Here is a 95,821-nt window from a genome sequence, read left to right on the forward strand (position 1 = left end):
TTTCGAACTGCATGGCCACAAATTGCATGGCGCATGGCATCTGGTGCGGCTGAAGCCGCGTCCGGGCGAAAAGCGTGACAACTGGTTGCTGATCAAATCCGACGATGCCGCCGCGCGTCCGGGCGAGGACATTTTGCAGGAGGCGCCGCAATCGGTGAAATCCGGCCTGACCATCGAGGAGGTCGGCCAAGGCAAGACCGCCGACGGCAAGAAGCCAAGCGTCTGGCAGTCCGACAGGCCGGCTACCGGCAAGAAGGCAGTCGCGGCAAGGCGGCTCGAATTCATCGAACCGGCGCTCGCAACGCTGGAGCGGGACGCGCCGCCCGGCAAGGACTGGCTGCATGAGGTGAAGTTCGACGGCTATCGCATGCAGGCGCAGCTTGCCGGCACCGAGGTGCGGCTTTTGACACGCACCGGCCTCGACTGGACCGACAAATTCGGTGGCGCGATTGTCGCCGCACTTGGCGGCCTGAAATGCACCGACGCCATCATCGACGGCGAAATCGTCGTGCTGGCGGATAACGGCGTCTCGTCATTCTCGCTGCTGCAGCAGGATCTGTCGGCGGGCCGTACGGATCGTTTCATCTACTATGTCTTCGACCTGTTGCGTCTCAACGGTGAGGATATCCGTTCCGAGCCGCTGGTCGAGCGCAAGGAAAGGCTGCGCACTTTGCTCGCCGGACAGGCCGAGGATCAGGCCGTGCGCTTCAGCGACCACTTTGCCGAGCCCGGCAAGATCATGCTGGAGCATGCTTGCCGGCTGGGGCTCGAAGGCGTCGTCTCCAAGCGTGCCGATGCGCCCTACCGCAGCGGTCGTGTTCCCTCGTGGGTGAAGTCGAAATGCACGGCGCGCCAGGAATTCGTCATCGGCGGCTATATGCCGTCGGACAAGACCGGGCGCGGCCTGCGCTCGCTGCTGGTCGGCTATTACGAGGGCGGCAAGCTGCGCTATGCCGGCCGCGTCGGCACCGGCTTCACGGCCAAAAGCACCAACGAGTTGAAGAAGAGGCTTGATGCGCTAAAGACGACGTCCTCGCCCTTCGACAGGGCGGTGCCAAGGGGCAAGGGGCTGGTCTGGGTCAAGCCCGAACTTGTCGGCGAGGTGGAGTTTCGCAGTTGGACGTCGGACCGTATAATACGCCACGCGTCGTTCCAGGGACTGCGCGAGGACAAGCCGGCGGAGGAAGTCGTGCAGGAGAAACCGAAAGCACACTCAGCGCCGGCAGAGCAGCCCAAGGCAAAGCCCGCCAAACCCGCCGGGACGGCGAAAACGTCGGTTACGCTGTCTCGCCCGGACAAGCTTCTGTGGCCGCAGGAGAAGGTATCGAAGCAGGATCTGGTCGATCATTATGAATTGGTCTGGCCGCGCATGAAGCAGTTCATCGTCAATCGGCCGCTCAGCTTGGTGCGGGCGCCGGACGGCGTCGGCGGCCCACGCTTTTTCCAGAAGCATGCCTCAGCGGGCATGAGTGAAAAAATAGCCGTGATGAAGGATCCGACGGACGGCGAGGAAATCCTGTTCATCCGCGATTTCGACGGCGTCGCGGCGCTGGTGCAACTGGGCGTCGTCGAGATCCACATCTGGGGCTCGACCACCAACGAGCTGGAAAAACCCGACCAGATCATCTTCGATCTCGATCCGGACGAGGGCGTCGACGTGAAGGCGGTGCGTGCCGCGGCGCTCGATATCCGCGGCCGGCTCGACGAACTGTCCCTGCCGAATTTCGTCAAGACCTCGGGCGGCAAGGGCTATCATGTCGTCGTGCCGCTGAAGCCGTCGGCGGATTGGGACGAGGTCAAAGGCTTCGCCCATGAGTTCGCCCGAGCGCTCGAACAGGCCGCGCCCGACCGCTACACGGCGACGCTGTCGAAGAGGGCGCGCACCGGCAAGATTTTCGTCGATTATCTGCGCAACGGCCGCGGCGCCACCACGGTTGCGCCCTATTCGTCGCGCGCCAAAAAGGGAGCCACGGTATCGATGCCGGTGACCTGGGCGGAGATCGAGGCCGGATTGCCGCCGAACGCCTTTCCGATCGGCGACAAGACGACGCTGAAGCGGCTCGGGCAAGCCGATCCCTGGGCGGATTTTTTCAAGCAGGCAAAGCCGCTCAAGCGCGGCTAGAGCAATTTCAGGAAAGTGTGAAACGGTTTTCCGTCCGGAATTGCGTCAAAACAAAAAGATAGAGTGGTTCGGCGTTCCCGTGAAACGCCGAACGCGCATCGAAGCGCGCCGTCAGGCGAGAAACGTCTTCTCGAAGGCCTGCTTGCCTACCGGTGAAAAGATCACGGCACGGCTGTCCTTCTCGCGCCGTGCCCATTTCTCGGCGAGGACCTTGTCGAGAATGGCGGCGCCCAGCGCGCCGGCAAGATGCGAACGCCTCACGCTCCAGTCGAGGCAGGCGCGGCACACCGGTCGCCGCGCTTTGGTATGGATGTCGATGCCGATCGCGGCGAAATGCGAGGCGGCCGACGGCCCAAGCTGGATCACCTTGTCGTCGCGCAGGAGCACTTGTCGAGCCACAAGACGGTCCAGCATCGCCACCGCCTGCTCGCCGGCGAGGTGATCGTAGCAGACCCGCGCCACGCGCATGGCCGCGTCGCGAGGGCCGGGTCGCACCCTCTGCGGTCCGACCGCAGCGGCAACGCCGGTGATGGCTTCGATCATTCCCGCCACCTGCGGGCCGGCGAGGCCGTAATAGCGGTGCCGCCCCTGGCTCGCCAGTGTCAGCAGCCCGCCTTCCATCAGCTTCGACAGATGCGAGCTCGCTGTCGGAAGCGACACCCCGGCTTCGAGTGCCAGTTCGCTCGCCGTCAGTGCCGTGCCGCCCATCAGTGCGGACAGCATGTTTGCCCGCGCCGGATCGCCCACCAGGCTGGCAATGCGGGCTATGTCAGGTCCTTCGCGCATAGTTCGTTCCTCATCGAAGCATCCTCGTCAGATAAAGCATTAGTCTCGATGCAAATCAAGGAGACAACGATGCCTGCAAGGACCATTCTCAGCGCCGCGCCTGCTCGCCGGCCGTTCCCGTTCATTGTCTTGCGCCGCTTGCGGCTGCGGCTCCTGAAGCGGTGGTACGACCGTCATTTGCAGCGTCTCGACCTCGCCGAGATCGACGATCATCTGCTGCGTGACCTTGGCCTGACACCCGAAGACGTCCGTCGCGAGTGCGCGAAATCCTTCTGGCAAACCTGACCGGCCAGCGAATTTGCCTAGCATATCGATCTTCGGAACGTTTCGACCCGGCTCGAACTGTGACCGCCAGAAAACATCCACCGCCAAGGAGGCGAAAATGACCATCACCTGCTTCATCCGCTACGAGATCGATCCGTTCGGCAAGGCGGCATTCGAGGAATATGCACGCAATTGGGGGCAGGCGATCCCGCGCTGCGGCGCCGATCTGATCGGCTATTTCGCGCCGCACGAAGGCTCGGCCACCACGGCTTATGCCGCCTACAACATCGACAGTCTTGCGGCCTACGAAGCCTACCGCGCCCGGCTCGCCGCCGATCCCGCCGGCAAGGCGAACTACGAGTTCGCCCGACGGGAAAAATTCATTCTGAAGGAGGACCGCATCTTCCTCAAGCTGGCCTCCGGGCCGCATGCTCCTTCGGTGAAGCCATGATCGCCGTCATCTTCGAGGTCGAGCCGGCGGCGGGCAAGCGCGATGCCTATCTCGGCATCGCCGCCGACCTGCGCCCACTGCTCGACGGCATCGACGGTTTCCTGTCGATCGAGCGCTTCCAGAGCCTTGCCGATCCGAACCGCATCCTGTCGCTGTCCTTCTGGCGCGACGAGGACGCGGTGAAGACCTGGCGCAACACGCAGGAACATCGGCAGGCGCAGAAGGCCGGGCGCGGCGGTATCTTTGCGGACTATCGTTTGCGCATCGCCCATGTCGTGCGCGATTACGGCCTGACCGAACGCGCCGAGGCGCCTCAGGACAGCCAGGCGGTAAATGGTTAAGGACTGTTAGGCATTCCCGATCAGCACCCCTGCCGCAAACACCAGCGCGCCACCCAGCACCACCTGGAAGGCGGCGCGCCAGAATGGCGTCTGCATGTAGCGGTTCTGCACGAAGGCGATCGCCCACAGCTCGAAGAAAACCACCACGGCGGCGACAATGGTCGCCGTCCAAAAAAGCGGGATTAGATAGGGCAGCGCATGGCCGAGCCCGCCCAGCGTCGTCATGACGCCGACGGTCAGCCCGCGTTTTGCCGGCGAGCCGCGGCCCGATAATTTGCCGTCGTCGGAAGCCACCTCGGTGAAACCCATCGAGATGCCAGCGCCGATCGAGGCGGCAAGCCCGACCAGAAAGGTCTGGAACGTATCATGCGTGGCAAAGGCGGCGGCAAAGATCGGCGCCAGTGTCGACACCGAGCCATCCATCAGCCCGGCCAGCCCCGGTTGGACATAGGTCAGGATGAACTGGCGCTGCTCGGCTGCCGTTTCTTCGTCCTTGACCGCGCCCGGCACATGCTTTTGCTCCAGCCGCTGCGCCAGTGTCTCGTGGCCCTGTTCTGCGATCGCCAGGTCGTCGAGCAGCTTTCGCGTCGACGCATCGCCTGTGCGTTTGGCCGCCTCGATATAGAACAGGTAGGCCTGCCGCTCCATGGCCTCGGCTTGGCTGCGCACATGATCGATGCCGAGCGGCCTCACCAGCCAGTCCGGCTTGCGTTCGTAATAGCCCTTCACATGTTCGCGCCGGATCAGCGGTATGCGCTCGCCGAAACGCTTGCGGTAAAGCTCGATCAGCGAATCGCGATGGCCGTCCTCCTCCTCCGCCATCTCCTCGAACACCTTGGCCGATTGCGGAAAGCTCTCCGCCAGCCCGTCGGCATAGGCGCGATAGATGCGCCCGTCATCCTCCTCGGAGGAGATGGCGAGCGCCAGGATCTCCTGTTCCGAGAGCGATTCAAAGGGACGGCGGCCGAAGCCGAAAACGCGGGAAAGCATGAGAAATTCACCCTAGTTTAGAATAGTTCTAAACTATGACCTCGCACGTCGCCGGTCAATCGTGTGCGCTCCACTCATGCTCAAAAGGTACAGGCTTCAAAATCCCGAACACATCGCCGTTGCTATCGGCAAACGTTCACTTATATAACCGAATCTCAACCAAGAGAAAGGAACGCCGCAGATGCCGGAAAAACAGCAGCTGTTTGATCCCAAACCGGTTCTCGACCTTATCGCTAATATTGAGGCGGATCTGCAGCGCCTGAAAGGCCTAGTCGAGCAGCAGGTCGAAAAATTCGATCCCGCCAATCCGCACAACAAGGCTCCCGACGGCAAGTTGACCGAGGAGGGCGTCGAGTGCTGCTATCGGCTGTTCGACGAGGGCAAGTCGCGCTATTCGGTCGCCCAACAGATGAAGATCTCCTTCGCCGCCGCCACCCACCGCTTCAACACCTGGCGCAAGATGGGCGGCCCCAAACGGCAAAAGACGCTGTTGGGGTGAGGAGCGGCAGGCTATGCCGGTCAATCGACAACGATTTGTCGACTGAAGCGACGAATGCATGGCAGAGGGCCGAGGAGGCGGTGGGGACAGTCACGCCCCACTCTCCTGCCTCCAAGGACGAATTGTAACGGTCACATTTTTTCATTGGTGCGCCGCCTCCCTTTCCGTGCAGCATAGGCGGTCTCATCTCTTGCAGGACCCTAGCCATGACCACCCCTCCCGGCATCGCCGATATTCACAGCGCAGCAGCGCGATTGTCCGGACTGATCGTCGAAACGCCGCTGATCGAATCGCCGGAGTTGAACAAGCGCTTCGGCGCCAGGATCCTGTTCAAGCCCGAGACGTTGCAGCGCACCGGCTCGTTCAAGTTCCGCGGTGCATACAACAAGCTCTCCTCGCTCTCGGCGGAAGAACGCGCCCGCGGCGTCGTCGCCTTCTCGTCGGGTAATCACGCGCAAGGCGTCGCCGCCGCGGCGGCGATGTTCGGCGTCAAGGCCGTAATCGCCATGCCTACCGACGCGCCGGCGATGAAGGTCGGCAATGTCAGGAAGATGGGCGCCGAAGTGATCACCTTCGACCGGGTCCGCGACGATCGCACTGCCGTCGTCCGTTCTTACGTGGAAAAGGGCATGGTCCTGGTGCCGCCCTACGACGATCCGGCCATCATCGCCGGCCAGGGCACGATCGGCCTCGAATTGATGCGCCAAGCAAGAGCGCTTGGCGTCAGCCTCGATGCGGTAGTGGTTCCCTGCGGCGGCGGCGGGTTGAGCAGCGGCATTTCTATCGCGGTCAAGGACGCCTCGCCGGGCACCGCCGTCTTGGCCGTGGAACCCGAGCATTTCGACGACACACGCCGCTCGCTGATCAAAGGCGCCAGGGTGTCGAACGCGCCCGGCCACACCTCGATCTGCGATGCCCTTCTCGTCGCCGAGCCCGGCGCGATCACTTTCGAAATCAACCGCAAGAATCTCGCCGGCGCCATCGCCGTTTCCGACAGCGCGGTGACACAGGCGATGCGCGACGCGATGGCTTGCTTGAAGCTGGTCGTCGAACCTGGCGGTTGCGTCGGCTTGGCCGCGCTGTCGTCAGGCGAAATCGACCTTGCCGGCAAATGCATTGCCGTGGTGCTCTCCGGCGGCAATGTCGATCTCAGCACCTATGCCGAGATCATTGCTGCCGGCTAGGATAGCAATCAGTTCCAGCTCATGTGCCGATTTCGAGGTGCTCAAGCGTCCGTTGCACCCGGTCGAACCGGTACCCTTCAAAGACTGAGATCAATGAAACTGTTCTTCAGCCGCAATCCCAATCCTCGCCTCGCGGTCGCGGTGGCACGGTATCTCAACGCCAAGGTCGAGTTTGAATTCGCCTCTCCCTTCGCTCCGGGCCAGGCCGAGCGATTTCGCCCGCTCAATCCAAATCTTTCATTGCCCATCCTTATAGGTTCGGGAAAAAGCCTCTGGGAGGCCGACGCCATAGCTTGTCGGCTTTCGCGCGATATGCATTCGGATTTCTGGCGCGCTGGCGACGACGAGCCCGAGATGATCCGATGGCTGAGTTGGGGGAAAGAGAACTTCGCAAGAGCCTGCGATGTCGTGCATTTCGAACGCGGGACCAAACAGCGCTATGGGCTCGGCCCGATAGATCAGGCGCGGGTTGAGGAGGGCCTGAGCGACTTCCGCACGGCCGCTGCCATACTTGATGCCGAGCTTTCCCAGCGAGAATGGCTGGTCGGCGCTTCGGTTTCCTATCCCGACTTTCGAATGGCGACGTTTCTGCCCTTCAACGATGTCGCCCGATTGCCGCTCGATGACTATCCCTCTGTCAGTCGCTGGTATCTTCAACTCGAAGAAATCGACGCCTGGCGCGATCCCTTCGAAGGGCTCAATGCGCCTGAGTTGACACCGGTCCCGGGCCAGGCCAAGTCCGTGTGAATCTCGATCATTTGCAAAAGCGGATCGAGTTCGACCCTAATCCAGCGTCCGGCGGAACCGCACCAGCGCAATACCGGCGAACAGGGCCACGAACACCACCAGCCAGCCGATTTCCGTTGCCACCGCCGGCAGTTCGGCGCCCTTCAGCATCACCGCGCGGATGATGCGCAGGAAATGCGTCAGCGGCAGCACCTCGCCAAAGACCTGCGCCCAGTCCGGCATGCCGCGATAGGGGAACATGAAGCCGGACAGCATGATCGACGGCAAGAAGAAGAAGAAGGTGAGCTGCAGGGCCTGCATTTGCGTGCGGGCGATCGTCGAGATCGTGTAGCCGAGCAGCACCAGCGCCAAGACGAAGATAAGGACCGCCGTCAACAGCAGCGACATCGATCCGGTGAAGGGGATGGCAAACAGAAGCTTCGAGGCTGCCAGCACCACCAGCACCTGCACGGCGCCGACCGCCAGATAGGGCAGCACCTTGCCCAGCATGATCTCGAGCGGGCTTGACGGCATCGCCAGAAGGTTCTCCATCGTGCCGCGCTCGGTCTCGCGCGTCAGCGCGATCGAGGTCATCATCACCATCGTCATCTGCAGGATGACGCCGAGCAGGCCGGGCACGATGTTGTATTGCGAGACGGCTTCCGGATTGTAGCGCCGGTGCACCACCACCTGGAGCTGGCCCCGGGCAGCCTCGGCCGCCGTTTCCTGCATGCCGCGTGCCCTGAGCAGCGCCTGGTTGGCGACGGTGCCGAGCGTCGAGATGGCGCCGCTGGCGACGGCCGGATCGGTCGCATCCGCCTCGATCAGAATCTGCGGGCTGTCGCCGCGCTCGACCCGCCGGGCAAAATCGGCGGGAATGGTGACGACGAAGGCGACGTCGCCGCGCGCCATCAGGAATTCGGCTTCGGCGGCACTTTGCGCGACGTGGTCGAAGCGGTAATAGCCGGTGGTCTGCAGCGCCGAAACCATGGCTCGTGTGTAAGGATCGCTGCTCATCGCCACCAGCGCTGCCGGCAGGCTCTTCGGATCGTTGTTGATGGCATAGCCGAACAGCACCAGCTGCATCAACGGTACGCCGAGCATCATGGCGAAGGTGATGCGGTCGCGCCGCATCTGGATGAACTCCTTGATCAGCAGCGCGCCTAGCCTGGCGAACGAAAAGATGCTGTTTATCCCATTTTTCATCCCATGTTGTCCTTCGAACCGGACATGAACTGGATGAACACATCCTCCAGGCTGGTCTCGCCGGGCGTCACCGTAACGCCCTCGTGCTCTTTCTCGACATCGGCGAGCGCTGCCTGAAGTGCCGTCCTGTCGGAGCCGACGACATGCAGCGTCGCGCCGAACGGCGCCACCTGGTCGACGCCGGGGCGGCCATGAAGTGCGGCAGCGACCTGATCGAGCCGCGGCCCTTGCAGGACGAAGGTGGTCAGCCCGGCATTCCTCACCACGTCCTCGACCGTGCCGGTGGCCAGCATCTTGCCGTAGGAGATGTAGCTGATGCGATGGCAGCGCTCGGCCTCATCCATGTAATGGGTGGAGACCAGCACGGTCAGGCCGCCGCTCGCCAGCCGGTGGATCTCGTCCCAGAATTCGCGTCGCGCTTTCGGGTCGACGCCCGCCGTCGGTTCATCGAGCAGCAGCAGTTTCGGCTTGTGCATGATGCAGGCGGCCAGCGCCAGCCGCTGCTTCCAGCCGCCGGACAGGGTACCGGCCAACTGGTTCCTGCGCGATGTCAGGCCGAGCTCCTCAAGCGTCTTAGCCACGTGCTCGTCGAGCGGCTTCAGCCGGTACAGCCGAGCCACGAATTCGAGATTCTCGCCGATCGTCAGATCTTCGTAGAACGAGAATCTCTGCGTCATGTAGCCGACTTCGCGTTTGATCCGCAGGCTGTCGGTGCGGATGTCGAAGCCCAGAACCGTGCCTTCGCCCTCATCCGGCGTCAGCAAGCCGCACATGATGCGGATGGTCGTCGTCTTGCCCGAGCCGTTCGGCCCGAGGAAGCCGACGATCTCGCCCTCGGCCACAGCCATAGTCACATGATCGACGACGGTCTTGTCGCCAAAGCGTTTGACCAGGCCGTGCACGTCGATGACGTTCATTTTCCGATGTCCGCCAGATCGACGTCGACGATCTGCCCGGGCTGCAAGGCGCTGGCGTCGCCCTCCGGCCGCGCTTCGACCAGATAGACCAGCTTTTGCCGGGTCTCGAGCGAGTAGATCACCGGCGGCGTGAATTCCGGATCGGGCGACACATAGCTGACGCGTGCCTTCACGCCCGACCCGCAGCCGTCGCAATGGACGTTGAGCAGCGTGCCGACGTCGACCGAGGAGAACGCGCTTTCCGGCACATAGACGCTGAGCTTCACCGCGCCGTCCGGCAGCATGGAGATGACCGGCGCGGTCGGACCGGCCGTGTCGCCTGGATAGCGGATGACATCGTTGACCCGGCCGGGCGAGGGCGCGGTCAGCACACGCTTCGACAGCCGCCATTGCGCTTGCTCCAGCGCCGATTGCGCCTGCCTGACTTGATTGTCGGCGGCCTTGATAGTCTCCGGCCGTGCCGGCAGGCCGCCGACCGCGAGATTGGCCTCCGCCTGGCCGACCTGCGCGTTGGCCGTCTCGAGAGCCGCGGAAGCCGTGTCGTAGTCGGCCTGTGTGCCGGTGCCGCGTTTGAACAGATCGCTGGCGCGGGTGTATCTGCGTTTGGAGTCGGCGGCTTGTGCTTTGGCCATGTCGACCTGCGCCTTGAGCACCGCGATCTCTTCCGGCCGCTTGCCGACCTGCAGATCGGCGAGTTGCGCCTGGGCTTGCGCAAGCGCTGCCTCGGCTTGTGCGATGGCGATCTTGGCGTCGGCGTTTTCCAGCGTCACCACCGGCGTGCCGGGCGCGACGCGGTCGCCTCGCTTGACCGCAATCGTCTCGACCTGCGCCACCTCGATCGGCGCGAGCAGCACATAATCGCCCTCGACGTAGCCGACGGCGAGCGGTGCTGCCGGCGCGCAGGCGCTGAAAAGCTGGGCGGCAAGCGGCAAAGAACAGAGCAGGCTCATGATCCACGATCCTTCCGGACAGCCAAATCGCGCCGAGCTAAAATCGCGCTGAGATTGTCGGTTATTGTTGCCGCGATCTTGCCGGCCTCGTCGTCGCCGATCTCGCGCCAGCCCATCCGGCGCATAACTGCCTCGCGGCCGATGCGGAAATAGACGACCTGGCCGATCAGCGTGAATACGGTGAGTTTAGTGCGCTCGCTCTCGGCCGGCTCGCCCGTCGCCTGTTCCCAGATCAGGCAGAGTCGGTGATGCGCCGGTTCGAACACGCCATCATAGATACGGTCGAGCGCGGCGGTTGGATGAGACAGCTCACGCAGGACGAACTGTACAATCTCGCCGGCTTCCGGCCTTGCCGCGATGAAGGCGACCATCCGCTCCAGTGCGACGGCCAAATGTGCCCGCGCGGCCTCGGCGTCCGCCAATGCCGCGGCCGGCGCTTGCAGATTGCCGATCGCCTGGCCGGCAACGGTCTGGATGGTGTCGACGATGTAGTCGGCCGCCGCGTTGCGGAGCCCTTCCTTGCCGCCGAAATGATAGGCGATCGAGCCGATATTGGCCTTGGCCTCGGCCGCGATCTGGCGCGTTGACGTGCCGTCGAAACCCTGGCGTCCGAACAGCTTCAGCGCCGCGCGCACGAGTGCCGTCCGCGTCATATCCGCGGCGGTCTTGGGCGCCTCATGAGGAAGGCCGCTGGCGCTGGGCGATTTGATCATGGCCAACAATTTAATCAATCGAATGATTAAAGTCAAGTGCGGTCAAGCGGCTTGCCAACTCTGGCCGTGCGCGCTTTAGTGCCTGGCCATGGGCAAGGAAATCGAGCGTAAGTTCCTGGTCTCAGGTGAGGAATGGCGGGCAATGGTCGAGGCGGACATTCATATCCGTCAATTCTACCTAGTCGCCGAACCCAGCCGCACGGTGCGTGTGCGCATCAGCAACGATGCGGCCGCCAAGCTGACGCTCAAGTTCGGCAGCCAGGCACGCGAGCGCGACGAATTCGAATATCCGGTACCTTTGGCGGAGGCGCAGGAGATGCAGGCCTTTGCCATCGGACATGTCATCGAGAAGACACGCCATCATGTTAGACACCGCGGCTATCGCTACGAAGTCGATGTCTTCGGCGGGACGCTTGCGGGGTTGGTGATCGCCGAGCTCGAGACGCCGGATGATGTACAGGACGAAATGCTGCCACATTGGCTCGGCCGTGAAGTCACCGGCGAGCCGAGATTTTACAACGCGTCGCTCGCCCTTGGGGGGATTCCGGAGATCGTCGCATGAGCTTTCGTATCGATCCGCGCATGTCGCTGACCGGAGAGGTCAGGCGCATCCTCGCCGAGGAGATCGGCAAGGCGCTTGTCCATCTGGACGCCGCGCGTGACAGGCCCGAACAGGGGCTGCACAAATGCCGCAAACGGCTGAAGAACGTCCGCGCCTTGCTGCGCCTTGTCCGTTCCGGAGACGAAACATTCTGCGTGACGGAGAATCAGTGCTACCGCCAGGTGGCGGCCCTGCTTGCCGGTCCGCGCGAGGCGACCGCACTGGTGGAAACAATCGACCGGCTGGCGGCAAGCTTTCCCGAGCAAAGTGCCGGCGATGGCCTCGGTGCCGTGCGTGACAGGCTCGTCGCGCGCCAGCATGAACTGCATGGCGGAGCAGGCCTCGATGCTGCGATAGGCGCGGCGATTTCCGCTTGCGAGGAAGGTGTCGCCCGGATCGACAAGCTCGCTCTGCCCGACCAGCCGGAGCAGGCTGCCGACGTGCTCGCCGAAGGCGCGCGCACCACTTTGCGCCGCGCCAGGAAAGCGCTGGACAAGGCGGCTTCGCGCGGCGAAGCCGATGACTTTCACGATCTGCGCAAGGCGGCCAAGACGCATGGCATGCACCTGTCGCTGCTCGGCAGGCTGTGGCCGACGCCGATCAAGACGCGGCGCAAGGCCGTCGACGAATTGGGCGAGCGGCTTGGCGAGTTCCACGATGTGTTCGTCATGCGCGCGCTTCTAGATGCCGAGGACCAACCGCTCGGCCCCCCTGAGGAGACGCGGTTGCTTGCCAAGCTGCTGAAGCGCTCGGAAAAGGGCCTGAAAAAGACCTGCCTCGCCGAGGCGGCCGAGCTTTTCGGCGACAGTCCGAAGCGCTCGACGAGGAAGCTCGCCCGCAAGGTGCGCGAAGATCTCACAGCGGCACCGCAGCACGAAGACGCCGGCGCGCCTGGCGTGGGCTGATCATGGTCTAATTTGCCGCCCTGTGGTAATCGCCGTCTGGCATGACCGAGCCCGGCGACACGCTTCTGACCGACTTGGCCGCTGGCTTGCAGGCCGGCTGCAGGAGGAATCGACCTTCTACGAGCCTTACACGCCGTCGGATGCCGAAACGCTGCGCCGCACGCTTGAGCCCGGCGACATCCTACTCATCGAAGGTAACCAGAAGATCTCGGCGGCGATCAAATACCTCACCCAGTCGACCTGGTCGCATGCCGCCTTCTATGTCGGCGATGCATTACCGGAGCCGGAGGACGGATCGGAGCGGCGGCGCCTGATCGAGGTCACGCTCGGCGATGGCTGCATCGCCGTGCCGCTGTCGCGCTATCGCAGCTACAACACCCGCATCTGCCGTGCGAGTGGCCTGGCTCCGGATGACCGCGAAGCGGTCGTCGCGTTCATGATCGGCAGGCTCGGTCTCAGATACGATCTCAAGAACATATTCGACATGCTGCGCTACTTCTTGCCGACGCCGCCGGTGCCGGTGCGCTGGCGCCGCCGCATGCTGGCTTTCGGTTCCGGCGACCCGACGCGCGCCATCTGCTCGTCGCTGATGCCGAGGCCTATGGCCTGATCCGCTACCCGATCCTGCCGGAGATTACCCGGGCGCCTGGCCGTGCCTCGGCCCAGTCGAGCTATTCGCGCAGGGAAATCCTGCACATCTGCCATCACTCGCTCTACACGCCGCGCGATTTCGACCTGTCGCCCTATTTCCGTATCGTCAAGCCGACGCTGGAATACGGCTTCGACTACCGGCAGATGGTCTGGGATGACAAGCCCAGGATTGCCGATGCCGAGACAAGGGCTCAGGGTGGCGGCTAGGCCGGTAGCTTTGCGGCGGCCCGGCCGGGTGTCCGCGCGCCTGCGTCGCGCGGATGCGGCCCGATCGGCATGATCACCGGGAACGGCGTTGCGCCGAACGCGAACGTCCATTTGTAACCGACCAGCCCGTCTTCGGGCGTCGTGTGCTGGTCGTGATGGGCAAGCAATTTGGCGCGCTCCGCCAATTCCTCAGCCTCGCGCTTGATCATTTCCGCCGTTTCCGGCCGCATCCGCCTGGAGAAGCTGACGAACGTCGCCTCGCGCTCAAGATGGGTAATGGCCCAGCCGATGAAATTCTTGTTGGTCATCTCGAACAGCGGCCGCAATGGCCCGTCGAAATTCCACTGGATCGGCGCCTCGACCAGCAGCCTTGCCGACAGGCCGCGACCGAGCGCGACCAGGCCGAGTTCCTCGAGGTCGCGCAGATAGAGGAACATCGAAGCCTCGCTCAGCCCTTGTGAGCGCATGATGCCTTCGGGCGTGAATTTCTCGGAAAGCATGACAAAGACGAACAGCAGTGCCGGCCGCCCGGCGAGCTTGCGCTCGATCTCCGGCGCGATCTGGTTGGCGGGTCCTGGTCCTCTGTTCATAGAGCCGAGCACGTTCTCCAACTCTACGCCGGCGGCAGTGCAGATCTCCATCAGCCGGTCGAGCTTGCAGTTGCGCTCGTGGAAGATGCGCTTCACCGTCGGCTCGGAAACACCCATCCGCTCGGCAAGGACGCGATAGGTGATGCCCTTTGCCTTAAGCGTCCGCTTCAGCGCTTCGAAGATCAGGCCGTTCATGGGATGCACCTCTTTTGCACGATTTGGTATCAGCCTTCGGTACTAGTCCTGATAGATCTTCCCGAAAAGTATCGAAAGGCCTAGCTCTCCGCCAGTCCATTACAGGAGACTAGCCATGAAGAGCCTCTTCACCTCGATACTTCTCGCCCTGGTCGGCATCGCGGCCGCGCCAGCAGTTCAGGCCGCTGAACTCTGGCGCACCGGCGGCCTCGAGCAGCCTGAATCGGCGCTGTTCGACGCCGCCGGCCAGCGCGTTATCGTCTCGAACATCGTCGGCAATCCCGGCGAAGCCGACGGCAACGGCTATCTGTCGATCCTGTCGATGGACGGCAAGCTAGTCACGCAACACTGGACCGACGGCATGGACGCGCCCAAGGGCATGGCGATTGTCGGCGGCAAACTCTACGTCGCCGACCTCACCCATGTGCGCGTCGTCGATCTCGCAAGCGGCAAGCTAACATCGACGATCGACGTGCCGAACGCGGTCTTCCTCAACGACGTGACCGCCGACGCGTCCGGCAAGATCTACGTCACGGATATGCTTGCCGATACGATCTATCGCATCGACGGCGACCGGCCCGAACTGTTCGTCAGGGATGCGGCGCTTGCTTCGCCGAATGGCATCTTCGCCGATGGCGGCCGGCTGATCGTCGCTTCCTGGGGCAAGGGCATCAAGCCCGACTTCAGCACCGCGGAGCCGGGCGGCCTGCTCTCGGTCGATCTTGCTACCAAGGCCGTTTCGCCACTGCCCGGCGCGGAAAAGTTTGCCAACCTCGATGGCGTCGTTGCCATCGGCGGCAGCATCTACGCCACCGCGTATATGACCGGCACGCTCTACCGCTACAAAGCCGGCGGCACGCCGCAAGCGGTTGCGACGTTCAAACCGGGCAGCGCCGACATCGGCACCGACGGCAAGTCGACAATCTTCGTGCCGCTGATGAACGACGGCGAGATCGCGGCATTGGGCCTCGACTAAGCCAGCCATCGGCTCAGGCGGCGGGCGCGGCTTTCTTCAGCTGCGCCCGCGATCCGTGATCGAGGCGGCATAAGTCACCAGCGGCCGCTTGACGCCGTGGTTGATCAGCATGCGGCGTATCTGCGGCGAAGCGCCTGATATAATGAAGCGAACGCCGGCGCGGCTCGCCTTGTGGGCCGCACCCTCGATGACATTGGCCGCCGTTGAATCGAAGAACGGCACCGCCGAACAGTCGAGGATGAAGTTCCTGCGCTGGCGCGGTCGGCGACGTCTTCCTGCACCAAGGATTGATGGTCTGCCTCCAAACATGCAGCACTCTTTGCCAGCCGATGCGCTGTCATGCTACAAACCTCGGCATCGTTTGGCGGGACATCCACTGCGATCCCGATTTCACAGGCACGACTTCAAAAGGATGAGCGGGTGAAGATATTCAAAGCGTTGGCGACCTCGACAGCCTTGCTGTCGATGGTTTTCCTGCTGGCAGGCTGCGGTCATGGCCTGATCAACAGGCTGATTTGAGTCAGGTGCCGTCGGCCCGCCCAAGCCATCGCTGCAGGAACCGTGCCGCAAGCCAGCACAGCATCGCCCAGGCAAAGCCGGCGCACCAGCCGGCCAATACGTCGGACGGCCAGTGGACGCCGAGATAGATGCGGCTGATGCCGACCACCACCGTCGTCAGCACCGCCAGCCCGAGTACATAGATCTTCGTTGTCCGCCCGGGCAAAAACCGCGCCGCCATGCTGCCCAGCGTCAAATATGTCACCGCCGACAGCATGGCGTGGCCGCTCGGAAACGAAAGCGATGCCACATCGGCGAGATGCGAGACCAGATCAGGGCGCGGCCGGTCGATGTCGAATTTCAGCACGCTTGACAGGAGCTGGCCGCCCGCTACCGCGACGAACATGAGAAGCGCCGCGCCTGGCCTGCGGATAAGGAGCAGGTAGACGATCATTGCTGCCGTGATCACCACCAGTACGCTGGCGCTGCCGAGGCTGGTGATGTCGCGCATCGCCCCTTCCAGCCACGCCGGTCCGATCGGATTGTCGGGCTGCCCGGCCTTGCGGAAGGCAAGCAGGATTTCGGTGTCGAAGGCATGCGGCGTGGTGGCCCGCGCCAGCTCCATCAGCTCCTCGAACCCCCACAGCCCGCCGGCAATGACCAGCCCGGCCAGCAGAACCGGGAACTCCAGCCAGTTGCGCAGTCTGCTTGCAATCTTCTTCATCGGCCCGATCGCAGTTACAGCCTTTGCAGATAGGGCCCGAGCGTGATCAGCGCCACAGCTGCGATGGCAAGCACGATGCCGGTTGCCTGTAAGGCATTGACGCGCTCGCCGAAGAAGACCAGCGCCACCACATTCACCGACACCAGCTGGATCACCGCCGACAGGCTGAACGACACCGACATGCCGAATTCACGGATCAGCCTCAGCATGATCAGATTGCCCAGCGAATAGAGCGCCAACGTCAGCACAATCTTGCCGAGGCTCGGCGCCAGCCCCCACTGTTTTGCGGCCATCGCCGCCAGCAGGAAGATTACCGTCGAAACGCAGAGCTGCCCAAGTCCCCAGAAACTCACTTTTGTTCTCTCCCGATGTGTCCCTACGCGCCTGCCGCAGCTCTTGTTTCCGAAGCGCCGGTCGCGGTCAAGCGGGCCCGATGTTGGACACGAAATCGCAGATGGTAATTAGCCGGCATGTCATCAAACTGTGACCTGCCGGCGATACCGGATTGGCCAGGCAACACGCTCCAGCAATCCATCCAGCCAGAGGCAGGCCCACTATGACCGAACATCGCTCCCCTGACGCCCATTTCCGCACCAGCGTGCTCGAGGAAAATGATGGGCCAGGAGCCAATCCCACCAACAACCGCACCATGGGTGAGATCATCGCCGCGCGGTTCTCGCGCCGGGGCTTCCTCAAGGGCTCGCTTGCCGTCTCGGCCATAGCCGCTACCGTCAGCCCGCTGGCGCTGATCACCGCCGACAATGCCCGCGCCGCCGAAGGCTCCGCCTTCGCTTTTGACGAGCTCGAGGCCGGCATCGACGACAAGCATCACGTCGCACCCGGCTATGACGCCGATGTACTGCTGCGCTGGGGCGATCCGCTGTTCGCCGATTCGCCGGAATTCGATCCGACAAAACAGTCGGCGGAAGCCCAGGCCAGACAATTCGGCTACAACAACGACTATGTCGGCTATATCCCGATCGACGGCTCGGCCGAGCACGGCCTGCTGGTGGTCAACCACGAATACACCAATCCGCACCTGATGTTTCCGGGCCTCGTCACCATCGTCGACGGCAAGGCCAAGCAGGCGCCCCTCAGCAAGGAACAAGTCGACGTCGAGATGACGGCGCATGGCGGCACTATCGTCGAGATACGCAAGGTATCAGGCAAATGGCAGGTCGTTCGCGACGGCAAGCTCAACCGCCGCATCACCTCCAACACCGAGATCGCGCTCTCCGGCCCGGTCGCCGGCCACGACCGCGTCAAGACCAGCGCCGATCCGACCGGCACGAAGATCATCGGCACCATCAACAATTGCGCCGGCGGCGTCACGCCATGGGGCACCTATGTCATGGCCGAGGAGAACATCCACGGCTATTTCTCGGGCGAGCTGCCGCAGGGGCATAAGGAAGCCGCCAATTACAAGCGCCTCGGCATTCCCGAAGGTGCCTATGAATGGGCAGCGCATTACGACCGTTTCGACATCGGCAAGGAGCCGAACGAGCCGAACCGCTTCGGCTGGATCGTCGAGGTCGACGTCCAGGATCCGACTTCGGCGCCGAGGAAGCGCACCGCGATGGGGCGCTTCAAGCATGAGGGCGCCGAATCAATCGTCGCCAAGGATGGCCGTGTCGTCTTCTATCTCGGCGACGACGAGCGCTTCGACTATGTCTATAAGTTCGTCACCACAGGCAAGTTCGATCCGGACGACCGCGCCGCCAACATGGATTTGCTCGACGACGGCACCTTGCATGTCGCCAAGTTTGCCGACGACGGTTCGGTCGAGTGGCTGCCGATCGTCTTCGGCCAAGGGCCGCTGACGGCGGAGAACGGCTTTGCCAGCCAGGCCGACGTGCTGATCGAGACGCGCCGCGCCGCCGACCTGCTCGGCGCCACCAAGATGGACCGTCCGGAAGACATCCAGCCCAATGCCACCAACGGCAGGGTCTATGTCATGCTGACCAACAATTCGAAGCGCAAGGCCGACCAGGTCGACGCCGCCAACCCGCGTGCCGAAAATGCCTTTGGCCACATCATCGAGATCGTCGAGGACGGCGGTGATTTCACCGCGACAAAGGGCAGGTGGGAAATCCTGCTGAAATGCGGCGATCCCGCTGTGGCCGACGTCGGCGCCACCTTCTCGACCGCAACCACCGCCAATGGCTGGTTCGGCATGCCGGATAATTGCGCGGTCGATTCGGCCGGCCGCCTCTGGGTCGCCACCGACGGCCAAGGCCCGAAAGCCACCGGCCGCACCGATGGTCTGTGGGCTGTCGATACGGAGGGGACGGCACGGGCGACATCAAAGCTGTTCTTCCGCGTGCCGATCGGCGCCGAAATGTGCGGTCCCCTGTTTGCGCCGGACGACCAGACCGCCTTCGTTGCCGTCCAGCATCCGGGCGACGGCGGCGAGGACTGGGAGGCTTTCGGCCGTCCGTCCTACTATGAGGATTTGTCGACGCGCTGGCCCGACTTCAAGCCGGACATGCCGGTGCGCCCGGCGGTCGTTGCCATCACCAGGCAAGGCGGCGGCAAGATCGCGGTCTGACACGCAGCAAGGTCTTGCAGTCTCAAGGAAGGATTTCGGCCATACGAAATCCTTCCTTCCGATACGGGATGCATCCATGCTGCGCATCAGGCGCCGACTAATCATTCGCTGCGCTGAACCACGGCGACATTCATTGTGCTTCGCAACCTGAAGCCGATGGACTCGTATAACGCTATGGCCGCGGCGTTGCTGGCATAGGCGTGGAGATAGGGAACTTCGCCGCGCGCCACTATCCGGTTTGCCACGAATAGGGACAGCAGCTTGCCCAGGCCACCGCCGCGAAATTCCGGATGTGAGCACACCCCGCTGAGTTCGGTATAGCCAGGTTGCTTCATGCGCTCGCCGGCCATTGCCGCAAGCCTGCCCTCGATTTTCACACCCCAAAAATCGCCCAGGCTCAAGGCTTCGAGCGTGAATGGGCCAGGCTTGGTGAGCAATGCCAGGGCGAGCATCTCAGCAGCATCGTCTCGGGTCAGACGATGCACGCGCGGGTCGGAGACGATCTGCAATGGCTGCTCGGCGATCATCTGAACCCCGGCTGCGGTCGAAGTCGCGGAAAGCCCGGTGGGCAGAGCAATCGCGTCCGCTTGAAGCAGGATCACACTCTCGCCCGGGGAGACAAGCTTTTCGAGCGCCCGCAGGCTTTCCGGGTCGTCCGCGCCAGTGGCGGCGAAAGGGACGATCGACGGCCGATATCGCATGGCGAGGTTGTCACCCTCCGCGACGGCCCGATGTCGCGTCTGAAGCGCGCTCCAGATAGGGCGGTCGAGCAGATGTCTCATTGCGCGGCACCCTCAGGCTTATTTACACGACGGTCGAGAGGGGCAGCGGCGAGGCCGTCCTCGATGGCAGCCAGCTGCTCAAGAAGTGGCCCCGAAAAACCTGCGCACAAATCCGCGACCACGTTCTCGATGCAAGGCCAGACGTCGCGCTTTGCGACATCGACCAGCCGCCGGCCGTCCCGAGTAAGCGAGACGATCCTGCGCCGCTGGTCATCGGTCGACGGACTGACCTCGAGCAGTCCCAATCCGGCCAGAAGCGAGACGCTTCGCGTTACGCCTGGCTGCGCGATGCCAAGGGATTGCGCCAGTTCCCCGACCGACAGCGGACCCAGTCTGTCGAGCGCGGCCAGCAGCGGGTATTGGCTCGCCTGAACCGGGACATCCAGCCTGTCGAGCAGGCGCTGCGCCTCCGCTTGCAGTTGCTCGCCTATACGCTTCAGCCTGCTGCCCAGGCACAGGAAGCCAAGCGATCGTATGACGTCTTCCATAGGTCAATTCATCCCATGAACATGTATATAACAATGCATGAAAAGCAAGATCGAGGCATTCAAGCGCGGGTTCCAGGCATCGGGCGTATGTCGCCTTCGGCAAGGAAAGGTCGATCGATAAGGCTGCTTCGCCTGGACGAGGCCCGTTCGATCAGTTGCGCAGCCGGTAGCCGGTCCTGAAGATCCAGGCGACGATCGCTATGCAGATGAGCAGGAAGACCACCGTCATGCCGAGGCTGACGCCGACCGAAACGTCGGACTTGCCGTAGAAGCTCCAGCGGAACCCACTGACCAGGTAGACCACCGGGTTGAACAGCGTCACCGTGCGCCAGATGCCGGGCAGCATGTTGATCGAATAGAAGCTGCCGCCGAGGAAGGTCAGCGGCGTGATGATCAGCAGCGGCACCAGCTGCAGCTGCTCGAAGCTCTTCGCCCAGATGCCGATGATAAAGCCGAACAGGCTGAAGGTCACCGCCGTCAGCACCAGGAAGGCGAGCATCCAGAACGGATGCTCGATCGTCAGCGGCACGAACAGCGAGGCCGTCGCCAGGATGATCAGGCCAAGCACGATCGACTTTGTCGCCGCGCCCCCGACATAGGCGATGACGATCTCCAGATAGGACACCGGCGCGGACAGCAATTCGTAGATCGAGCCGACGAATTTCGGAAAATAGATGGCGAAGGAGGCGTTGGAGATCGATTGCGTCAGCAGCGACAGCATGATCAGCCCCGGTACGATGAAGGCGCCGTAGCTGATGCCGTCGATCTCGGTGATGCGCGAGCCGATGGCCGAACCGAAGACGACGAAATAGAGCGACGTCGAAATGACCGGCGAAACGATGCTCTGCAGCACAGTGCGAAGGGCGCGCGCCATCTCCACCCGATAGATCGCCCATACCGCATGAAGATTCATGGCCGCGCGCGGGTTCATGCCGGTTTCCTCACCAGATTGACGAAGATCTCCTCGAGCGAGCTGTTTTCCGTATCGATGTCGCGGAACTGGATGCCGGCCGCCTCGAGCTCGCGGATCAGCGAGGCGACGCCCGGCCGTTCGCTCTGGTTGTCATAAGTATAGGTCAGCTGTCCGCCATCCGGCGAAAGCTCCAGCGCGTAGTGCGAAAAAGCATCGGGAACGGTGGCCAGGGGACTGCGCAGTTCCAGCACAAGCCGTTTGCGGCCAAGCTTGCGCATCAGCTCGGCCTTGTCCTCCACCAGCACGATCTCGCCGCGGTTGATGACGCCGACGCGGTCGGCCATCGCCTCGGCTTCTTCGATGTAATGCGTGGTCAGGATGATGGTGACGCCGTCTTCGCGCAGCCGGCGCACCATCGCCCACATGTCCTGGCGCAGCTCGACATCGACGCCTGCCGTCGGTTCGTCGAGGAACAGGATGCGCGGCTCGTGCGACAGCGCCTTGGCAATCATCAGCCGGCGCTTCATGCCGCCGGACAGCGTGATCGCCTTGGCGTCCTTCTTGTCCCAGAGCGACAGGTCGCGCAGCACCTTTTCGACGAACGCCCTGTCCGCCGGCTTGCCGAACAGGCCGCGGCTGTAGTTAACCGTCGCCCACACGCTCTCGAAGGCGTCGATGGTCAGTTCCTGCGGCACCAGCCCGATCAGACTGCGCGCGGCGCGGTAGTCGCGGTTGATGTCATGGCCGTCGACGGTGACGGAACCCGACGAGCGGTTGACGATGCCGCAGACGATCGAGATCAGCGTTGTCTTGCCGGCGCCATTCGGCCCGAGCAGCGCAAAGATCTCGCCGCGCACGATGTCGAGATTGATCTCCTTCAGCGCCTTGAAGCCGGTGGCGTAGGTCTTGGTGACCCCGGAAATCGAGATGATCGGCTGCATGGCTGAAAACGACTGCTTGAAACAGAGTTGTTGATTTAATCCGCTGAATGTCGGTTCGCAAATCCGGATGTCAATGGCGCTCCTGACAGTTCTGGACCATCGAGGTCGCCGGAATAGGCAACACCTGCCCGGTCGTCCAGCCAAATTCCACGTAAAAGCAGATTAACCGCACTGCGGCGTTCCGCCTCGCGGCGGGACGCCGCTTTGACCGTCCGGTGCATCAAGTCTATCCTTCAACAAACAAGCAGCAGCCAGAGCCGCCATGGACCCGCTCATTCTGTCGCGCATACAGTTCGGCGCGAACATCTCGTTCCACATCCTGTTCCCGGCGATCACCATCGCGCTCGGCTGGGTGCTGCTGTTCTTCAAGCTCCGCTACAACGCGACAAACGATTCCGCCTGGATGCGCGCTTATTTCACCTGGGTTAAGGTATTCGCGCTGTCCTTCGCCATGGGCGTGGTTTCCGGCGTCACCATGAGTTTTCAGTTCGGCACCAACTGGCCGGGCTATATGGAGACGGTCGGCAACATTGCCGGCCCGCTGCTGGCCTACGAAATCCTGACCGCCTTCTTCCTCGAGGCGGCGTTCCTCGGCATCATGCTGTTCGGCTTCCGCCGTGTCTCGAACCGCGTCCATACACTGGCGACGGTGCTGGTGGCCGGCGGCACCACCTTGTCCGCCTTCTGGATCATCGCGCTCAATTCGTGGATGCAGACGCCGGCCGGCTTCGAAATGCGCGATGGTGTTGCGCACGCCACCGACTGGTGGGCCGTTGTCTTCAATCCGTCCATGCCCTACCGGCTCGTCCATATGCTGCTTGCTTCGGGCCTGACCGTCTCGTTCCTGGTCGCCGGCCTGTCGGCGCTGCGCTATCTCTACGGCGATCGCTCGGAATCGATGTGGAAGGCGCTGCGCACCGGCGTCTTCACCGCCGCGATCCTGATCCCGATCCAGATCTTTGCCGGCGACCAGCACGGCCTCAACACGCTGGAACACCAGCCGCAGAAGATCGCCGCGATGGAGGCCAACTGGAACACCGGTCCCAACGTGCCGCTGGTGCTGTTTGCGCTTCCCGATGAAGCGGCCAAGGAGAACAGGTTCGAGCTCATCATTCCCGATGGCGCCAGCCTCATCCTCAGGCACAGCGCCGGCGGCATCGTACCGGGGCTGAACGATTATGCCGGCAACCATCCCCCGGTATTTCCGGTGTTCTGGGGCTTTCGCATCATGGTCGGCACCGGCCTCCTGATGCTCGCCGTCTCCTGGTCGGCGGCCTTCTTCCTCAAGCGCCGCCACGGCCTGCCCAAGCCGCTGGCGCTTGTCATGGTGCCGATGGCGCTGTCCGGCTGGCTGGCGACGCTGGCCGGCTGGTACACCACCGAGATCGGCCGCCAGCCCTGGCTGGTCACCGGCGTGCTGCGTACCGCCGATGCTGTCGGGCCGGTCGCCGGCAGCCATATCGCGCTGTCGCTCGCGGTCTATCTCATCCTCTATGTGCTGCTCTTGATCGCCTATCTCGGCGTGTTGGTGCATCTGGCATTGAAGGCGGCGAAGGATGGTGACACCTCGCCGCTACCGGGCGTCATGAACAGGCCGCTGTCGCAGCCGGTTGCGCAACCAGGAGAAACATCATGAGCTTCGACTGGCCGACCCTGCTGCCTCTGATCTTCGCCGGCCTGATGGGCCTCGCTATCCTGATCTACGTCATCCTCGACGGCTTCGATCTCGGCATCGGCATCCTGTTCGCCGCAGCCGAAGACACCGAACAGGATACGATGATCGCCGCCATCGGCCCGTTCTGGGACGCTAACGAGACCTGGCTGGTGCTGGCGGTGGGCTTGCTGCTGGTCGCCTTTCCATTGGCGCACGGCACCATTCTGACGGCGCTCTACATTCCGGTCTTCGTGCTGCTGGTCGGCTTGATCCTGCGCGGCGTCGCCTTCGATTTCCGCGCCAAGGTGCCGGCCGGCAGGAAGCACCGCTGGAACCGCATCTTCTTCCTCGGCTCGGTCATCGCTTCGCTGGCGCAAGGTTATATGCTCGGCGTCTATGTGCTCGGCCTCGACGTCGGCCCTGGCGGCATGGCGTTCGGCGCGCTGGTGGCGCTCTGCCTTGCCGCGGCCTACGCGGCGATGGGCGCGGCCTGGGTCATCTATAAGACCGAAGGCGATCTGCAGAAGAAGGCGGTGCTGTGGCTGCGCACGGCGTTGGTGCTGACCGCGCTCGGCATGGTCGCGGTATCGCTGGCCACGCCCTTTGCCAGCGCGCGCATCTTCGACAAATGGTTCGTCTGGCCGGCCATGCTCTATTTGTCGCCGCTGCCGATCCTGTCGGCAGTGCTGTTCCTGTGGCTGTGGCGCCAGACCTTCCATCTGCCGAAGCCCGACGACCGCCACGCGCTGCTCCCGTTCCTGACATTGGCCGCGATCTTCACGCTCGGCTTTGCCGGCCTCGCCTGGTCGTTCTACCCCTTCGTGGTGCCCGACCGGCTGACCATCTGGCAGGCTGCTTCGGCACCCGAAAGCCTGGCCGTCATCCTGGTCGGGACGGTCGTCGTGCTGCCGATCATCATCTTCTATTCGTTCTTTGCCTACCGGGTGTTCGCCGGCAAGGCGACGGATCTGACCTATGACTGACCGGTATCGCCGTCGCCTGAAACAGAATATTCATCTTCAAGCGGAATAACCTTCTCTGGCCGGCCCAGCAGAATCGCCGGCAAGAAGAAGGGCAACAGAATGAACCCCTTTTCTGCGGCAGGACAGGATCGGCTGCTGCTTTTGCTGATCCGGACGGTCGCGCTGATCGGCGCACTCGCGCTTGCCGGCCTGCTGCCGGCCATGCCGCAGGCGCATGCCCAGGACGCGGCCAACTGGACGGGCGTGTGGGACACGAAGTGGCGCGGCGGCGGCGCCCAGATCAAGTTCGAGCAGACGGGCACTGACGTAAAGGGCGTGTACCCGCTTTATAACGGCCGTATCGAGGCCAAGGCCGAAGGCGACAAGCTTGTCGGCCACTGGTTCGAAGGCGACCGCCAGGGCGCCTTCACCTTCGTCCAATCGCCTGACGGCGGCAGCTTCATGGGCCGCTTCGATGCCGCCACCGCCGAATGGTGGACAGGTGTGCGCGTCAGCGCCGTCGAGGACGTCCGTGTCGACCAGTCGAGCCCGATGAGCACCATGCGCTCGTTCCTGCAGACAATGAACGAGAGCGGCGCCGACAATGTGCCGCGCGCCACCGGTGGCGGCATGGGTCTTGCCGGTCTGGCAGCGGGTCTCGTCGACGTCACCGAGGCCGACCGCGGCGGCCTCAACATGCCCGATTACACCAAGCTTCTGTTCACCGTCATCGACAACGCGACGTTCCGTCTGTGGAGCATGCCGCATGATGCGATTTCCGGAGACGAGGTGACGGCGACGCTGCCGCAATACGGCACCAGGATCTCCTTCGACGTCACTTTTCGTCGCAAGAATGGCGACTGGTTCATCGTCGGGCCGCCACTTGCCCAGCTCCAGGCCAAGCTCGCCGAATTCCAGGAAGCGCGTGGCGAAGCCGTCGACATGGTCGACGATCCGAGCAGGCTCGCCTCGCCGCGCGACACGTTCAAGGTATTGTTGAGCGGCCTCACCGAAGCCGGCGACCCGGCGCAGGCGGCGCTCGACCTGCGCAACTACAGTCAGGCGGTGCGTGGCGACGAGGCGTTCCTGCTCGAGCGCTATCTCAAAAAGGTCATCGACCGCATCGGCTACGTCTATTGGCAGGAGATCCCCGACGATCCGAAGAGCAACACCCCCTTCGTCTATTTCGAGCATCCCGTCGGCAACATCGTCATCGGCCCGGTCGAGACTGAGAAGGGCAAGATCTGGCAGTTCACGCCCGAGACGCTCGCCCACATCCGCGCGCTCTACGCCGATGTCGAAGACGTGCCGGTGGCGCCGGAATTCGCCGCCTTCGCCAGCACCGACCCGTTCTTCATCGCCCGTGGCCTCGCCCGCGAGATCAGCCCCGGCCTGCTCACCCGCGCCGGCCCGATGGAGCGCTGGCAATGGTCGATGCTCGGCCTTGCCGCACTGGCCGGCATCGTCTTCGGCTTCATCGCCAATGCGCTGATTTCCTTGTTTGTGCGAAGGACGGACAGCCCGGCCTTCTTCCGCATTGTCGAATGGGCGGTGCGCTCGATCGTGCTTGGCTTCTTCCTGCTGTTGACGCTGCGCCCGCTCGGTCTGCCGCAAGTGGTCGCCGCCCCGGTCAAGGCAATCGCCTGGAGCCTGGTCGTGATCGGCGCCGTGCCGGTGGTCTGGCACCTGATCGGCAAGGTCGCCGACCATTACCGTGGACTGTGGCAGGTGCCCGGCTATCACGACACGCTGATTTCGCTGTCCACCGGCGTGGCGCGCGTCGCCGTGCTGGTCGTCGCCTTCCTGCTGCTGGCCGAAGTGCTCGCCATCCCCTACGAAGGCGTCATCGCCGGTCTCGGCATCGGCGGTCTGGCGGTGGCGCTGGCCGCGCAGCCGACGCTGCAGAACTTCCTCTCCGGCCTGACGCTCTATGCCGATCGGCCGGTCAGCGTCGGCGACTTCTGCAAGTTCGGCGACCAGTCCGGCACGATCGAGCATATCGGCATGCGCTCCACCCGCATCCGGTCGCTCGACCGCACGATCATCTCGGTGCCAAACTCGGATTTCGCCGGCATGCAGATCGAGAACTACGCGCATCGCGATCGCACCCGGTTCGCGACGACGCTGCAGCTGCGCTACGAAACGACGCCCGATCAGCTACGTTACGTCCTGGCCGAGCTGCGCAAGCTGCTGATTGCCCATCCGCGCGTCACCGATGAGCCCTGCCGCGTGCGCTTTGCCGGCTTCGGCGCCTATTCGCTCGATATCGACGTGTTCACTTATATCAAAACCGCCGACGTGGCCGATTTTCAAGCCATCCGCGAGGACATTCTGTTGTCCATGATCAACATCATGGATGATGCCGGCGCGCAGTTCGCCTTCCCTTCGTCACTGGAATACAGAGCCACCGACCTTCCGGTCGACGACGAAAAACGCATCGCCGCGGAGAAAAGGGTCAGCGATTGGCGCGAGGCGCAAAATCTGCCTTTCCCCGACTTCAGCCAGATCGACAAATCCGCCCTCAACAATACACTTGCCTACCCGCCTGAGGGCTCGGCGCATTATCGCGAGACAGAGCCCGACCCGGACTCGGCCGTGGCAAAGGCGACGCTGGAGAAGGTGCGCTGGAGCCTGCCCTGGAAAAAGGGGGAGTAGTGCGAAGCGCGGAAACTGCTGATCTCCCCCCTTGAGGGGGAGATGTCGCTGAAAGCGACAGAGGGGGTCGCCGCGCGTGGAGTGCCAACTTCGTCTTCCTCGATATGCTGGACCGCGTCGCGCCAACCGAACCGACCCCCTCTGGCCTGCCGGCCATCTCCCCCTCAAGGGGGGAGATCAGCAGGCCCCCCGCAAAAGCTCAGCTCTTGTTGGCGGCCAGCACCAGCACCGGCTTTTCGCGGTAGAGGTTGGGGAACAGCCGCTTCAGATTCTCGACCTTGGGCAAATCGTTGTAGACGATATAGGGATAGGTCGGGTTGAGCGTCAGAAAGTCCTGGTGATAGTCCTCGGCCGGATAGAAGGTCTTGCCGGTCTCCAGCGTCGTCACGATCGGCTTGGGAAACACCTTGGCCTTGTCGAGCTGGGCGATGTAGCTTTCGGCGATCTTTTTCTGTGCGTCGTTTTCGGCAAAGATCGTCGAACGGTACTGGGTGCCGCTGTCCGGGCCCTGGTAGTTCAGTTGCGTCGGGTTGTGCGCCACCGAGAAATACACCTGCAGCAGCTGGCCGTAGGTCACCTCGGACGGCTCGTAGGTGATCTCGACGGATTCGGCATGGCCCGTCCGGCTGGTGCCGACCATTTCATAGACGGCCGTGTCCTTGTCGCCGCCGGTATAGCCGGAAACGGCGCTGGTGACGCCCTTGACGTGCTGGAACACGCCTTGCACACCCCAGAAGCAGCCGCCGGCGAAGACCGCCTTTTCGGTGCCGGCGGTGGCCTTCTCGTCCATTGCCGGCGGCGGGATCACCACCGCGTCTTCGGCCGAAACTGCCGGCGTCTGCCAGAACACGGCCGCGGCGGCCGTGAGGATGAGCGCGGCAAGTGCTGCTTTTGCGAAAATCGACGATCGTTTCACGGCTCCGGTCATGTCTGATCTCCCATGATGCTGGTGTGGATTATACGACGGATAGGTCCGCCGGGCTCTCACATTGCTGTGCGCATCGCCTATTTGGCCAGAGCCATGGCATCGCAGGCCTTGGTCGCTTCGGCTTTCTTCATGGCGTCCGTCTCGGCGGCGGCCTTGGCCATGCAGTCCGCCTTCATCGGATCTGTCGCCTTCATCGCGGTCGTGGCCATCGCGTCAGCCGCCATGGCGCCGGCCGGCTTCATTGCGTCCGTTGCCGGTTTCATGGCGTTTGTTGCCATGGCGTTCGCCGGCTTCATCGCATCTTCGGCCCGCGCCGCGCCTCCTGCGAACAGCGCCGTCGAGCAAAGTGCGAAGGCGAGTGCCGCCAGGGTCGGGCGATTGGTCAAAGGATTGGTCATGATGATCTCCTAGGGTTTGGCAGGGGTTGACGGCATGCAGCGGCGCCGCTGCGGCGTTGCGCAAATTTCGGAACGGGTTCTAATTCGCTGCGGCAGCGAGGATCGGCCCGCCGCCCGGCACCTGCACCAGCACCGCTGTGCTGAGGCCGCCCGTCGCCGCCGGCAGCGGCAGTGCGGTGGCGTCGCCGGTCCAACTGCCCAGCCTGGTCAGCGAATGCACGACATTGGCGTGCGGCAGCGTGCGGCCGGTGTTTTCTCCGCGCGCCACCGGCACCTCGACGACGCCCTTGCCGTAACGCACCAGCCAGACATCGGCCCTGCCGCCGGGCACCGGACCGGCGCCGATGCTGACCTTTCCGCCGGCGAGCGACAACGAAGGTCCGTCAGCGTGGCCGCCACTCGAAATCAGCTGCTCGATCTCGCCCGGCCTGGCGCCGACGGCATCGGCCCTGCCGTTGACCACCACTTGCGGCGTGAACGGGCCGGAACGGCCGAGCGACGGTTCATAGCGGACCTGGCGCTGCGTGAATTCTTCTTTGCCGAATGTGTCCTTCCAGCCGAGATAGTCCCAGTAGGTGACGTTGAAGGACAGCGCCAGCACGCCGGGCCGGTCCTTGACCTTGATCAGATTGGCGTTGGCCGGCGGACAGGACGAGCAACCTTGGCTGGTGAACAGCTCTACGACGGTCAGCGTCTGGCCGGCGGCCGCGCTGGTTGCCGACAGCACAGTCGCGGAAAACAGTGCCGCGGCGAGCCCCATCAGGGCTGTGCTGCGTTTCGATCCGGTCATCGCTGTTCTCCTGTGCGGTTCCATGTCCACACTTCGCCGCCGACACACGGTTCGTTACAGCATCACCGCTTCGTGATTGAGGAGAAGTCCGAGTTCCTAGAGCATTAGCGAGAGCCGAGGGGATGTCCGATCTCCCCCCTTGAGGACCCACAAGGGGGAGATCGGCACTCAAGTCGCCCCTATTGTGTGAGCACGGTTTCCGAAGGCCGCTTGTTGAACGCGCACTTGCCGGTCACAAAATAGGAAAAATCGGCATCGTCTATGGTGTTGTTGGTAAGTGATCCGCCATCTTCCCACGCTTGACTGCTGGTGATGCCGCACGGCACGGCCTCAAAGATGTCGACAGTCTTATTGGCCAGCGTCTTGACCTTGTCGATAAACAATCGGTCGGACGTGGCCGGATCGTCCGATCGCAGGGTTTCTTTCGTGCCCGAGGCCAGATAGCCGCCGCCAAGACCAGGATTGGGATTCGGAATCTTCATCTCCAGAGACAGGTTATCCATGTCCTTCACGTCGATCACCGCACCGGCGCCGGTCGCGGGATACATCGTGTTGACGCAGGTGGTTGCGTATTTCCTGGTACCGCTGATCTGAGTGATTGTGCCGGTGGGCAAGCCATAGAAGCTGGTCACCGTGACGGTCGTGCATACTTGTTTCTGGACCAGCGTCTCCGTCGTTCCGTTGATCGTGTAAACAGAGGACGTCCCGTAGCCTTTGGGATCGCCAAACCTGTTGTACGCGTAGGAGATCCTCATCAGCTTGTTGGCCGCCGCGTCACCGGGTTTGGTGCCGTAGAGCGTCACCGTCTTGTCCCACCAGCCAGAGATCTTGTCGACCTTGAACGTGGCTTGCACCAATGCCGGCCGCTTTGTCACTGCCGACGCAACGCCGACCTGCACCGTGTTGATCCTGGCGATCTGCATGAAATTCGTCGGCATGGCAAAGCCGGCCGAAGCCTTGATGCTGGCGGCGCCGTCGGTGGCGACGACGAAGCTGTCGAGCTTGGCCGTGCCTTGCCCGCCATTGGCCAGGTATGCCTCCTGCAGTTTTACCTGGCGGTCCGCCAGTGAGGTGTCCGTCGCAAGCGTCGTGATCGACAGCGACGCTGCATCGAGGGCGTTCTGCATCGATGCCCTGGTTGAAACCGCAGAGGTATAGTCGATGGAAAAACCCAATGCGGCAACCATCGGGATAAGCAAGATGGCGAGCAATGGCGCGAACGAGCCGCTCACCGATTTGAGAAATTTGCGTGCTGACAACGGCATTCCGATCCCCCCGAAACGGCGATGGCCAGTGGCTATCACGCCGGGCGCGAACTATGCTCTAATCTCATGGATCAAAGTTTAACGACTTTGCCGCCCCGCCGCCGCACCCGCGCCCCGCCGCTTGCCGATGTAGCGTGCCCCTGCTAAAGCGCGCCGCATGACCACGCCGATCAAAAACATCCGCAACTTCTCCATCGTTGCCCATATCGACCATGGCAAATCCACGCTTGCCGACCGGCTGATCCAGTCGACCGGCGGGCTGGAGCTGCGCGACATGAAGGAGCAGGTGCTGGACTCGATGGACATCGAGCGCGAGCGCGGCATCACCATCAAGGCGCAGACGGTGCGGCTGAAATACCGCGCCAACAATGGCGAGGACTATATCCTCAACCTGATCGACACGCCCGGCCATGTCGACTTCGCCTATGAAGTGTCGCGCTCGCTCGCCGCCTGCGAAGGTTCGCTGCTGGTCGTCGACGCCTCGCAAGGCGTCGAGGCGCAGACGCTGGCCAATGTCTACCAGGCGATCGACAACAACCACGAGATCGTCGTGGTGCTGAACAAGGTCGACCTGCCCGCCGCCGAGCCCGAGCGCATCCGCGAACAGGTCGAGGAGGTGATCGGCATCGACGCCTCCAACGCCGTGCTGATTTCGGCCAAGACCGGCCTCGGCATTCCCGACGTGCTGGAAGCCATCGTCAACGATCTGCCGCCGCCGCGCGAGGGCGACATCACGGCCCCGCTGAAGGCGATGCTGGTCGACAGCTGGTACGACGCCTATCTCGGCGTCATCGTGCTGGTCCGCATCATCGACGGCGTGCTGAAGAAGGGCCAGACCATCCGCATGATGGGCACCGGCGCCAGGTACCTGGTCGAGCGCACCGGCGTCTTTACGCCAGCCCGCATCAATGTCGACGAGCTCGGCCCCGGCGAGTTCGGTTTCTTCACCGGCTCGATCAAGGAGGTTGCCGACACCCGCGTCGGCGACACCATCACCGAGGACAAGCGGCCGACGGCGCAAGCCCTGCCGGGCTTTAAGCCGGCACAGCCGGTGGTGTTCTGCGGCCTGTTCCCGGTCGACGCCGCCGATTTCGAGGATCTGCGCGCCGCCGTCGGCAAGCTGCGCCTCAACGACGCCTCCTTCTCCTTTGAAATGGAAACCAGTGCCGCACTTGGCTTCGGCTATCGCTGCGGCTTCCTCGGCCTGCTGCATCTCGAAATCATCCAGGAGCGGCTGGAGCGCGAGTTCAATCTCGATCTCATCGCCACCGCACCGAGCGTCGTCTACCGCCTGCTGTTGAACGACGGCACGGTAAAGGAACTGCACAACCCGGCCGACATGCCCGACGTGGTCAAGATCGCGGCCATCGAGGAGCCGTGGATCCGCGCCACCATCCTCACCCCCGACGACTATCTCGGCGGCATCCTGAAACTCTGCCAGGACCGGCGCGGCATCCAGGCCGACCTGTCCTATGTCGGCAAGCGCGCCATGCTGATCTACGATTTGCCGCTCAACGAGGTGGTCTTCGACTTCTACGACCGGCTGAAGTCGATCTCCAAGGGCTACGCCTCGTTCGACTATCACCTCACCGACTATCGCGAGGGCGACCTGGTCAAGATGTCGATCCTGGTCAACGAAGAGCCGGTCGATGCGCTGTCGATGCTGGTCCACCGTACGGCGGCGGAAAAGCGCGGCCGCCAGATGTGCGAGAAGCTGAAGGAGCTGATCCCGCACCATCTGTTCAAGATCCCGATCCAGGCGGCGATCGGCGGCAAGGTCATCGCGCGCGAGACCATCTCGGCGCTGCGCAAGGACGTCACCGCCAAATGCTACGGCGGCGACGTCTCGCGCAAACGCAAGCTGCTCGACAAGCAGAAAGAGGGCAAGAAGCGGATGCGGCAGTTCGGCAAGGTGGATATACCGCAGGAGGCGTTTATCCAGGCGCTGAAGATGGGGGATTGAGAAGCCGGTTGGCGCGCACAGCGCGCCAAGCCATCGATCCAGTGAATCGATGGCAGGCTTCGAAAGCGGGGGAGCTGCCGGAGGCAGCGGGCCCCCCGCCAGCGCGGCGCTGAAGCTGCATGGTGGGATTGGGCAGAAGCGTGCGACAGGTCAGCAAGCTGGATACGCGCCGGCCATTGCGACCCTTCAGGACAGCGGACCATCATTGGAGAATGTCCCGCCTTGAAGTATCCTTGCGGCTTCGGGGAGACATCACATGCGCTCCACTCTGGACATCGTCGCCGCGATCGGCCTCGCCATGGGCGGCGCCTTCGGGCTCGCCGGCACCTTCGTCGAGAGCGCGTCCCTCCGCGAAACACTCTGGACGATCGACGGCACAGCGCTCGTGGTGGCGACCGCGCTGCTGACGATGAAATATCAGCGGCAGGGCAATGACTGGGTGGCGGCCGGATTTCTGACCTTTCTCGCCGGCGAGAGCCTGCTGCTCTCCGGCAATGCGGCGGGGCTTGAGGCCAGCGTGCCCTCCTATGTCGGCGGTATCTCGCTTTGGGCGGCGGCGCTGGTCATGGTCAGCGCGCCGAAAACCTTCGCGCTGTGGATGCGGCTTACCGCTGTCGTGGCCGCCTTGCTGTTTGTTGCGTCGGCGGGCCTGATCCTCTGGGGGGCGCCGTTGCTGCCGACCTCAGAGCCGCTGCCCGCTGCCGGATATCCCTTCCTGGTGCTTACATTCATCGGCTGGATCTGGACACTGCTGAAGCCTGGCCGTTGAGCCCGGTCGGACCGCCCCCGCTCCGGCCGCTTCGCGGCCACCTCTCCCCCACTTTGTGGGGGCGAGGAACCCAGGTCTTGTGAGGCTTCGGTGATTGGCATTCCTCGCCCCACGAAGTGGGAGAGGTGGTTTGCGAAGCAAACCGGAGAGGGGTCTTCCTTGGCAACGCTGCGCTTTCGCGATGTGCAAATGGCGCACCCCCTTCCACCCATCCCGCCGCCATGCCATGTTCTCGCTCGCGGCCGGGCAGGCCGCTTCATTCCGGGGGGAAATCATCATGTCGTCCTACGCTTTCGCGCGCCGCGTCGCCGCGTCGCTGTTCATTGTCACGCTGTTTGCGCCCGTCGCGCATGCCGGCGATGTCACCTTCGAGATCAAGAACAGCCATCCGAACGCCATGCGCGTCGAGCTCTACAGCCAGGACCGCGATCATGTCTGGCCGGGCAACAATCAGGATTACTATCTCAACGACGGCGAGACCAAGGCGATCCCGCTGTCCTGCAGTGACGGCGAATCGATCTGCTACGGCGCCTGGGTCGATGGCGACGAGAATACCTATTGGGGCGTCGGCCCCGGCAATACGGAAAAGTGCGACGATTGCTGCTACACCTGCAGTGGCGGCGAGACCGAGGAAATCGATCTGGTTCCGTGAGTTGCCCGTCTCTTGTTGGGGGGCAATCGCGTATGGGCAAGTGCCCCCTCACCCGGATTGCCAACCGAATTGTGAAGGGCAATTCGGGGCAATCCGACCTCTCCCCGAGGGGAGAGGAGGTCGCCTGCGCTGCGCCAGGCTCTTCTCCCCGGCGGGAAGAAGGTGGCCGCCCACGAGTCTTGCCTCCGCAGCCCGAGGGCAGGCTCCGCGGCCGGGGGACTTCATAGGCGATTGCTCCACCCTTATGGGGGAGAAGCCAGCGCAAAGCGGGCAGGGGCGTCCCGCCAACGTCAGGCCGGAAACGCCGGAATTTCAAAGCTGAAACAAAAAACCCGCCTCGGCAGGCGGGTCGTTGGAGCCAATTAGCACCATACGCAAATTAGTAGCATAGCTGCCGGCACAAAGCAAGAACAAAATGTGGTGCTGCGCGCAAAAAATGCGAATTCCCTTACCGCCGCGCCCGAGGTCGGCCCTCACGAGGGGGAGAATGCTGCCTTGACGTCGTCCTGACTGTCGCCATAGCGTAGTCCGACAGGAGACCCACCCATGGCAGTGGTCGAAGGCGAGAAGATCGACATCGGCTTTTCGGGAAAACGCTGCATCCATTCGCGCAACTGCGTGCTTGGCGATCCGCATGTTTTCGTGCCCAACGCGCCCGGCCAGTGGATCCATCCGGATGCGGCCAGCGTCGAGAAGATCGTGGCGCTCGCCGAAGCCTGCCCGTCCGGCGCCATCACCTATGTCCGCAAGGATGGCGGGCCGCAGGAACAGCCGCCGGTGGTCAACACCGTGCGCATCAGGGAAAACGGCCCGCTGGCCGTCCATGCCGAGATCGTGCTGGGCGGCGAAACGTCTTACCGCGCGACGCTCTGCCGCTGCGGCGCTTCGGAAAACAAGCCGTTCTGCGACGGCAGCCACGCCAAGGCCGGCTTCACCGCCACCGGCGAGCCGGCGCTGAAAGACGCGCCGGCGCTGGAAGTGCGGAATGGCCCGCTGACCGTGACGCCGACGACCAACGGCCCGCTCAAGCTCGAAGGCAATGTCGAAATCGTCACCGGCACCGGCCACACGGTCGACCGTACGCAACGCACCTTCCTCTGCCGCTGCGGCCACTCCGCCAACAAGCCGTTCTGCGATGGCTCGCACAAGCGCGTGGGGTTTGTGGGGTAGGCGGCACAGCTGCCAATCTCCCCCCTCGTGGGGGAGATGTCCGGCAGGACAGAGGGGGGCGCCGTAGAGCGCCAATGTCAGCAGTACAATGCCTCATACGCCATTGCCTTCAAAACACCGCGCAAATGCGCGATCGATGCGTAAGGTCATGACACCAGCTGAATTGAAGCTCTGGAACGAGCTTCGTGCGCACCGGCTGGTGGGACTCGGCTTCCGGCGTCAATTCCCAATCGCAGGTTACATCGTCGACTTCGCTTGCCCGGACAAGAAACTGATCGTCGAGATCGACGGCTCCCAGCATACCGAAGCCGATGCTGTTGTCAGAGACGAAGCAAGGACAGTGCGCCTGGAACAGGATGGCTGGACCGTTCTGCGCTTCTGGAACGACGACATCATCCGCGACATCGACAATGTCTGCCAGCATATTGTGATTGCGGCTGGGCTCGCCGAGGTGCCTTAGATCGCGGCAAGGCCGGCGATCCTTCGCGCCCCCCTCTGTCCTGCCGGACATCTCCCCCACGAGGGGGGAGATTGGCCGTCACCACGATCATCGCCTGGTGGCCCAGCGCTCGTGCCTTTATCGGCCCGTTCATATCCGCTAAGGGGCGGAGACGAATTCTCCGGACCCAAATATGACCGCCAAGCCCAAACCCTCACCCCTGTTCCTCGGCATCGACACCGGCGGCACCTATACCGACGCGGTGCTGTGGTCGGAAGCCGGCGGCCCCGGCGGAAAAGTGCTGGCCAAGGCCAAGGCGCTGACCACGCGCCATGATCTGGCGGTCGGCATCTCCGGCGCGGTCGATGCGGTGCTCGAAATGGCCGGCACCGACCCGGCAGCGATCAAACTGGTGTCTATGTCGACGACGCTAGCCACCAATGCGCTGGTCGAGGGCCAGGGCGGCCGCGTGGCGCTGGTGATGATCGGCTTTGCCGAGGGCGACCTTGCCCGCGACGGGCTGAAGGCGGCGCTCGGCACCGACCCGGTGGTGTTCTGCCCCGGCGGCCACGATGTCCATGGCAATGCGGCAAAGCTCGATCTTTCCGGGCTGGAGGCAGCTTTGCCGGAACTGGAAAAGTCGGTGTCCGGCTTTGCCGTCTGCGCCTATTTCGCCACCCGCAACCCGGCGCATGAGCTTACCGCTCGCGACCTGATCCGCGACAGGACCGGCCTGCCGGTCACCGCCAGCCACGAACTGTCGGCCAAGCTCGGCGGCCCGCGCCGGGCGCTGACGACATTGCTCAACGCCAGGCTGATCTCGATGATCGACCGGCTGGTCGCGGCAACCGAAGGCTTTTTGGCGGCGCGCAACATCGCCGCCCCGCTGATGGTGGTGCGCGGCGACGGCGCTTTGGTCTCGGCCGCCTTTGCCCGCCAGCGGCCGATCGAGACCATCCTGTCCGGCCCGGCCGCCAGCCTCGTCGGTGCCCGCCACATGACCGGCCTCGACGATGCCGTGGTCTCCGATATCGGCGGCACCACCACCGACGTCGCCGTGCTCGACAAGGGCCGGCCGCGACTTGATCCGGAAGGCGCCACCGTCGGCGGGTTCCGCACCATGGTCGAGGCCGTCGCCATGCGCACCTTTGGCCTCGGCGGCGATTCCGAAGTGGCGCTGGAGGACGGCGCGCTCAGCCCGAAGATCCTGCTCGGCCCGCGCCGCTTGGTGCCGCTGGCGCTGGCCGGCTTGATGCATGGCGAGGCCGTCACGGCGGAGCTCGAACGCCAACTGCGCGCGCCCAACCCCGGCCGCATGGATGGCCGGCTGGCGGTGCGCACCGGCGTGCCGGAGCGGCTGGCGGCCGGACTGACCGGTGCCGAAGCCAAGCTTTACGAGCTGATTGGTGCCGTGCCGCAGGCTCTCGACAGATTGCTGTCCTCGAACGCCCAGAACGCCACCTTGAACCGGCTGGTGTCGCGCGGGCTGGTGCATGTCGCCGGCTTCACGCCGTCGGACGCCGCGCATGTGCTGGGCAGGCAGGCCAATTGGGATGCGGCCGCGGCGCGTCTGGGTGCCGAGCTGTTCGCGCGCAGGCGCGACGGCCGCGGCCAGTTCATCGCCGCCTCGCCGGAGGCGATCTCGGAACGGGTGCTGACCGCGCTGACCCGCCTGTCGGCCGAAGTCATCCTCGAAACCGCCTTCGCCGAGGACGGGCTGGATGGCGCGGCGACCGTCGCCCATGCCCTGGTCCAGCGCGCCGTCGACGCGCATCCCGGCATCGCCCGCTTGAGCGTCGCCCTCGACCGTCCGGTCATCGGCCTCGGCGCCTCGGCGCCGCTGCATTATGCCGGCCTGGCCGAGCTGGTCGGCAATGAATGCGTGGTGCCGCAGGATACCGACGTCGCCAACGCGCTTGGCGCCGTCGTCGGCCAGGTGCGGGTATCGGCCGAGGCGCGGGTCAGCCAGCCCAAGGAAGGGCTGTTCCGCGTTGCCTCCGGTGAAAGCGTGCGCGATTTCAACGACGAAGCAGCGGCGATCGCCGCAGCGGAGAAAGATGTGCGGGCGATTGCCGCCGGGCGGGCGAAGGACGCCGGCACCGACAGCGCCGAGATCGAAATCGCCAGCGAGTTCCGCGTCTCCACCGTAGAGGGCCAGCGCATGTTCATCGAGGCGCACGTCGTGGCGGTGGCGTCGGGACGGCCAAGGATTGCGGTGTGAGCGCGTAATCTCCCCCCGAGGGGGAGATGTCGCCGAAGGCGACAGAGGGGGTCGCCTCGCATGAAGCGCGACGCGATTTGGTGCAAAGAAGAGGTTGCACTCCACGCGAGGCGACCCCCTCTGGCCTGCCGGCCATCTCCCCCTCAAGGGGGGAGATCGGCAGCGAAAACGCCCTACCTTCACCTTAGGCCGAGTTGACCCTACAACCTTGCCATGTCAAAGGCCCGAGGCCGGCAAGCCGGCCAAGCCCTGGAGAAGCCCTGATGACTGATCGCGCCGAGATCGCCGGATTGCGGATTGCCCGCGAGCTTCATGATTTTGTCGTGAACGAGGCGCTGCCGGGCACCGGCATTGAAGCGGAGGCATTCTGGAACGGTTTTTCGGCCATCGTCCATGATCTCTCGCCAAAAAACCGGGCACTGCTCGAAAAGCGCGATGCCATGCAGGACAAGCTCGACCGCTGGTATCGCGACCATGGCGCGCCCGTCGACATGGAGGCCTACACGAGCTTCCTCCGCGAGATCGGCTATCTGCTGCCCGAGGGGCCGGCCTTCAGCGTGACGACCGAAAATGTCGACCCGGAAATCGCTTCGGTCGCCGGGCCGCAGCTGGTGGTGCCGGTGATGAACGCGCGTTATGCGCTGAATGCCGCCAATGCGCGCTGGGGCTCGCTGTACGATGCGCTCTACGGAACCGACGCCATCCCGGAGACGGACGGCGCCGAGCGAGGCAACAAATTCAATCCGGCGCGCGGCGCCAAGGTCGTCGCCTGGGTGAAAAGCTTCTTCGACGAGGCGGTGCCGCTCACGACAGGCAAATGGGCCGGCGTCAACGGGCTTTCGGTCGCCAATGGCATGTTGCGGCTGGGCGAGGGTGCCGGCGCCACCACGCTTGCCGACCTCAGACAGTTTGCCGGCTATCGCGGCGATGCCGCCGACCCCGAAGCCGTCCTGCTGGTCAAGAACGGCCTGCACATTGAAATCGTCATCGACCGCAACAACCAGATCGGCCGCACCGATCCGGCCGGCATTGCCGACGTCGTGCTGGAATCGGCGCTGACCACCATCCAGGACTGCGAGGATTCGGTGGCGGCCGTCGATGCCGAGGATAAGGTGCTGGTCTACCGCAACTGGCTCGGCCTGATGAAGGGCGACTTGGCGGAAGAGATCACCAAGGCCGGCAAGAGCTTTGTCCGGAGGCTCAACCCCGACCGCACCTATACCGCGCCCGATGGCGGCACGCTGACCTTGCCCGGCCGCTCGCTGATGCTGGTCAGGAATGTCGGCCACCTCATGACCAATCCGGCGATATCAGACCGCGACGGCAACGAGGTGCCGGAAGGCATCATGGATGCGGCGCTGACGGCGCTGATCGCGCTGCATGACATCGGCGTGAACGGGCGCCGCGCCAATTCTCGCGCCGGCTCGATGTACATCGTAAAACCCAAGATGCACGGGCCCGACGAAGTTGCCTTCGCCGTCGAGATTTTCGACCGCGTCGAAGCGCTGCTCGGTATGGCCAAAAACACCATCAAGATGGGCATCATGGACGAGGAGCGGCGCACCACCGTCAACCTCAAGGAGGCGATCCGCGCCGCGAAAGAACGCGTCGTCTTCATCAACACCGGCTTCCTCGATCGCACCGGCGACGAGATCCACACCTCGATGGAGGCCGGCCCGATGATCCGCAAGGGCGACATGAAGCAGGCCGCCTGGATTGCCGCCTACGAAGCCTGGAACGTCGACATCGGGCTGGAATGTGGGTTGGCCGGCCACGCCCAGATAGGCAAGGGCATGTGGGCGATGCCCGACCTGATGGCGGCGATGCTGGCCGAGAAAATCGTGCATCCCAAGGCCGGCGCCAATACCGCCTGGGTGCCGTCGCCGACGGCGGCGACACTGCACGCCACGCACTACCACAAGGTCGATGTCCATGCCGTCCAGGCGGCGCTGAAGAACCGGCCGAAGGCGAAGCTCGACGACATCCTGTCGGTGCCGGTAGCAAGGCGGCCGAACTGGTCGCCTGAAGACATCCAGAAGGAACTCGACAACAATGCGCAAGGCATTCTGGGCTATGTCGTGCGCTGGATCGACCAGGGCGTCGGCTGTTCGAAAGTGCCGGACATAAACGACGTCGGCCTGATGGAGGACCGCGCCACGCTGCGCATCTCCTCGCAGCACATCGCCAACTGGCTGCATCACGGCGTCTGCACGCCCGAGCAGGTCATGGAGACGATGAAACGCATGGCGGCGATCGTCGACCGCCAGAACGAAGGCGATCCGCTCTACCGGCCGATGGCGCCGGATTTCGACAAGTCCATCGCCTTCCTCGCCGCGTGTGATCTGGTCTTCAAGGGCCGCGTCCAGGCCAACGGCTATACCGAGCCGGTGCTGCACGCACGGAGGCTGGAGCTGAAGGCGAAGCAGGGCACCTGAAGCGAAGGCATGGGAGTCGGTGTCCCCCTCCCCCTTGAGGGGAGGGTGGCCCGAAGGGCCGGGAGGGGTCCTGCAAGAATTGCGCCGACTCCCATTCCAGCGACAAGAACGGGATTGTCTTGGCGACCAATACTCGGTGCCATCTTGATCTGCGCATATCGTGCAGACGTTAAAGGCAGAGCACGTCGCCGGCAACCCCACCCGGCCGCTTCGCGGCCACCCTCCCCCCAAGGGGGAGGGGAACGTCACGCCGCCTGCGCCATCCGCTCCGAGCTCATGCGGTAGGAAATCGCCTCGGCCAGATGGATGCGGCCGACTGTTTCGCTTGCCTCGAGGTCGGCCAGCGTCCGCGCCACCTTCAAGACGCGGTGATAGGCTCGTGCGGAAAAGCCGAGCTTTTCGCTGGCATCCCTGAGCAGCGACAGGCCGGCGGCATCGGGCATGGCGATCTCCTCGATGACTGACGGCGAGCAATGGGCGTTGGTGGTGGCGGTCGCGCCGAGCCGCTCGAAGCGCTCGCGCTGGATCGTACGGGCGCGGGCAACACGTAGTGCGACGGCGGCACTTTTCTCCGCCCGGTCCGGCCGGATCAGATCGCTGGCCGAGACCGCCGGCACCTCGATCCTGAGATCGATACGGTCGAGCAGCGGGCCGGAAATGCGCGCCTGGTAGTCGGTGCGGCAGCGGTCGCCGCGCAGGCAGCGATAGCCGGGCTCGCCGGCCATGCCGCAGCGGCACGGGTTCATCGCCGCGACCAGCTGGATACGTGCCGGATAAGTAACGCGGTGGTTGGCGCGCGCGATCATGCAGTCGCCGGTCTCGAGCGGCTGGCGCAGTGCATCGAGCGCCTGCGGCGAGAATTCGGGAAACTCGTCGAGGAACAGCACGCCGTGATGGGCAAGCGAGGCCTCGCCCGGCCGCACGCGCAGACCGCCGCCGACCATCGCCGCCATCGAGGCCGAATGGTGTGGTGCACGGAACGGCCGCCGGTCGGTCAGCTTGCCTTCGCCGAGTTCGCCGGCCACCGAGGCGATCATCGAGACTTCGAGCAATTCCCTGGGCGCCAGCGGCGGCAGGATCGACGGCAGCCGCTGCGCCAGCATCGACTTTCCCGATCCCGGCGGCCCGACCATCAGAAGATTGTGGCCGCCGGCTGCCGCCACCTCCAGCGCCCGCTTGGCGGTCTCCTGGCCCTTGATGTCGGCAAGGTCGGGCAGGTCGCGCGCCGAGGCATGGATGCCGGCTTCCGGCCGCGACAGAACCTGCGTGCCGCGAAAATGATTGGCGATGGCGATCAGGCTGCGCGGCGCCAATATGTCGAAATCCTTGCCGGCCCAGGCCGCTTCCGGCCCGCAGGCGAACGGGCAGATCAGGCCCTTGCCTTCGGCATTGGCGCCGATCGCCGCCGGCAGCGCGCCGGCCACCGCGGCGATGGTGCCGTCGAGCGACAATTCGCCAAGCACGACATAGCCGGCCAGCATGTCGCCCGGAATGGCGCCGAGCGCTGCCATCAGCCCGAGCGCGATCGGCAAATCGTAGTGGCTGCCTTCCTTGGGCAGGTCGGCGGGTGCCAGATTGACGGTGACCTTCTTCGACGGCATCGACAGGCCGGATGCATGAAGTGCAGCCTGCACCCGCTCGCGGCTTTCGGCTACAGCCTTGTCGGCCAGCCCGACGATGTGCATGTTGACCTTGCCCGGCGCGATCATCACCTGCACGTCGACCGGCACGGCCTCGATGCCCTGGAAAGCAACCGTGCGAACCCGCGCCACCATGTCTTCACCCCGGATGCAGGCTTTTGCCCCAAGCCTTTGCGATCATGCCGCGAACGGCGTCACCCGAGACAACCACAGATTTCCGGCGAAGGCAAGAACATTTGGGGAACAGCTGAGCGCCACGGCTGCAATGGTTTGCAACGCGGCCGCTCGCGAAGCGAGGCTAGTTGCGCTTCTCCTCCACGGCATCCCAGAACAGGCTGGCGATGTCGGCGCCGCCGAAGCGCTGCACTTCGCGTATGCCGGTCGGTGAGGTCACGTTGATCTCGGTCATGTAGTCGCCGATGACGTCGATGCCGACAAGGATGAAGCCGCGCTGCTTCAGCGCGGGGCCGATGCGGGCGCAGATCTCGCGTTCGCGCGCCGTCAGCTCGGTTTTTTCGGCGCGGCCGCCGACATGCATGTTGGAGCGCGAATCGTGCTCGGCCGGCACGCGGTTGATGGCGCCGACAGGCTCGCCGTCAATCAGGATGATGCGCTTGTCGCCGGCCCGCACCTCCTTGAGGTAGCGCTGCACGATGTAGGGTTCGCGGAACAACTGGCCGAACATTTCGAGCAGCGAGGCGAGGTTGCGGTCGGCCTCGTGCAGGTGGAAGATGCCTGCGCCGCCATTGCCGTAGAGCGGTTTGACGATGATATCGCCGAACTCCTTGCGGAAGGCTGCGACCTCGAGCGGGTCCTTGGTGATCAGCGTGTCCGGCATCAGGTCGGGAAATTCAGTGACGAAGATCTTTTCCGGGCTGTTGCGCACCCAGGCAGGGTCGTTGACCACCAGCGTCTTCGGATGGATGCGCTCGAGGATATGCGTGGTGGTGATGTAGTTCATGTCGAAGGGCGGATCCTGCCGCAAAAGGATGACGTCCATCTCCGAAAGATCGGTGCGGACTTCTTCGCCCAGCGAATAATGATTGCCCTTCTCGTCGCGAACCTGCATCGCCTCGATACGGGCAAACACCTTGCCGTCGCGCAGCGACAGCCGGTCGGGCGTGTAGTGGAACAGCCGGTGGCCGCGCCGCTGCGCTTCCAGCGACAGCGCAAACGACGTGTCGCCGGCTACCGACACGCTGGAGATGTGGTCCATCTGGACGGCGACTTTCAGGGGCATGGCAGCTCTCCGGCGCACTTGGAGCGATCCACTTGGACGCACAAAGTACGCTCCAACATTTTTTGAATCCATGCATCGTGCTTTCCGAAAATCGATTCCGATTTTTCGGGCCGATGCATCGACGACAGCGATATAAGGAAATCGGCGGCCTCTGCCAATCGGCCAAGGTCATGATGAGGCTGCGCTTCGCTTGGCGCAGATCCCAACGCGATGTGCCTTCAGCGGTCGAAGACCAGCTTGGAATAGCCGAGGAAGGACAGCGCCATGGCGACCAGCGAGGCGACCGCAAGGGCTATGAGCGGCGACACCATCGGCAGCGCGAACAGCATGGCGCAATAGACGAGATAATTGACGAGGCTGGTGGCAATGCCGACGCCGCCATAGCGTGCGCCCTCTTGCGCGACGCCGCGGCTGGAAGGCGAGAAGGTCAGATGGCGGTTGATCAGCCAGGTGACGGACAGGGCAAAACCGATCGAGATGATGCGGGCCGCCAAGGGCCCAAGCGGCGTTGTCGCCAGCACCAGCCAAAGCGCACCCGCGTCGGCGACGAAGCCGATGCCGCCGGCGACAATGAAGCGGGCGAGGCGTCCCATTTAGGCTCTAGGCCGCCCGCGGCGTCTTGCGCGGTCCGGCCTTCAAAGTCGCGAGCGCGCTTGCACGTTCGCGCTCGACGCGACCGGAAGGCATCGACAGATAGAAGATGCGCTTCTGCTCGGCGCGGCCGCGCGACACCGAATCGAGGATCACCCCGGTCACCGCCGCCAGCATCGACAGCAGCAGCAGCCCGACCGACAGAACCCAGGTCGGCATGCGCGGCACAAGCCCGGTTTCGGCGAACTCGATCAGCACCGGCGCCATCAGAAACAGGCTTGATGCCAGGAAGAACACCGAAAAAGCGCCGAAGAAACGCAGCGGCTGCGTCTCCTTCATCAGCATGGCGAACATCCACAGGATCTTCGCGCCGTCGCGAAAGGTCGATAGCTTCGACGAGGAGCCTTCCGGCCGGCGGCCATAGTCGAGTCCGATCTCGCTGACCGGCAATTTGAGCTGCGAGGCGTGCACCGACATTTCGGTCTCGATCTCGAAACCGCCGGAAACGGCGGGAAAACTCTTGACGAAGCGCCTGGTGAAGGCGCGGTAACCCGAGAAGATATCGGTAAAGTCCGAGCCGAACAAACGTTTGTAGAGGCTGTTGAAGATGCGGTTGCCGAAGGCGTGGCCTGTCCTGCCGGCGTCGTTGGCGACGCCGCGCCTGGTGCCCACCACCATGTCGGAGCGCTCGGTCAGCAGCGTGTTGATCAGTTGCGGCGCGTCCTCCGGCGCATAGGTGCCGTCGCCGTCGGCCATCAGGTAGATGTCAGCCTCGATGTCGGCGAACATGCGGCGTACGACATTGCCTTTGCCCTGGCGCGGCTCGCGCACCACGATGGCGCCGGCGGCGCGGGCTCGGAGCGCCGTCAGATCGCGCGAATTGTTGTCGTAGACATAGATCGCGGCGGCAGGCAGCGTTTCGCGAAAGCGCCGCACCACTTCGCCGATCGTCAGCTCCTCATTGTAGCAAGGCAGGAGCACGGCGATGCTCGGCTCATGGCGCACTTCTTGTGGCATTTTCGTCTCCAGATGCCCTGTGAGGCCCCTGACCGCTCAAGCGCCGGCCTCGCTCGGGCGGCTTTACTATTTATTGAAGCTGTTAAGGCTAGGTTTAAACCGCACCCTATTCCTTCCAAAGGTCCTGATATGAGCACAGCCGACGATGGCGCCTCCATTTGGAGGTCCGATATCGCGCTGGCGCTGCTTGCCACGTTGCTGGCACTTGCCGTCAATGCCCTTGCCGGCTTCCCGGAATTGACCAATGCCGGCGGCGACAACGACAATCTGCTGCGCCTTGTCGAAGTTCGCGACATGCTGGCCAGCCAGGGCTGGTTCGATCTGCACCAGTACAGGATGGGCCTGGAAGGCGGTTTCGTCATGCATTGGTCGCGGCTGGTCGATGCGCCGATCGCCGCCATCATCATCGCCGTATCGGCCCTGACGGGCAGCGCGGCCTTTGCCGAGAATGTTGCGCAAGTGCTGTGGCCGGCGCTGCTCTTCTGCCTGACCGCATTTTTCACGGCTCGCGCCGCGCGCAGCTTTGCCGGTGACGGCGCCGTGCTGCCGGCTGTCATCGTCGGCGCCGCCGCACTGCATTTCCTCGGCATTTTTTCGCCTGGCGCGCTCGATCACCACAATGTCCAGCTGATGCTGAGCATGGCCAGCCTGAGCCTGTTGCTTGAAGCGCCAATGCGCAGGCCGGCGGCATTGCTCTCCGGCCTGTGCGCCGGATTGATGCTGGCCGTCGGCATGGAGACCGCGCCTTATCTTGCCACCATCGGCGCCTCTGTTGCCATGCTGTTCGCCGTCGGCGCCAATGGCGAGAGGTCGATTGCCAGGGATTTCGGCCTCGGCTTTGCCGGCGTGTCCGCTCTCGTCTTTGTCGCCACCATTGCGCCGTCCGCCTGGGGTCAGGCGCAATGCGACGCCTTCTCGACCGTGCAGTTCGTCGTCGCGGCGATCGCCGGAACCGGCCTTGCGGCGATAGCGTCGGTCGAGCCCGCCGGCCGCACGCGCCAATGGCGTATCGCCTCGCTTGGCCTGCTTGCCCTTCTATTGGCCGCTGCAATCGTCTTTTTGTTCCCACAATGCCTGGCAGCGCCCTATGCCAACCTCGATCCGCGCCTCAAGGAGCTATGGCTTGATCACATCGACGAGGCGCAATCGCTGTTCAAGCTGCTCGCTGAAGATCCGGCCGGGGTGGTGGCGCGCTATGCCACGCCGCTCATCGCGCTCGTGCTGATGGCGCTTCGCCTTGGCCGTGGCGGCTGGCGGCGGCAGGACAGCCTTGTCGGCGCGCTGCTTGCCGTGGCCTTCATCGTCAGCGCTTGGCAGGTGCGCGGTTCGACATTCTCGATCGCCTTCGCTGTCATCCCGCTTGCCGCCTGGATTGCCAAATGGCGTCAACGGGCCGAGGCCAGCGCGTCGCGCGGTGTGGCGCTGCGCATGGCTGCCGTCTGGCTGGTTTCGGTGAATGCGGTCTGGACTGGGGCTGCCGCGGCAACCTCGGTCGCCTTCGAGGACAGCAACACCACGGCGGATAATGGCGACGGCACCGATGTCGCTTGCCAGCGCATGGCCTCCTTTGCGGCACTCGGCCGCCTGCCCGGCACCACCGTGCTGGCAATTTCCAATCTCGGATCGCCTATCCTGGCCTATTCCGGACATCACGTCTTCGCCGGGCCCTACCATCGCAACGTCGCCGGCAACCTGCTGGCGCTCGATGCCTTCCTTGGGTCCAATGCCGATGCCAGGACGGTCGTGGCGGATCATCACGTCGGCCTCGTCGCGCTGTGCCCCGGCAGCGCCGAAAGCAAGCTCCTCGCCGCCAAGGCGCCGGCAGGTTTTCTTGCCGGGTTGATGCGCGGCAGCGTGCCGGAATGGCTTGAGCCGGTTGCCGGGACCAGTGGAGCCGCCGTTGAATTGTACCGCGTCCGGCTGGGCAGCTGATCGATCGGCGGCCCGTGCGGCCTTTTGTCGGACATAAGTCCTGACAATCCACTCTTTCGCCCTTGCCCGCCCGACACGGCTGGATAGGATGCGCGCCGGCCGACCGAGATCATTGGACCGGGAGAGAATTTCATGATGCCATCGGCACGCTTTGCCGACCTCGAAGGCGCTTCGGTGCTGATCACCGGCGGCGGCTCCGGCATTGGTGCTGCCTTGACCGAAGGTTTTGTCCGCCAGGGGGCAAAGGTCGCCTTCATCGATATCGCCGACCGTCCGAGCCTGGCGCTGGCCGATCGGTTAGACAAGGAGCTCGGCCGGCGGCCGTTCTATCTCAAGACCGACATACGCGACATCGAGGCATTGCGGGTATCAATCGCCAAAGCCGCCGAGGCGCATGGCAACGTGACCGTGCTGGTCAACAATGCCGCGCAGGATGACCGTCATGCCGTCGAAGACGTCACGGTGGAGTTCTGGGACAACAACCATGCCATCAACCTGCGCCCGCATTTCTTCAGCGCACAGGCGGTGGCGCCGGGCATGAAGCGGGCCGGCGGCGGCTCGATCATCAACTTCACCTCGACGTCGTTTCTCATCAACCATCCCGATATGCCGGCCTACACCGCCGCCAAGGCCGGCATCGTCGGTCTCACCAAGGGTCTTGCCGGCAAGCTCGGCGTCGACGGCATCCGTGTCAACGCGATCGCGCCCGGCTGGGTGATCACCGAGCGGCAGAGAAAGCTCTGGGTCACCGAAGAAGCGCTCGCCGCTCATGTCGCCAAACAGTGCATCAAAGAGGTGATGCAGCCGGAAGACATTGTCGGCACCGTGCTGTTCCTGGCGTCGGATGCCTCACGCATGCTGACCGCGCAGATGCTGATCGTCGATGGGGGGTTCCTGTGATCTCATCGAGCAAGGCAGCTTCCGTCGCGGCCGTCGACTGGGGCACCACCCGTATGAGGGTCTGGCTGCTCGACGGCGCCGGCAAGGTTCTCGCCGAGCGGCGCGGCGATGACGGGCTGATCACCGCCCAGGCTAAAGGATTTTCGTCCATTCTTGAAGGGCATCTGGCTGCCCTGGGCGCAGCCGAGGCGCTGCCGGTCATCATTTGCGGCATGGCCGGTTCGCGCCAGGGCTGGCTGGAGGCGCCCTATGTCAGCGTGCCGGCGCCGATCGGCGCTATTCTCGCCGGCGCTGCCCGCATCCCCGGCCAGCGCCGCGACATCCGCATCGTGCCCGGCCTTGCCCAGCGTCTGGCCGACGCCCCGGACGTCATGCGCGGCGAGGAAACCCAGCTTGCCGGCGCCGGTTTGCCGGCAAAGGGACGCCACCTCGTCTGCATGCCCGGCACGCATTCGAAATGGGTGCTGGTCGAGGACGGCTCTGTTGCCGGTTTCGGCACCTGGCCGACCGGCGAGCTGTTTTCGGTGCTGGCCGCGCACTCGATCCTGCGCCATTCGCTGGGCGAGCCGCCGAAGCCGGTTGCCGCCGAAAATCCATTTTTCCGGGAGTGGTGCCTGAAGGCGTTGGCCGAAGGTGGTGACATCGGTTCAAGACTGTTCTCGATCCGCGCCGCCAGCCTGCTGCAGGATCTGAAGCCCGAGGATGCCGCCGCGTGCCTGTCCGGCCTGCTGATCGGCGGCGAGATCGCTTCGGCAAATCGCCGTTATGGGGCGAGTGCCGTGCCCGTCGTGCTGATCGCGTCGGGCGCACTCGGCAAGCTCTATGCCGACGCGCTCGGCCTTGCCGGGCTCGCGGTCAGGGTGGTCGACGCCGACGAGGCGGTGCGTGCCGGTCTTGCCGAAGCCGCGCGCGAAAATGGCATGATCGCCGGAAATGGAGTTGCCGCATGACCGAAACCGCACCTTTTCCAAAGCTCGAGCGGGGTCTGGTCGCCATCCTGCGTGGCCTCAAGCCAAGCGAGGCGGTGGCGATCGGCCAGGCGATCTTCGGCGCCGGTATCGAAGCGATCGAGGTGCCGCTCAACTCGCCCGATCCTTACGCCTCCATCGCCAGCATTGTCGGAGCGCTTCCTCCAACAGCCTTGGTCGGTGCCGGCACGGTGCTCAGCGCCGCCGATGTCGACGGCCTGCACAAGGCCGGCGGGCGGCTGCTGGTCAGCCCCAATATCGACGCCGACGTCATGGGCCGTGCCATGCATTACGGCATGGTGACGATGCCCGGCGTGTTCACGCCGACCGAGGCATTCCGGGCAATCCGGCTCGGCGCCTCGGCATTGAAATTCTTCCCGGCGAGCGTGCTTGGCGCGGCAGGCATTTCGGCGATGCGCGCGGTGCTGCCGGCCAGTGTGCTGGTCGGCGCGGTCGGCGGCGTTTCGGATAAGGATTTTGCCGGCTACAAGGCAGCCGGCGTCAGCGTCTTCGGTCTTGGCTCCAGCCTGTTCAAGCCGGGCATGAGCGTCGACGAAGTGGCGGCACGGGCGAAGGCTGCGGTCGTGGCCTGGGACGCGGCGTTTGGAGCGGCATGATGAGCGAGACCATCGTTTCGGTTTTTTCCGACCATGTCTGCCAACTCGGCGAGGGACCAAGCTATGACCCTGCCACCGACACGCTCTACTGGTTCGACATCGTCAACGGCCAGCTCCTCGAACAGCGCCTGTCGGGCGGTGCCGTCAAAATCCACGAGCTCGGTCAGATGGCCAGCGCCATCTGCATCATCGACGACCAACGCCAGCTGATCGCCACCGAGACCGGTCTGCATGTCCGCGACGTCGCGACCGGCAAGCTGACGCTGCACACGCCGATCGAGGCCGACAATACGGTCACCCGCTCGAACGATTCACGCGTTCACCCTTGCGGCGCCCTCTGGGTCGGCACCATGGGCAAGGGCGAGGAGAAGGCCGCCGGTTCGATCTACTGGTTCTTCAAAGGCGAGCTGCGCCGGCTCTATGCCGACGTCACGGTGCCCAACTCGATCTGCTTTTCCGAGGATGGGACGATCGCCTATTACACCGACACCAGCACCGGGCTGTTGATGCGCGTCGGCTGCGATCCGGCGACCGGCCTGCCGGTTGGCGAACCGAAGGTCTTCGTCGACCACCGTTCGGCCAAGGGCTATATCGATGGTTCGGTGCTCGACCGTGACGGCATATTGTGGAACGCCTGCTGGGGCGGCAGCGTCGTCGAAGCCTATGGACCCGACGGCAAGCTCGTCCGTTCGGTGGCGATGCCGGCGACGCAGCCTTCCTGTCCGGCTTTCGTCGGCAGGAATGCCGACCGGCTGGCGGTCACCTCCGCCTGGTCGGGCAAGAGCGAGAAGCAGCGCCTGCTCGACCCGCAAGCCGGCATGACATTTATGCTCGACATTCCAGTCAATGGTCGCTTCGAGCCGCGTGTGCTGATTGGCTGACCATGATCCCGAAAAGTGGGAACCGGTTTTCGGAAAAGATCATGGTCAAACAGGAAGATGGCGCCGTTGCTGTCGTGCAGGCGTCCGGCTGACGTCGATTCCGCGAAAGCCGAATGCATTCGCCGTGCGATGCTAGAACGGTTCATCGTTTCGCGGAACGCTGAACCGCTCTATCTCTTTGTTTTGACGCAATTCCGGACGGAAAACCGTTTCACACTTTTCCTGGAATTGCTCTAGCAATCGTGCTGCCGGGAAATCGTTTCGATCATGTCAAGCCGCGAGCCGAAGCTGATCCTTGTCTACGAGCCAGAAAAGGCTTGCTTCGATCGGCTGGTTGCCGATAACCACGTGCCGGAGCGTGCCGCCGAAATTGCCTCCTATCTGGCGCAATCGACCGATATCGCTGCTGAATTCGACGCACTTGCCGCCGCTTGCCAGAAGCGCGGCTTGTCATTTGCGCCGGTGACGCTCGACGACGCCTCAAGCGTTCTCGCCGGCGAGGACCCGAAGACCACGCTAGTCTGGACGCTGACCGACGGCATCGCCTATTTCCGCGGCGGCGCGGCACCAGCTCTGGCACGGCTGAACGGCCTGGAGGCGATCGGCGCCGACGATGCGCTTTTCGCGCTCTGCCAGGACAAGTTCTGTTCAGGCGCCGTGCTCGGCGCGTTCGGCTTGCCGGTGCCGCAGGCGGGCCTTGCCCGTGACGGCGCCTGGCTGGTCGCGCCGCCGGCCTCGCCCGCCGGCTGGTTCGTCAAGCCGAACCGGCTCGGCGCCAAGATCGGTATCTGGCCGGATTCGCGCTGCCGCGATCTCGGCCATGCGCTGGAGCTTAGCCGGCGCGTCTTCGCCGCCTATCGCGACGATGTCGTCGTCCAGCCCTATGTCGCCGGCCGCAACGCGCGCGCCAGTTTTCTCGGATTGAGGCCGGATACCGGCGTCGAGGCGCTGGGCATCGCCTTTGTCGGTTCGGGCGGCGATTTCCAGACCATGCAGGACAGCCTGGCGCTTTACGGCGATACCGGCGCAGCGGCGAAAGCTGCGGGAAAATATACCGAGCCGGTGCTGCTGCCGGTCGCCGGCAGCCAGCCTGAAGCCGATGCAAGAATCCGTCGCATCGCCGAACGCCTGATGGTCGGGCTTGGCCTGCGGGATGTGTTTTCCATCGATTTCCGGGTCGAAGCCGACGACAGCGTCCACCTCATCGAGTTCGAGGTCTGCCCCGGCTTGCCCTGCTTCGATTTCCGCGATTACTGTCGCCAGCAATGGGGCTTGAGCCTCGCCGATGCGATGGCGGAGGCAGCGGCGAACCGGCTTCTCGCCTAAATCCCCTCGACCAGCACGATTTCGCCCTCGGCCACCTTCTGGCGGATCGCGACGGCGCGCTGGTATTCGGGCGAGTGGTAGCAGTCATGCGCCGCCGCAAGCGACGGAAACTCGATGATCACGTTGCGGTCGCGGCCCGGCCCCTCGGCCTTCTCATGCGCGCCGCCGCGCGCCAGGAACTTGGCGCCGAAGCGGTCGAAGGCCGGTTTGGCAGCTGCGACATAGTCCTTGTAGCCTTCCGCATCGCGCACGTCGACGCGAGCGATCCAGTATCCTTTGGGCATGGCTTTTCTCCGGGTTAATTCCTGGCGTCAGGCCGAGCGCATTTCATCGAGGATCGCTTCCGCCGCCGCCCGCCTGTCGGCCGCGCCGACGATCGGCCGGCCGACGACGAGATGGCTGGAGCCGTTGCGGATCGCCTGCGCCGGCGTCACCACCCGCTTCTGGTCGCCATGGTCGCTGCCCTTCGGCCGGATTCCCGGCGTCACGACCGCCAGGTCGGGGCCGACGATGCGGCGCACCGCCTCGGCTTCCTCGGCCGAGCAGACGATGCCGCCCATGCCGGCATGCAGCGCCTGCTCGGAGCGCCTCAGCACCAGTGTATGCGGATCATACTCATAGCCGGCGTCGATCACGTCCTGCTCGTCCATCGAGGTCAGCACGGTGACCCCGAGCAGGCAAAGGTCGCTGCCCCTCGCGGCCTCGACCGCCGCCTTCATCGTCTTCGGATAGGCGTGGATGGTCAGCATGCTCATGCCCATCCTGGCGATGTTTTCGACGCCCCTGGCCACCGTGTTGTCGATGTCGAGCAGCTTCATGTCAAGAAAGATCCTGGTGCCGCCGCTGGCCAGCTCGCGGGCGAAGTCGAGCCCGCCGGCAAAGGCGAGCTGGTAACCGATCTTGTAGAAGGAGACGATCCCGTCGAGCTCGCGCACCGCTTTCTCGGCTTCCTTCAGCGTCGGCAGGTCGAGGCCGACGATCAGCCTTTCCTGCATCGTGTCGGCATGCGCGGCGTCCGGGATCATGCCTCGATCCGCGTCGACAGCATGCGCGAGGTTTCGATCAGCGTTCGGCATAGGTGCTCCATCGATTGGCGTAGTCTCTCGTCCCGGAAGTTGCCCTCGTCGTCGAAGGCGTAGCCGCCCTCCGGCACCGAACACTCCGGTGTCACCACCTCCATCCGGCAGCGCACCAGCACGGCGCGCAGATGGTTGATGCAGCGTATCCCGCCGAAGGGTCCGTTGGAAGACGAGCAGAGGCCGGCGACCTTGCCGGCAAGCGGCCTGAACGTCCGGCCGCCATCCTTGCGCAGCTGGCTCACCCAATCGATGCTGTTCTTGAGCAGCGGTGGAATGGAGCCGTTATATTCGGGCGTCGCGATCAGCAGCCCGTCATGGGCGGCGATCATCCGGCCGAGCTTGACGGCGTTTTCGGGAATGCCTTCGTCCTTTTCCAAATCCTGGTCGAGGATCGGCAGCGGATAGTCGGCGAGCGAGATGCGGGTCACCTCGGCGCCCTGCATGGCAAGTTCCTTCTGTGCCACGTCGGCGGTCCTGCCGCTATAGGCGCCGCTGCGCAACGAACCGGCGACGACGAGAATTTTCGGGATCACAGCCATGGGTCTGCCTTGTCACCCGATGGGTATAAGACAAGTGCTATTCAAACCCAACGCTTCAATTCATGCGGCCCCGCGTCGGTAGATCCAAAGCTGCGTCGGCGGAATGTTGCGGATGACGAAATGGAAATGCTCGACCGTATAGTCGCCGCGGCCCGGCGGGATCGGCGACAGCGGCCCGTAAGTCAGCTGCACGATCGGCCGGCCCGCCGGGATACGGTCGAGCAGGCTCTCGACATAGGCGATGCGCTGGGCGACAGGGAAATTGAGCAGCGGCACGCCCGATATCACAGAATCGAAGATCAGGTCGCGCTTGTCGCCAAGCGTCGCGTCGAGATTGAAGGCGTCGCCCTCGATGACGTTGACGCCTGGATAAAGCTGGCGCAGATGGCGCACGAAATCAGTGGAATATTCGACCGCGTAGAGGTTCTCAGGCTTTATGCCCTGGGCGAGGATGGCGCGTGTGATGACGCCTGTACCGGGCCCGACCTCGAGCACCGGCAGGCCGGATGTCGGATCGACGATCGAGGCCATCTTGCCTGCGGTGATGGAACTGGTCGGGACGATCGAACCGACCGCCTTCGGCTTGTCGATCCAGCCCTTGAAGAACTTCAGCTCGTCGTCGAACTTTTCCGCCAGCGTCTTTCGCAGTCCGGGACTACGCGTCATCGAAAGTCCTCCTCAACGCTCCCTCGCATGCTACTTAACAGTTACGAGGTGCAAGACAAGTCGAATCCCCGGATAAGGTGTTGATGACGCTCGGGAAGCGTTTTCCAGGGATCAGCTTCAGTGCTCGCCGAACGTTTCGAAAAAGTCTTTCATGCGGGCGAAAAATCCGCTCGACTGAGGCGAATTGTCCTTTGAGGAAAGCTGCTCGAATTCCTCCAGCAATTCGCGCTGACGGCGCGAAAGGTTCTGCGGCGTCTCAACCACGGTCTGGATGTAGAGGTCGCCGATATTGGGCTGGCGCAGCACCGGCATGCCCTTGCCCTTGAGGCGGAACTGGCGACCGTTCTGGGTGCCTTCCGGCACCTTCACCTTCGTCTGGGTACCGTCCAGTGTCGTCACCTCGAACGAGCCGCCAAGCGCTGCCGTCGTCATCGAGATCGGCACCTTGCAATAAAGATCGGCCCCGTCGCGCTGGAAGAATTCGTGCGGCTTGACCGCGAGGAAGATGTAGAGATCGCCCGACGGGCCGCCGCGCAGGCCGGCCTCGCCCTCATTGGCCAGCCGGATGCGGGTGCCATCCTCGATGCCGGCAGGGATGTTTACCGACAGCGAGCGCTCCTCGGTGACACGGCCCTGGCCGGCGCATTTCGGGCACGGATCCTTGATGGTCTGGCCGCGCCCCTGGCATTGCGGGCAGGTGCGCTCGATCGAGAAGAAGCCTTGCGTGGCGCGCACCTTGCCGTGGCCGTTGCACATCGAGCAGGTGACGGGCTGGGTGCCAGGCTTGGCGCCGCTGCCCGAGCATTCCGAGCAGGAGATCGAGGCTGGCACCCGAATCTGCGCGGTCTTGCCGGAAAATGCCTCTTCCAGCGTAATTTCCATATTGTAGCGCAGGTCGGCGCCGCGCTCGCGGCCGCCGGACGAGCGGCGCTGGCGCCCGCCCATCATGTCGCCGAAAATGTCTTCGAAAATGTCGGCGAAACCGCCGGCGCCAAAGCCTTGCGCCCCGCCATTCATACCGCCGTGCTCGAAGGCGGCGTGGCCGAAGCGATCATAGGCGGCGCGCTTCTGCGGGTCCTTCAGTGTCTCATAGGCTTCGTTGATTTCCTTGAACTTGTGCTCGCAGGCATGGTCGCCTGGGTTGCGGTCGGGATGGAACTGCATGGCGAGCTTGCGAAAAGCGCTCTTGAGCTCCTTCTCGTCGGCGCCCTTTTGCACGCCTAGCGTTTCGTAAAAATCAGCTTTCATGTTTTCCCGCAGTCCGGATAGTCAACGTCTTGAAGCATCGTTGCGTCGTTTGCCGGCACGCTGTTCCGATTTAGGTGTGATGGAGCCGCGATGCCAGTGTCTACGAGGCTTTGTCCGCATTTTTTCGGGCAGCTCAGCGTTTTTCCGGCAAAGGGTTGCAAAAAAGCCCGGCTGTGCGCCGGGCTTTTTCCCTTACCTGTACCGTCAGGCGGTTCAGGCCGACTTCTTCTTCTCGTCGTCTTCGTCGATTTCCTCGAAGTCGGCATCGACGACGTCACTGTCCTTGGCGGCATCAGCCTTGGCGTCGGCCTCGGCGGCTTCCTTCTGCGAAGCCTCGTACATGGCCTGGCCGAGCTTCATCGAGACTTCGGCGAGCGTCTGCGTCTTGGCCTCGATCTCGGTCACATCGTCGCCTTCGGCAGCGGTCTTCAGCGCCGCGATCGCATCGGCAATCGCCGTGCGGTCGGCCTCGGAAACCTTCTCGCCGTATTCCTTCAGAGATTTCTCCGAGGAATGCACCAGCGCCTCGGCCTGGTTGCGGGCCTCGACCAGCGCGCGCCGCTTCTTGTCGGCTTCGGCATTGGCCTCGGCGTCCTTGACCATCTTCTCGATGTCGGCGTCCGAAAGGCCGCCGGACGCCTGGATGCGGATCTGGTGCTCCTTGCCGGTGCCCTTGTCCTTGGCCGAGACGTTGACGATGCCGTTGGCGTCGATGTCGAAGGTGACCTCGATCTGCGGCACGCCGCGCGGCGCAGGCGGGATGCCGACCAGATCGAACTGGCCGAGCGCCTTGTTGTCGGCGGCCATTTCACGCTCGCCCTGGAAGACGCGGATGGTCACCGCCGACTGCGAATCCTCGGCCGTGGAGAACACCTGGCTCTTCTTTGTCGGAATCGTCGTGTTGCGTTCGATCAGCCGAGTGAACACGCCGCCCAGCGTCTCGATGCCGAGCGACAACGGCGTCACGTCGAGCAGCAGCACGTCCTTGACGTCGCCCTGCAGCACGCCGGCCTGGATAGCGGCGCCCAACGCGACGACTTCATCCGGGTTGACGCCCTTGTGCGGCTCCTTGCCGAAGAACTGCTTCACGATCTCCTGGATCTTGGGCATACGGGTCATGCCGCCGACCAGGACGACTTCGTCGATTTCGCCGGCCTTCAGGCCGGCATCCTTGAGCGCCGCCTTGCAAGGATCGATCGTGCGCTGGACGAGATCCTCGACCAGGCTCTCGAACTTCGCCCGCGTCAGCTTCAGCGTCAGGTGCTTGGGGCCGGTGGCATCGGCGGTGATGAAGGGCAGGTTGATCTCGGTCTGCGTGGTGGACGACAGCTCAATCTTGGCCTTTTCAGCCGCTTCCTTGAGGCGCTGAAGGGCGAGCTTGTCGTTCCGCAGGTCGATGCCCTGTTCCTTCTTGAACTCGGCTGCCAGATATTCGACCAGACGCATGTCGAAATCCTCGCCGCCGAGGAAGGTGTCGCCATTGGTCGACTTCACCTCGAACACGCCGTCGCCGATTTCGAGCACCGAAATATCGAACGTGCCGCCGCCAAGGTCATAGACGGCAATCGTCTTGCCTTCCTTCTTGTCCAGTCCATAGGCAAGCGCGGCCGCCGTCGGCTCGTTGATGATGCGCAGCACTTCGAGGCCGGCGATCTTGCCGGCATCCTTGGTCGCCTGGCGCTGGGCGTCGTTGAAATAGGCCGGAACGGTGATGACCGCCTTCTCGACCTTCTCGCCGAGATAGGCCTCCGCCGTTTCCTTCATCTTCTGCAGGATCATCGCCGAGATCTGGCTAGGCGACTGCTTCTTGCCGCCGGCCTCGACCCAGGCGTCGCCATTGTCGCCCTTGACGATCTTGTAGGGGACAAGCTTCTTGTCCTTCTCCGTCACCGGATCGTCGTAGCGGCGGCCGATCAGGCGCTTGACCGCGAAAATGGTGTTCTCAGGATTGGTAACCGCCTGGCGCTTTGCCGGCTGGCCGACGAGGCGCTCGCCGTCGCTGTTGATGGCGACGATGGAAGGGGTCGTGCGCGCGCCTTCCGCATTCTCGATGACCTTGGATTCCTTGCCGTCCATGATGGCGACACAGGAATTGGTTGTTCCCAGATCGATACCGATTACTTTTGCCATTTCTCTAATCTCTCCGCTAAGCAGGCTCTCAGGACCCGTACAGGCGTTCCGACGAAAGCCCCTGTTCACAAGAAATTCCGCTCCGGCAACCGGCATTCGGCGCTGGACGGCTTGGCGCGTATATAAGAACAGGCTGCGTGGCGCGCAAGCATTCTGCGCAAGGCGTTCACCTTTCATCGCGGTTGATCGGATTCGGGACCGGCAGGCCCGTATTTTCCGGCGGTGATCCAGCCGGCCCGGCCCCCGGCCCATGAACCTTTCCGCCTCGCCCCGCGACTGACGCTCAGGTGCCGCGTGGTGCGGCCCCGGAAAGGAAAGCCCCATGACCACAGATCCAGAGGCTCCATGGTCTCCGGGAACAGCAGGAACTCAGCGCGACCATCGCCTTCGGGACCGGGTCGATGCGCTGGGCTTTTCGCTGGTTCCGTTGACCCTGCGCGGACGCAGGCGTATCGTGACGTTGAGGAAAGCAGACAATTCGATCAGGGATGAACGTGCCGGAACGCCGCGCCTTGCCCTGATTTGCGCGCCGGGACCGGATGCTTCTCCCATGACCTGTGGGGGGAGATCCATGTCTTGCGACCACGGCGCGTTCGTGCGCTCTCGTGCCGGCCGTTTGCGCCGCGCCATCCAGGCTCCCAGCGGATTGTCGATCTTGGCGCTCGCCGCTGGGCTCTGGCTCGGTGGCTCGGCCCAGGCTCAGGAAACCCAGATCATCTATCCCGGCTCAATGGCAGTGACCGGATTCTCCGGCACCATCATTCCCAATTTCGAGGAAGGCCTGCCGCCGGGCGTGGATCCCGTCGACGAAACCTTCATCGACACGGCGCGCCCGACCTTGCGCATCTTCGACGTCTCAAGGCTGGACGGGCCGGCGTCTGGCCAATTGGTCTTCACCCCGCCACCGTTCGAGGTCACGGCCGGGCAAATCGGCCAGGTGTTCGGCATCACCTACGACGACGGCGTGCGCGACGGCGTTCCATCGGCCGTTCCAAACCTCTATGCCGGCGCGACGTCGCTGCACGGCATCCGCATAGTCACGCCAGACGGCGACGCCGACGGCCGGCCGGAGCGGCAGCGCCGCGGCACGGCTGACGCGGTCTTCATGGACGGCCAGTTCGGCACCGAAAACGGCGGCGGCTCCGGAACGATCTGGAAGATCGACGGCATCACCGGCGCCGTCTCGAAATTCGCCGATATCGACGCCAATAGCGGTCCCGGCATCGGCGACGTCACTTTCGACAATATCCACCGCCAGTTCTTCGCCAGCGATCTCGACACCGGCCTCATCCACCGCATCGACGCCAATGGCGCGCTGCTCGACACGTTCGACCACGGCATAGCCGGCCGCCCGGCGCACGGGCTTGCCGCCCTTGCCGACGACGGCTCGGTGATTGACATCCAGGGTGCTGCCTTCGACAGCGAGGACCCCGACAGCTGGGGCTACACGCAGGACGAGCGCCGCGTCTGGTCGGTCGCCTATCGTGGCGGCCGGCTCTATTATTCGGTCGGTGATAAGGCGGAGATCTGGTCGGTGGGCGTTGCCGGCGACGGCAGTTTCGCCGGCGACCCGCGCTGGGAACTGACGGTCAAGGCCGACAAGGATTACGCGGTCACCGACATCGCCTTCGACAACGAGGGCTTCATGTACCTGGCCCAGCGCGGCCCGGTGGAGAACCGCTACGACTACAGCCAGTTCGCCGATTCCGGCAAGGGTGAGGTCATCCGCTACTGGCGCGAAAATCCGGACGATCCGGCGACGGAATCGGCCTGGGTGGAAGTGCCGCAGGAATATGCGGTCGGCTTCCCGCAAGACAACCGACAGTCGGCCGGCGGCCTCGACCTGCAATATGGCTACGATGCCGAAGGCAATCTCGATACCGGCGTCTGCACCGACACGCTGGTCGATACCGGCGACAAGTTGCGCGACAACCCGGAGCTTGCCGAACAACTCGCAGCCGGCGGGCCGCTCGCCGTGCACGGCGTGCAAATCACGCCGACGGCACTGGTCAAGCCGGCCAACATGCCGCCTTTCGGCTCGTGGTTCGTCGACTTCGACAATTATTTCGAAGACCCGGAAGTCGAAGGCCATGTCGGCGACGTCGAGGTCTGGCGCCCCTGCGAAGGCCGTGCCGGCTATTACGAGCAGGTGCCGGGCGGCTATCTGCCACCGTTCTATCCGCCGGACTTTCCGCCCCCCGGCAATCTGCCTCCTTGCCTTGATGTCGAGGATGTCAGGTATTTCTGCACGCCCTCCGGCCTCGAGGCCGATCTCTATCTCCATGACCATGCCGGCTTTGGCGGCGATTCGATCAAGGCTCTGTCCAGGACGCCTGGCGTTGGGGTGACTTCACCTCTGTCGCATGCGCCCGGCGCGCCATACACGATCGGCATCACCGGCCATTACCCTGGCGATACGGTCGATGTCGGGCTCTGCTTCTACAGGCAGTCCGATAGCGACAAGGGTGGCTACTACCCTTGCTGCAAGATGACCTTGCGGCTCAGAACCCCAGCCGTCAGCTGCGAACCGTGAGGAGGGGAAGATGAGCAATCTCGCATTTTTCCCGCCTGCGACAAGCAGCCCATCAACCGGCAAACAATCATCCGTCATGGAGACCATCATGAAACCCCTGTCACTCGCCAGGCGCGGCGTGCGCTGGCTGATGGCGGCCGGTATCGCGGTCGCCATGCTGAGTCCGCTGCAAGGCTTCGCTGAAGACCTTGCTCCGGCCAAGACCAAGCCTGCCGATGCGGGCATCTACACTGCCGTTCCAGATCCCAGGCTCGATTTCGACAATCCTCGCACCGTCAATCCGGAGCCGGGCCGGATCGTGCCCTTCTTCACCAAGAAAGGCACCCAGAGAGGCTGCGACTATGTCGTATACTCGCTGAGCTTTGGCTTGCGCGGCAATCCGCAGGGTTTTGCCAGCCCGGACCTCGCCGCCATGCTGAAAAAGGTCAGGCTCGATTTCAGGGACCAGCTCCCGCACGGCCTGCGCATCGTCGGCGTGCATGTGACCGGCGACGGCACCGATGCGTCCGGCGGACCGCTGCCCGGTGCTGCGATCAGCAGTTCGGCTGGCCCGGACGATACCGCGACGGTGTCCGATTTCCGGATTTCCGCCAGCGATCTCGACGGCATCGGCGCTGCGAACGAGCGCGTCATCACGTTCCAGATCACCGCCAAGATCGACCATCCGGCGTTTCCGTCGCCGACGATCGTTCACAACCAGGGCGTGGTTAAGGTGAGCCGCGAACGCGGCGCCGGCATCGAAATCCCGTCGCAGGATCCGGGCAAGCCGGACGACGGCAATTATCTCACGGGTGCAAAGACGTCGATCAAGATCGACGTCACCAGGTGCAACCCGCCGCCTCCACCTCCCGGCAAGGAATGCTTCAAGGTGGAGCGCGGCACGGTCGATTGCGTGCCCGGCGGCGGCGCCTTCATCTACCACATGCCGGTCGGCCCAGAGATGGCTGGCAAATGGGTGCAGCTTTCGACGACGACACCCGGCATCACCATCATTCCCGACACGCAATTGGTGCCGGCCGGCGGCGGTGTGCTCAATTGGAAGATCGTCGGCGCTTCACCCGGCGACGTCATCCACATCATCGTCACCGGTATCGAAACCTATGCCGGCCCGAGGGAGGGCTGGGGCCTGTGCTGTACGCAGACCATCGATATCGTCATCCCGCGTGATCAGCGCTGCCCACCGAAGGACCAGGAACCGGATCTGAAAGTCGAAAAGCGCGCCGACGTGCAACGTTGCACGATGGGCGGCGGCTGCGACTTCACCATCAGGGTCACCAATGTCGGCGATGCACCCTACCACGGCAAGATCGTGCTCGACGAAGTCACCCTGCCGGCCGGCTCCACCCTCGATTCAGGGCCGAACCCGCCTTGGGTCTGCGCGCCTGGAACCACCCCGATGATTTGCACTCATCCGGTGACCACGCTCAATCCGGGTGTCTCTGTCGACCTCAAGCTCGGCTTCAAGCCGGCCGCAGGCTGGCGAGGCAGCGTCTTGCGCAACTGCGCCACTTACAATTACGGCGCCAGCGGCAAGCCGCTTTTCGGCAGCCAGCAAGACGATCGCGGCTGTGCTTCGATCCCGGTCTGCCGGCGTGGCGATCGTGACCGCGACTGCCGGCCGCCGGTGGAGAAGAAGGTCGACCTGATCCTGAAGAAGCGCGCCCGCACCGAATTCTGTTCGGCCGATGGCGTCTGCACCTTCGTGGTCGACATAATCAACAATGGCAGCGTCCCCTATAATGGGCCGCTGACGGTCGTCGATACCTATCCGGGCGGCGCGCCGGCATCCTCGACCTTCGGCCCGACGCCGCCATGGACATGCGGACCGAACGGCCCCGGCAAGTTCCGCTGCGACAATGCCGGCATCGTGCTGTTGCCTGGCGCCTCGACGCCGATCTTCGTCAGGGCGGTGATGCCGGCCAACTACCGGCCCGACAGTGTCGAGAACTGCGCCGAGGTGAAGGCTATTCCCGGTGAGAACGACATCACCAACAACAGGGCCTGCGCCAAGGAACGCATCCGTCATCCGAATGGCGGCCAGCCGGCCCTGCGCATCACCAAGGTGTGCAATGGTTCGCTGGCCGGTACTGCGGTCGTTTCCTGCCGCATTACCGTCATCAGCCTCGGCACCACTGCCCCGACCGGTCCGGTACGGGTCAACGATGCCGCGACGCTGATAGCCGGCGGAGCGCCGGTCCAGATCCAGACCGTCACCCCAGACGGCGCGGAATGGACTTGCGGACCGGTTCCGGCCAATGTGCTGTCGTGCCAGATTCCCGGCGCCGTCATGACGCCTGGAACCAGCCGCCATTTCGACGTGACGGTTGCCGCGAACCGCGAATTCGAGAACTGCGCACGCGGCTCCTACGGCCCGGCTCCGGGAGACGACATCGTCTATCCGATCGGCCAGGCCTGCGCCAAGGGCGGCGGCGCCTCGACCATCCGCGTCGAGAAGACCGGTGATGCCGAGTGCAAGCCCGGCCAGCCCTGCTCGTTCGAGATCACCATCACGAACGATGGCGCGAGCGCCTTCTCCGGTCCGGTTCGCGTCGGCGATGCGATCGGCGTCGAAGGCCTCGGCCGGCTGGAAGGCGTTGCGATCACCTCGATCGATCCGCCATTCGGCTGCTCGCCGGAGCCGGCAATCTTGCCTGCCTCCTGCATTGCCAATTTGACGATCGGCTCGGGGGAAAGCCACGTTCACAACGTGACCGTGGTGCTTCCCGACGACGGTCGCCTGGCAAATCTGCAGGGCACTGTCAACGGCCAGAACTGCGTCGGCGTGCTCTCTCCCGACACGCCGGTGCAAGGCGGTGGCGACGTGTTGTCCCGCGGTGCGGCCAACGTGCAGGGCGATCGCGGCAAGGCCTATGCCTGTCATCCCTTCACCATCAGGAATGAGAAGAAGAAGGAATGCTCGCAAGGCTTCGTCATGAACGACGCCGGCAACTGCGTCTGCCCGCCCGGCACGACCTTCCGCAATGGCCAATGCTCGTCCGGGGGCGGCACGGTCATCGTGCCGAAGCCAAAACCTTGCGTTCTGCTCAAAGGCCAGATACGCACCGAAGACGGACGCTGCGTCTGTCCGCGCGGAACCGAGCTGGAGAACGGCGCTTGCGTGGGGAAAGAGCCGAAGCCCGAGCAGTGCACCATCCGTGGCCAGATCCACGACGCTGCCGGCGATTGCGTCTGCCCGCGGGGCACCGAAGTCAGAGGCAATGCCTGCCGGCCAATCCAGCCAAGGCCCGAGCAGTGCACCATCCGTGGCCAGATCCACGACGCCGCTGGCGATTGCGTCTGCCCGCGGGGTACGGAAGTCAGGGGCAATGCCTGCCGGCCAATCCAGCCGAAGCCGGAGCAGTGCACCATTCGTGGTCAGATCCACAATGCCGCTGGCGATTGCGTCTGCCCGAGGGGCACGGAAGTGCAAGGCAATGCCTGCAGGCGCAAGAAGCCTGTTGTGGTGGAGTGCCCGATACCTGGTCAGATCCACAACAAGCGTGGCGTATGCGTCTGCCCGCGTGGGACAGAGCTGCGCGACGGCGCCTGCCGCAAACCACGGTTGGAATGCGCACCGGGCGCGCGGCCGATCAATGGCCAGTGCCAGCCGATCCGCAAACCGAACCTGCTGCTGAATCCAAAGGTTCTTCAGCAGGTCGTGCCAAGGCGTAAGCCGCAGCTCGAGCAATAGGATCGCGCACCGAACTTCAAACGGTGATGGTTCGCGTCACCCAAAACCCGCCGGAGCGATCCGGCGGGTTCTTTCTTTGGCGGCGCCGTATTTCGGCGGCTTGCATGAACCTTACGGCAGTCAGCAGCGACAAACTCCTGAAGGACCCCATCAACCCATCAGGAGAGAGAAATGCCTTCAGCCAAACGTCTTTTCCGAACTGTGGCGACCACTGCATTGATCGCAGCCTCGCTTGCAGGCACGCCCGCCTTCGCCAAGCAGGCGAACATAAAATCGATGTCATTCCATACGGAAAGCGCCAACACGACAATCCATGTCGGCTCGAGCGACAAGCAGAAATGGGACACGCTGAAAAGCGGCAACGTCCAGTTCTGGGGCCACATGAAGCTCGATCTCTGGTGGCCGGGTTATGTGCAGGATGTCGCCGTATCGCTTGGTGTCTGCGGACCAGGCCAGTGCCAGGCGTTCCCGCCGATCTGGAGTGCTTCACCGCTTAGCCGCGACTACGACCACCAGGAAAATTTCTCCTTTGATCCCTCCATCATCCCGCTGTCGTCGAATACCGGCATCGCCGTCGTACCCGATGGCGATGAGATCATCGCCAAGTGCAACCAGCACCTCCAGGCCGACGGCCCGACCAAATCCTATTCATTCACGCACACATTCCACGCCAGTTTCTCGGCAGCCACCGACACCGCTCTCGACATGGACAATGCGGTCTCCGAGGCACAGGGCGGCAGCTGGCCGCATCCGCTGTACGGATCGCACTATGCCGAGCATGGCTCGTTCGACGTTCAAATCGTCTGCGATGCGGTCGTCAAACCAAAGGTCCAGGACATCGCCACCGATTTCGGCGAGTTCGACGTGAATGACGTCAAGCTGTTCTTGACGACATACCAGTCCAATCAGCCAGGCTCCACGCCTGGCACTGTTTGCCCTTCGCTCAAGGTCACCAGCCGGGCGCAAGCCAACCAGGCCGGGCCGGTTACGATGCGCATCTGGCGCCAGAAGGACGGTGGGCCGATCACCTCCGAGGTGCAGCAGGCATGGGCTTCGTACGATGCAGCGAAGAACGGCTATTTCGCGCTTTATGAAAAATGGGAGGATGTCGGCGCCACCGCCTATTTCCAATACAAGACCGAGATTGTCGGCAACGGCCCGTTCGAGCCCTTCGACGGCTGGAAGGACATCACCGTCCATTGCACGAGTGCCGGCGGCGGCGGCTTCACCGATTCACCGCAGGACAACCCCGACAACCCGCCGGTGCATTCGGACTGGCAGGGCGAGGTCACCGTGTCCGACAGCGCCGGCCTCAAGAAACTCTGCCCGCGCAAGGGTCAGGTGACGTTCGAAGTCGAGCGCGATGCGCCGGGCGCGTTTCACTACCGCATCAGTTGCTCGAATGGTGCCTTCTTTACCGGCACGACTGCGGCCTTCAACAATGGCGGTGTGTTCAAGGCGAGCGCCGCGCACGATCTCAGCATCGTCAGGACGCGCTCGATCCAGTGTACCCTGCAGGAAATCAAGCAGAATGGTTCAATCGCGACCGTCGATACGGATACGGAGGATTTCACCTGCATAAAGCGCATCTTCGATCCGAAGGCCGACGATCTCGTCTCGACCACCCGTCCGGATTCCGATCAGCCCAAGCTGCCTCCGGTCGTCGTCGATCCCGGCCGTAAATGTCTGCCCAGCCAGAATCTGATCCACGGCAAATGCATCGACAGGCCGCTCGTAGACGCGTGCCGCAGCACCGAAAAGCTCGTCAATGGCAAGTGCGCTGGCATCAGCATCCATTGCCTGCCCGGCTATCATCAGATCGGACTAGAATGCGTAAGGAATCCGGTGATCGCCGACAGGTGCAACCGCAATGAGCTGCGCATCGACGGAAGATGCGTGCGCAAGCCGCCGGTCGTTACCGACTGCAAGCGCGGCTACCATTTGGTCGGCAAGGCATGCGTCAAGAACCCGGTGATCGTCACCGCCTGCCGTGCAACCGAAAAACTGGTGCGTGGACATTGTGTGCCCAAGCCGCCGCTGAAGAAGCCCGATCTGCAGAAGGTGAAACAAGGCAACGGCAAGCTCTTCCTGCCACGGACGGCCAGGCCGCGGCTTCATCCGAACTGAAATCCAAGGCCTTGCCCTGGAAAGTCCTTGCACTGGAGGAAAGGTCTGCACAGGAGAGAAGTGGCTCGCACCGCTTCTCCCCTTCTGCGCGGATGCGGTATTGACGCCGGATTCCTGTCGACAAGCGGCGCCGAGATGATTACGCCGATGGGGCTCAACAACGGGAAGCGGACATGGCTCAAAAAACCCTGATCGCGCCATCGGTGCTGGCGTCCGATTTCTCGAAGCTCGGCGACGAGGTCGAGGCGGTGGCGGCCGCCGGCGCCGACTGGATCCATCTCGACGTCATGGACGGGCATTTCGTCCCCAACATCACCTTCGGGCCGCCGGTGATCAAGGCGATTCGCAACCGCACCAAGGCCTTCTTCGACTGCCATCTGATGATCGCCCCCGCCGACCCCTATCTGGCCGCCTTCGCCGAGGCCGGGTGCGACGGCATCACGGTGCACGCCGAAGCCGGGCCGCATCTCGACCGCTCGCTGCAGACGATCAAAAACCTTGGCAAGAAGGCCGGTGTGTCGCTCAACCCGGCGACACCGGAGACGATGATCGAATACGTGCTCGACCGGCTCGATCTTATCCTGATCATGACGGTCAATCCGGGCTTCGGCGGCCAGGCCTTCATTCCGGCGATCGTAGACAAGGTGAAGCGGGTGAAGGCGCTGATCGGTGACAGGCCGATCCGGATCGAGATCGACGGCGGCATTTCGCCGGAAACTGCGCCCCTGGTCACCGCCGCCGGCGCCAGCGTGCTGGTCGCCGGTGCGGCCATTTTCAAGGGCGGCAGCGTCGCAGCCTATCGGGCAAACATCGAGGCAATCAGGGCAGCGGCGGACAAGGCGGCCGGCTGACCGCCGCCGTTCGGCCGGAGACAGCCGCTCGGGGGGACTTATGAGCAACCATCTGTTCGATGCTTTCCGTGCCCGGATGCCCACGCCCGGACGCCCTTTGATGGAGGCAGAGGACGGGCGCTCGATCAGCTATGGCGAAATGCTGGCGCGCTCCGCTCAACTGGCACATGTGCTGTCGCAGCTGGGCGTCGAAGCCGGCGACCGCGTCGCCGTTCAGGTCGAGAAGAGCCCGGAGGCCATTTTCCTCTATCTCGCCTGTCTGCGTGCCGGCGCGATCTTCCTGCCGCTCAACACCGCCTATACGCTGACCGAGCTCGACTATTTCTTCAGGGATGCCGAGCCGCGACTGATCGTCTGCGACCCGGCGCGAGTGATCGAGATCGGCGCTTTGGCGCAGGCCTCGGGCGCTGCGGTCGCGACACTCGGCAGCAAGGGCGAGGGTTCGTTGACCGATCGGGCCTTTGAGGCGGCCGCGGACTTCCACGATGTGGCGCGCGGACCGGACGACCTTGCCGCGATCCTCTACACGTCCGGCACCACCGGCCGTTCGAAAGGCGCCATGCTCAGCCACGAAAACCTCGCCTCCAATGCGCGGGTGCTCGTCGACCTCTGGCGCTTCACTGCCGCGGACGTGCTGATTCACGCGCTGCCGGTTTTCCACACGCATGGCCTTTTCGTCGCCACCAATGTCGTCCTGATGGTCGGCGCCTGGATGCTGTTCGAAACCAAATTCGACCCGGCCCGCATCGTTTCGCTGCTGCCGCGCGCCACCGTGCTGATGGGCGTGCCGACATTCTACGTCCGCCTGCTGCAGCAGGACGGTTTGAACCGGCAAGCGGCGAAAAACATCCGCCTGTTCATTTCCGGCTCGGCGCCGCTGTTGGCCGAGACGCACAGAGCCTGGCGAGAGCGCACCGGCCACGCCATCCTCGAGCGCTACGGCATGACCGAGACCAACATGAACACGTCGAATCCATACGAGGAAGAGCGGCGAGCCGGCACGGTTGGCTTCCCCTTGCCCGGCGTCTCCCTGCGCATCGCCGATCCCGATGGCGGCGAAACACTTGCCCGGGGCGAGGTCGGCATGATCGAGGTCAAGGGCCCGAACGTCTTTTGCGGCTACTGGCGCATGCCGGAAAAGACAAGGGCCGAATTCCGTGACGACGGTTTCTTCATCACCGGCGATCTCGGGCTGATCGATGCCGACGGCTATGTCCACATCGTCGGCCGCGGCAAGGACCTGATCATTTCCGGCGGCTACAATATCTATCCAAAGGAAGTCGAGAGCGAGATCGACGCGCTGCCTGGCGTCGCCGAAAGCGCTGTCATCGGCGTTGCCCATCCGGATTTCGGCGAAGGCGTCACCGCTGTCGTGGTGAGGGCGCCAGGCTCGACCATAAGCGCCGCAGGGATCGTCGAGGCCATCGCCGGGCGCCTCGCCAGGTACAAGCATCCGAAACGGGTGATCTTCGTCGACGAACTGCCGCGCAACACGATGGGCAAGGTGCAGAAGAACCTGCTGCGCGAAGCCTACAAGGACCTCTATACGTCCAAAGCCGGCTAACCCTAACGAGCAGGGCTGCCTGCAAAAACCCTGGCACCATCGATCCAGACGCTTTTAATGTCCAGATCGTCCGACAGCGAAACGATGTTGGCCGCGGTACCGTTGGCGAAGCGCCCGAGCCGGTGCGACTGGCCGATCGCCTGCGCCGGATAGAGCGAGGCCATGCGCAAGGTTTCATCGAGGTCGAGACCGACGACGCGGTGCATGAAGCGCACCGCGGAAATCATGTCGAGATCCGCGCCCGCCAGCGTGCCGTCGGCAAGTGTCAGCCTGCCATCCTTGCGGTGGATGGTGCGGCCGTTCAGCGTGAACGAGGTCATGTCGGTGCCGATCGTCGCCATGGCATCGGTAACGAGCAGGATCTTGCCCGGCCCCTGCTTGGCGCGCAAGGCGATGGCCATGGTGGCCGGATCGACATGGATACCGTCGGCGATGATCCCGGCATAGAATGTGCCGGTATCGATTGCGGCGCCCGCTAGCCCTGGCTCGCGATTGCCGATCTGGCTCATCGCATTGAACAGATGGGTGACCACCGTTGCGCCGGCCTCGGCAAAGGCGCGAGCCGTGGCATAGCCGGTATCGGAATGGCCGATGCTGACGACGATGCCGGCCTTGCTAAGCGCCGACACCTGGCTGGGCTCGACGGATTCGGGCGCCACCGTCGTCAGCAGCACGGGCAGGTTTTTCCGTGCGGCGATCAGCATCGTCTGGTCGGAGTCTAGCATCGGCCGGACCAAAGCCGGGTCATGTGCGCCCTTGCGGGCGATCGACAGATGCGGCCCTTCGAGGTGCAGGCCCAGGAACCCCGGCACCTTCCTCCGTGCCGCCTCGGCTCCGGCCGCAACCGCCGCGGCGGTGATCTCGGACGTGTCGGTGATCAGCGTCGGCAACAGCGCCGCCGTGCCGAAGGGTGCGTGCGCCCGGCAGATGGTCTCGATCGAGGCGACGTCGGGATGGTCGTTGAGCATGACGCCGCCGCCGCCATTGACCTGCAGATCGACGAAGCCAGGCGCCAGCATGCCGCCGCCGGTCTCGATACGCGCAACATTGGATGGAATGGCGCCGGCGGCAACAATGGCCTCGACGAGGCCGTCGCGCACGACAAGCGCCGCATTGTCGTGCCAGTCGTCGCCATCGAAAATCCGGGCGCCAGTCAGGGCAAAACGGTCGCTCATAGGGTTTCCGTTACCTTGCGCAGATTGGGCGGCGTGTCGGGGTCGAGGCCGCGATGGCGGGCAAAAGCCTCGACGAAACCATAGAACGACACGATCAGCGTCAGCGGGTCGGTCAGCGGATGACCGGTTGCGACATGCGGCAGGCGCTGAGCGCTCTTTGCCTTGTTCGACGTCACAAAGACGGCAGCGCCCTTGCCGGCCAGGCTGTCGGCGGCATCGGCCACCGATGGCTCGGACGCATCGCGAGCAGCCAGAGCCAGCACCGGGAAACCGGGACCGACCAGCGCCAGCGGGCCGTGCATGACCTCGGCGGCACTATAGGCTTCCGCATGCATGGCGCAGGTTTCCTTGAATTTCAGCGCCGCCTCGTTGGCGATCGCCGCCGACGGGCCACGGCCGAGAATGAACAGCGATTTCGGCGTCTCGAGTGCCCCAGCCAGCGCCATCCAGTCGCAGGCGATCGCCTTGCGAAAATGCTCCGGCAAGCGCGCGAGCGCCACCAGGAGTTTCTCGTCGCCGGTGCAATGCGCCATCAAGGCGAGTCCTGCGACGGCTGAATTGACGAAGGTCTTCGTCGCCGCGACGCTGCGCTCCGGTCCGGCCAGGATGTCGATCGCGTAGTCCGAAGCCCGCGCCAGCGGCGAATCGGCGGTGTTGGTGATGGCGACGGTCAGCGAACCGCCGGTCCTCGCCGCTTGCGCCATTGCAACGATGTCCGGGCTCTTGCCGGACTGCGAGATCGCCAGGCAGGCCGAGCCGCCCAGCTTCAGCTTGGCGCCATAGATCGAGGCGATCGACGGGCCGACCGATGCAACCGCCAGCCCGGCGGTCAACTCCACGGCATATTTCATGAAGGTTGCGGCATGGTCGGACGAGCCGCGCGCCACGGTGACGACGAAATTCGGATCGCGCTCGCGAATGCCGCGTCCAGCTTCCGTCAGCACCGCGGCCGAGCCATCGAGCAGGCGGGCGGTGGCCTCCGGGATCTCCTCGATCTCGCGCCGCATATGGGTCGTTGTTGCGGTCACGGCCGGCCCTCTTCGCCCGGCCCGCTCAGCCGGAGTTCGGCGACAAAATCATAGGCGTCGCCCCTGTAGATGGAGCGGGTAAACTCGATCACCTTGCCGCTCGCCAGATAGGAGATACGCTCGATGTGCAGGCCGGCAATACCCGGCGGTACTTCCAGCAGATGTGCGTCGCCATCGCCGAGATTGGTGGCGGAAATGCGCTGCACCGCCCGCACCGGCCTGTTGCCGGTCTTTTCCAACGCGGCGTAGAGCGACGAACCAATCGCCGCCGGATCGGGCAGCACGCTTGTCGATAGCGAGGCGCGCTCGATCGCCAGCGGCGTGTCGTTGGCGATACGAAGGCGCGCCACGCGCGCAACCAATTCGTTCGACGCCAGGCCGAGCACCATCATCTCGTCGGGCGACGGCGGATAGAGGCCGCGGTCGAGCCAAGCCGAACGCACCGCCATGCCGCGCCGCGCCATGTCTTCGGTAAACGAGGTCAGCATCGACAGCGACTGCTCGACGCGCTCCATACGTGGCGCAACGAAGGTACCGGAACCATGGCGCTGGACGAGGATGCCGCCCTTGACCAGGTCCTGCACCGCCTTGCGCACGGTGACGCGCGAAATGTCGGCCTTGCTAGCGATGTCGCGCTCGGAAGGCAGCGCATCGCCAGGTCCGATCAGCCCGCGTTTGACCGCATCCTCGATGCTCTTCCTGAGCTGCAGATAGAGCGGCGCGCCACTCTGCGACGATTGTTTCAGCGCCGCAAATATCTGGTCGGCGGCCTCACTCATCGAGCTGCCTCCGCCGTGTTTGCGAAAATCCGAACCGCCATCTGAACCGCGCCGCCCAGCGCGTCGTCGAGCGGCGGTTTCAGCAGCGCCCGGTAGCGGGCCGACAGGCGCGGCGCATAAAGCGGCGCCAGCCCGCCGAGCAGGCAGAGCGGATCGTCGCCGCCGAGGTCGAGCACGCCAAGCGCTGCCTCGACATCGGCGATCGCCTTGTCGAGGATCCAGATAGCGACGGCGTCGCCTTTTTCGGCATGTTCGAACACCTTGGGCGCGAAGCCGCCGAAATCGCCGGGCTTGGCGTTGGTGGTGAATTCGACCACATCCTCGGGATTGTTGCGGAAAATGGCGAGCATGGTCTGCGTCAGCGGCGATCCCTGGCGGATGCCGTCATAGGCGAGCAGCGTCTGCTCGAGCAGGTCGCGGCCGATGCGGGCGCCGCTGCCCTGGTCGCCGACCTGAAAACCCCAGCCACCGATGGCGCGCGACTTGCCTCGTCTGCGCGCCATATAAGCGGTGCCGGTGCCGAGTATGGCCATGGCGCCGTCGCCTGAGCCAACCGCGCCTTCCAGCGCGATCTCGGCATCGGTCTCGACGCGGCTGATGCGGAACGGCAGGATCGCTTCGAGCTGCTGCCGGTAGGTGCCGACATTGGCGCCGGCAAGACCGAGAACGGCCGGAGTTTGCGGGATCAGTGCGGGATCCCTGCCCGCGGCGACAAAGGCCTGCTGCGCTGCGTCGACGATGTTCGTCCTGGCGCCGGTGAGATCGGTTCGGATGTTGGCGGCACCGCTTTTGGCGCGGCCGAGGACGCTGCCGTCGGCCGTTGCAAGGGCCGCCCTGCAGCTGGTGCCGCCGCCATCGATGCCGAGCACGAATTTCACGCGATTTCTCCTCCGGGCGGATAATACCAATAAAATACCAATAGCCAAGGATTAATTTCCGTTTCAAAAAAGTTAAGGCGTAGTTTGTTGGAAAATCAGCCAATTGCGTTCGCAGGCCTGCACCGCCGCAAGGATTTCATTAATGCGTGTGGACAAGTGGTATTTTTTTGGTATGGTTTTCTCGATTGGAGGAAAGCGGATGGCCGAAACGCGCACCGAAGCGCTTCACCAGAATGCCGAGGGACTGGATATCCAGGCCCCGGAAGCCGTCCTTTCCTCGTTGGCCAACGCACAGATCGAGGCCGCCAAGGCTGTGCACGGCGCCATTCCTGCCATTGCCGCGGCAGCCGAAATCATCGCAAGCAGACTGAAAAGCGGCGGCAAGCTCGCCTATGCGGCTGCCGGCAGTTCGGGCCTGATGGCACTGGCCGATGCGCTTGAGCTGCCGGGCACTTTCGGCATCCAACGCGACCGCATCGCCATCCTGATCGCCGGCGGCGACGAGGCCTTCAAGACACTGGCCGGCGGGCCGGAGGACGACACCGAGGAAGCTTCGGCAGCAGTTGCCGCCGCCCGCATCGGCAAGGGCGACTGCCTGATCGCCGTCTCGGCCAGCGGCTCGACACCTTATGCAGTCAGGGCGATCGAGGACGCCAGGCGCCGCGGTGCGGCGACCATTGCCATCGCCAACAACAGGGATGCGCCGCTGTTGCGGCTGGCCGACATCGCCATCCTGCTCGAAACGCCGCCGGAGCTGATTGCCGGCTCAACGCGCATGGGCGCAGGCACCGCCCAGAAGATCGCGCTCAACATGCTGTCGACGCTCGCCGCCATCCATCTCGGCCATGTCCATGACGGCTACATGGTCAACCTCATGGCCGACAACATCAAGCTGCGCGACCGCGCCGCACGCATCGTTGCCGCCGTCAGCGGGCGCGACAAGGACGAGGCGGCGCGCCTGCTCGAAAGGAGCGGCGGCGTCGTCAAGACCGCTATTCTGCTCGCCGCCGGCGCCGCCAGCGCCGATGCAGCCGAGAAGATATTGGAAGGGACCGGCCACAAGCTGCGGCCGGCCCTTTCCGCGATCGAGGGGAGCAAGGGGCGCAATGCCTCTGTTCTCATCAAAACCGAACCTGAAAAAGGTCAACAGGGAGACTGAGCATGACAACGAAGCTACTGACGGCACTTCTTCTCGGCACCAGCATTCTCGGCTCCGCCGGGGTGGCTTATGCCGACGACGTAACGCTCAACATCGAAAGCTGGCGCGGCGACGACCTTGCCATCTGGAAGGACAAGCTGATCCCGGCCTTCGAAGCCAAGAACCCGGGCATCAAGGTGGTGTTCGCGCCGTCGGCGCCAACCGAATATGACGCCGCCCTCGGCGCCAAGCTCGCCGCCGGCTCGGCGGGCGACCTGATCACCTGCCGCCCGTTCGACAAGTCGCTGGAACTCTTCAAGAAGGGCAACCTCGCCGATCTGTCGGCGCTGCCGGGCATGGAGAACTTCTCCCCGGTGGCCAAGTCGGCCTGGCAGACCGACGACGGCAAGGCGACATTCTGCGTGCCGATGGCCTCGGTCATCCATGGCTTCATCTACAACAAGGACGCCTTCGACAAGCTCGGCATCAAGGTGCCGGAGACGCGCGACGAATTCTTCGCCGCGCTCGACAAGATCAAGGCCGACGGCACCTACATCCCGATGGCGATGGGCACCAAGGACCTCTGGGAAGCCGCGACCATGGGCTACCAGAACATCGGCCCGAACTACTGGAAGGGCGAGGAAGGCCGCGCCGCACTGATCAAGGGCGAGCAGAAGCTGACCGACCCTCAGTGGGTCGCACCTTATGCCGAGCTTGCCAAGTGGAAGCCCTATCTTGGCGACGGTTTCGAGGCGCAGACCTATCCGGACAGCCAGAACCTGTTCACGCTCGGCCGCGCCGCCATCTACCCGGCCGGCTCGTGGGAGATCGGCCTGTTCAACACGCAGGCGCAGTTCAAGATGGGCGCCTTCCCGCCGCCGGTGCAGAAGGCCGGCGACACCTGTTACATCTCCGACCACACCGACATCGGCATGGGCCTCAATGCGGCGTCCAAGAACGCCGACGCGGCCAAGACCTTCCTGTCCTGGGTCGCCTCGCCTGATTTTGCCACCATCTATGCCAACGCGCTGCCGGGCTTCTTCAGCCTGAACAACACGCCGGTGAAGATGGAAGACCCGCTGGCGCAGGAATTCGTCTCCTGGCGCGACAAGTGCAAGTCGACGATCCGCTCGACTTACCAGATCCTGGGCCGCGGTACGCCGAACCTCGAAAACGAGACATGGGTTGAATCGGCCAACGTCATCAACGGCACCGACACGCCGGAAGCTGCCGCCAAGAAGCTGCAGGACGGCCTCGACAGCTGGTACAAGCCGGCGAAGTAAGAGTGCGGCGAAGCGTTGTCTCCCCCCTCGAGGGGGGAGATGTCGCCGAAGGCGACAGAGGGGGTCGGTCGAGGCAGGCTGCGGCTTGATCGCTGCTGGAAAGCACGGTCGAACGACGATAGCGCGCTGCCTCTGCCGACTCCACCCGCCTCGCTTTGCGAGGCACCCTCCCCTCGAGGGGAGGGAGGCGCCGCGCCCTTTGACGGCAATTGCAAGAACCTGATCGGCGGGACCGAACTCATGGCCGCAACACCGAAAAGACCGTTCCGCTGGCACATCGGCGTCTTTCTGGCGCCGGCAGTGCTGGTCTATACGGCGATCATGATCCTGCCGCTGGCCGGCACGCTGCAGCTCTCCTTGTTCCGCAACATAGACCAATCCCAAGTCTTCGTGGGACTGGCAAACTTCCGCACGCTGTTCGGCGATCCTAACTGGTCGGTGGGCTTCTGGAATGCTCTCCGGAACAATGTCTGGTTCTTCATCATCCACATGCTGGTGCAGAATCCGATCGGCGTCCTTTTGGCGGCGCTGCTGTCGAGCCCGCGGCTGAGATTCTCCGCCTTCTACCGAACGGCGATCTTCGTGCCGACAATCCTGTCCTTCGTCATTGTCGGCTTCGCCTGGAAGCTGATCCTGTCGCCGCTGTGGGGCGTGGCGCCGCATCTGCTCGATCTGGTCGGCCTCAAGAGCCTGTTCACGCCCTGGTTGGGCAAGGAGCAGTACGCGCTGACCACACTCAGCCTGATCTCGGTCTGGCAGTTCGTCGGCATCCCGATGATGCTGATCTATGCGGCGCTCTTATCCATCCCCGAAGAGGTGATCGAGGCGGCTGAATGCGACGGCATCACCGGCATGTCGCAGTTCTGGAAGATCAAGCTGCCGCTGATCCTGCCGTCGATAGGCATCATCTCGATCCTGACCTTCGTCGGTAATTTCAACGCGTTCGACCTGATCTACACAGCGCAAGGGGCGCTGGCCGGGCCGAACTATTCAACCGATATCCTCGGCACCTTCCTCTACCGCGCCTTCTTCGGCTTCCAGTTGCAGATCGGTGATCCCAACATGGGCGCGGCAATCGCCACGATGATGTTCCTGATCATCCTGGGCGGCGTCTGCGTCTACCTGTTCCTCGTGCAGACGCGCCTGCGTCGCTACCAGTTCTGAGGCGCCACATGAGCACGGCAACCCGCTCGCTGCCCCGCACCATTGGCGCGCATGCGATCCTTCTGACCTACACGGCGATCGCGCTGTTTCCGGTAATCATCGTCATCGTCAACTCATTCAAGTCGCGCGCCGCCATCTTCGGTGCGCCGCTGGCGCCGCCGACGCCGAAAACCTTCGATCTAATCGGCTACACGACGGTGATCGGCCAGGGCGATTTCATCCACTATTTCCAGAACAGCCTTGTCGTCACCGTCGCCTCGCTGTTCTTCGTGCTTTTGTTCGGCGCCATGGCGGCTTTCTCGCTGTCGGAATACCGCTTCCGCGGCAATTCGCTGATGGGGCTCTATCTGGCGCTCGGCATCATGATCCCGATCCGCCTTGCCACCGTCGCCATCCTGCAATTGATGGTGGCGAGCGGGCTAGTCAACACGCTGACGGCGCTGATCCTGGTCTATACCGCGCAAGGCCTGCCGCTTGCCGTCTTCATCCTGTCGGAATTCATGAAGCAGGTCTCGGACGATCTGAAGAATGCGGGCAGGATCGACGGCCTGTCCGAATACACCATCTTTTTCCGGCTGGTGCTGCCGCTGGTGCGCCCATCGATGGCGACCGTCGCCGTCTTCACCATGATCCCGATCTGGAACGATCTGTGGTTCCCGCTGATCCTGGCGCCGTCGGAGGAGACCAAGACGGTGACGCTCGGCGCCCAGCTGTTTCTCGGCCAGTTCGTCACCAACTGGAACGCCATCCTGGCGGCGCTGTCGCTGGCAATCATGCCGGTACTGATCCTCTACGTCATCTTCTCGCGGCAGCTGATCCGCGGCATCACTTCGGGGGCGGTCAAGTGAGTGAGGGTCGGGACGCGATCATTCGAGGCCTCACCGAGTCGGCAATCCGCCACAGATTCCGCGGCGTTCGCCAAACAAACTATTATCGCGAATGGCCGGAAACGGTCTGTCTGCTTAACCTTCAGAAGTCTGCCTGGGGACCGCAGTTCTATCTCAATGCAGCAGTCTGGCTGACTCGGTTCGGGATCGAGCGTCGACCAAAGGAATACAACTGTCATATCATCTGGCGTGTCAACTCCCTGATGGTTAGCGAGCAATCCAAGGCATTCACCGAGGCGCTGGATCTGGATCGTCCGTTGCCGGACGACCGGAGGTCTTCTCTGATCAAAGAGGGGGGTCGATACATACGGGTTCGGACTTCTGGCACGTTGTGAAAGCGAAAAGGCTGCTCTGCAGATCGCCAGTGAGTATGGATCGAGTATTAGGATGGACCTGAAAGCCCGCGCTCTACAAAAGGCAAACTGAAATGGACCAACCTCTTCGCGTTGTCATCGCCGGCCTCGGCAACATGGGGCGCAGCCATGCGCTGGCGTATCACACCAATCCGGGATTCCAGATCGCCGCGCTGGTCAACCGCTCCGATGTGCCGCTGCCGGAAGGGCTTTCGAGCTACGGCATCAGGCGCTCCTTCGACGAGGCGCTGCGTGACGAACGGCCCGACGTCGCCTGCATCGCCACCTATTCCGACAGCCATGCTGACTATGCTGTCAAGGCGTTCGAGGCCGGCTGCCACGTCTTCCTCGAAAAGCCGCTGGCAACCACCGTCGCGGATGCAGAGCGCGTGGTCGCGGCAGCCAAGGCCAACGGCAAGAAACTGGTGATCGGCTACATCCTGCGCCATCACCCGTCCTGGATCCGGCTGATCGCCGAGGCACGCAAGCTCGGCGGCCCTTACGTGTTCCGCATGAACCTCAACCAGCAATCCTCCGGCCATAGCTGGGAGACGCACAAGCAGTTGATGCAGACGACATCGCCGATCGTCGATTGCGGCGTGCATTATCTCGACGTGATGCTGCAGATCACCGACGCCAGACCAGTCGAGGTGCGCGGCATGGGGCTACGGCTGAGCGACGAGATCGCGCCGTCGATGTACAATTACGGTCATCTGCAGGTGCTGTTCGACGACGGTTCGGTCGGCTGGTACGAGGCCGGCTGGGGGCCGATGATTTCGGAGACGGCTTTCTTCGTGAAAGACGTGATTTCGCCCAATGGCTGCGTGTCGATCGTCATGAAGGAGGGTGTCAGGTCCGACGACATCGACACCCACACCAAGACCTCGACCATCCGCCTGCACAGTGCGGCGACCGGAGCCGACGGCAAATTCGCCAAACCGGACGAGATGCTGTCGATGCAAGGCGAGCCCGGCCATCAGGACCTCTGCGACCTGGAACAGGCGTTTGTGCTGAAGGCGATCCGCGAGGATCTGGACTTGACCCGTCACATGGACGACGCGGTGAAGTCGCTCGCCGTCTGCCTTGCCGCAGACGAGAGCGTGCGCAGCGGCCTCGCCGTGAAACTCTAGAACAGGGACGACGCCGTGGGCTCGCTGAACATCGAGAACGTAAAAAAGGCCTTTGGGCCGGTCGAGGTGCTGAAGGGCATCAACCTCGAGGTGACCGATGGCGAGTTCGTCGTCTTCGTCGGTCCATCCGGCTGCGGAAAGTCGACACTGCTGAGGGTCATCGCCGGGCTGGAGGACTCGACCTCGGGCCGCGTGGTCATCGACGGGGCGGACGTCTCCGCCACCCCGCCGGCCAAACGCGGCATCGCCATGGTGTTCCAGACGTATGCGCTCTATCCGCATCTGACGGTGAAGAACAATATGGGCCTCGGCCTCAAGCAGGCGGGCACACCGGCGGCCGAGATCGACCGCCGCATCGGCATCGCCTCCTCGATGCTGTCGCTGGAGCCCTACCTCTCGAGGCGGCCGGCCGAGCTCTCCGGCGGCCAGCGCCAGCGCGTCGCCATCGGCCGCGCCGTGGTGCGTGAGCCCAAGCTGTTTCTGTTCGACGAGCCGCTGTCGAACCTCGACGCCGCACTGCGCGTCAACACCAGGCTGGAGATCGCGCAATTGCATCGCCGGCTGAAGGCCACGATGATCTATGTCACCCACGACCAGGTCGAGGCGATGACGCTGGCCGACAAGATCGTGGTCCTTAATGCGGGCAGGATCGAGCAGATCGGCGGACCGATGGAGCTTTACAATTCGCCGGCAAATGAATTCGTCGCCGGCTTCATCGGCTCACCGAAGATGAACTTCGTCGACGGCGCCAGGCTTGGCGAAACGGCAAAGACCATCGGCGTCCGTCCCGAACATCTGACCGTCGATCCCAAGTCCGGCGCCTGGAAAGGCACGGTCGTCCATGCCGAGCACCTTGGCGCCGACACCAACCTCTATCTCGACTGCGAGAAGGCCGGCTTGATCACAGTGCGCATTTTTGGCGTCTATAACGCCGAACCTGGTGCCACGCTCTACGCGACGCCGGATCCGGCGAAGACATACCGGTTTGGAGCCGACGGGAAGGTGCTGAAATAGCTGGTGCCGACTCCCCTTCTCCCCTGTGGGAGAAGCTGGCCGAGCGAAGCTCGGTCGGATGAGGGGTGTTGGAAGGATCGCTGCCCTGAAAGCGTAAGTGCCTAAAATCCCCTGATGTTTTCACGCCTCGTTTCTTCCAGCACCCCTCATCCGTCTCGGCGCTGCGCGCCGATCCACCTTCTCCCACAAGGGGAGAAGGAAGAGCGCCCTACGCATCCGCCTTGAACGTCTGCTTCTGGATGCCCAGCCCCTCGATACCGAGCTCGACCACATCGCCGGGCTTCAGGAAGACCGGCGGCTTCATGCCGAGGCCGACGCCGGGCGGCGTGCCGGTCGAGATGATGTCGCCCGGGTGCAGCGACATGAACTGGCTGAGATAGGAGACGAGATAAGCGACGCCGAAGACCATGGTCTTGGTCGAGCCGTTCTGCATCGTCTTGCCGTTGACCGTCAGCCACATCGGGATGTTCTGCGGGTCCTTGACCTCGTCCTTGGTCACCAGCCACGGGCCGATCGGCCCGAACGTGTCGCAGGACTTGCCCTTGGTCCACTGGCCCTGGCGCTCGGCCTGGAAGGCGCGCTCGGAGACGTCGTGCGCGACGCAATAGCCGGCGACATAATCCAGCGCCTCGGCCTCGGTGACATACTTTGCAGTCTTGCCGATCACCACGCCGAGCTCGACCTCCCAGTCGGTCTTCACCGAGCCGCGCGGGATCAGCACGTCGTCATTCGGCCCGACAATAGCCGAGCTTGCCTTCATGAAGATGATCGGCTCCGGCGGCACGGCGGCACCGGTTTCGGCGGCGTGGTCGGAATAGTTGAGACCGATGCAGATGAATTTGCCGGTGCCGGCGACGCAGGCGCCGATCCGCGGCTTGCCGGAAACCGCCGGCAGCGTCTTCGGGTCGAGCTTCGACAATGTCTCGAGCGATGCCGGGTCAAGCGCCTTGCCGGCAATGTCGGTGACATGGGCGGAGAGGTCGCGGATCGTTCCATCGGCATCGAGCAGGCCGGGGCGTTCGCTCCCCGCCTCGCCATAGCGCAGCAGTTTCATGCAGTTTTCTCCCAGTTGCGACCAGAGGCCGTTTGCAAACTCGCTCCGCTGCGGCGAATGGCGTGGGTTTCGAGAACCGGAGCGGAGCGTACTTAAAGTACGTGAGCACCGGAAGCGCAGAAAGCCGCGTCAGGCGCCCGGCGGAGTAGGGTTTTCAAATGGCCTCTTAGATCGACCAGCCACCGTCGATATTATAAGCCTGCCCCGACGTATAGGTGGCGCCGGCCAGATAGACGGCGAGATCGGCGATTTCCTCGGGCGTGCCGAGCCGGCCCATCGGCTGGCGGGCGATGAAGGCGGCGCGAGCTGCTTCGTAGTCGCCCTGCGCATGCATGCGGTCCTGCAGCGACGGGCTTTCGACCGTGCCCGGACAGATCGCATTGCAGCGTATGCCCTTGCCGACATAGTCGGCGGCGACCGACTTGGTCAGGCCGATGACGGCTGCCTTGGTCAGGCCATAGACGAAGCGGTTCGGCACGCCCTTGGTCGAACTGGCCAGCGATGCCATGTTGATGATCGAGCCGTCGCCGCGCTCCAGCATGCCGGGCAGCACGGCGCGGATGGTGCGGATCATCGAGCGGACATTGAGATCATAGGCAAAGTCGAGATCGCCGTCCTTCATCTCGAGGATCGAGCCGGAATGGACGAAGCCGGCGCAATTGAACAGCACGTCGACGGCGCCGATCTCGGCAAAAGCGGCGTTCACCGCCTCGTCGTTCAGCACGTCGAGCTTGCGGGTCTTGATACCGGGCGTCTTGCCGAGGTCGGCGAGCACCACCTCGTTGATATCGGTGGCATGGACGACGGCGCCGGCCTTGGCGAACGCCAGCGCGCTCGCCCGGCCGATGCCTTGCGCCGCCGCCGTGACGACAACGATTTTGCCTGTCAGATCCGCCATGCTTTTCTCCTCGCCCGTCTGTGGTCGTTCGGCTTTTACCGGCGCAAGGCCGGGGCGCAATGTGCCAGCCGGGCACTACCATCCCGCCTGTTTCGATATTCGCCTGCCAGCCAAATGTTTTTTCTCGGTAAAGAACATTTGTTGGCCCGTCAAGCCCGGACGTCCCTCCGGGACACTCAGTCGCCGTAGGGCACCCAGACGTTCTTGACCTCGATCGCTCGGCGCAGCAAGGCATCGCCGGCTGCTTCGTTCGACGCCCAGTCGAGGCTGTGGCCGTTGCCGGTCCAGACGCGTTTGAGATTGCCGATGGACTCGGCCTCGGCCTTGGCGCAAGTCTCGGCATCGGCGAACACCCAGAGCCCGTCGACATCGTCATGCTTGGCCAATACGCCGGCAAGCTCGGCGCTACTGCCGGTGACGATATTGATGGCGCCTGCCGGAACGTCGGAATATTCGACGACCTGGTAGAGGTCGGTGGCAAGCAGCGGGTATTTTTCGGACGGCACGGCGACCACGGTGTTGCCCATGGCGAGCGCCGGCGCCACCAGCGAGATCAAGCCAAGCAAAGGTGCGTTGTCCGACGCGACAATACCGACGACCCCGACCGGTTCGTGCAGTGCCAGCGTGACGGCGCGGGCCGGCGGCTGGTGGACGCGACCCTCGAATTTGTCGGCCAAGCCGGCATAGAGGAACAGCCGCTCGATCGACAGTTCGACCTCTTCACGCGCCGCCTTGGCGGTCGCGCCGGTAAGTTGGGTGAGGCGCACAGCAAACTCGTCGGCGCGGCCCGAAAGGTTTTCGGCCAGGTAATAGAGCACCTGGCTGCGGTTGTAGGCGGTCGCCTCCGGCCAGGCCTTGCAGGCGCGCGCGGCCGCGACGGCGTCGCGGATATCCTTGCGGTTGCCGAGACCAACCTCGCCGGCAAGCTTGCCCTTGGCGGTGGCGACGGCGAAGGAATAATTGCCGTCCGGCCGGACCTGCTTGCCGCCGATGAACAGCTTTGCCGTGCGGTCGATGGCGTCGCCTTCGGCCTGCTCGACAGGTTGCGCCGAAGACGTCGCCGGTTTGATAACCGGGCCGAGCGGCAGTTTTGCCGAGAGATATTCGAACATGCCCTCGCGCCCGCCTTCGCGGCCAAAGCCGCTCTCGCGGTAACCGCCAAAGCCGCAGGAGGCGTCGAACATATTGGTGCCGTTGACCCAGACGACGCCGGCCTTCAATTGCGGCGCGACGTGCAGGGCAAGATTGATGTTCTCGCTCCACACCGAAGCGGCCAGGCCATAGCGCGTGTTGTTGGCGAGCTCGACCGCTTCCTCGGTGTTGCGAAAGGTCATGGTGGCAAGCACCGGCCCGAACACCTCTTCCTGTGCCAGAATGTTAGCCGGCGAAACACCTGTCGCCACCGTTGGCAGATGGTAATAGCCCGAGGAGGGCAGCGCCGAGTCCGGCTGCCAGCAGATTGCGCCCTGCTTGGCGCCCTCGGCGATCAGGCCCTTGACGCGATCGAGCTGGGTCAAATCGACCAGCGGGCCGATATCGGTGTTCTTGTCGAGCGGGCTGCCGACGCGCAGCCGGCTCATACGCGTCTTGACCTTGGCGATGAAGGCATCGGCGATGCCCTCCTGCACCAGAAGGCGCGAGCCGGCACAGCAGACTTGGCCCTGGTTGAACCAGATGCCGTCGACCAGCCCCTCGACGGCGCTGTCGAGATCGGCATCCTCAAAGACGACAAAGGCCGACTTGCCGCCAAGCTCCAGCGACAGTTTCTTGCCCGAACCGGCGGTGGCTTTGCGGATGATCTTGCCGACCTCGGACGAACCGGTGAAGGCGATCTTCTGGATGCCGGGATGATTGACGATTGCCCCACCCGCTTCCGGCCCGCCCTGGACGATGTTGACGACGCCCTTCGGCACGCCTGATCGTTCACAGATCTCGGCGAACAGGATCGCGGTGAGCGGCGTGAATTCGGCTGGCTTCAGCACCACGGTGCAGCCGGCGGCGAGCGCCGGCGCGATCTTCCAGGCCAGCATCAAGAGCGGGAAGTTCCACGGGATGATCTGGCCGACGACGCCGACCCCCTTATGGCCTGGAAAATCCCTGTCCAGCGCCTGCGCCCAGCCGGCATGATGGATGAAATGGCGGATGGCCAGCGGCACGTCGATGTCGCGGCTTTCGCGGATCGGCTTGCCATTGTCGATCGATTCCAGCACCGCGAACAGGCGTTGGTGACGCTGCATGGCGCGGCCGATGGCGTAGAGCACTTTGGCGCGTTGATAACCGGTGCTGGCGCTCCATTTCGGCAGCGCTTTTGTGGCGGCCGAAACCGCCGCGTCGATATCGGCGGCACCGGCATCCGACACCTTGGCCAGCAGCTTTCCCGAGGACGGATCGCTGGTGTCGAAGGTTTTGCCTCCGCTGGCTGCCTTCCAGTCGCCGCCGATAAACAGCGCTTTGCCGAAATCCCGCGCGGCAAGCCACGCATCGGCCTCGTTGCGCGCCTCCGGCGCCGGGCCGTATTCCATGGCATGATAGCGTTCGAGAATGTTCATGGCGCGCTCCGAATCACGCCATCGCGTGGCGATGATTGGCCGAGTAGTGGCCGGTCAGATGATGCTCGAGCTGGCGCTCGATGTCGGTCAAAAGGCTCGATGCTCCGAAGCGGAACAGCTCCGGCTCCAGCCACGGCCGGCCCAGTTCTTCTTTCATCAGCACCAGCCAGTCGAGCGAGGCTTTTGCCGTGGAAATGCCACCGGCCGGCTTGAAGCCGATGAGATAGCCGGTTTCCTCGAAATAGGCGCGGATGGCGCGCACCATGGCAAGGCCGACCGGCAGCGTCGCGTTGACGCTTTCCTTGCCGGTCGAGGTCTTGATGAAATCTGCACCCGCCATCATCGCCACCATCGAGGCGAGCATGACGTTGCGCAGCGTCGCGAGGTCGCCGGTGCCGAGGATCACCTTCAGATGGGCCTCGCCGCAAGCGGCGCGCATCGAGACAATCTCGTTATAGAGCTCCTGCCATTTCGCCCCGAATACCAGGCCGCGCGGGATGACGACGTCGATCTCGTCGGCGCCGTCCCTTACCGATGCTTCGATCTCCTGCAGACGTGTCGAAAGCGGTGCAAGGCCGTGCGGGAAAGCCGTGGAAACGGCGGCGACATGGACGCCGCTGCCGCGCAGCGCTTCGACGGCAGTGGCGACGAAGGGCTGATAGACGCAGACCGCCGCCGGGCGGATCTTTTCACCAGTAATGCCGAGCCCCTCGGCAATGTCGCGACGGAACGGGTTGACCGCCTTGGCACAAAGCCGGCGCACGCGCTCTTCCGTGTCGTTCGAGTTCAGCGTCGTCAGGTCCATGCAGGCGACGGCGCGCAGCAGCCAGGCGGCCTGGTTATCGGCCTTGATCGAGCGTCTTTTGGTCAGGCTGGCGACGCGGCGTTCCAGCGCCGAGCGGTTGACGCCGCGCATCGATTCCATGAAGCCGAGATCGAGCCTCATGCCGGGATTGCGAGCAATGCCATGGGCTTGCGGGATTGGTGCATTGGCGGCGGCGCGTGCCGGCAGCGGCGTGACCTTCGATATGCCGACGTCGGTTTCGCGGATTGTGCTGCTCATCTCCTGCCCCTTGTTCAGCGACTTATGCCGAAGATAGACCGTGAAGCAGCGCTTCACGAGTCCTTCAAGCGGTCATAGCGGAAAAAGACAGTCAAGGCAGCCGATTTTTGACCGCATGATCAAAATCAGGGTCTCGAACCAGTGGACGCTGAACTGCGCGTCTCAGCCGACGAAGGCGCGCTCGACGACGAAGCTTGCCGGATGATGCAGCGAGCCTTCCTGGAAGCCGTGGCTTTCGGCCAGTTCCTTGACGTCCTTCAGCATATGCATCGAGCCGCAGATCATGATGCGGTCGGTTTCGGGATTGAGCCTGTCGATGCCGAGATCGGTGTAGAATTTGCCCGAGCCGATCAGCGCGGTGATGCGGCCCATGCGCTCGGAGGTCTCGCGCGTCGTGGAATTATACAGCGTGACGCGGCCGCCGGTCAGTTCGCCGATCAGCGGATCGTTCTCCAGTGCGGCCACCAGTTCCTGGCCGTAGGTGAGCTCGGCATTGTCGCGGCAGGTATGGGTCAGGATAACCTGCTCGAACTTCTCATAGGTATCGGGATCGCGCAGCAGGCTGGCGAATGGAGCAATGCCGGTGCCGGTCGAGATCATGAACAGGCGCTTGGCCGGCGTCAGCGCGTCGACCACCAGCGTGCCGGTCGACTTCTGCCGTATGATGACGGTATCGCCGATCTCGATTTTCTGCAGCTCCGAGGTAAGCGGGCCGTCCGGCACTTTGATCGAGAAGAATTCGAGTTCGTCGTCCCAGGCAGGGCTGGCGATCGAATAGGCGCGGAACACCGGCTTCTCGGCATTGGGCAGGCCGATCATGACGAACTCGCCGGAACGGAAGCGCAGCGATTGCGGCCGGGTGATGCGGAACGAAAACAGCCGGTCGGTATAATGCTTCACCGAGACGACGGTTTCGGCATAGACATTGGCCGGTATCGGGAACTGCAACGGCCGGGCGCCGGCAGTGTTGAACGCGGATATGGTGTTCATCAAACCTAACCTTCCGGGCCAGCTCAGCGCCCGCGCCAAATCTTCACCTGCGCGCCCGAACCGGTCAGGTTCCAGCGTGCCGTTTGCACACTCCGAAGCGGTAAGCTCTTGTGTCCGGAATTTATTAGTATACAAACGATATTTGCGTCAAGACGCCGCCGTAAAACAGCTTTCCAAACTGAGGCATGTAAGCAGTTCGGGCATTTCGGGTTTCGACAATGGAACAGAATTTTTCGGCGCAAGCTCTGGATTCGACGGGCAGCGTCGTCGCCGGTATCGATGTCGGCGGCACCTTTACCGACCTGCTTCTGATCGACGGCCGTGACGGCGGCCGGGTGCATATCGCCAAGACCCCGACGACGGTCGACAACCAGGCTTTCGGCGTCGTTGCAGCTCTTGGTGCCACCGGCTTTCCCGTCGACGGCATCGACCTCATCGTGCACGGCACGACGACCACCACCAACGCGGTGCTGGAGCGCCGGCTGGCCAAAACCGGCATGATCACCACGCGCGGCTTTCGTGACGTCATCGAGCTTGGCCGGCGGACACGGCCGCAAGCCTATGGCATGACAGGCACGTTCGTGCCGATCATTCCGCGCAATCTGCGGCTCGAAGTGTCGGAGCGGGTCGAGGCCTCGGGCGCGGTGCGCATACCGCTCGACGAGGCCGAGATGCGGGCAGCGATTTCACAACTGATCGCGGCCGGCTGCGAATCCCTCGTCATCCATTTCCTGCATTCCTACGCCAACCCGAGGCATGAGCGGCGTGCCGCCGAGATCGCGGCCGAGCTTTGGCCGAACGGCTACATCACGACAGGCCATGCGCTGCTTTCGGAAGCGCGCGAATTCGAGCGCGGCGTCACCGCTTCGGTCAACGCCTCGGTGCAACCGATCCTCGAACGCTATGTCGAGCGGCTGCGCAAGGAGCTGGCGTCAAAAGGCTACGCCCGCGACTTCCTGATCATGAACGGCAATGGCGGCATGATCTCGGCCCGCTTTGTCACACGTGAGTCGGCCAAGACCGTCATGTCCGGCCCCGCTTCCGGCGTCATTGCTGCCGCCTATACGGGAAAACGCGCCGGCTTCGAAAACCTGGTCACCTATGACATGGGCGGCACCTCGACCGACGTGGCGCTGATCCGCAACGCCGAGCCGGCGGTGTCGAACGAGATCGAGATCGAGTATGCGATGCCGATCCACGTGCCGATGGTGGCGGTGCATACGGTCGGCGCCGGCGGCGGCTCGATCGCCCGCGTCGATGCGGCCGGTCTGATCCAGATCGGCCCGGAAAGCGCCGGCGCCAATCCCGGCCCGATCTGCTACGGACGCGGCGGCTTGGAGCCGACCATTACCGACGCTAATCTGGTGCTCGGCAGGCTGGCGCCGAAGAAGCTGCTCGCGGTGGAAAACCCGGTCACCGTCGAACGGGTCACCGGCATATTCGAGGACAGGATCGGCCGCGCCACAGGCTTGTCCGGCGTCGAGGCGGCGGGTGCGGTGCTGCGGCTCGGCAACGTGAAGATGGCCGGCGCCATCCGCATGGTGTCGGTGTCGCGCGGCCACGACCCGCGCGATTTCGCGCTGTTCGCCTTCGGCGGCGCCGGGCCGCTGCATGCGACGGCACTGGCGCGCGAGCTCGGCCTGCCCAAGGTGCTGGTGCCGGCGCGGCCGGGCATCACCAATGCGCTCGGCTGCGTCGTCGCCGATCTGCGCCATGATTTCGTTAATACGGTCAACCAGCCGGTGGCCCGTCTCGATGAAATCCAACTCCACGAGACATTGGAACGGCACCGAAACGAAGGCAAGGAGCTGATCGGCAAGGAGGCGGTGAAGCCGGAAATGATCCGCGTCACGCATTCCGCCGACATGCAGTTCGTCGGCCAGACGCATATCATCAACGTGCCGCTGCCGTCGTCTGCGGTGACACGCGAGGGACTGCAGCAACTGTTCGAGAAGGCCTATTTCGCCCGCTTCAAGGTCCAGTTGCCGGAAATCCGCGCCAATCTGGTCAACCTCAACACCTCGGTCACCGGCGTGCGGCCGGCAATCGATCTGTCCCGGCTGATCGACCCGGCTGGGCGCGCCAAAACGCTCGAAGAGGCGCGGCGCGAGATCCGGCCTGTCTGGTATGGCGGGCGCTGGTACGACACGCCGGTCTACAGCAGAGAGAAGTTGCCGCTCGACGCAACAATCGAAGGTCCGGCGATCCTCGAACAGATGGACGCGACGACTGTGCTGGAGCCCGGTGACCGGGCGCGATCGGATGCCGACGGCAACATCATCATCGATATCGGCGAGGCCTGAGATGGAAAAACTCGACGCCATCACCCTTTCGGTCATCCAGGCGGCGCTACAGCAAGTCTGCGACGAAATGGACCTGACATTTTCGCGCGCCGCCTTCTCGCCTGTCATCGCCGAGGCCAATGACCGTTCGGATGGCATCTATTCGGCGCTCGATGGTTCGCTGATCGCGCAAGGCAGCCAGGGCCTGCCGGTGTTCGTCGGCGTCATGCAGTATTCGACCAAAACGGTGATCGAGATGATCGCCGACGGTCGCTGCCTGCCGCCCGAGCCAGGCGATATCTACATCGTCAACGATCCCTATCTCGGCGGCACCCATTTGATGGATGTGCGCTTCGCCATGCCGGTCTATCGGGACGGCAAGATATTCTGCTGGCTGTCGAACACCGGCCACTGGCCCGACATCGGTGGTTCGGTGCCGGGCGGCTTTTCCGCCTCGGCAACAGCGGTCGAGCAGGAAGGCTTGCGACTGCCGCCGGTGAAATTATTCAAGAAGGGCGTGCTCGACCCTGAGATCTACGCCATCATCTGCTCGAACATCAGGGTTGCCGACCAGCGCATCGGCGACATCCGGGCGCAGGCGGCGGCACTGCTGATCGGTCAAGACCGACTGAACGGAATCCTGGATCGTTACGGAGATGAAACGGTCGTCGGTGCGATCGCCGAACTGCGCCGCCGCGCCGCCGAACAGATGCGCGCGAACATATCAGCCATTCCCGACGGCATTTACCGGTCGCAGGCTTTTGTTGATTCCGACGGCGTGGTCAACGAGCCGCTGACTATCGCGCTGGCGGTCGAAAAACAGGGCGACACGCTCAGCTTCGACTTCTCCGGTTCGTCAAAGCCCTGCGCTGGGCCGATGAACAGCGTGCTGGCGACGACCTTGTCCTCGGTCTATCTCGCCATGCGGCACATTTTCCCCGACGTGCCGATCAGCGCTGGCGCCTTCGAGCCGCTGATCGTCAAGCGGCCGGAAGGCACCTTCCTCGACGCCAAATATCCGCGGCCGGTATCGGGCTGCGCGGCTGAGGTTTCGCAGCGCATTGCCGAAGCGGTGTTCGCGGCGATGGTGCAGGCGCTGCCGGACAAGGTGACGGCGGCCCCCGCCGGCTCCAGCGGCAATTTCGCGCTCGGCGGCAACGATCCGGCCCGCGGCCGCGATTATGTCATGTATCAGATCTCCGGGGGCGGCTATGGCGGCAATGCCGGTCACGACGGCCTGACCAATGGCTGCTCGACCATAGGCATTTCCAAGTCGCCGCCGGTCGAAATCATGGAGCAGGCCTTCCCGGTGCTCTACCGCCACTATGCCTTGCGCGAAGGCTCGGGCGGCGCCGGCAAGCATCGCGGCGGTTTTGGCCTCGCCTATGAGGTCGAGATCCTGCGCGGCGACGCCCGCGCCTCCTTCGTCATGGATCACGGCCGGTTCGGCCCGCAAGGCGCGCTCGGCGGCAAGGACGGTGCGGTCAACACGGTGACCGTGTTCCGCGACGGCAAGGAACATGTGCCGCCGCATCTGTCCAAGGAGCAGGACATCGCGCTGAAGACAGGCGACCGCGTGTGCGTCGGCACGCCTGGCGGCGGCGGCTACGGCGATCCGTTGCAGCGCGATCCGCAATTGGTCGCTCGGGATGTCAAGCTCGGCTACTATACCGCAGAGCAAGCCAGAGACCTGTTCGGAGTCGTAGCGGATGAGCAACCCAAATCCCCTGGAGGCTGATCTCTCGTCTGAACTGGCCCACGCAGTCGAACGCGTCTATGCCGCTTTCGCGTCTTATCCATCGCCCCGCCACCTGCATGGCTCGCCGTACAAGGATTTGGAATCGATCTTTCGGGGAGTATCCAGTGGTCCGCTTCGGGAGCTCAGTGGTGAAAACCTCGGCGCCTATGCCGGATCGGCCATATGGACGGTCGGCGACGTCGATGACTACCGCCACTTTCTGCCGAGAGTGCTTGAACTTGCCATCCAAGGCGAACCTTCGATGGGGTTCGACGCCAACGTGATTGCCGCAAAGCTCGAAAGGACCTCCTGGCGCGATTGGCCGTTGGAAGAACAGCAGGCTGTCGAGGTGCTGTTTCAGGTTGCCTGGCGAAAAGCGATGACCATGCATCCCGATGAAGGGAACGCGGTTCCCTGGCTGGAGGGCATAGTGCTTGCCGGAATGGATGTAGCAGCTGCATTAGCGGCATGGCGTGATAGCCCTTACCCCGAGGCCATGTTGCACTGTGCGGACTTGATTACCGGCAACATCAAGACACTCGATAAGGGGCACGTGATCTTCAGCGAACAGGTCACCACATGGCTTCTATCCGACAGTCTCGCCTGGCACTTGTTCACCGTCGCGGTCGAGGCTCCCTTGCGCCCCGACGATCGCGAAAAGCTCGCTTGGGCGAGCGAGACCATCGAGAACAATCTGAACTTTCCCGGAAATTAAAGGCATTGATTGGGCCGCGTTTCGCCGGTCACGCTCTGTGGTCCAGCCTCGCGACCAGCCGGTCGCCGGCCCACTGGATGCCGCAGACCAGGATGATCAGCACAATGACAACGGCGATCATGACGGACGTCTCGAAGCGCTGGTAGCCGTAGCGGATGGCGAGGTCGCCGAGGCCGCCGGCGCCGATGGCGCCAGCCATGGCCGAGGCGCCGATAAGCGTCACCAGCGTCACCGTGAAGCCGGCGACGATGCCGGGCAACGCTTCCGGCACCAGCACCTCGCGAATGATCGTCCAGCGGTTGCCGCCCATGGCGCGTGCTGCCTCGATCAGCCCGTGGTCGACCTCGCGCAGCGACACTTCGGCGATCCGCGCATAGTAGGGCGTCGCCGCGATCGACAGCGGCACAATCGCTGCCCAGGTGCCGATCGAGGTGCCGACGATCAGCCGCGTCATCGGGATCAGCGCAACCAGCAGGATGATGAAAGGCACCGAGCGGAAGCCGTTGATGACCGCTCCGAGCGCGCGGTTCACCCACAGGTTTTCGGCGATACCGCCGCGGTCGGTGGCGACCAGCGCCAGGCCGAGCGGCAGCCCGAAAACCAGCGAGATGAGGCCGGAGGCGGCCGTCATCAGGATCGTTTCCCAGATTGAACGGACGAGAAGCTCAAACAGAACCGGCGACATGGCCAAGCACCTCCACCCGCGCTTGGCGGGCTTTCAAGAACGCGATCACCTTTGCCAGGTGAGCTTCATTGCTGCCGGCGACCGCCACGAACAGTGTCCCGACAGGCTGCTGCTGGACGTGATCGATGCCGCCATGCACGAGGCGGAACGAGCCGGGAACTGCCGAGGCAAGATCGGACAAAAGCGGGCTTCGCGCGGCCTCACCGGCCACGTCGATCCTGAGGATCGCCTTCACGCCGGCGTTCTGCGTTAGCCGGCTGGCGATCTCCGCCGGCAATTGCGGCCGGATGCCGCCGAGCAGGCTTTGTGTGATCGCCGACTTCGGATCGGCAAACACCGACCACACCGGCCCTTGCTCGACGATCCGCCCAGCGTCGATCACCGCGACACGATCGGCGATCGAACGGATCACCTCCATCTCATGGGTGATGAGCAGGATGGTCAGGCCGAGCTGCCGGTTGATATCTCTGAGCAAGGCGAGGATGGAGCGCGTCGTCTCCGGGTCCAATGCCGAGGTCGCTTCGTCGGACAGCAGCAGCGCCGGGCGCGCCGCAAGCGCCCGGGCAATGCCGACGCGCTGCTTCTGCCCGCCCGACAGCGACGCCGGATAGACTTTCGCCTTCTCCGACAGGCCGACAAGCTCGAGCAGCTCGGCGGCGCGCGCCAGGCGTTCGGCCCTGGGCCGGCCTTCGATCTTGAGCGGCAGCGCTACATTGTCTTCGACCGTCTTGGCGGACAGCAGGTTGAAATGCTGGAAGATCATGCCGATACGCCGGCGCAGCGGTTGCAATTCGCGCTCGCCGAGCCGGCTGATGTCGCGGCCTTCGATGAAGACCTGTCCTGTATCCGGCCGCTCCAGGCCGTTCAGGCAGCGTATCAGCGTCGACTTGCCGGCGCCGCTCCGGCCGATGATGCCGAGGATCTCGCCCTGGCGCACGTTGAGCGATACGCCGTCCAGCGCCGCTGTCGCGCCGAAGCGGCGCTTCAGCTCGATGAGGCGCACGACGTCGTTCGATCCGGCGGAACGGCTGCCGGCGGGATGCATGACTTCGGTGACCGAGGCGAAATGCTGGTTCATGAAAGTTCCTGTATTGGTGTCCCGCAAAACGCGATCGCGGTCCGCGTTGGAGCGCGGACCGCTCTATCATGCCGGGCTTCAGCGCTAAGTCGAGCTCGGTATCAATAGGCGCTGATGCCGGTTCCCTTGTAGACTCGGTCGAATTCGGCCTTCACCTTTTCGTTCTGGTAGGAGGCGACCAATGTCTTTACCCAGGGCTGGTTTTCATTGCCGGCCTTGACCGCGATGAAGTTGCGGTAGGGGTTGTCGGCCACCGCCTCCTGGGCGATGCGGTTCTCCGGTGTGAGGCCGCTTTTAAGCGCCCAATCCGTGTTGACCACGGCCCCGTCGAGGTCTTCCACCGAGCGCCCGACAATCCCGGCGTCAAGCTCCTTGACGACTAATTTCTTCGGGTTTTCGGCAATGTCGGTCGTCGTAGCCAGAATGCCGGTGCCTTCCCTGAGCTTGATCAGACCTTCGCTCTGCAGAACGCGCAGTGCGCGGCCCTCATTGGACGGGTCGTTCGGCACGCCAATGACGGCGTCTTCGGGCAGGTCGGCAATCTTCGTGTACTTCTTGGAATAGAGGCCGATCGGCCAGACCCCGGTATAGCCGACCGGGACGATGTGATAGCCCTGCGTCTTGATCTGGTTGTCGAGATAGGGCTTGTGCTGGAAGGCGTTGGCGTCGATTTCGCCACGCTCGAGTGCTTCATTCGGCTGGGTGTAGTCGTTGAACACCACGGTCTCGATCGTCAGCCCCCTCTCCGCCGCCTGGGCGGTGACGACGCGCCACACATCCTCGTCCTCGCCGCTCATGATGCCGACCTTGACCGCCGTCTTGTCTTCGGCGAACGACGGCGCAGCAAGGCCGACAATCGCAACCGCCGACGCGAAAAGTACAGCCAGACCGGCGCGCCGGTTTATACTTGCGGAGAGAAATGAGAGCAAAGTGTTGGTATTCCCAGACATGATCTATCCCGTCGGTTCTGAAGTCGTTGCGGCCAGGCGGAGTGCCAAGCCTTGCCGGCATCATCGGGAATGCTGACCGTCGGATCAAAGCACCGTATTTCCCGCGAAATGCGAAGCCAGGAATATTCTCTTAAAGTTTCGGGCCTGGCGAGCACAGGGCGTGCTGGGATCATGCGTTCTAAGCCAATGCTGGTTCAGAAATTGTCCGGACGTCGTCTCCGCTATGAGGCCCGCCGTGCTTCGAAGCGGCGGGCCTTTCTGCGTCCGAATGCCCAACACGGGCAGCGGTGTGGGATGTCGACAATGCTGGACGCGCCGCATGTCCCTTCAAAGCGACGCGCTTGCTCACTCGATGACCTTTACAATCCTGCGCGTGCCAGGATCGACCAGGACGGTCCGATTGTCGACGACGACATAGCGGTATTTGACGTCGGGAACCTCATGAAGCTCGACGGTATCGGGCAGTGTCGAGCCGACATTGAGCTCCACGCCGGGAAGCTGGACGGACGCCAGAGGCTGCTTTTTCACATACTCGCGTACGATCGTCTCCTGCTGCGGTTCGATGACCACGTCCTGAGCGGCAGCGGCGCCAATACCCGCAAGCAGCAAGAACCCAGCCGCGGCTGCCGAAAGATGCATTCTCATGATCGTCTCCTTTCATGGTGAGCCACCTCTGCGCTGCGCCGCGTCATGCTGTTCGCAGCGGGGTCGCTATAGGCCGGTAACGTCAGCAGGTGGAGCTTGTTCCGCCACTCGGATCGCTTGCCCTTTCCCTCCATTAGTTTGGAACAAAGTTTTTTAGCCACAGTTTTACGCGGTGAAGGGACGCGTTTTCCAAGGAGATCTCTCATGAAAGGCGTTCTGATCACCAGCATGCTAGCAATCAGCGTCAGCTGCGGGGCTGCACTTGCCCAGACGCAGCAGTCGACCGACGACCAGTCCGGCGCCAATTGTGCAGCCGGCACTGCCAATTGCCAGAACGGCGCCAAGATGGGCGAGCAGGCTCAGGGCAAGGCCGGCGCTGCAACTGATCAACAGGCGCAAGGCAACAAGAAGCTGAAGACCGATGAGCAAGCCAAAGGCAAGGCCGGCGCAACGACTGACCAGCAAGCCCAGGGCAAACCGAAACTGAAGACCAACGAGCAGGCTCAGGGCAAGGCTGGCGCCACGACTGACCAGCAGGCCCAGGGCAGCACCAAGATGAAGACCGACGAACAGGCCCAAGGCAAGGCCGGAACCACCACCACCGAGCAGGGCCAAGGCAGCACGAAAATGAAGACCGAGGAGCAGGCTCAGGGCAAGACTGGGACCACGACCACCGAGCAGACTCAGGGCAATGCCTCGACGCAGACGCAAGACCAGAGTTCGACCGCTTCCATCAACAATGTGACCGTTGAACAGAAGACGGAGATCACGCAGGTCATCAAGGAGACGAACATCCAACCGGTATCCAGCGTCGATTTCGACATCTCTGTCGGTGTCGAGGTTCCGCGAAAGAAGGTCCGGCTGCATCGCCTGCCGGCGCGCATCGTCAAGATCGTTCCGGCTTACGAAGGCTATGAGTATTTCGTGCTCGCCGACGGCCGGATCGTCATCGTCGACCCGAATACCTACAAGATCGTGATTATCCTGACCTAGTCGTGGCCCAGACGGTCTACCGTGGGTTGATGCACCAAAAAAGCCCGCCGCGCAGCTCGGGCGGCGGGCTTTTCCGTACCCGGCTCCAGCGTCTGCAAATCGCAAATCAAGGTCCGTCCTCGGGGCGAGGAGTGAGCACGGTGTGATCGATGGTGTCGGGCAGGCAGGGACTGGGCACGCAGCTTGTTCGGACTGACGCGGTGGTCATGGCATCGATATCCGTAACCAGCACCATTCTCGCGTAGTACCGCGGCCACAGCGGCTCTCCAAACAGGACGAAGACGCCGCCAATCATCAAGGCCAGCAACATGAGTGCCGTAACATTTGCAAATATCTCGCCGTAGCGCATGAAGGCAGCCTGTCCCATTCGGAAAGCGATTTCAGCCTGTGACAGCGGCGACCAGGACGGCGCCGAAAGCCGGCGCTACTATCCTTGAGGCCCCGCGAATGCCGCCTTCCATTGGATCCTCCCCGAACAAGCCGGATAAATAACGGCACTCTCGGTGCTTTGTTCCCGGCCGTGTGGCCGGACGACAGCCGCGTCACACAGGCCGTGTGTGGGGCGGCCTTTCGTTTGCAAAAGGCACTCTTCGCTCTCATTGATGCGCGGCAGCGAGGTCCTTGAGATGACGTTCGTGCATTTGCAGCACCGGCAGCGTCTTCTTGGCAAACTCCTTCATCGCCGGATCGTCGCCGGAATTCGCGTAAGCGGAAAACAGCGCCACCGCTTCCTTATGCGCCTGGGTCTGCATGTCGATATATTTCGATTGGAAGCTGTCCCCGCTGGCCTCCTTGAGTTGGTCGAGCAGCGCCTGGTGCTTGGTGTCCAGCGACGGGCCGGCTGGCGCGGTGGCCGAAGTCGTCTGACCCTTGCTGAGCGCCGCCTTGAAGTCCTCGCCGGCCTTGGTGTGGTCCGTGACCATTTGCGCCGCGAATGCCTTCACGTCGTCGGCAGTCGCCTGCGTCTGCGCAAGTCGGCTCGATTCGATTTCGAATGTATTGGCGATGGGCACGGTCTTGACGAACGTCGCGGTGTCAACCTTGCTCATGGTGTCGGTCGTTAGAGGCGTCAGCGTCGCCGATTGGGCAAAAGCAGCCAAAGGTGCGCCAGCCATCATCGCTGCCGCAGTGATGGATAGAAGGGTTTTCATGGGGGTTCTCCGAGGCTGATGTCATCCCTCCGATGGCTCAACGCGCAAGCTGCGGCGAGGTTGCCTGGTCGTGGGGGGGGGGGGGGGGGCCGCCCCCCGCCCACCCAGGGGGGGTGCGAGAAACAAAACACCGCAGCGGGGGGGCGGGTGGGGGGCGCCCCAACCGCCCGGGCGGGGGGGGGAGAGCGCGTT

General features: G+C 63.7%; 86 protein-coding genes and 2 pseudogenes (1 of these 88 running past the window's edge). 45 read left to right on the top strand and 43 right to left on the bottom strand.

Annotated elements, in window-relative coordinates:
- Window positions 1-2,122, top strand: the 3' portion of a protein-coding gene (gene ligD / locus NKJ28_RS14790) for a DNA ligase D (RefSeq protein WP_352636229.1). It extends 380 nt beyond the left edge of the window; only the last 2,122 of its 2,502 coding nucleotides appear in the window; the start codon falls outside the window, past its left edge; its stop codon occupies window positions 2,120-2,122.
- 111 nt (window positions 2,123-2,233) lie between these two features.
- Here ligD and NKJ28_RS14795 read toward each other — a convergent pair whose 3' ends face one another.
- A complete protein-coding gene (locus tag NKJ28_RS14795) occupies window positions 2,234-2,908 on the bottom strand; it encodes an ArsR/SmtB family transcription factor (protein WP_352636231.1) in 675 nt (224 codons plus the stop codon).
- Window positions 2,909-2,977: 69 nt separating this feature from the next.
- Between NKJ28_RS14795 and NKJ28_RS14800 the strand changes: the two genes are divergently transcribed.
- The 3 genes from NKJ28_RS14800 (at window position 2,978) to NKJ28_RS14810 (ending at window position 3,964) form a co-directional block, all read left to right on the top strand.
- Entirely contained in the window at window positions 2,978-3,193 is a 216-nt protein-coding gene (locus NKJ28_RS14800) for a DUF1127 domain-containing protein (protein ID WP_352571582.1), read from the top strand.
- A gap of 97 nt (window positions 3,194-3,290) precedes the next feature.
- Entirely contained in the window at window positions 3,291-3,623 is a 333-nt protein-coding gene (locus NKJ28_RS14805) for an NIPSNAP family protein (protein WP_352571581.1), read from the top strand.
- A complete protein-coding gene (locus NKJ28_RS14810; RefSeq protein ID WP_023679001.1) occupies window positions 3,620-3,964 on the top strand; it encodes an antibiotic biosynthesis monooxygenase family protein in 345 nt (114 codons plus the stop codon). The genes NKJ28_RS14805 and NKJ28_RS14810 overlap by 4 nt, the downstream gene beginning before the upstream one ends.
- Before the next feature lie 6 nt (window positions 3,965-3,970).
- Here NKJ28_RS14810 and mbfA read toward each other — a convergent pair whose 3' ends face one another.
- Window positions 3,971-4,954: an iron exporter MbfA gene (gene mbfA / locus NKJ28_RS14815; RefSeq protein WP_352451856.1), complete on the bottom strand. Its 984-nt coding sequence runs from the start codon at window positions 4,952-4,954 to the stop codon at window positions 3,971-3,973.
- 181 nt (window positions 4,955-5,135) lie between these two features.
- Here mbfA and NKJ28_RS14820 point away from each other — a divergent pair, with 181 nt between their 5' ends.
- The 3 genes from NKJ28_RS14820 to NKJ28_RS14830 all read left to right on the top strand — a co-directional run bounded on the left by NKJ28_RS14820 (window position 5,136) and on the right by NKJ28_RS14830 (window position 7,384).
- Window positions 5,136-5,453: a hypothetical protein gene (locus tag NKJ28_RS14820; RefSeq protein WP_023679003.1), complete on the top strand. Its 318-nt coding sequence runs from the start codon at window positions 5,136-5,138 to the stop codon at window positions 5,451-5,453.
- 206 nt (window positions 5,454-5,659) lie between these two features.
- Window positions 5,660-6,637: a threonine ammonia-lyase gene (locus NKJ28_RS14825; RefSeq protein ID WP_352571579.1), complete on the top strand. Its 978-nt coding sequence runs from the start codon at window positions 5,660-5,662 to the stop codon at window positions 6,635-6,637.
- A gap of 93 nt (window positions 6,638-6,730) precedes the next feature.
- Complete coding sequence (locus NKJ28_RS14830) at window positions 6,731-7,384, top strand: glutathione S-transferase family protein (protein ID WP_352636234.1); 654 nt, start codon at window positions 6,731-6,733, stop codon at window positions 7,382-7,384.
- 36 nt (window positions 7,385-7,420) lie between these two features.
- Here NKJ28_RS14830 and NKJ28_RS14835 read toward each other — a convergent pair whose 3' ends face one another.
- From NKJ28_RS14835 to NKJ28_RS14850, 4 genes are read right to left on the bottom strand one after another with little or no spacing between them, the layout of a single operon-like run.
- Window positions 7,421-8,557: an ABC transporter permease gene (locus NKJ28_RS14835; protein WP_023679006.1), complete on the bottom strand. Its 1,137-nt coding sequence runs from the start codon at window positions 8,555-8,557 to the stop codon at window positions 7,421-7,423.
- Window positions 8,558-8,565: 8 nt separating this feature from the next.
- Entirely contained in the window at window positions 8,566-9,486 is a 921-nt protein-coding gene (locus NKJ28_RS14840) for an ABC transporter ATP-binding protein (protein WP_023679007.1), read from the bottom strand.
- Entirely contained in the window at window positions 9,483-10,436 is a 954-nt protein-coding gene (locus tag NKJ28_RS14845) for an HlyD family secretion protein (protein ID WP_023679008.1), read from the bottom strand. The genes NKJ28_RS14840 and NKJ28_RS14845 overlap by 4 nt, the downstream gene beginning before the upstream one ends.
- Entirely contained in the window at window positions 10,433-11,149 is a 717-nt protein-coding gene (locus NKJ28_RS14850; protein ID WP_023679009.1) for a DUF1956 domain-containing protein, read from the bottom strand. Before NKJ28_RS14850 ends, NKJ28_RS14845 begins: the two co-directional genes overlap by 4 nt.
- Before the next feature lie 88 nt (window positions 11,150-11,237).
- Between NKJ28_RS14850 and NKJ28_RS14855 the strand changes: the two genes are divergently transcribed.
- The 3 genes and pseudogenes from NKJ28_RS14855 to NKJ28_RS14865 all read left to right on the top strand — a co-directional run bounded on the left by NKJ28_RS14855 (window position 11,238) and on the right by NKJ28_RS14865 (window position 13,513).
- Window positions 11,238-11,711 (top strand): CYTH domain-containing protein, encoded by a 474-nt coding sequence (locus NKJ28_RS14855; RefSeq protein ID WP_023679010.1) that lies wholly within the window; start codon window positions 11,238-11,240, stop codon window positions 11,709-11,711.
- On the top strand, window positions 11,708-12,655 hold the full coding sequence (locus NKJ28_RS14860) for a CHAD domain-containing protein (RefSeq protein ID WP_023679011.1): 948 nt from the start codon (window positions 11,708-11,710) through the stop codon (window positions 12,653-12,655). Before NKJ28_RS14855 ends, NKJ28_RS14860 begins: the two co-directional genes overlap by 4 nt.
- A 41-nt stretch (window positions 12,656-12,696) precedes the next feature.
- Window positions 12,697-13,513: pseudogene (locus NKJ28_RS14865) on the top strand (C40 family peptidase).
- On the opposite strand, the gene NKJ28_RS14870 reads toward NKJ28_RS14865, so the two are convergent.
- Window positions 13,510-14,298: a helix-turn-helix domain-containing protein gene (locus NKJ28_RS14870; RefSeq protein WP_023679012.1), complete on the bottom strand. Its 789-nt coding sequence runs from the start codon at window positions 14,296-14,298 to the stop codon at window positions 13,510-13,512. The pseudogene NKJ28_RS14865 and the gene NKJ28_RS14870 overlap by 4 nt on opposite strands.
- Before the next feature lie 115 nt (window positions 14,299-14,413).
- Here NKJ28_RS14870 and NKJ28_RS14875 point away from each other — a divergent pair, with 115 nt between their 5' ends.
- The gene (locus NKJ28_RS14875) at window positions 14,414-15,274 is read left to right on the top strand and encodes an SMP-30/gluconolactonase/LRE family protein (RefSeq protein ID WP_023679013.1); all 861 of its coding nucleotides are present in this window, start codon (window positions 14,414-14,416) and stop codon (window positions 15,272-15,274) included.
- Window positions 15,275-15,310: 36 nt separating this feature from the next.
- On the opposite strand, the pseudogene NKJ28_RS14880 reads toward NKJ28_RS14875, so the two are convergent.
- From NKJ28_RS14880 to NKJ28_RS14890, 3 genes and pseudogenes are all read right to left on the bottom strand, one after another.
- A pseudogene (locus tag NKJ28_RS14880) lies at window positions 15,311-15,535 on the bottom strand (sodium-independent anion transporter); the annotation flags it as partial.
- A 259-nt stretch (window positions 15,536-15,794) separates the two neighbouring features.
- Window positions 15,795-16,496 (bottom strand): phosphatase PAP2 family protein, encoded by a 702-nt coding sequence (locus NKJ28_RS14885; protein ID WP_023679016.1) that lies wholly within the window; start codon window positions 16,494-16,496, stop codon window positions 15,795-15,797.
- A 14-nt stretch (window positions 16,497-16,510) separates the two neighbouring features.
- Window positions 16,511-16,849: a hypothetical protein gene (locus tag NKJ28_RS14890; protein WP_023679017.1), complete on the bottom strand. Its 339-nt coding sequence runs from the start codon at window positions 16,847-16,849 to the stop codon at window positions 16,511-16,513.
- A gap of 203 nt (window positions 16,850-17,052) precedes the next feature.
- On the opposite strand from NKJ28_RS14890, the gene NKJ28_RS14895 reads away from it, so the two are divergent.
- Complete coding sequence (locus tag NKJ28_RS14895; RefSeq protein ID WP_352636239.1) at window positions 17,053-19,044, top strand: PhoX family protein; 1,992 nt, start codon at window positions 17,053-17,055, stop codon at window positions 19,042-19,044.
- A 101-nt stretch (window positions 19,045-19,145) separates the two neighbouring features.
- Here NKJ28_RS14895 and NKJ28_RS14900 read toward each other — a convergent pair whose 3' ends face one another.
- The 4 genes from NKJ28_RS14900 to NKJ28_RS14915 all read right to left on the bottom strand — a co-directional run bounded on the left by NKJ28_RS14900 (window position 19,146) and on the right by NKJ28_RS14915 (window position 22,168).
- Complete coding sequence (locus tag NKJ28_RS14900; RefSeq protein ID WP_352636241.1) at window positions 19,146-19,826, bottom strand: GNAT family N-acetyltransferase; 681 nt, start codon at window positions 19,824-19,826, stop codon at window positions 19,146-19,148.
- Window positions 19,823-20,314, bottom strand: coding sequence for a MarR family winged helix-turn-helix transcriptional regulator (locus tag NKJ28_RS14905; RefSeq protein ID WP_023679020.1), 492 nt, complete (start codon window positions 20,312-20,314; stop codon window positions 19,823-19,825). Before NKJ28_RS14905 ends, NKJ28_RS14900 begins: the two co-directional genes overlap by 4 nt.
- Before the next feature lie 151 nt (window positions 20,315-20,465).
- Entirely contained in the window at window positions 20,466-21,227 is a 762-nt protein-coding gene (locus NKJ28_RS14910) for an ABC transporter permease (RefSeq protein ID WP_352451914.1), read from the bottom strand.
- A 14-nt stretch (window positions 21,228-21,241) separates the two neighbouring features.
- Window positions 21,242-22,168, bottom strand: coding sequence for an ABC transporter ATP-binding protein (locus NKJ28_RS14915; protein ID WP_352571566.1), 927 nt, complete (start codon window positions 22,166-22,168; stop codon window positions 21,242-21,244).
- Between the two features lie 262 nt (window positions 22,169-22,430).
- Here NKJ28_RS14915 and NKJ28_RS14920 point away from each other — a divergent pair, with 262 nt between their 5' ends.
- From NKJ28_RS14920 to NKJ28_RS14930, 3 genes are all read left to right on the top strand, one after another.
- Window positions 22,431-23,804: a cytochrome ubiquinol oxidase subunit I gene (locus NKJ28_RS14920; protein ID WP_352591691.1), complete on the top strand. Its 1,374-nt coding sequence runs from the start codon at window positions 22,431-22,433 to the stop codon at window positions 23,802-23,804.
- A complete protein-coding gene (locus tag NKJ28_RS14925) occupies window positions 23,801-24,805 on the top strand; it encodes a cytochrome d ubiquinol oxidase subunit II (RefSeq protein ID WP_352571564.1) in 1,005 nt (334 codons plus the stop codon). Before NKJ28_RS14920 ends, NKJ28_RS14925 begins: the two co-directional genes overlap by 4 nt.
- A gap of 99 nt (window positions 24,806-24,904) precedes the next feature.
- Window positions 24,905-27,439 (top strand): mechanosensitive ion channel family protein, encoded by a 2,535-nt coding sequence (locus tag NKJ28_RS14930; RefSeq protein ID WP_352571563.1) that lies wholly within the window; start codon window positions 24,905-24,907, stop codon window positions 27,437-27,439.
- Window positions 27,440-27,638: 199 nt separating this feature from the next.
- On the opposite strand, the gene msrA is transcribed toward NKJ28_RS14930, so the two are convergent.
- The 4 genes from msrA to NKJ28_RS14950 form a co-directional block, all read right to left on the bottom strand.
- Window positions 27,639-28,367, bottom strand: coding sequence for a peptide-methionine (S)-S-oxide reductase MsrA (gene msrA / locus NKJ28_RS14935; protein ID WP_352571562.1), 729 nt, complete (start codon window positions 28,365-28,367; stop codon window positions 27,639-27,641).
- A 77-nt stretch (window positions 28,368-28,444) separates the two neighbouring features.
- Window positions 28,445-28,765, bottom strand: coding sequence for a hypothetical protein (locus tag NKJ28_RS14940; protein WP_352636245.1), 321 nt, complete (start codon window positions 28,763-28,765; stop codon window positions 28,445-28,447).
- A 79-nt stretch (window positions 28,766-28,844) separates the two neighbouring features.
- Window positions 28,845-29,555 (bottom strand): DUF1223 domain-containing protein, encoded by a 711-nt coding sequence (locus NKJ28_RS14945; protein WP_352571560.1) that lies wholly within the window; start codon window positions 29,553-29,555, stop codon window positions 28,845-28,847.
- Window positions 29,556-29,734: 179 nt separating this feature from the next.
- Window positions 29,735-30,787 (bottom strand): TadE/TadG family type IV pilus assembly protein, encoded by a 1,053-nt coding sequence (locus NKJ28_RS14950; RefSeq protein WP_352636303.1) that lies wholly within the window; start codon window positions 30,785-30,787, stop codon window positions 29,735-29,737.
- Here NKJ28_RS14950 and NKJ28_RS14955 point away from each other — a divergent pair.
- The 8 genes from NKJ28_RS14955 (at window position 30,717) to NKJ28_RS14990 (ending at window position 40,469) form a co-directional block, all read left to right on the top strand.
- The gene (locus NKJ28_RS14955) at window positions 30,717-30,902 is read left to right on the top strand and encodes a hypothetical protein (RefSeq protein WP_352636306.1); all 186 of its coding nucleotides are present in this window, start codon (window positions 30,717-30,719) and stop codon (window positions 30,900-30,902) included. The two genes, NKJ28_RS14950 and NKJ28_RS14955, sit on opposite strands and share 71 nt — an antisense overlap.
- 75 nt (window positions 30,903-30,977) lie before the next feature.
- A complete protein-coding gene (gene lepA, locus NKJ28_RS14960) occupies window positions 30,978-32,783 on the top strand; it encodes a translation elongation factor 4 (protein ID WP_352636247.1) in 1,806 nt (601 codons plus the stop codon).
- A 256-nt stretch (window positions 32,784-33,039) separates the two neighbouring features.
- The gene (locus NKJ28_RS14965) at window positions 33,040-33,552 is read left to right on the top strand and encodes a hypothetical protein (protein WP_352636249.1); all 513 of its coding nucleotides are present in this window, start codon (window positions 33,040-33,042) and stop codon (window positions 33,550-33,552) included.
- A 277-nt stretch (window positions 33,553-33,829) separates the two neighbouring features.
- Window positions 33,830-34,204 (top strand): hypothetical protein, encoded by a 375-nt coding sequence (locus NKJ28_RS14970; RefSeq protein ID WP_352571556.1) that lies wholly within the window; start codon window positions 33,830-33,832, stop codon window positions 34,202-34,204.
- 546 nt (window positions 34,205-34,750) lie between these two features.
- Window positions 34,751-35,374, top strand: a complete 624-nt coding sequence (locus tag NKJ28_RS14975) for a CDGSH iron-sulfur domain-containing protein (RefSeq protein WP_352636251.1) — start codon at window positions 34,751-34,753, stop codon at window positions 35,372-35,374.
- 88 nt (window positions 35,375-35,462) lie between these two features.
- Window positions 35,463-35,834: an endonuclease domain-containing protein gene (locus NKJ28_RS14980; protein ID WP_352636253.1), complete on the top strand. Its 372-nt coding sequence runs from the start codon at window positions 35,463-35,465 to the stop codon at window positions 35,832-35,834.
- Between the two features lie 172 nt (window positions 35,835-36,006).
- A complete protein-coding gene (locus NKJ28_RS14985; RefSeq protein WP_352636255.1) occupies window positions 36,007-38,034 on the top strand; it encodes a hydantoinase/oxoprolinase N-terminal domain-containing protein in 2,028 nt (675 codons plus the stop codon).
- Window positions 38,035-38,297: 263 nt separating this feature from the next.
- Complete coding sequence (locus tag NKJ28_RS14990) at window positions 38,298-40,469, top strand: malate synthase G (protein ID WP_352636257.1); 2,172 nt, start codon at window positions 38,298-38,300, stop codon at window positions 40,467-40,469.
- 245 nt (window positions 40,470-40,714) lie between these two features.
- Here the strand turns inward: NKJ28_RS14990 and NKJ28_RS14995 are convergent, their stop codons facing one another.
- The 4 genes from NKJ28_RS14995 to NKJ28_RS15010 form a co-directional block, all read right to left on the bottom strand.
- Window positions 40,715-42,244, bottom strand: a complete 1,530-nt coding sequence (locus NKJ28_RS14995; protein ID WP_352636259.1) for a YifB family Mg chelatase-like AAA ATPase — start codon at window positions 42,242-42,244, stop codon at window positions 40,715-40,717.
- Between the two features lie 163 nt (window positions 42,245-42,407).
- Entirely contained in the window at window positions 42,408-43,349 is a 942-nt protein-coding gene (gshB, locus tag NKJ28_RS15000; RefSeq protein WP_352636261.1) for a glutathione synthase, read from the bottom strand.
- Window positions 43,350-43,567: 218 nt separating this feature from the next.
- A complete protein-coding gene (locus tag NKJ28_RS15005; RefSeq protein WP_352575274.1) occupies window positions 43,568-43,942 on the bottom strand; it encodes a GtrA family protein in 375 nt (124 codons plus the stop codon).
- A gap of 7 nt (window positions 43,943-43,949) precedes the next feature.
- Window positions 43,950-44,957 carry a glycosyltransferase gene (locus NKJ28_RS15010; RefSeq protein WP_031212751.1) on the bottom strand — a complete coding sequence of 336 codons (1,008 nt, stop codon included), beginning with the start codon at window positions 44,955-44,957 and terminating at the stop codon, window positions 43,950-43,952.
- Between the two features lie 129 nt (window positions 44,958-45,086).
- On the opposite strand from NKJ28_RS15010, the gene NKJ28_RS15015 reads away from it, so the two are divergent.
- From NKJ28_RS15015 to NKJ28_RS15040, 6 genes are all read left to right on the top strand, one after another.
- On the top strand, window positions 45,087-46,889 hold the full coding sequence (locus NKJ28_RS15015) for a GtrA family protein (protein WP_352636264.1): 1,803 nt from the start codon (window positions 45,087-45,089) through the stop codon (window positions 46,887-46,889).
- 132 nt (window positions 46,890-47,021) lie between these two features.
- On the top strand, window positions 47,022-47,789 hold the full coding sequence (locus NKJ28_RS15020; protein WP_023679862.1) for an SDR family NAD(P)-dependent oxidoreductase: 768 nt from the start codon (window positions 47,022-47,024) through the stop codon (window positions 47,787-47,789).
- The gene (locus NKJ28_RS15025) at window positions 47,789-48,739 is read left to right on the top strand and encodes a 2-dehydro-3-deoxygalactonokinase (RefSeq protein WP_502898215.1); all 951 of its coding nucleotides are present in this window, start codon (window positions 47,789-47,791) and stop codon (window positions 48,737-48,739) included. Before NKJ28_RS15020 ends, NKJ28_RS15025 begins: the two co-directional genes overlap by 1 nt.
- Window positions 48,736-49,374: a 2-dehydro-3-deoxy-6-phosphogalactonate aldolase gene (locus tag NKJ28_RS15030; RefSeq protein ID WP_352575268.1), complete on the top strand. Its 639-nt coding sequence runs from the start codon at window positions 48,736-48,738 to the stop codon at window positions 49,372-49,374. Before NKJ28_RS15025 ends, NKJ28_RS15030 begins: the two co-directional genes overlap by 4 nt.
- Window positions 49,374-50,255, top strand: coding sequence for an SMP-30/gluconolactonase/LRE family protein (locus tag NKJ28_RS15035; protein ID WP_023679859.1), 882 nt, complete (start codon window positions 49,374-49,376; stop codon window positions 50,253-50,255). Before NKJ28_RS15030 ends, NKJ28_RS15035 begins: the two co-directional genes overlap by 1 nt.
- A 267-nt stretch (window positions 50,256-50,522) precedes the next feature.
- Window positions 50,523-51,581, top strand: a complete 1,059-nt coding sequence (locus NKJ28_RS15040; protein ID WP_352636269.1) for a D-alanine--D-alanine ligase family protein — start codon at window positions 50,523-50,525, stop codon at window positions 51,579-51,581.
- Here the strand turns inward: NKJ28_RS15040 and NKJ28_RS15045 are convergent.
- The 6 genes from NKJ28_RS15045 to dnaK form a co-directional block, all read right to left on the bottom strand.
- Window positions 51,578-51,865 (bottom strand): DUF1330 domain-containing protein, encoded by a 288-nt coding sequence (locus NKJ28_RS15045; RefSeq protein ID WP_023679856.1) that lies wholly within the window; start codon window positions 51,863-51,865, stop codon window positions 51,578-51,580. The two genes, NKJ28_RS15040 and NKJ28_RS15045, sit on opposite strands and share 4 nt — an antisense overlap.
- Window positions 51,866-51,892: 27 nt before the next feature.
- Entirely contained in the window at window positions 51,893-52,606 is a 714-nt protein-coding gene (gene pyrF, locus NKJ28_RS15050; RefSeq protein WP_352575264.1) for an orotidine-5'-phosphate decarboxylase, read from the bottom strand.
- Complete coding sequence (locus NKJ28_RS15055) at window positions 52,603-53,199, bottom strand: NADPH-dependent FMN reductase (RefSeq protein ID WP_352571544.1); 597 nt, start codon at window positions 53,197-53,199, stop codon at window positions 52,603-52,605. Before NKJ28_RS15055 ends, pyrF begins: the two co-directional genes overlap by 4 nt.
- Before the next feature lie 60 nt (window positions 53,200-53,259).
- Window positions 53,260-53,865: a phospholipid N-methyltransferase PmtA gene (pmtA, locus tag NKJ28_RS15060; RefSeq protein ID WP_023679853.1), complete on the bottom strand. Its 606-nt coding sequence runs from the start codon at window positions 53,863-53,865 to the stop codon at window positions 53,260-53,262.
- Window positions 53,866-53,982: 117 nt separating this feature from the next.
- On the bottom strand, window positions 53,983-55,113 hold the full coding sequence (gene dnaJ / locus NKJ28_RS15065) for a molecular chaperone DnaJ (protein WP_023679852.1): 1,131 nt from the start codon (window positions 55,111-55,113) through the stop codon (window positions 53,983-53,985).
- Between the two features lie 213 nt (window positions 55,114-55,326).
- Window positions 55,327-57,243 carry a molecular chaperone DnaK gene (dnaK, locus tag NKJ28_RS15070; RefSeq protein WP_023679851.1) on the bottom strand — a complete coding sequence of 639 codons (1,917 nt, stop codon included), beginning with the start codon at window positions 57,241-57,243 and terminating at the stop codon, window positions 55,327-55,329.
- Window positions 57,244-57,814: 571 nt separating this feature from the next.
- Here dnaK and NKJ28_RS15075 point away from each other — a divergent pair.
- From NKJ28_RS15075 to NKJ28_RS15095, 5 genes are all read left to right on the top strand, one after another.
- A complete protein-coding gene (locus NKJ28_RS15075; protein ID WP_352636271.1) occupies window positions 57,815-59,776 on the top strand; it encodes a hypothetical protein in 1,962 nt (653 codons plus the stop codon).
- A 10-nt stretch (window positions 59,777-59,786) separates the two neighbouring features.
- The gene (locus NKJ28_RS15080) at window positions 59,787-63,467 is read left to right on the top strand and encodes a DUF7929 domain-containing protein (RefSeq protein WP_352636273.1); all 3,681 of its coding nucleotides are present in this window, start codon (window positions 59,787-59,789) and stop codon (window positions 63,465-63,467) included.
- 171 nt (window positions 63,468-63,638) lie between these two features.
- Entirely contained in the window at window positions 63,639-65,594 is a 1,956-nt protein-coding gene (locus tag NKJ28_RS15085) for a hypothetical protein (protein WP_352636274.1), read from the top strand.
- 173 nt (window positions 65,595-65,767) lie between these two features.
- Entirely contained in the window at window positions 65,768-66,445 is a 678-nt protein-coding gene (gene rpe, locus NKJ28_RS15090) for a ribulose-phosphate 3-epimerase (protein WP_352636276.1), read from the top strand.
- Between the two features lie 40 nt (window positions 66,446-66,485).
- A complete protein-coding gene (locus tag NKJ28_RS15095; protein ID WP_352636278.1) occupies window positions 66,486-68,009 on the top strand; it encodes a malonate--CoA ligase in 1,524 nt (507 codons plus the stop codon).
- 2 nt (window positions 68,010-68,011) lie between these two features.
- On the opposite strand, the gene nagA is transcribed toward NKJ28_RS15095, so the two are convergent.
- From nagA to NKJ28_RS15115, 4 genes are read right to left on the bottom strand one after another with little or no spacing between them, the layout of a single operon-like run.
- Window positions 68,012-69,184 carry an N-acetylglucosamine-6-phosphate deacetylase gene (gene nagA, locus NKJ28_RS15100; protein WP_352636280.1) on the bottom strand — a complete coding sequence of 391 codons (1,173 nt, stop codon included), beginning with the start codon at window positions 69,182-69,184 and terminating at the stop codon, window positions 68,012-68,014.
- Complete coding sequence (locus tag NKJ28_RS15105; protein WP_036239401.1) at window positions 69,181-70,212, bottom strand: SIS domain-containing protein; 1,032 nt, start codon at window positions 70,210-70,212, stop codon at window positions 69,181-69,183. The genes nagA and NKJ28_RS15105 overlap by 4 nt, the downstream gene beginning before the upstream one ends.
- Window positions 70,209-70,991, bottom strand: a complete 783-nt coding sequence (locus NKJ28_RS15110) for a GntR family transcriptional regulator (RefSeq protein WP_023679844.1) — start codon at window positions 70,989-70,991, stop codon at window positions 70,209-70,211. The genes NKJ28_RS15105 and NKJ28_RS15110 overlap by 4 nt, the downstream gene beginning before the upstream one ends.
- Window positions 70,988-71,869, bottom strand: coding sequence for a glucosamine kinase nucleotide-binding domain-containing protein (locus tag NKJ28_RS15115; RefSeq protein WP_352636282.1), 882 nt, complete (start codon window positions 71,867-71,869; stop codon window positions 70,988-70,990). Before NKJ28_RS15115 ends, NKJ28_RS15110 begins: the two co-directional genes overlap by 4 nt.
- A gap of 199 nt (window positions 71,870-72,068) precedes the next feature.
- Between NKJ28_RS15115 and NKJ28_RS15120 the strand changes: the two genes are divergently transcribed.
- From NKJ28_RS15120 to NKJ28_RS15150, 7 genes are all read left to right on the top strand, one after another.
- On the top strand, window positions 72,069-73,028 hold the full coding sequence (locus tag NKJ28_RS15120) for an N-acetylmuramic acid 6-phosphate etherase (RefSeq protein ID WP_031212743.1): 960 nt from the start codon (window positions 72,069-72,071) through the stop codon (window positions 73,026-73,028).
- 2 nt (window positions 73,029-73,030) lie between these two features.
- On the top strand, window positions 73,031-74,290 hold the full coding sequence (locus tag NKJ28_RS15125) for an ABC transporter substrate-binding protein (RefSeq protein ID WP_023679841.1): 1,260 nt from the start codon (window positions 73,031-73,033) through the stop codon (window positions 74,288-74,290).
- Window positions 74,291-74,530: 240 nt separating this feature from the next.
- A complete protein-coding gene (locus NKJ28_RS15130) occupies window positions 74,531-75,454 on the top strand; it encodes a carbohydrate ABC transporter permease (RefSeq protein ID WP_352575248.1) in 924 nt (307 codons plus the stop codon).
- Window positions 75,455-75,462: 8 nt separating this feature from the next.
- The gene (locus NKJ28_RS15135; RefSeq protein ID WP_023679838.1) at window positions 75,463-76,302 is read left to right on the top strand and encodes a carbohydrate ABC transporter permease; all 840 of its coding nucleotides are present in this window, start codon (window positions 75,463-75,465) and stop codon (window positions 76,300-76,302) included.
- On the top strand, window positions 76,299-76,676 hold the full coding sequence (locus NKJ28_RS15140) for a DUF4304 domain-containing protein (RefSeq protein WP_352620797.1): 378 nt from the start codon (window positions 76,299-76,301) through the stop codon (window positions 76,674-76,676). Before NKJ28_RS15135 ends, NKJ28_RS15140 begins: the two co-directional genes overlap by 4 nt.
- A 92-nt stretch (window positions 76,677-76,768) precedes the next feature.
- Window positions 76,769-77,824, top strand: coding sequence for a Gfo/Idh/MocA family protein (locus NKJ28_RS15145; protein ID WP_023679836.1), 1,056 nt, complete (start codon window positions 76,769-76,771; stop codon window positions 77,822-77,824).
- Between the two features lie 15 nt (window positions 77,825-77,839).
- Window positions 77,840-78,838 (top strand): ABC transporter ATP-binding protein, encoded by a 999-nt coding sequence (locus NKJ28_RS15150; protein WP_023679835.1) that lies wholly within the window; start codon window positions 77,840-77,842, stop codon window positions 78,836-78,838.
- 208 nt (window positions 78,839-79,046) lie between these two features.
- Here NKJ28_RS15150 and NKJ28_RS15155 read toward each other — a convergent pair whose 3' ends face one another.
- The 5 genes from NKJ28_RS15155 to NKJ28_RS15175 form a co-directional block, all read right to left on the bottom strand.
- On the bottom strand, window positions 79,047-79,892 hold the full coding sequence (locus tag NKJ28_RS15155; RefSeq protein ID WP_352620795.1) for a fumarylacetoacetate hydrolase family protein: 846 nt from the start codon (window positions 79,890-79,892) through the stop codon (window positions 79,047-79,049).
- A gap of 166 nt (window positions 79,893-80,058) precedes the next feature.
- Complete coding sequence (locus tag NKJ28_RS15160) at window positions 80,059-80,790, bottom strand: SDR family oxidoreductase (RefSeq protein WP_254815741.1); 732 nt, start codon at window positions 80,788-80,790, stop codon at window positions 80,059-80,061.
- 176 nt (window positions 80,791-80,966) lie between these two features.
- Entirely contained in the window at window positions 80,967-83,339 is a 2,373-nt protein-coding gene (locus NKJ28_RS15165) for an aldehyde dehydrogenase family protein (RefSeq protein WP_352636286.1), read from the bottom strand.
- A 13-nt stretch (window positions 83,340-83,352) separates the two neighbouring features.
- Window positions 83,353-84,402: a deoxyribose-phosphate aldolase gene (gene deoC / locus NKJ28_RS15170; RefSeq protein WP_031211867.1), complete on the bottom strand. Its 1,050-nt coding sequence runs from the start codon at window positions 84,400-84,402 to the stop codon at window positions 83,353-83,355.
- Window positions 84,403-84,564: 162 nt separating this feature from the next.
- A complete protein-coding gene (locus tag NKJ28_RS15175; RefSeq protein ID WP_023677121.1) occupies window positions 84,565-85,392 on the bottom strand; it encodes a ferredoxin--NADP reductase in 828 nt (275 codons plus the stop codon).
- 218 nt (window positions 85,393-85,610) lie between these two features.
- Between NKJ28_RS15175 and NKJ28_RS15180 the strand changes: the two genes are divergently transcribed.
- Genes NKJ28_RS15180 through NKJ28_RS15190 form a run of 3 tightly spaced genes read left to right on the top strand, consistent with a single transcriptional unit; the run spans window position 85,611 to window position 90,127 of the window.
- Window positions 85,611-87,695 (top strand): hydantoinase/oxoprolinase family protein, encoded by a 2,085-nt coding sequence (locus tag NKJ28_RS15180; RefSeq protein WP_352571525.1) that lies wholly within the window; start codon window positions 85,611-85,613, stop codon window positions 87,693-87,695.
- Window position 87,696: 1 nt separating this feature from the next.
- Window positions 87,697-89,412, top strand: a complete 1,716-nt coding sequence (locus NKJ28_RS15185) for a hydantoinase B/oxoprolinase family protein (protein WP_352636289.1) — start codon at window positions 87,697-87,699, stop codon at window positions 89,410-89,412.
- Window positions 89,384-90,127, top strand: a complete 744-nt coding sequence (locus NKJ28_RS15190) for a hypothetical protein (RefSeq protein WP_352636291.1) — start codon at window positions 89,384-89,386, stop codon at window positions 90,125-90,127. Before NKJ28_RS15185 ends, NKJ28_RS15190 begins: the two co-directional genes overlap by 29 nt.
- A gap of 28 nt (window positions 90,128-90,155) precedes the next feature.
- On the opposite strand, the gene NKJ28_RS15195 is transcribed toward NKJ28_RS15190, so the two are convergent.
- The 4 genes from NKJ28_RS15195 to NKJ28_RS15210 all read right to left on the bottom strand — a co-directional run bounded on the left by NKJ28_RS15195 (window position 90,156) and on the right by NKJ28_RS15210 (window position 93,485).
- On the bottom strand, window positions 90,156-90,812 hold the full coding sequence (locus NKJ28_RS15195) for a methionine ABC transporter permease (RefSeq protein WP_352636293.1): 657 nt from the start codon (window positions 90,810-90,812) through the stop codon (window positions 90,156-90,158).
- Window positions 90,793-91,890, bottom strand: coding sequence for a methionine ABC transporter ATP-binding protein (locus NKJ28_RS15200; RefSeq protein ID WP_352636295.1), 1,098 nt, complete (start codon window positions 91,888-91,890; stop codon window positions 90,793-90,795). Before NKJ28_RS15200 ends, NKJ28_RS15195 begins: the two co-directional genes overlap by 20 nt.
- A 101-nt stretch (window positions 91,891-91,991) precedes the next feature.
- Entirely contained in the window at window positions 91,992-92,840 is an 849-nt protein-coding gene (locus NKJ28_RS15205) for a MetQ/NlpA family lipoprotein (RefSeq protein WP_352571523.1), read from the bottom strand.
- A 345-nt stretch (window positions 92,841-93,185) separates the two neighbouring features.
- Window positions 93,186-93,485: a DUF1236 domain-containing protein gene (locus NKJ28_RS15210; protein ID WP_023677114.1), complete on the bottom strand. Its 300-nt coding sequence runs from the start codon at window positions 93,483-93,485 to the stop codon at window positions 93,186-93,188.
- 204 nt (window positions 93,486-93,689) lie between these two features.
- On the opposite strand from NKJ28_RS15210, the gene NKJ28_RS15215 reads away from it, so the two are divergent.
- Window positions 93,690-94,478, top strand: coding sequence for a DUF1236 domain-containing protein (locus NKJ28_RS15215; RefSeq protein ID WP_352636305.1), 789 nt, complete (start codon window positions 93,690-93,692; stop codon window positions 94,476-94,478).
- Window positions 94,479-94,584: 106 nt separating this feature from the next.
- On the opposite strand, the gene NKJ28_RS15220 is transcribed toward NKJ28_RS15215, so the two are convergent.
- Both NKJ28_RS15220 and NKJ28_RS15225 read right to left on the bottom strand, forming a co-directional pair.
- On the bottom strand, window positions 94,585-94,827 hold the full coding sequence (locus NKJ28_RS15220) for a polymerase (protein WP_352636298.1): 243 nt from the start codon (window positions 94,825-94,827) through the stop codon (window positions 94,585-94,587).
- 247 nt (window positions 94,828-95,074) lie between these two features.
- Window positions 95,075-95,629, bottom strand: coding sequence for a DUF4142 domain-containing protein (locus tag NKJ28_RS15225; protein ID WP_352575226.1), 555 nt, complete (start codon window positions 95,627-95,629; stop codon window positions 95,075-95,077).
- Window positions 95,630-95,821: the final 192 nt, after the last annotated feature.

Source organism: Mesorhizobium sp. M0145 (assembly GCF_040322355.1).
Lineage (GTDB): Bacteria > Pseudomonadota > Alphaproteobacteria > Rhizobiales > Rhizobiaceae > Mesorhizobium.

Excerpts from the sequence above, each read along its gene's own strand:
- NKJ28_RS14795 (WP_352636231.1), bottom strand. The coding sequence starts at position 2,908 with ATGCGCGAAGGACCTGACATAGCCCGCATTGCCAGCCTGGTGGGCGAT.
- NKJ28_RS14800 (WP_352571582.1), top strand. The coding sequence starts at position 2,978 with ATGCCTGCAAGGACCATTCTCAGCGCCGCGCCTGCTCGCCGGCCGTTC.
- NKJ28_RS14805 (WP_352571581.1), top strand. The coding sequence starts at position 3,291 with ATGACCATCACCTGCTTCATCCGCTACGAGATCGATCCGTTCGGCAAG.
- NKJ28_RS14810 (WP_023679001.1), top strand. The coding sequence starts at position 3,620 with ATGATCGCCGTCATCTTCGAGGTCGAGCCGGCGGCGGGCAAGCGCGAT.
- mbfA (WP_352451856.1), bottom strand. The coding sequence starts at position 4,954 with ATGCTTTCCCGCGTTTTCGGCTTCGGCCGCCGTCCCTTTGAATCGCTC.
- NKJ28_RS14820 (WP_023679003.1), top strand. The coding sequence starts at position 5,136 with ATGCCGGAAAAACAGCAGCTGTTTGATCCCAAACCGGTTCTCGACCTT.
- NKJ28_RS14825 (WP_352571579.1), top strand. The coding sequence starts at position 5,660 with ATGACCACCCCTCCCGGCATCGCCGATATTCACAGCGCAGCAGCGCGA.
- NKJ28_RS14830 (WP_352636234.1), top strand. The coding sequence starts at position 6,731 with ATGAAACTGTTCTTCAGCCGCAATCCCAATCCTCGCCTCGCGGTCGCG.
- NKJ28_RS14840 (WP_023679007.1), bottom strand. The coding sequence starts at position 9,486 with ATGAACGTCATCGACGTGCACGGCCTGGTCAAACGCTTTGGCGACAAG.
- NKJ28_RS14845 (WP_023679008.1), bottom strand. The coding sequence starts at position 10,436 with ATGAGCCTGCTCTGTTCTTTGCCGCTTGCCGCCCAGCTTTTCAGCGCC.
- NKJ28_RS14850 (WP_023679009.1), bottom strand. The coding sequence starts at position 11,149 with ATGATCAAATCGCCCAGCGCCAGCGGCCTTCCTCATGAGGCGCCCAAG.
- NKJ28_RS14855 (WP_023679010.1), top strand. The coding sequence starts at position 11,238 with ATGGGCAAGGAAATCGAGCGTAAGTTCCTGGTCTCAGGTGAGGAATGG.
- NKJ28_RS14860 (WP_023679011.1), top strand. The coding sequence starts at position 11,708 with ATGAGCTTTCGTATCGATCCGCGCATGTCGCTGACCGGAGAGGTCAGG.
- NKJ28_RS14870 (WP_023679012.1), bottom strand. The coding sequence starts at position 14,298 with ATGAACGGCCTGATCTTCGAAGCGCTGAAGCGGACGCTTAAGGCAAAG.
- NKJ28_RS14875 (WP_023679013.1), top strand. The coding sequence starts at position 14,414 with ATGAAGAGCCTCTTCACCTCGATACTTCTCGCCCTGGTCGGCATCGCG.
- NKJ28_RS14885 (WP_023679016.1), bottom strand. The coding sequence starts at position 16,496 with ATGAAGAAGATTGCAAGCAGACTGCGCAACTGGCTGGAGTTCCCGGTT.
- NKJ28_RS14895 (WP_352636239.1), top strand. The coding sequence starts at position 17,053 with ATGACCGAACATCGCTCCCCTGACGCCCATTTCCGCACCAGCGTGCTC.
- NKJ28_RS14900 (WP_352636241.1), bottom strand. The coding sequence starts at position 19,826 with ATGAGACATCTGCTCGACCGCCCTATCTGGAGCGCGCTTCAGACGCGA.
- NKJ28_RS14905 (WP_023679020.1), bottom strand. The coding sequence starts at position 20,314 with ATGGAAGACGTCATACGATCGCTTGGCTTCCTGTGCCTGGGCAGCAGG.
- NKJ28_RS14910 (WP_352451914.1), bottom strand. The coding sequence starts at position 21,227 with ATGAATCTTCATGCGGTATGGGCGATCTATCGGGTGGAGATGGCGCGC.
- NKJ28_RS14915 (WP_352571566.1), bottom strand. The coding sequence starts at position 22,168 with ATGCAGCCGATCATCTCGATTTCCGGGGTCACCAAGACCTACGCCACC.
- NKJ28_RS14920 (WP_352591691.1), top strand. The coding sequence starts at position 22,431 with ATGGACCCGCTCATTCTGTCGCGCATACAGTTCGGCGCGAACATCTCG.
- NKJ28_RS14925 (WP_352571564.1), top strand. The coding sequence starts at position 23,801 with ATGAGCTTCGACTGGCCGACCCTGCTGCCTCTGATCTTCGCCGGCCTG.
- NKJ28_RS14930 (WP_352571563.1), top strand. The coding sequence starts at position 24,905 with ATGAACCCCTTTTCTGCGGCAGGACAGGATCGGCTGCTGCTTTTGCTG.
- msrA (WP_352571562.1), bottom strand. The coding sequence starts at position 28,367 with ATGACCGGAGCCGTGAAACGATCGTCGATTTTCGCAAAAGCAGCACTT.
- NKJ28_RS14940 (WP_352636245.1), bottom strand. The coding sequence starts at position 28,765 with ATGACCAATCCTTTGACCAATCGCCCGACCCTGGCGGCACTCGCCTTC.
- NKJ28_RS14945 (WP_352571560.1), bottom strand. The coding sequence starts at position 29,555 with ATGACCGGATCGAAACGCAGCACAGCCCTGATGGGGCTCGCCGCGGCA.
- NKJ28_RS14955 (WP_352636306.1), top strand. The coding sequence starts at position 30,717 with ATGGAAAAACCCAATGCGGCAACCATCGGGATAAGCAAGATGGCGAGC.
- lepA (WP_352636247.1), top strand. The coding sequence starts at position 30,978 with ATGACCACGCCGATCAAAAACATCCGCAACTTCTCCATCGTTGCCCAT.
- NKJ28_RS14965 (WP_352636249.1), top strand. The coding sequence starts at position 33,040 with ATGCGCTCCACTCTGGACATCGTCGCCGCGATCGGCCTCGCCATGGGC.
- NKJ28_RS14970 (WP_352571556.1), top strand. The coding sequence starts at position 33,830 with ATGTCGTCCTACGCTTTCGCGCGCCGCGTCGCCGCGTCGCTGTTCATT.
- NKJ28_RS14975 (WP_352636251.1), top strand. The coding sequence starts at position 34,751 with ATGGCAGTGGTCGAAGGCGAGAAGATCGACATCGGCTTTTCGGGAAAA.
- NKJ28_RS14980 (WP_352636253.1), top strand. The coding sequence starts at position 35,463 with ATGCCTCATACGCCATTGCCTTCAAAACACCGCGCAAATGCGCGATCG.
- NKJ28_RS14985 (WP_352636255.1), top strand. The coding sequence starts at position 36,007 with ATGACCGCCAAGCCCAAACCCTCACCCCTGTTCCTCGGCATCGACACC.
- NKJ28_RS14990 (WP_352636257.1), top strand. The coding sequence starts at position 38,298 with ATGACTGATCGCGCCGAGATCGCCGGATTGCGGATTGCCCGCGAGCTT.
- NKJ28_RS14995 (WP_352636259.1), bottom strand. The coding sequence starts at position 42,244 with ATGGTGGCGCGGGTTCGCACGGTTGCTTTCCAGGGCATCGAGGCCGTG.
- gshB (WP_352636261.1), bottom strand. The coding sequence starts at position 43,349 with ATGCCCCTGAAAGTCGCCGTCCAGATGGACCACATCTCCAGCGTGTCG.
- NKJ28_RS15005 (WP_352575274.1), bottom strand. The coding sequence starts at position 43,942 with ATGGGACGCCTCGCCCGCTTCATTGTCGCCGGCGGCATCGGCTTCGTC.
- NKJ28_RS15010 (WP_031212751.1), bottom strand. The coding sequence starts at position 44,957 with ATGCCACAAGAAGTGCGCCATGAGCCGAGCATCGCCGTGCTCCTGCCT.
- NKJ28_RS15015 (WP_352636264.1), top strand. The coding sequence starts at position 45,087 with ATGAGCACAGCCGACGATGGCGCCTCCATTTGGAGGTCCGATATCGCG.
- NKJ28_RS15020 (WP_023679862.1), top strand. The coding sequence starts at position 47,022 with ATGATGCCATCGGCACGCTTTGCCGACCTCGAAGGCGCTTCGGTGCTG.
- NKJ28_RS15030 (WP_352575268.1), top strand. The coding sequence starts at position 48,736 with ATGACCGAAACCGCACCTTTTCCAAAGCTCGAGCGGGGTCTGGTCGCC.
- NKJ28_RS15035 (WP_023679859.1), top strand. The coding sequence starts at position 49,374 with ATGAGCGAGACCATCGTTTCGGTTTTTTCCGACCATGTCTGCCAACTC.
- NKJ28_RS15040 (WP_352636269.1), top strand. The coding sequence starts at position 50,523 with ATGTCAAGCCGCGAGCCGAAGCTGATCCTTGTCTACGAGCCAGAAAAG.
- NKJ28_RS15045 (WP_023679856.1), bottom strand. The coding sequence starts at position 51,865 with ATGCCCAAAGGATACTGGATCGCTCGCGTCGACGTGCGCGATGCGGAA.
- pyrF (WP_352575264.1), bottom strand. The coding sequence starts at position 52,606 with ATGATCCCGGACGCCGCGCATGCCGACACGATGCAGGAAAGGCTGATC.
- NKJ28_RS15055 (WP_352571544.1), bottom strand. The coding sequence starts at position 53,199 with ATGGCTGTGATCCCGAAAATTCTCGTCGTCGCCGGTTCGTTGCGCAGC.
- pmtA (WP_023679853.1), bottom strand. The coding sequence starts at position 53,865 with ATGACGCGTAGTCCCGGACTGCGAAAGACGCTGGCGGAAAAGTTCGAC.
- dnaJ (WP_023679852.1), bottom strand. The coding sequence starts at position 55,113 with ATGAAAGCTGATTTTTACGAAACGCTAGGCGTGCAAAAGGGCGCCGAC.
- dnaK (WP_023679851.1), bottom strand. The coding sequence starts at position 57,243 with ATGGCAAAAGTAATCGGTATCGATCTGGGAACAACCAATTCCTGTGTC.
- NKJ28_RS15075 (WP_352636271.1), top strand. The coding sequence starts at position 57,815 with ATGTCTTGCGACCACGGCGCGTTCGTGCGCTCTCGTGCCGGCCGTTTG.
- NKJ28_RS15080 (WP_352636273.1), top strand. The coding sequence starts at position 59,787 with ATGAGCAATCTCGCATTTTTCCCGCCTGCGACAAGCAGCCCATCAACC.
- NKJ28_RS15085 (WP_352636274.1), top strand. The coding sequence starts at position 63,639 with ATGCCTTCAGCCAAACGTCTTTTCCGAACTGTGGCGACCACTGCATTG.
- rpe (WP_352636276.1), top strand. The coding sequence starts at position 65,768 with ATGGCTCAAAAAACCCTGATCGCGCCATCGGTGCTGGCGTCCGATTTC.
- NKJ28_RS15095 (WP_352636278.1), top strand. The coding sequence starts at position 66,486 with ATGAGCAACCATCTGTTCGATGCTTTCCGTGCCCGGATGCCCACGCCC.
- nagA (WP_352636280.1), bottom strand. The coding sequence starts at position 69,184 with ATGAGCGACCGTTTTGCCCTGACTGGCGCCCGGATTTTCGATGGCGAC.
- NKJ28_RS15110 (WP_023679844.1), bottom strand. The coding sequence starts at position 70,991 with ATGAGTGAGGCCGCCGACCAGATATTTGCGGCGCTGAAACAATCGTCG.
- NKJ28_RS15120 (WP_031212743.1), top strand. The coding sequence starts at position 72,069 with ATGGCCGAAACGCGCACCGAAGCGCTTCACCAGAATGCCGAGGGACTG.
- NKJ28_RS15125 (WP_023679841.1), top strand. The coding sequence starts at position 73,031 with ATGACAACGAAGCTACTGACGGCACTTCTTCTCGGCACCAGCATTCTC.
- NKJ28_RS15130 (WP_352575248.1), top strand. The coding sequence starts at position 74,531 with ATGGCCGCAACACCGAAAAGACCGTTCCGCTGGCACATCGGCGTCTTT.
- NKJ28_RS15135 (WP_023679838.1), top strand. The coding sequence starts at position 75,463 with ATGAGCACGGCAACCCGCTCGCTGCCCCGCACCATTGGCGCGCATGCG.
- NKJ28_RS15145 (WP_023679836.1), top strand. The coding sequence starts at position 76,769 with ATGGACCAACCTCTTCGCGTTGTCATCGCCGGCCTCGGCAACATGGGG.
- NKJ28_RS15155 (WP_352620795.1), bottom strand. The coding sequence starts at position 79,892 with ATGAAACTGCTGCGCTATGGCGAGGCGGGGAGCGAACGCCCCGGCCTG.
- NKJ28_RS15160 (WP_254815741.1), bottom strand. The coding sequence starts at position 80,790 with ATGGCGGATCTGACAGGCAAAATCGTTGTCGTCACGGCGGCGGCGCAA.
- NKJ28_RS15165 (WP_352636286.1), bottom strand. The coding sequence starts at position 83,339 with ATGAACATTCTCGAACGCTATCATGCCATGGAATACGGCCCGGCGCCG.
- deoC (WP_031211867.1), bottom strand. The coding sequence starts at position 84,402 with ATGAGCAGCACAATCCGCGAAACCGACGTCGGCATATCGAAGGTCACG.
- NKJ28_RS15175 (WP_023677121.1), bottom strand. The coding sequence starts at position 85,392 with ATGAACACCATATCCGCGTTCAACACTGCCGGCGCCCGGCCGTTGCAG.
- NKJ28_RS15180 (WP_352571525.1), top strand. The coding sequence starts at position 85,611 with ATGGAACAGAATTTTTCGGCGCAAGCTCTGGATTCGACGGGCAGCGTC.
- NKJ28_RS15185 (WP_352636289.1), top strand. The coding sequence starts at position 87,697 with ATGGAAAAACTCGACGCCATCACCCTTTCGGTCATCCAGGCGGCGCTA.
- NKJ28_RS15190 (WP_352636291.1), top strand. The coding sequence starts at position 89,384 with ATGAGCAACCCAAATCCCCTGGAGGCTGATCTCTCGTCTGAACTGGCC.
- NKJ28_RS15195 (WP_352636293.1), bottom strand. The coding sequence starts at position 90,812 with ATGTCGCCGGTTCTGTTTGAGCTTCTCGTCCGTTCAATCTGGGAAACG.
- NKJ28_RS15200 (WP_352636295.1), bottom strand. The coding sequence starts at position 91,890 with ATGAACCAGCATTTCGCCTCGGTCACCGAAGTCATGCATCCCGCCGGC.
- NKJ28_RS15205 (WP_352571523.1), bottom strand. The coding sequence starts at position 92,840 with ATGTCTGGGAATACCAACACTTTGCTCTCATTTCTCTCCGCAAGTATA.
- NKJ28_RS15210 (WP_023677114.1), bottom strand. The coding sequence starts at position 93,485 with ATGAGAATGCATCTTTCGGCAGCCGCGGCTGGGTTCTTGCTGCTTGCG.
- NKJ28_RS15215 (WP_352636305.1), top strand. The coding sequence starts at position 93,690 with ATGAAAGGCGTTCTGATCACCAGCATGCTAGCAATCAGCGTCAGCTGC.
- NKJ28_RS15220 (WP_352636298.1), bottom strand. The coding sequence starts at position 94,827 with ATGCGCTACGGCGAGATATTTGCAAATGTTACGGCACTCATGTTGCTG.
- NKJ28_RS15225 (WP_352575226.1), bottom strand. The coding sequence starts at position 95,629 with ATGAAAACCCTTCTATCCATCACTGCGGCAGCGATGATGGCTGGCGCA.